The sequence below is a fragment of the Streptomyces sp. T028 genome, from assembly GCF_048159505.1.
Taxonomy (GTDB): Bacteria; Actinomycetota; Actinomycetes; order Streptomycetales; family Streptomycetaceae; genus Streptomyces.
The window spans coordinates 114444-225703 of record NZ_JBLRVZ010000031.1; the positions used below are offsets into that span (position 1 = coordinate 114444).

General features: G+C 70.9%; 104 protein-coding genes, 2 tRNA genes, 1 pseudogene and 1 riboswitch (2 of these 108 cut by a window edge). Of the genes and pseudogenes, 44 read left to right on the forward strand and 63 right to left on the reverse strand.

Annotated features, from left to right (window positions below; translation table 11 throughout):
• Positions 1 to 105 carry the 5' end (the start) of an NAD(P)-dependent malic enzyme gene (locus ACLZN2_RS29285; RefSeq protein ID WP_416982429.1) on the reverse strand. Its footprint begins 1125 nt before the window's first position, so the window shows 105 of its 1230 coding nt (coding positions 1–105); it begins with the start codon at positions 103 to 105; its stop codon lies off the left edge, out of view.
• A gap of 693 nt (positions 106 to 798) precedes the next feature.
• Between ACLZN2_RS29285 and ACLZN2_RS29290 the strand changes: the two genes are divergently transcribed.
• Genes ACLZN2_RS29290 through ACLZN2_RS29300 form a run of 3 tightly spaced genes read left to right on the forward strand, consistent with a single transcriptional unit; the run spans position 799 to position 3530 of the window.
• Positions 799 to 1764: an ABC transporter substrate-binding protein gene (locus ACLZN2_RS29290; RefSeq protein WP_416982293.1), complete on the forward strand. Its 966-nt coding sequence runs from the start codon at positions 799 to 801 to the stop codon at positions 1762 to 1764.
• Positions 1765 to 1803: 39 nt separating this feature from the next.
• Positions 1804 to 2772, forward strand: coding sequence for an amino acid ABC transporter permease (locus ACLZN2_RS29295; RefSeq protein ID WP_416982294.1), 969 nt, complete (start codon positions 1804 to 1806; stop codon positions 2770 to 2772).
• Positions 2769 to 3530 (forward strand): amino acid ABC transporter ATP-binding protein, encoded by a 762-nt coding sequence (locus ACLZN2_RS29300; RefSeq protein ID WP_416982296.1) that lies wholly within the window; start codon positions 2769 to 2771, stop codon positions 3528 to 3530. Before ACLZN2_RS29295 ends, ACLZN2_RS29300 begins: the two co-directional genes overlap by 4 nt.
• 79 nt (positions 3531 to 3609) lie before the next feature.
• Here ACLZN2_RS29300 and ACLZN2_RS29305 read toward each other — a convergent pair whose 3' ends face one another.
• From ACLZN2_RS29305 to ACLZN2_RS29315, 3 genes are all read right to left on the reverse strand, one after another.
• Positions 3610 to 4359 (reverse strand): hypothetical protein, encoded by a 750-nt coding sequence (locus ACLZN2_RS29305; protein WP_416982298.1) that lies wholly within the window; start codon positions 4357 to 4359, stop codon positions 3610 to 3612.
• Entirely contained in the window at positions 4356 to 4844 is a 489-nt protein-coding gene (locus ACLZN2_RS29310; RefSeq protein WP_416982299.1) for a SigE family RNA polymerase sigma factor, read from the reverse strand. The genes ACLZN2_RS29305 and ACLZN2_RS29310 overlap by 4 nt, the downstream gene beginning before the upstream one ends.
• A gap of 137 nt (positions 4845 to 4981) precedes the next feature.
• A complete protein-coding gene (locus ACLZN2_RS29315; RefSeq protein WP_416982300.1) occupies positions 4982 to 5743 on the reverse strand; it encodes a class I SAM-dependent methyltransferase in 762 nt (253 codons plus the stop codon).
• Positions 5744 to 5842: 99 nt separating this feature from the next.
• Here ACLZN2_RS29315 and ACLZN2_RS29320 point away from each other — a divergent pair, with 99 nt between their 5' ends.
• Positions 5843 to 6472 carry a CGNR zinc finger domain-containing protein gene (locus ACLZN2_RS29320; RefSeq protein ID WP_416982301.1) on the forward strand — a complete coding sequence of 210 codons (630 nt, stop codon included), beginning with the start codon at positions 5843 to 5845 and terminating at the stop codon, positions 6470 to 6472.
• Here ACLZN2_RS29320 and sodX read toward each other — a convergent pair.
• A complete protein-coding gene (sodX, locus tag ACLZN2_RS29325) occupies positions 6376 to 6810 on the reverse strand; it encodes a nickel-type superoxide dismutase maturation protease (RefSeq protein WP_416982431.1) in 435 nt (144 codons plus the stop codon). The genes ACLZN2_RS29320 and sodX overlap by 97 nt on opposite strands.
• 145 nt (positions 6811 to 6955) lie before the next feature.
• Here sodX and sodN point away from each other — a divergent pair, with 145 nt between their 5' ends.
• A complete protein-coding gene (gene sodN / locus ACLZN2_RS29330) occupies positions 6956 to 7351 on the forward strand; it encodes a superoxide dismutase, Ni (RefSeq protein ID WP_055634112.1) in 396 nt (131 codons plus the stop codon).
• A gap of 198 nt (positions 7352 to 7549) precedes the next feature.
• On the opposite strand, the gene ACLZN2_RS29335 is transcribed toward sodN, so the two are convergent.
• Positions 7550 to 7996: a winged helix-turn-helix transcriptional regulator gene (locus tag ACLZN2_RS29335; protein ID WP_416982302.1), complete on the reverse strand. Its 447-nt coding sequence runs from the start codon at positions 7994 to 7996 to the stop codon at positions 7550 to 7552.
• 132 nt (positions 7997 to 8128) lie between these two features.
• Here ACLZN2_RS29335 and ACLZN2_RS29340 point away from each other — a divergent pair, with 132 nt between their 5' ends.
• Positions 8129 to 9001 carry an aldo/keto reductase family oxidoreductase gene (locus tag ACLZN2_RS29340; RefSeq protein ID WP_416982304.1) on the forward strand — a complete coding sequence of 291 codons (873 nt, stop codon included), beginning with the start codon at positions 8129 to 8131 and terminating at the stop codon, positions 8999 to 9001.
• A 58-nt stretch (positions 9002 to 9059) separates the two neighbouring features.
• Here the strand turns inward: ACLZN2_RS29340 and ACLZN2_RS29345 are convergent, their stop codons facing one another.
• Both ACLZN2_RS29345 and ACLZN2_RS29350 read right to left on the reverse strand, forming a co-directional pair.
• Positions 9060 to 9863 carry a phosphatidate cytidylyltransferase gene (locus tag ACLZN2_RS29345; protein WP_416982305.1) on the reverse strand — a complete coding sequence of 268 codons (804 nt, stop codon included), beginning with the start codon at positions 9861 to 9863 and terminating at the stop codon, positions 9060 to 9062.
• The gene (locus ACLZN2_RS29350) at positions 9860 to 11605 is read right to left on the reverse strand and encodes an aminotransferase class I/II-fold pyridoxal phosphate-dependent enzyme (protein ID WP_416982307.1); all 1746 of its coding nucleotides are present in this window, start codon (positions 11603 to 11605) and stop codon (positions 9860 to 9862) included. The genes ACLZN2_RS29345 and ACLZN2_RS29350 overlap by 4 nt, the downstream gene beginning before the upstream one ends.
• Positions 11606 to 11776: 171 nt before the next feature.
• Between ACLZN2_RS29350 and ACLZN2_RS29355 the strand changes: the two genes are divergently transcribed.
• Positions 11777 to 12553, forward strand: coding sequence for a VOC family protein (locus ACLZN2_RS29355; protein WP_416982308.1), 777 nt, complete (start codon positions 11777 to 11779; stop codon positions 12551 to 12553).
• 1 nt (position 12554) lies between these two features.
• Here ACLZN2_RS29355 and ACLZN2_RS29360 read toward each other — a convergent pair whose 3' ends face one another.
• From ACLZN2_RS29360 to ACLZN2_RS29370, 3 genes are read right to left on the reverse strand one after another with little or no spacing between them, the layout of a single operon-like run.
• Positions 12555 to 12893: a DUF952 domain-containing protein gene (locus ACLZN2_RS29360; RefSeq protein ID WP_416982310.1), complete on the reverse strand. Its 339-nt coding sequence runs from the start codon at positions 12891 to 12893 to the stop codon at positions 12555 to 12557.
• Positions 12894 to 12902: 9 nt separating this feature from the next.
• On the reverse strand, positions 12903 to 13175 hold the full coding sequence (locus ACLZN2_RS29365; protein ID WP_416982311.1) for a hypothetical protein: 273 nt from the start codon (positions 13173 to 13175) through the stop codon (positions 12903 to 12905).
• A gap of 26 nt (positions 13176 to 13201) precedes the next feature.
• Positions 13202 to 13786 (reverse strand): dihydrofolate reductase family protein, encoded by a 585-nt coding sequence (locus tag ACLZN2_RS29370; RefSeq protein ID WP_416982312.1) that lies wholly within the window; start codon positions 13784 to 13786, stop codon positions 13202 to 13204.
• Positions 13787 to 13921: 135 nt separating this feature from the next.
• Here ACLZN2_RS29370 and ACLZN2_RS29375 point away from each other — a divergent pair, with 135 nt between their 5' ends.
• A complete protein-coding gene (locus ACLZN2_RS29375; protein WP_416982313.1) occupies positions 13922 to 14515 on the forward strand; it encodes a TetR/AcrR family transcriptional regulator in 594 nt (197 codons plus the stop codon).
• Between the two features lie 118 nt (positions 14516 to 14633).
• On the opposite strand, the gene ACLZN2_RS29380 is transcribed toward ACLZN2_RS29375, so the two are convergent.
• Both ACLZN2_RS29380 and ACLZN2_RS29385 read right to left on the reverse strand, forming a co-directional pair.
• Positions 14634 to 15725, reverse strand: coding sequence for a family 2 encapsulin nanocompartment cargo protein polyprenyl transferase (locus ACLZN2_RS29380; RefSeq protein ID WP_416982433.1), 1092 nt, complete (start codon positions 15723 to 15725; stop codon positions 14634 to 14636).
• Between the two features lie 44 nt (positions 15726 to 15769).
• Positions 15770 to 17176 (reverse strand): family 2B encapsulin nanocompartment shell protein, encoded by a 1407-nt coding sequence (locus ACLZN2_RS29385; protein WP_416982315.1) that lies wholly within the window; start codon positions 17174 to 17176, stop codon positions 15770 to 15772.
• Between the two features lie 173 nt (positions 17177 to 17349).
• Between ACLZN2_RS29385 and ACLZN2_RS29390 the strand changes: the two genes are divergently transcribed.
• Positions 17350 to 18234 carry a 1-aminocyclopropane-1-carboxylate deaminase/D-cysteine desulfhydrase gene (locus ACLZN2_RS29390; protein WP_416982317.1) on the forward strand — a complete coding sequence of 295 codons (885 nt, stop codon included), beginning with the start codon at positions 17350 to 17352 and terminating at the stop codon, positions 18232 to 18234.
• A gap of 21 nt (positions 18235 to 18255) precedes the next feature.
• On the opposite strand, the gene ACLZN2_RS29395 is transcribed toward ACLZN2_RS29390, so the two are convergent.
• Complete coding sequence (locus ACLZN2_RS29395) at positions 18256 to 19851, reverse strand: Na+/H+ antiporter (protein WP_416982319.1); 1596 nt, start codon at positions 19849 to 19851, stop codon at positions 18256 to 18258.
• A gap of 59 nt (positions 19852 to 19910) precedes the next feature.
• Here ACLZN2_RS29395 and ACLZN2_RS29400 point away from each other — a divergent pair, with 59 nt between their 5' ends.
• The 3 genes from ACLZN2_RS29400 to ACLZN2_RS29410 all read left to right on the forward strand — a co-directional run bounded on the left by ACLZN2_RS29400 (position 19911) and on the right by ACLZN2_RS29410 (position 22047).
• On the forward strand, positions 19911 to 20171 hold the full coding sequence (locus tag ACLZN2_RS29400; RefSeq protein ID WP_416982321.1) for a UBP-type zinc finger domain-containing protein: 261 nt from the start codon (positions 19911 to 19913) through the stop codon (positions 20169 to 20171).
• A gap of 335 nt (positions 20172 to 20506) precedes the next feature.
• The gene (locus tag ACLZN2_RS29405; RefSeq protein ID WP_004925829.1) at positions 20507 to 20920 is read left to right on the forward strand and encodes an anti-sigma regulatory factor; all 414 of its coding nucleotides are present in this window, start codon (positions 20507 to 20509) and stop codon (positions 20918 to 20920) included.
• Positions 20917 to 22047: a SigB/SigF/SigG family RNA polymerase sigma factor gene (locus ACLZN2_RS29410; RefSeq protein ID WP_416982323.1), complete on the forward strand. Its 1131-nt coding sequence runs from the start codon at positions 20917 to 20919 to the stop codon at positions 22045 to 22047. Before ACLZN2_RS29405 ends, ACLZN2_RS29410 begins: the two co-directional genes overlap by 4 nt.
• A 3-nt stretch (positions 22048 to 22050) precedes the next feature.
• Here the strand turns inward: ACLZN2_RS29410 and ACLZN2_RS29415 are convergent, their stop codons facing one another.
• Complete coding sequence (locus ACLZN2_RS29415; RefSeq protein WP_416982324.1) at positions 22051 to 22506, reverse strand: hypothetical protein; 456 nt, start codon at positions 22504 to 22506, stop codon at positions 22051 to 22053.
• 126 nt (positions 22507 to 22632) lie between these two features.
• Between ACLZN2_RS29415 and ACLZN2_RS29420 the strand changes: the two genes are divergently transcribed.
• Positions 22633 to 23601 carry a diacylglycerol/lipid kinase family protein gene (locus ACLZN2_RS29420; RefSeq protein ID WP_416982326.1) on the forward strand — a complete coding sequence of 323 codons (969 nt, stop codon included), beginning with the start codon at positions 22633 to 22635 and terminating at the stop codon, positions 23599 to 23601.
• 320 nt (positions 23602 to 23921) lie between these two features.
• Entirely contained in the window at positions 23922 to 24179 is a 258-nt protein-coding gene (locus ACLZN2_RS29425) for a WhiB family transcriptional regulator (protein ID WP_006142322.1), read from the forward strand.
• A 229-nt stretch (positions 24180 to 24408) separates the two neighbouring features.
• Here ACLZN2_RS29425 and ACLZN2_RS29430 read toward each other — a convergent pair whose 3' ends face one another.
• Entirely contained in the window at positions 24409 to 25875 is a 1467-nt protein-coding gene (locus ACLZN2_RS29430; protein ID WP_416982434.1) for a sensor histidine kinase, read from the reverse strand.
• A gap of 428 nt (positions 25876 to 26303) precedes the next feature.
• Between ACLZN2_RS29430 and nagB the strand changes: the two genes are divergently transcribed.
• Positions 26304 to 27089 (forward strand): glucosamine-6-phosphate deaminase, encoded by a 786-nt coding sequence (gene nagB / locus ACLZN2_RS29435; protein WP_416982327.1) that lies wholly within the window; start codon positions 26304 to 26306, stop codon positions 27087 to 27089.
• Positions 27090 to 27196: 107 nt separating this feature from the next.
• Here the strand turns inward: nagB and ACLZN2_RS29440 are convergent, their stop codons facing one another.
• From ACLZN2_RS29440 to ACLZN2_RS29455, 4 genes are all read right to left on the reverse strand, one after another.
• Entirely contained in the window at positions 27197 to 28687 is a 1491-nt protein-coding gene (locus tag ACLZN2_RS29440) for a glycoside hydrolase family 3 protein (protein ID WP_416982329.1), read from the reverse strand.
• Positions 28688 to 28694: 7 nt separating this feature from the next.
• Positions 28695 to 29534, reverse strand: coding sequence for a carbohydrate ABC transporter permease (locus ACLZN2_RS29445; RefSeq protein ID WP_416982330.1), 840 nt, complete (start codon positions 29532 to 29534; stop codon positions 28695 to 28697).
• Complete coding sequence (locus ACLZN2_RS29450; protein ID WP_416982332.1) at positions 29531 to 30520, reverse strand: carbohydrate ABC transporter permease; 990 nt, start codon at positions 30518 to 30520, stop codon at positions 29531 to 29533. The genes ACLZN2_RS29445 and ACLZN2_RS29450 overlap by 4 nt, the downstream gene beginning before the upstream one ends.
• Positions 30521 to 30613: 93 nt before the next feature.
• The gene (locus tag ACLZN2_RS29455) at positions 30614 to 31894 is read right to left on the reverse strand and encodes an extracellular solute-binding protein (protein WP_416982333.1); all 1281 of its coding nucleotides are present in this window, start codon (positions 31892 to 31894) and stop codon (positions 30614 to 30616) included.
• 369 nt (positions 31895 to 32263) lie between these two features.
• On the opposite strand from ACLZN2_RS29455, the gene ACLZN2_RS29460 reads away from it, so the two are divergent.
• The 6 genes from ACLZN2_RS29460 (at position 32264) to ACLZN2_RS29485 (ending at position 39334) form a co-directional block, all read left to right on the forward strand.
• The gene (locus tag ACLZN2_RS29460) at positions 32264 to 33028 is read left to right on the forward strand and encodes a GntR family transcriptional regulator (RefSeq protein ID WP_416982335.1); all 765 of its coding nucleotides are present in this window, start codon (positions 32264 to 32266) and stop codon (positions 33026 to 33028) included.
• Positions 33029 to 33167: 139 nt separating this feature from the next.
• A complete protein-coding gene (locus ACLZN2_RS29465) occupies positions 33168 to 33446 on the forward strand; it encodes a DUF3311 domain-containing protein (RefSeq protein WP_416982337.1) in 279 nt (92 codons plus the stop codon).
• Positions 33443 to 35071 (forward strand): monocarboxylate uptake permease MctP, encoded by a 1629-nt coding sequence (gene mctP, locus ACLZN2_RS29470; protein WP_416982338.1) that lies wholly within the window; start codon positions 33443 to 33445, stop codon positions 35069 to 35071. The genes ACLZN2_RS29465 and mctP overlap by 4 nt, the downstream gene beginning before the upstream one ends.
• A gap of 81 nt (positions 35072 to 35152) precedes the next feature.
• Positions 35153 to 35659: a GNAT family N-acetyltransferase gene (locus ACLZN2_RS29475; protein ID WP_416982340.1), complete on the forward strand. Its 507-nt coding sequence runs from the start codon at positions 35153 to 35155 to the stop codon at positions 35657 to 35659.
• Positions 35660 to 35736: 77 nt separating this feature from the next.
• Positions 35737 to 35815, forward strand: a riboswitch (cobalamin riboswitch).
• A gap of 145 nt (positions 35816 to 35960) precedes the next feature.
• A complete protein-coding gene (locus ACLZN2_RS29480; RefSeq protein ID WP_416982342.1) occupies positions 35961 to 38324 on the forward strand; it encodes a ribonucleoside-diphosphate reductase subunit alpha in 2364 nt (787 codons plus the stop codon).
• The gene (locus ACLZN2_RS29485; protein WP_416982343.1) at positions 38324 to 39334 is read left to right on the forward strand and encodes a ribonucleotide-diphosphate reductase subunit beta; all 1011 of its coding nucleotides are present in this window, start codon (positions 38324 to 38326) and stop codon (positions 39332 to 39334) included. The genes ACLZN2_RS29480 and ACLZN2_RS29485 overlap by 1 nt, the downstream gene beginning before the upstream one ends.
• On the opposite strand, the gene ACLZN2_RS29490 is transcribed toward ACLZN2_RS29485, so the two are convergent.
• The gene (locus ACLZN2_RS29490; protein ID WP_416982344.1) at positions 39247 to 39489 is read right to left on the reverse strand and encodes a hypothetical protein; all 243 of its coding nucleotides are present in this window, start codon (positions 39487 to 39489) and stop codon (positions 39247 to 39249) included. The two genes, ACLZN2_RS29485 and ACLZN2_RS29490, sit on opposite strands and share 88 nt — an antisense overlap.
• A 93-nt stretch (positions 39490 to 39582) precedes the next feature.
• Here ACLZN2_RS29490 and ACLZN2_RS29495 point away from each other — a divergent pair, with 93 nt between their 5' ends.
• Positions 39583 to 40551: a helix-turn-helix domain-containing protein gene (locus ACLZN2_RS29495; RefSeq protein WP_416982345.1), complete on the forward strand. Its 969-nt coding sequence runs from the start codon at positions 39583 to 39585 to the stop codon at positions 40549 to 40551.
• A gap of 30 nt (positions 40552 to 40581) precedes the next feature.
• Here the strand turns inward: ACLZN2_RS29495 and ACLZN2_RS29500 are convergent, their stop codons facing one another.
• The 10 genes from ACLZN2_RS29500 to ACLZN2_RS29545 all read right to left on the reverse strand — a co-directional run bounded on the left by ACLZN2_RS29500 (position 40582) and on the right by ACLZN2_RS29545 (position 50659).
• Positions 40582 to 41970, reverse strand: a complete 1389-nt coding sequence (locus tag ACLZN2_RS29500) for a cytochrome P450 (RefSeq protein WP_416982346.1) — start codon at positions 41968 to 41970, stop codon at positions 40582 to 40584.
• Positions 41967 to 43076 carry an epi-isozizaene synthase gene (gene cyc1 / locus ACLZN2_RS29505; protein WP_416982348.1) on the reverse strand — a complete coding sequence of 370 codons (1110 nt, stop codon included), beginning with the start codon at positions 43074 to 43076 and terminating at the stop codon, positions 41967 to 41969. Before cyc1 ends, ACLZN2_RS29500 begins: the two co-directional genes overlap by 4 nt.
• 273 nt (positions 43077 to 43349) lie before the next feature.
• Positions 43350 to 44000: a peptide deformylase gene (gene def / locus ACLZN2_RS29510; protein WP_416982350.1), complete on the reverse strand. Its 651-nt coding sequence runs from the start codon at positions 43998 to 44000 to the stop codon at positions 43350 to 43352.
• A gap of 148 nt (positions 44001 to 44148) precedes the next feature.
• Positions 44149 to 45129 carry a tetratricopeptide repeat protein gene (locus ACLZN2_RS29515; protein ID WP_133912498.1) on the reverse strand — a complete coding sequence of 327 codons (981 nt, stop codon included), beginning with the start codon at positions 45127 to 45129 and terminating at the stop codon, positions 44149 to 44151.
• A 105-nt stretch (positions 45130 to 45234) separates the two neighbouring features.
• Positions 45235 to 46458: an HD-GYP domain-containing protein gene (locus ACLZN2_RS29520; protein ID WP_416982351.1), complete on the reverse strand. Its 1224-nt coding sequence runs from the start codon at positions 46456 to 46458 to the stop codon at positions 45235 to 45237.
• Positions 46455 to 47798, reverse strand: a complete 1344-nt coding sequence (locus tag ACLZN2_RS29525) for an HD-GYP domain-containing protein (RefSeq protein ID WP_416982352.1) — start codon at positions 47796 to 47798, stop codon at positions 46455 to 46457. Before ACLZN2_RS29525 ends, ACLZN2_RS29520 begins: the two co-directional genes overlap by 4 nt.
• Positions 47799 to 47930: 132 nt before the next feature.
• The gene (rsrA, locus tag ACLZN2_RS29530) at positions 47931 to 48251 is read right to left on the reverse strand and encodes a mycothiol system anti-sigma-R factor (RefSeq protein ID WP_416982353.1); all 321 of its coding nucleotides are present in this window, start codon (positions 48249 to 48251) and stop codon (positions 47931 to 47933) included.
• Positions 48248 to 48937: a sigma-70 family RNA polymerase sigma factor gene (locus ACLZN2_RS29535; RefSeq protein ID WP_055631554.1), complete on the reverse strand. Its 690-nt coding sequence runs from the start codon at positions 48935 to 48937 to the stop codon at positions 48248 to 48250. The genes rsrA and ACLZN2_RS29535 overlap by 4 nt, the downstream gene beginning before the upstream one ends.
• 257 nt (positions 48938 to 49194) lie before the next feature.
• Positions 49195 to 49833, reverse strand: a complete 639-nt coding sequence (locus ACLZN2_RS29540) for an alpha/beta family hydrolase (RefSeq protein ID WP_416982435.1) — start codon at positions 49831 to 49833, stop codon at positions 49195 to 49197.
• A gap of 10 nt (positions 49834 to 49843) precedes the next feature.
• Entirely contained in the window at positions 49844 to 50659 is an 816-nt protein-coding gene (locus ACLZN2_RS29545) for an SOS response-associated peptidase (RefSeq protein WP_416982355.1), read from the reverse strand.
• Positions 50660 to 50709: 50 nt separating this feature from the next.
• On the opposite strand from ACLZN2_RS29545, the gene ACLZN2_RS29550 reads away from it, so the two are divergent.
• The 4 genes from ACLZN2_RS29550 (at position 50710) to ACLZN2_RS29565 (ending at position 54316) form a co-directional block, all read left to right on the forward strand.
• Positions 50710 to 51432, forward strand: coding sequence for a M50 family metallopeptidase (locus tag ACLZN2_RS29550; RefSeq protein ID WP_416982356.1), 723 nt, complete (start codon positions 50710 to 50712; stop codon positions 51430 to 51432).
• Between the two features lie 151 nt (positions 51433 to 51583).
• Positions 51584 to 52891 (forward strand): 3-phosphoshikimate 1-carboxyvinyltransferase, encoded by a 1308-nt coding sequence (gene aroA, locus ACLZN2_RS29555; RefSeq protein WP_416982357.1) that lies wholly within the window; start codon positions 51584 to 51586, stop codon positions 52889 to 52891.
• Between the two features lie 14 nt (positions 52892 to 52905).
• Complete coding sequence (gene rsgA, locus ACLZN2_RS29560) at positions 52906 to 53916, forward strand: ribosome small subunit-dependent GTPase A (RefSeq protein ID WP_416982358.1); 1011 nt, start codon at positions 52906 to 52908, stop codon at positions 53914 to 53916.
• A 76-nt stretch (positions 53917 to 53992) separates the two neighbouring features.
• On the forward strand, positions 53993 to 54316 hold the full coding sequence (locus ACLZN2_RS29565) for a DMT family transporter (RefSeq protein ID WP_416982359.1): 324 nt from the start codon (positions 53993 to 53995) through the stop codon (positions 54314 to 54316).
• A gap of 23 nt (positions 54317 to 54339) precedes the next feature.
• Here the strand turns inward: ACLZN2_RS29565 and ACLZN2_RS29570 are convergent, their stop codons facing one another.
• Positions 54340 to 54945 carry a TetR/AcrR family transcriptional regulator gene (locus tag ACLZN2_RS29570; protein WP_416982361.1) on the reverse strand — a complete coding sequence of 202 codons (606 nt, stop codon included), beginning with the start codon at positions 54943 to 54945 and terminating at the stop codon, positions 54340 to 54342.
• A gap of 192 nt (positions 54946 to 55137) precedes the next feature.
• Between ACLZN2_RS29570 and hisN the strand changes: the two genes are divergently transcribed.
• The 3 genes from hisN (at position 55138) to ACLZN2_RS29585 (ending at position 57044) form a co-directional block, all read left to right on the forward strand.
• Positions 55138 to 55938 (forward strand): histidinol-phosphatase, encoded by an 801-nt coding sequence (gene hisN / locus ACLZN2_RS29575; RefSeq protein WP_416982363.1) that lies wholly within the window; start codon positions 55138 to 55140, stop codon positions 55936 to 55938.
• 174 nt (positions 55939 to 56112) lie between these two features.
• Positions 56113 to 56505 (forward strand): cyclic nucleotide-binding/CBS domain-containing protein, encoded by a 393-nt coding sequence (locus tag ACLZN2_RS29580; RefSeq protein WP_416982364.1) that lies wholly within the window; start codon positions 56113 to 56115, stop codon positions 56503 to 56505.
• A gap of 122 nt (positions 56506 to 56627) precedes the next feature.
• On the forward strand, positions 56628 to 57044 hold the full coding sequence (locus tag ACLZN2_RS29585) for a Fur family transcriptional regulator (RefSeq protein WP_416982365.1): 417 nt from the start codon (positions 56628 to 56630) through the stop codon (positions 57042 to 57044).
• Positions 57045 to 57120: 76 nt separating this feature from the next.
• Here the strand turns inward: ACLZN2_RS29585 and ACLZN2_RS29590 are convergent.
• From ACLZN2_RS29590 to ACLZN2_RS29605, 4 genes are all read right to left on the reverse strand, one after another.
• Positions 57121 to 57194: transfer RNA gene (locus tag ACLZN2_RS29590), tRNA-Met, on the reverse strand.
• Between the two features lie 144 nt (positions 57195 to 57338).
• Positions 57339 to 59279, reverse strand: coding sequence for a tetratricopeptide repeat protein (locus ACLZN2_RS29595; protein ID WP_416982366.1), 1941 nt, complete (start codon positions 59277 to 59279; stop codon positions 57339 to 57341).
• A 207-nt stretch (positions 59280 to 59486) separates the two neighbouring features.
• Positions 59487 to 59560 (reverse strand) — tRNA-Met (locus ACLZN2_RS29600).
• 40 nt (positions 59561 to 59600) lie between these two features.
• Complete coding sequence (locus ACLZN2_RS29605; protein WP_416982436.1) at positions 59601 to 62579, reverse strand: UPF0182 family protein; 2979 nt, start codon at positions 62577 to 62579, stop codon at positions 59601 to 59603.
• A 164-nt stretch (positions 62580 to 62743) separates the two neighbouring features.
• Between ACLZN2_RS29605 and ACLZN2_RS29610 the strand changes: the two genes are divergently transcribed.
• Positions 62744 to 63286, forward strand: a complete 543-nt coding sequence (locus ACLZN2_RS29610; protein WP_416982367.1) for a PPA1309 family protein — start codon at positions 62744 to 62746, stop codon at positions 63284 to 63286.
• Between the two features lie 9 nt (positions 63287 to 63295).
• On the opposite strand, the gene ACLZN2_RS29615 is transcribed toward ACLZN2_RS29610, so the two are convergent.
• The 4 genes from ACLZN2_RS29615 to ACLZN2_RS29630 all read right to left on the reverse strand — a co-directional run bounded on the left by ACLZN2_RS29615 (position 63296) and on the right by ACLZN2_RS29630 (position 66470).
• Complete coding sequence (locus ACLZN2_RS29615; protein WP_416982369.1) at positions 63296 to 64390, reverse strand: PDZ domain-containing protein; 1095 nt, start codon at positions 64388 to 64390, stop codon at positions 63296 to 63298.
• 54 nt (positions 64391 to 64444) lie between these two features.
• On the reverse strand, positions 64445 to 64627 hold the full coding sequence (locus ACLZN2_RS29620) for a hypothetical protein (RefSeq protein ID WP_359272825.1): 183 nt from the start codon (positions 64625 to 64627) through the stop codon (positions 64445 to 64447).
• 119 nt (positions 64628 to 64746) lie between these two features.
• On the reverse strand, positions 64747 to 65205 hold the full coding sequence (locus ACLZN2_RS29625; RefSeq protein ID WP_416982370.1) for a molybdenum cofactor biosynthesis protein MoaE: 459 nt from the start codon (positions 65203 to 65205) through the stop codon (positions 64747 to 64749).
• Between the two features lie 152 nt (positions 65206 to 65357).
• Positions 65358 to 66470 (reverse strand): SDR family oxidoreductase, encoded by a 1113-nt coding sequence (locus ACLZN2_RS29630; RefSeq protein ID WP_416982371.1) that lies wholly within the window; start codon positions 66468 to 66470, stop codon positions 65358 to 65360.
• A 197-nt stretch (positions 66471 to 66667) separates the two neighbouring features.
• On the opposite strand from ACLZN2_RS29630, the gene ACLZN2_RS29635 reads away from it, so the two are divergent.
• Positions 66668 to 68083: a zinc-dependent metalloprotease gene (locus ACLZN2_RS29635; RefSeq protein ID WP_416982372.1), complete on the forward strand. Its 1416-nt coding sequence runs from the start codon at positions 66668 to 66670 to the stop codon at positions 68081 to 68083.
• Positions 68080 to 68595, forward strand: coding sequence for an NUDIX hydrolase (locus tag ACLZN2_RS29640; protein WP_416982374.1), 516 nt, complete (start codon positions 68080 to 68082; stop codon positions 68593 to 68595). Before ACLZN2_RS29635 ends, ACLZN2_RS29640 begins: the two co-directional genes overlap by 4 nt.
• Positions 68596 to 68639: 44 nt before the next feature.
• On the opposite strand, the gene ACLZN2_RS29645 is transcribed toward ACLZN2_RS29640, so the two are convergent.
• The 4 genes from ACLZN2_RS29645 to ACLZN2_RS29660 form a co-directional block, all read right to left on the reverse strand.
• The gene (locus ACLZN2_RS29645) at positions 68640 to 69395 is read right to left on the reverse strand and encodes an AIM24 family protein (protein WP_416982375.1); all 756 of its coding nucleotides are present in this window, start codon (positions 69393 to 69395) and stop codon (positions 68640 to 68642) included.
• A 17-nt stretch (positions 69396 to 69412) separates the two neighbouring features.
• A complete protein-coding gene (locus ACLZN2_RS29650; RefSeq protein ID WP_390661150.1) occupies positions 69413 to 70093 on the reverse strand; it encodes an AIM24 family protein in 681 nt (226 codons plus the stop codon).
• Between the two features lie 11 nt (positions 70094 to 70104).
• On the reverse strand, positions 70105 to 71814 hold the full coding sequence (locus tag ACLZN2_RS29655; RefSeq protein WP_416982376.1) for a TerD family protein: 1710 nt from the start codon (positions 71812 to 71814) through the stop codon (positions 70105 to 70107).
• Between the two features lie 144 nt (positions 71815 to 71958).
• Positions 71959 to 72555: a M48 family metallopeptidase gene (locus ACLZN2_RS29660; protein ID WP_416982377.1), complete on the reverse strand. Its 597-nt coding sequence runs from the start codon at positions 72553 to 72555 to the stop codon at positions 71959 to 71961.
• A 259-nt stretch (positions 72556 to 72814) separates the two neighbouring features.
• On the opposite strand from ACLZN2_RS29660, the gene ACLZN2_RS29665 reads away from it, so the two are divergent.
• Positions 72815 to 74050, forward strand: a complete 1236-nt coding sequence (locus ACLZN2_RS29665; protein WP_416982379.1) for a TOMM precursor leader peptide-binding protein — start codon at positions 72815 to 72817, stop codon at positions 74048 to 74050.
• A complete protein-coding gene (locus ACLZN2_RS29670) occupies positions 74043 to 75422 on the forward strand; it encodes an ABC1 kinase family protein (RefSeq protein WP_416982380.1) in 1380 nt (459 codons plus the stop codon). Before ACLZN2_RS29665 ends, ACLZN2_RS29670 begins: the two co-directional genes overlap by 8 nt.
• Positions 75423 to 75453: 31 nt before the next feature.
• On the opposite strand, the gene ACLZN2_RS29675 is transcribed toward ACLZN2_RS29670, so the two are convergent.
• The 5 genes from ACLZN2_RS29675 to ACLZN2_RS29695 form a co-directional block, all read right to left on the reverse strand.
• On the reverse strand, positions 75454 to 75657 hold the full coding sequence (locus tag ACLZN2_RS29675) for a hypothetical protein (RefSeq protein WP_416982382.1): 204 nt from the start codon (positions 75655 to 75657) through the stop codon (positions 75454 to 75456).
• Positions 75658 to 75795: 138 nt separating this feature from the next.
• On the reverse strand, positions 75796 to 76119 hold the full coding sequence (locus tag ACLZN2_RS29680; RefSeq protein WP_416982384.1) for a hypothetical protein: 324 nt from the start codon (positions 76117 to 76119) through the stop codon (positions 75796 to 75798).
• Positions 76116 to 76484, reverse strand: coding sequence for a WhiB family transcriptional regulator (locus tag ACLZN2_RS29685; RefSeq protein WP_403827996.1), 369 nt, complete (start codon positions 76482 to 76484; stop codon positions 76116 to 76118). Before ACLZN2_RS29685 ends, ACLZN2_RS29680 begins: the two co-directional genes overlap by 4 nt.
• 164 nt (positions 76485 to 76648) lie before the next feature.
• Positions 76649 to 76972 (reverse strand): hypothetical protein, encoded by a 324-nt coding sequence (locus ACLZN2_RS29690; protein ID WP_416982386.1) that lies wholly within the window; start codon positions 76970 to 76972, stop codon positions 76649 to 76651.
• A 145-nt stretch (positions 76973 to 77117) separates the two neighbouring features.
• Positions 77118 to 79352 carry an ATP-dependent DNA helicase UvrD2 gene (locus ACLZN2_RS29695; RefSeq protein WP_416982387.1) on the reverse strand — a complete coding sequence of 745 codons (2235 nt, stop codon included), beginning with the start codon at positions 79350 to 79352 and terminating at the stop codon, positions 77118 to 77120.
• 193 nt (positions 79353 to 79545) lie between these two features.
• On the opposite strand from ACLZN2_RS29695, the gene ACLZN2_RS29700 reads away from it, so the two are divergent.
• The 5 genes from ACLZN2_RS29700 to ACLZN2_RS29720 all read left to right on the forward strand — a co-directional run bounded on the left by ACLZN2_RS29700 (position 79546) and on the right by ACLZN2_RS29720 (position 81988).
• Positions 79546 to 79803, forward strand: coding sequence for a mycoredoxin (locus ACLZN2_RS29700; RefSeq protein WP_416982388.1), 258 nt, complete (start codon positions 79546 to 79548; stop codon positions 79801 to 79803).
• A 155-nt stretch (positions 79804 to 79958) separates the two neighbouring features.
• Positions 79959 to 80174, forward strand: a complete 216-nt coding sequence (locus ACLZN2_RS29705; protein WP_307713518.1) for a hypothetical protein — start codon at positions 79959 to 79961, stop codon at positions 80172 to 80174.
• Positions 80161 to 80670 (forward strand): DUF6879 family protein, encoded by a 510-nt coding sequence (locus tag ACLZN2_RS29710; RefSeq protein WP_416982389.1) that lies wholly within the window; start codon positions 80161 to 80163, stop codon positions 80668 to 80670. Before ACLZN2_RS29705 ends, ACLZN2_RS29710 begins: the two co-directional genes overlap by 14 nt.
• Positions 80671 to 80693: 23 nt before the next feature.
• A complete protein-coding gene (locus tag ACLZN2_RS29715; RefSeq protein ID WP_416982437.1) occupies positions 80694 to 81500 on the forward strand; it encodes a helix-turn-helix domain-containing protein in 807 nt (268 codons plus the stop codon).
• A gap of 281 nt (positions 81501 to 81781) precedes the next feature.
• A complete protein-coding gene (locus ACLZN2_RS29720; protein ID WP_416982390.1) occupies positions 81782 to 81988 on the forward strand; it encodes a hypothetical protein in 207 nt (68 codons plus the stop codon).
• A gap of 228 nt (positions 81989 to 82216) precedes the next feature.
• On the opposite strand, the gene ACLZN2_RS29725 is transcribed toward ACLZN2_RS29720, so the two are convergent.
• Positions 82217 to 82801, reverse strand: coding sequence for a recombinase family protein (locus tag ACLZN2_RS29725; RefSeq protein WP_242329732.1), 585 nt, complete (start codon positions 82799 to 82801; stop codon positions 82217 to 82219).
• Positions 82802 to 83291: 490 nt separating this feature from the next.
• Here ACLZN2_RS29725 and ACLZN2_RS29730 point away from each other — a divergent pair, with 490 nt between their 5' ends.
• Complete coding sequence (locus ACLZN2_RS29730) at positions 83292 to 83909, forward strand: helix-turn-helix domain-containing protein (RefSeq protein WP_416982392.1); 618 nt, start codon at positions 83292 to 83294, stop codon at positions 83907 to 83909.
• 56 nt (positions 83910 to 83965) lie between these two features.
• On the opposite strand, the gene ACLZN2_RS29735 is transcribed toward ACLZN2_RS29730, so the two are convergent.
• Positions 83966 to 85669, reverse strand: a complete 1704-nt coding sequence (locus ACLZN2_RS29735) for a recombinase family protein (RefSeq protein ID WP_416982393.1) — start codon at positions 85667 to 85669, stop codon at positions 83966 to 83968.
• 54 nt (positions 85670 to 85723) lie between these two features.
• On the opposite strand from ACLZN2_RS29735, the pseudogene ACLZN2_RS29740 reads away from it, so the two are divergent.
• Positions 85724 to 85819, forward strand: a pseudogene (locus ACLZN2_RS29740) (NrdH-redoxin); the annotation flags it as partial.
• Between the two features lie 49 nt (positions 85820 to 85868).
• Here ACLZN2_RS29740 and nudC read toward each other — a convergent pair.
• The 5 genes from nudC to ACLZN2_RS29765 all read right to left on the reverse strand — a co-directional run bounded on the left by nudC (position 85869) and on the right by ACLZN2_RS29765 (position 95964).
• Positions 85869 to 86813, reverse strand: a complete 945-nt coding sequence (gene nudC, locus ACLZN2_RS29745) for an NAD(+) diphosphatase (RefSeq protein WP_416982395.1) — start codon at positions 86811 to 86813, stop codon at positions 85869 to 85871.
• A 153-nt stretch (positions 86814 to 86966) separates the two neighbouring features.
• Positions 86967 to 88379 carry a dipeptidase gene (locus tag ACLZN2_RS29750; protein WP_416982396.1) on the reverse strand — a complete coding sequence of 471 codons (1413 nt, stop codon included), beginning with the start codon at positions 88377 to 88379 and terminating at the stop codon, positions 86967 to 86969.
• Positions 88380 to 88389: 10 nt separating this feature from the next.
• Positions 88390 to 91992, reverse strand: a complete 3603-nt coding sequence (locus tag ACLZN2_RS29755) for a UvrD-helicase domain-containing protein (RefSeq protein WP_416982397.1) — start codon at positions 91990 to 91992, stop codon at positions 88390 to 88392.
• 75 nt (positions 91993 to 92067) lie between these two features.
• Positions 92068 to 95397, reverse strand: a complete 3330-nt coding sequence (locus ACLZN2_RS29760; protein ID WP_416982398.1) for an ATP-dependent helicase — start codon at positions 95395 to 95397, stop codon at positions 92068 to 92070.
• A gap of 159 nt (positions 95398 to 95556) precedes the next feature.
• Positions 95557 to 95964, reverse strand: a complete 408-nt coding sequence (locus tag ACLZN2_RS29765) for an MGMT family protein (RefSeq protein ID WP_416982399.1) — start codon at positions 95962 to 95964, stop codon at positions 95557 to 95559.
• Between the two features lie 186 nt (positions 95965 to 96150).
• On the opposite strand from ACLZN2_RS29765, the gene ACLZN2_RS29770 reads away from it, so the two are divergent.
• The 3 genes from ACLZN2_RS29770 (at position 96151) to ACLZN2_RS29780 (ending at position 102189) form a co-directional block, all read left to right on the forward strand.
• Positions 96151 to 98889 carry a lysylphosphatidylglycerol synthase domain-containing protein gene (locus ACLZN2_RS29770; RefSeq protein ID WP_416982400.1) on the forward strand — a complete coding sequence of 913 codons (2739 nt, stop codon included), beginning with the start codon at positions 96151 to 96153 and terminating at the stop codon, positions 98887 to 98889.
• 63 nt (positions 98890 to 98952) lie between these two features.
• Entirely contained in the window at positions 98953 to 100497 is a 1545-nt protein-coding gene (locus tag ACLZN2_RS29775) for an alpha/beta hydrolase (RefSeq protein WP_416982402.1), read from the forward strand.
• A 147-nt stretch (positions 100498 to 100644) separates the two neighbouring features.
• Entirely contained in the window at positions 100645 to 102189 is a 1545-nt protein-coding gene (locus tag ACLZN2_RS29780) for an alpha/beta hydrolase (protein WP_416982404.1), read from the forward strand.
• Positions 102190 to 102254: 65 nt separating this feature from the next.
• Here the strand turns inward: ACLZN2_RS29780 and moeZ are convergent, their stop codons facing one another.
• From moeZ to ACLZN2_RS29815, 7 genes are all read right to left on the reverse strand, one after another.
• On the reverse strand, positions 102255 to 103433 hold the full coding sequence (gene moeZ, locus ACLZN2_RS29785; RefSeq protein WP_416982405.1) for an adenylyltransferase/sulfurtransferase MoeZ: 1179 nt from the start codon (positions 103431 to 103433) through the stop codon (positions 102255 to 102257).
• A 63-nt stretch (positions 103434 to 103496) separates the two neighbouring features.
• Positions 103497 to 104255, reverse strand: coding sequence for a spherulation-specific family 4 protein (locus ACLZN2_RS29790; protein WP_416982406.1), 759 nt, complete (start codon positions 104253 to 104255; stop codon positions 103497 to 103499).
• Entirely contained in the window at positions 104243 to 105205 is a 963-nt protein-coding gene (locus ACLZN2_RS29795; protein WP_416982407.1) for an NAD-dependent epimerase/dehydratase family protein, read from the reverse strand. The genes ACLZN2_RS29790 and ACLZN2_RS29795 overlap by 13 nt, the downstream gene beginning before the upstream one ends.
• 306 nt (positions 105206 to 105511) lie before the next feature.
• Positions 105512 to 106663 carry a hypothetical protein gene (locus tag ACLZN2_RS29800; RefSeq protein ID WP_416982409.1) on the reverse strand — a complete coding sequence of 384 codons (1152 nt, stop codon included), beginning with the start codon at positions 106661 to 106663 and terminating at the stop codon, positions 105512 to 105514.
• On the reverse strand, positions 106660 to 108762 hold the full coding sequence (locus ACLZN2_RS29805; protein WP_416982410.1) for a DUF3492 domain-containing protein: 2103 nt from the start codon (positions 108760 to 108762) through the stop codon (positions 106660 to 106662). The genes ACLZN2_RS29800 and ACLZN2_RS29805 overlap by 4 nt, the downstream gene beginning before the upstream one ends.
• Positions 108763 to 108967: 205 nt before the next feature.
• Positions 108968 to 110344, reverse strand: coding sequence for a DUF3152 domain-containing protein (locus ACLZN2_RS29810; protein ID WP_416982412.1), 1377 nt, complete (start codon positions 110342 to 110344; stop codon positions 108968 to 108970).
• A 7-nt stretch (positions 110345 to 110351) separates the two neighbouring features.
• A protein-coding gene (locus ACLZN2_RS29815) for an alpha/beta fold hydrolase (RefSeq protein ID WP_416982413.1) crosses the window boundary here: on the reverse strand, positions 110352 to 111260 show its 3' portion. 63 nt of this gene lie beyond the right edge of the window; only the last 909 of its 972 coding nucleotides appear in the window; its start codon lies beyond the right edge, outside the window — the gene reads right to left on this strand; its stop codon occupies positions 110352 to 110354.

The window sequence follows — 111260 nt, forward strand, 5'->3', positions numbered from 1 at the left end:
GTGCAGTGCGAACGCCGGATCGAACGAATCGAGGGGTTCCGCACCGCCCTCCTGGCCCGTATGGTCCGCGCTCTCGCTGCGAGGATTGACGATCTCCGCTGCCACTTCGATGTACCCCTTAGCTGTTCTTGGTTTGAGGGTGGCCACTCCGGGTGAGGAGTGGGCGGGCATCGCACAGGCCCCTTGAGGTGGTGCGTACGGGCGCCTGCGCGTCGGGCGCGCCGCACACGCGCCCTGAGCCCCGGATGAGGGGTGTAAAGAACCTTCATACCGGACGGAGACCACAGCCGACGAGTCCAATCCGTGCAAGGTCACATTCCTCGGACTGTGGACCCTCAACAGCTGTGGACCCCCGACAGCTGCGGCCCCTGGCTGCCGTGGACTCCACGACAGAGGTGATCACGAGTGAGATGACTCATGCGCGAAGACCGGCCAAGGCCTGGTGAACCCTTGACGTGAACCCTTGACACGGACTCGGCTGAACGGGCGGTTCGCACGGTCGACGATCACATCGTGAGATGAACCGGAGATCCTCCGGCCGAGGGGGCGGATTCCCGCAGATGGTCCGGCGTCGCCCGGCCGTGGTGGACCGGACTGTGCGGCTCGGGGGTCGCCCGTTATCCGATTTTGACATGGCTGGTCCCCTGAATGGCGTAGTCCGAATGGCAAGATGCCGTAATCACACGAGGTCGCGACACCCAAAGGTGTGTGTTCTCGTCGACCCATCGACATATGTCGACACAAGTCGACGCGTGTCGACCCATCGGCATCTCCATCCATCCGCCGGAGGAACCCAAAATGACCGCACGCACCACCCGACGCACGACCGCCGCGCGCACCCGCCTGGCAGCGGTCGGATCTCTCGCGGTCGCGGGCGCCTTGCTGCTCTCCGCCTGCGGCGACCAGACCAACGACAGCGGCGGCAGCTCCTCCGAGTCCTCGAGCGGCGCCTCCACGGCCCCCCTGTTCTCGAAGCTGCCCGCCGACATCCAGAAGAGCGGCGTCATCCAGGTCGGCACGAACGCCGAGTACGCCCCCATGGAGTCCGTCGAGGGCGGCAAGATCGTCGGTGTCGACCCCGACATCGCGGCCGCGCTCGGCAAGCAGCTCGGCGTCGAGTTCAAGTTCACCTCGGGTGGCTTCGACACCCTGATCACCGCTGTCAACTCCGGCCGCTACGACATCGCGATGTCGTCGATCACGGACAACAAGCAGCGCCAGGAGGGCCTGGACGACAGCGGCAAGAAGCTCGGCGAGGGCGTGGACTTCGTCGACTACTTCACCGCCGGCACGGCCATCTACGTGCAGAAGGGCAACCCCAAGGGCATCACGGGCATGGCTGACCTCTGCGGCCAGACCGTCGCGGTGCAGCGGGGCACCACCTACGAGGAGGCCCTGCAGGCGCAGTCCAAGACTTGCACGGGCGACGGCAAGAAGGCCCTGAAGATCGAGTCCTTCGAGAACGACACCGAGGCCCAGACCCGCGTGAAGTCCGGCGGTGCCGTGGCCGGCGTCAACGACTACCCGGTCGCCGTGGACATGGCCGAGAAGGCCGGCGGCGGCAACACGTTCGAGGTCCTGGACGAGCAGTACGAGGCCGCCCCGTTCGGCATCGTCGTCGCCAAGGACAACACCCAGCTGCGCGACGCCCTGAAGGAGGCCGTCGACGCGATCATCGAGGACGGTTCGTACCAGAAGGCGCTGGAGAAGTGGGGCGCCGAGAGCGGTGCGATCAAGCAGGCCGCGATCAACGGCGGCAAGTGATCCACCCGCACGTCTCGAAGCCTTCGAAGGGCAGTCCCCATGACTGACAAGCTCGACAAGACCCCCGCGGGCGCACCTCCGGAAGACACGCCTCCGGTCTCCAAGGACTCCGCGTACGCGGGCCCGCCGGAGGCCATCAAGGCCATCCCGGTGCGCCACTGGGGCCGCTGGGTCAGCGGTGTCGTCGTCGTCGCGCTGCTCGCGCTGCTGATCAACGCGTTCGCCAACGGCGACATCCAGTGGTCGACGGTCGGCGACAAGATCTTCGACTCGACGGTCGTCGCCGGTGCCGGGCGCACCCTGCTGATCAGCGTCCTGGCGATGGTGCTCGGTGTGGTCCTGGGCATCGTGCTGGCCGTGATGCGGCTGTCGAAGAACCCGGTGACCAGCACCGTCGCCTGGCTGTACATCTGGTTCTTCCGCGGCACCCCGGTCTACGTCCAGCTGCTGATGTGGTTCAACCTGGCGCTGATCTTCCCCGTCCTGAACCTCGGTCCGATCTACAAGGACGAGATGACGGACGTCATGACGCCGTTCATGTGCGCCCTGCTCGGCCTCGGTCTGAACGAGGCCGCGTACATGGCCGAAATCTGCCGTGCCGGTCTGCTGGCCGTGGACGAGGGGCAGACCGAGGCGGCCCACGCGCTGGGCATGAGCCACGGCAAGACGCTGCGCCGGATCGTGATCCCGCAGGCGATGCGGGTGATCGTGCCGCCGACCGGCAACGAGTTCATCAACATGCTGAAGACCTCGTCGCTGGTGTACGTGGTGACGTACAACGAGCTGCTGCGTTCGACCTCGGTGATCGGCTCCTCGTCGTTCGCCGTGATGGAGCTGCTGTTCGTCGCGTCCATCTGGTACCTGGTCATGACCAGCATCTTCAGCGTCTTCCAGTACTACCTGGAGCGTTACTACGCACGCGGTTCGAGCCGCAGCCTCCCGCCCACGGTCTTCCAGAAGGTCAAGGCGAACCTGCTTACGCTCGGCCGCGATAGGAGCACGTCATGACCGCGATGGTGAAGGCCGAGGGCGTCCACAAGTCCTTCGGCATGGTCGAGGTGCTCAAGGGCATCGACCTGGAGGTCAGGAACGGCGAGGTGTTCTGCCTCATCGGCCCGTCCGGCTCCGGCAAGAGCACCTTCCTGCGGTGCATCAACCACCTGGAGAAGATCAACGCCGGGCGGCTGTACGTCGACGGGAACCTGGTGGGCTACCGCCAGAAGGGCGACAAGCTGTACGAGCTCAAGGACAGCGAGGTCGCGCTGCAGCGCCGGGACATCGGCATGGTGTTCCAGCGGTTCAACCTGTTCCCGCACATGACGGCGCTGGACAACGTCATCGAGGCGCCGATCCAGGTCAAGGGCACGAACAAGGCGGAGGCCAGGGACCGTGCGCGGCAGCTCCTGGACCGCGTCGGCCTGGCCGACAAGGCCGGGAGCTACCCGTCGCAGCTCTCCGGCGGCCAGCAGCAGCGCGTGGCCATCGCGCGGGCCCTCGCCATGGACCCGAAGCTGATGCTGTTCGACGAGCCGACCTCGGCCCTGGACCCGGAGCTGGTCGGTGACGTCCTCGACGTCATGCGCGACCTGGCCGAGTCCGGTATGACGATGGTGGTCGTCACCCACGAGATGGGCTTCGCCCGCGAGGTCGGCGACAGCCTGGTCTTCATGGACGGAGGCGTGGTCGTCGAGTCCGGCAACCCACGCGAGGTCCTGACCAACCCGCAACACGAACGGACCCAGGCGTTCCTGTCCAAGGTGCTCTAGCGAGGCGTACGGCGCACAGCGCACAAAGGAGGGGTGGTACGGGATCCCGTACCACCCCTCCCCCGTCGTCCCCGCAGTCCTACGGCAGCAGGGCGGGGTCCGTCACCAGTTCCCGCAGCTGCGCCCGCGTGAGCGGGAAGCCGTTCAGCGGTGCGCCCTGCGCCCGGTCGCCGCTGAAGCCGGCCGAGTCACGGATGGTGAGCACCGTCGCGTCCGGCAGGACGAGGCGAGCCGTGAGCCCGGCGGCGAACTCGACGTGGGCCCCGTTCTTCCAGGGTCCGCCGTCGGCCGGGCGGAAAACCATCTCCAGGGGCGCCGTCCAGTAGCTGACCAACAGACCGCCGCCGGGCAGCTTCTCCGTGGAGCAGTCCCGCTTGCTCGGCTCGTCACGGGTCGGCCGACAGGTCGTGTCCGGCCTCGTCACGCCCTTGTCCACATGGACGGTGATGTACCCGACGCTCGTCTTCCGCGCGACGGAGTACTCCCCGTCGTAGGGCCCGACGTTCTTTCCGGCGAGCGGTACGTCCGCGCCCCGGAGCAGCCGCCCCAGCGACACCTCCCGCACGGTCCCGATCCCGTCCGGCAGCAGCTTCTCCAAGTCGGTGGCCGCACCGACGGCCGGCGCCGCGGCCCTCTCCCCGGGCAACAGCCCGGCCCCGGTGACCACTCCCACGACGGCCACCGCGGCCACCGCGCCGGTGACCACCGCCCGCCGCCTGCGCCGTACGGCCGCTGCCCGGGCGAAGACCGGCTCGCCGCCCCCGCCCGCGGGCACCGTCACCGTGTCGACGGCCCGGCTCAGCAGTTCTCGAACGTCCGTGTCATTCATACGTGTTCCTCCCGCACCGCGGCCTTCAGCGCCGCGAGTCCCCTCGCCGTGTGGCTCTTGACCGTGCTCTCGCGCATCCCGAGCAGCTCGGCGACGGCGGCGACGCTGAGGTCCTCCCAGTAGCGCAGCACCAGCACCGCCCGCTGCTTGGGCGTCAGCTGCGCGAGGGCGGCCCGGACCATCAACCCGGTGTCGCTGTCCGCCGGCCGACCCGGCACATCGGGCAGTTCGCCGTACGCGTGCTCGCGCCGCCAGAACCGGCGGCGCCCGGCGACGAACGTGTTGATCAGCGTCCTGCGCGCATAGGCCTCGAGGTTGTCCAGCCGCCCGTGTCTGCGGGCGCCGAGGACGACCTTGACCAGCGTGGTCTGGACGAGGTCCTCGGCCTCGTCCCGGTTGCCGCACAGCAGATAGGCGCTGCGGAACAGTGCCGTACGCCTGCCTGCGACGAAGGCGTGCAGAGCAGCTTCCGCGCCCCGCTTCATCCCTCCCCCTCTCCCGGCCCGCCGTCCGTCCCGGACCGTCTCACCCCTTCCAGTGCGGCGGGAGGGCCGTCAGGACGCGGAAGAGGCGGTACGAACTTCTCGCACCGCCTCCTGGCCCGCATCCGTGTTCGGGCCCGCTACTTGAGGGCGAGCAGCAGCGTGTCCGCAGGGGAGGCCCACACCGGCCGGGCCTCGCCGAAGCCCTTCTCCTTCAGCACGCGCGCGTGCCATGCCGCCGACGGCATGTCGCCGTCCGCGTGCTCGCCGTAGATCTCGAAGCGGCGGGCGGTGGGTCCGGCCAGGACCGGGTCCTGGGCGGCGAGCTGCCACCACTCGGCCCAGTCGAGGATGCCGCCGTTCTTGGCCTGTTCCATGCGGGCGAGCCGCAGCGCGCGCTCCGCCGCGTTGATCCGGGGCGTCGTGTCGTCGATCATGTGGTCCGCGTTCATGAAGACACCGCCGTCGCGGACGAGCTCCGCGATCCCGCCGTAGAGGGCCGCGAGGGGTTCGCTGTGCAGCCAGTGGAGGGCCGTGGCGGTCAGGACGGCGTCGTACGAGTCGTACGGCAGCCGGGACGGCCAGTCCGGGTCCTTGAGGTCGGCGGTCACGAGGGTGACCCGGTCGTCCCCGGCGAAGGTGCCCTCGGCGATGGCGAGGAGGGCCGGGTCGAGGTCGACGCCGGTGCTGGTGGCGCCGGGGAGGCGAGCCAGCAGCCGGGCGGTGATGGTGCCGGTGCCGCAGGCGAGGTCGAGGACCCGGGGCCGTGGCCCGACGACCGCCTCGACCATGTCGAGCATGACCCGGAACCGTTCCTCGCGATCCGGCATGTACCACTCCTGCTGCCGGTCCCAGCTCTCCTGCCAGGCCTGCCAGTCGGTTCCGGTACCGGTGGTGGTCATGGAAGCCCCCTAGTCACCCGTCGCGTAATACCCTGAATACACGATCAGTCGTTACCCGACCGCACTCACGACCATAGAGCCCATCCGTAAGGACTACAAGTGGAACTGGCCTATTACTCGGACTACGCCGTGCGCCTCGTCAACAGCGAGGAACCGGCCCGGGGCAAGGACTCACTGACCTCGGTCGAGGCCGTCCGTGATCTCTTCGGCGGCAACCAGTCGGCCGCCCGCCGTGCCACCGACGCGGACGTCACCCGTTTCCGCTCGGTCCGGGGACGGCTGCGCGCGGTGTTCGAGGCGGCCGACCACGGCGACGAGACCCTCGCCGTCGACCTGCTGAACTCGCTCCTCCTGGAGTTCCCGGTGAGCCCGCAGATCTCCGGCCACGACCACCGCGACGACGACGGCCGCCCGCTGTGGCACATGCACCTCGCCGACCACCCCTCGAACGCGACGGCGGGCTACGCGGCCATCGCCGCGATGGGCCTGGCCTTCCACCTCACCGAGTACGGCGTCGACCGCCTCGGCCTGTGCGAGGCCACCCCGTGCCGCAACGCCTACCTCGACACGTCCACGAACCGCTCCCGGCGCTACTGCTCCGACCGCTGCGCGACCCGCGCCAACGTGGCCGCCTACCGCGCCCGCAAACGCCTGGAGGCCGACCGGACCGCCAGCACCGGCCTCGCCGCCGACAGCGCCCAGCGCACCACCGCCAGCGGCGAGCGCTGATCCGGCTTCAGCGGCCGGTACCGCAGCCGCACCTTGCCCAGGATCAGCTCGTCGGGCACGGTCCCGTAGTCGGTGCTGTCCCCGCCGGCGTACGCGTTGTCCCCGAGCACCCACCACCCCCCGTCCCGCCGCTCGACGGCCCGCTTCACGACGAGCAGGTCCTGCTGGAAGGGATGCCGCAGCACGACGACGTCACCGGCCTTCACCCGCGCCCCGTACTGCACCACCAGCTGATCCCCGTGGTACAGCGTGGGCACCATGGACGGCCCGGTCACCTCGGCCAGCCCGAAGGGCGCGACGGCCCTCCCCCGCTCGGTCTCCTGCGACAGTTCCGGCATCCCCGGCACCTCCCCGGTCCGTTCCTCCACCAGTCTCAGTTTCACCCCGGACTTTTGTCCTAAGCCCATGGGGGCACCCGCGAAAACCGGTCTTGCAGGGAGTAATGTCCCACCTGAGAAGACGATCACGAGGAAGGAATGCTCCATGCTTTCCCGCCTGTTTGCCCCCAAGGTCAAGGTCAGCGCGCACTGCGACCTGCCCTGCGGTGTGTACGACCCGGCCCAGGCCCGCATCGAGGCGGAGTCGGTGAAGGCCGTGCAGGAGAAGATGGCCGCCAACGACGACCCGCACTTCCAGGCGCGCGCCACCGTCATCAAGGAGCAGCGTGCCGAGCTCGCGAAGCACCACGTCTCCGTGCTGTGGAGCGACTACTTCAAGCCCCCGCACTTCGAGAAGTACCCCCAGCTGCACGTGCTGGTCAACGACACCCTGAAGGCCCTGTCGGCCGCCAAGGCGTCGACCGACCCGAAGACCGGCGAGAAGGCCCTCGAGCTGATCGCCGAGATCGACAAGATCTTCTGGGAGACCAAGAAGGCCTGATCTTCGATCACCTTCTTTTCCCACCCACCCGCACCCGGCCCGCAGGCCGCCGATCACGGCGCGCTTGACGGTCCGGGTGCGGTCTTGTCCACCGCTGACTGAGCCGGCGCTCACCGGCGGCAGACGAGCATGCCGCCCAGGCAGTCTCCCCCGGACGCGATCACCAGCCCCTTCCCCACTTGGGCTGGACATGAGTCGTCAGGAGGTGCGGGCGTCGTAGTTCTCGCGGTTTGCGAGGACCTGGTCCATGTGTGTCTGGGCCCAGTTTCTGAGCCCGCGCGTCATGTGGTGGAGCGAGAGGCCGAGGTCGGTCAGTTGGTAGGAGACGGTGACCGGGACGGTTGGCGTCACGGTACGGGTGAGCAGACCATCGCGCTCCAGCGACCGTAGCGTCTGGGTCAGCATCTTCTGGCTGACCCCGGCCAGAAGACGAGAGATCTCGGAGAAGCGCATCGCCTTCGGTGCGTCTGCGTGTGATGCACCGGGGGGTCCAGGGTCGTTGTCGCCGCCCAGCGCGCACAGGACCAGGACGACCCATTTATCCGATATTCGGTCGAGCAGCTGTCGGCTGGGGCATGCTGCCAGGAACGCGTTGTACTCCGCTTTGGCCTGAGCCCTCTTCTGCGCCGCCGCCGTCGTCGTCACTGATCGCACCTCTCACCCATGGGTGGGTTACGCACTCCCAAGTGCCTACTTCCCGACAGGAAGTTCCTCTCCAATGCTGATGCAGGGAGGCAGCAGGCGCCACCCCCCACGTGCACGACGAAAGGCCACACGATGAGCACACCATTCCTCTCTCTTCCCGGCGGTACCTGGACTCTGGGTGACCTCAGCGTCACCCGGTTCGGCTACGGTGCCATGCGGCTGGCCGGCCCGTGGGTCATGGGGCCGCCGGCCGATCGCGAGGGTGCCCTGGCTCTTCTGCGTGAGGCTGTCGACCTCGGAATCACCCACATCGACACCAGCGACGCCTACGGGCCGCGGGTCACCAACGAGTTGATCCGCGAGGCACTGCACCCCTATCCCGAGTCGCTCCACGTCGTGACCAAGGTGGGCGCGACCCGCGACGCACAGGGTGGCTGGCCCACGGCCCGGCGGCCCGAAGATCTGCGCAGCCAGGTCCACGAGAACCTCAAGTCCCTCGGGCTCGACGTACTCGACCTGGTCAACCTCCGAATCGGCAACGCCGAAGGTCCCCAACCCGGCTCGCTCGCCGAGGCGTTCGAGACGCTCGTCGAACTCCAGCAGCAGGGCCTGATCCGCCACCTCGGGGTCAGCAACGCCACCGAGGAGCAGGTCTCCGAGGCACAGAGCATCGCGCCGATCGTGTGCGTGCAGAACATGTACAACCTCGCCCACCGCCACGACGACAAGCTCATCGACCGGCTCGCCGCCGACGGCGTCGCGTACGTGCCCTTCTTCCCCCTCGGGGGCTTCACCCCACTGCAGTCCTCGGCGCTCTCGGCCGTCGCCGCTCGATTGAACGCGACACAGATGTCCGTCGCACTGGCCTGGCTGCTGCAGCGATCACCGAACATCCTGCTCATCCCCGGCACGTCATCGTCTGCACACCTGCGCGAGAACATCACCGGCGCGGGGCTCTCCCTCTCGTATCAGGACTTGACCGAGCTGGACGACATCGGCCGCTGAGTGCCCCGGGCTGAACGGCCCACGAGCCACGTCCGGGTGCGGTGCTGTTCGCGTGCGTTCAGGTCAGCACGAGCAGGACCGCCAGGGCGATCAGCAGGGAGTCGATCCGGTCGAGCAGGCCGCCGGAGCCGGGGAGCCAGCGGCCCGCGTCCTTCGCCTGTGCGCCTCGCTTGACCATGGATTCGAGGAGGTCGCCGGCCGGTCCGCCGACCGTGACCGCGAGCGCCGTCGGCCAGCTCAGCACCGAGAGGACGGCGAGTGTGCCGAGGCCCGTCGCCGCCCCGGCCAGCGTGCCGCTCCACCGCTTGGCCGGTGACAGGGGAGACAGCCGGGGCCCGCCGAGCCGGCGGCCGGTGAAGTACGCCGTGATGTCGGCGACCGAGACCGCCACGAACAACGCCAGAGCACTCGCTCCCAGGGGCACCAGCGCCGCCAGGACACCGAGCCAGGCCAGCCCGAGCAGACCGGCGCCGAGCCGGTGCAGACCCTGGTCCGCGTCACCGGCCAGCAGCGGCACCGCGGCCACCGCGAGCGCCCCGATCGCGACGACCCGCGGCAGTTGTCCGGGCGCCAGCCAGGCCGCCAGCACCACCCCGGTCACCGCCGCGGCCAGCACCGCCCGGTCCACCGGGCCCAGCCGCAGCAGCCCGCCGTACTCCAGTACCGTGATCACCCCGACGACGACGGCGACGGCCGCGGCACCGGGGCGGCCCAGCCAGAACGCCCCGGTGACGAGCGGTACACCGACCGCCCAGGCGCACCAGCGGACCATCAGCTCACGCCGTCGGGACACCGCGACGGCGACCCCGCCCAGCGCCAGCGCCCCGCCCAGCCAGGGCGCCAGCGAGGCCACCGTGGTCATCGGGCGGGGCCGACTGCGAGCCGTACGGAAGCCGGTCGCAGCGCGGCCCGGACCGCGGTCACGATCCGCGCGTTCTCCTCGGTGTCCCGCACCGCGATCCGCACGGTGCGGCCCTCGTAGCGCGCCGACAGCGGCGACAGATCGCGCAGGTACACGTCGCGGCGACGGCAGTCGGTCACGAGACGCGCCGCGCTCGGCCCGTCCGGCGGGAGTGTGACGGTGAGGAAGTTCGCCACGGCCTCCTCGACCGTCAGGGTCTCGTCCAGCGCGGCCAGGTCGGCGGCCAGCCGGCCGCGCAGGGCGTGGGTGCGTTGCCAACGGTCGGCGTAGTAGGCCGGGTCGCGCAGGGCCGCGACGGCGGCCAGCTGGGCGGGCAGGCCGACCGGCCAGGGCGGGGTCCGGCGGCGCAGTTCCGCCGCGGTGGCCGGTTCGGCCACCAGGTAGGCGGCCCGCAGGCCGGACAGCGCGTACATCTTGGACAGGGAGGTGCACACCACGACCCTCGGGTCCGTCGCGGCGAGGTCGGCGAGCGACTCGGCCTGGCCGACGTAGCCGAGGTACGCCTCGTCGATCCACCAGCGGGTGCGGGCCGGGGCGGCGGCGATCACCGAGCGCAGTGTGGCAGCCGGGGCGTGGCGCCCGGTGGGGTTGTTGGGGTTGACGAGGACCACGAGGTCGTAGCGGCCGGAGGCGACGGCGGCGGTCAGCCGGTCCGGGTCGATGCGCCGGCCGTCCTCGCGGCGCAGCGGCAGCCGGTCCACCCGGCAGCCGATCACCCGCTCGGTGACATGGGCGTACTCGCCGTAGCAGGGGTCGGTCAGCAGGACCCGGCTCTGCGGGGTCAGCCAGTGGCCGAACGCCCGGAAGATCAGGTCGGAGGAGCCCGCGCCGACCGCGAGTGTCTCCGTCGGCAGCGCGCGGGCCGTGGCGATCTCCGCCAGCAGGCCCTCGGCGCCGGCCGGCGGGGAGGTGCGGGCGACCCAGGCCGGGTCCTCCGCGAGCACCTTCCGTACCCCGGGGGCGGGCGGGAACCAGGCGTCCAGGACGTCGGCCATGACGATGTCGTGGCGCCGGTGCAGGGTACGGAAGTCCGTGCCGACGGCGGCGAAGGAGGCGCCGCCGTGCTCGCAGCCGTCCGGCCGGGGCGCGAACGGCATGTCCAGCCGCCAGTCCACGGTGGCCCGCAGGCGGTCCAGCGCACGGCCGTACCGGTCCGTCACGAGCCTCGTCAGCTCGGTCACTCCACCGGTCAGCACCTCGAACGTCACCGCGCCGCTGTGGATCGTACGGCCGACCGGGCGCAGGCCGACGGCCCGGTACAGGTCGAGCAGCTCGGTGCGCCCCATCGCGACCACCCGGCGGCCGCCGCGGGCGGCGGTCCAGCGCAGCGCCGCCCACATCAGCAGGGGCGCCGCCGCGGTGGCCCGCCAGCGGGGTTCGACGGTGAGGATGCGCACCTCGAACGGGTCGTCGTCGAGCAGCGGCAGCTCGGCGCGGGTCAGGTACTTGTCCAGCCCGTACCGGCCCGCCCAGGGCGGGGTCAGGCTGACGAACCCGATCCGGGCGGCTCCGCGCGCCGCGACCAGGTAGACGTTGTCGCCGTCGAGCCCGTCCCGGAGCCGCCCGGCCGGATCCGGGGCGTGCTGGCAGAGCTCCTGTGCGTAGACGCGGTGCCGCAGTTCGTGGATCCAGTCCAGGTCCTCCTCGGTGGCGGAGCGCAGCTGCAGCGGGTCACGGCCCATGGCTACCTCTTTCGATGCGGGAGACTCCCATCGTCGGGAAGCCGCGCCGGGTGCGTCAGGGGCGAGCGACGCACCCGGCTTGAGTACGCGTACTCAGGCGCGACCGCCCCGCGACCGCCCTGCGACCGCTCCTTCGCCGTCCCGTTGCAAGGGCGTCACTACGATCACCCCATGAACTCCCGCACCCCCGTCCCGGCCCCGGTCCGTTGGACGTACGCCTTCGTAGACCGGCCTGCCGAGCGGTTCCGTGCGGCGTGCGACTTCTGGACCGCCGTCACGGACACCTCGTTGTCCGGACTCCGCGGCGAGCAGGACGAGTTCGGCACCCTGCTGCCGGGTGGCGGGGCCGACGCCTGTGTGAAGGTCCAGGCCGTCGCGGACGGGGACGGCGGCGCGCATCTCGACTTCGCCGTGGAGGACGTGCCCGCCTTCGCCGGGGCGGCGCGGGAACTGGGTGCGGAGACGGCCGCCGCGCACGACGGGTGGACCGTACTGCGTTCCCCCGCGGGGCAGTTGTTCTGCGCGGTGCCGTGGCAGGGGGAGTCGGTGCGGCCGCCCGTCGTCGGGGGCAGCCGGCTGGACCAGGTGTGCGTCGACGTCCCGCCGTCCGTGTACGACGCCGAGGTCGCGTTCTGGAGCGCGCTGCTGCCCGGCTGGTCGTCGCGGCCGGGGTCCCTGCCGGAGTTCCATGTGGTCGCGCCGCCGGCGGGGCTGCCGGTGCGGATCCTGCTCCAGCGGCTGGGCGAGGAACGGCCCGTCTCCGCCCATCTCGACCTGGCCTGTGGCACCGGCATCGACGCGGTGCGCGCCCGGCACGAGCGACTCGGGGCTGTTCTCGTCGCTCCCGCCGCCCACTGGACGGTGATGCGCGACCCGGCGGGCGCCCTGTACTGCCTGACGGGCCGCGACCCGGAGACGGGCGGACTGCCGGCTCAGCCGTCCGCCTGATTCAGCGGCTCCAGGGTTCCACGTCCACCACGGCGTCCACCGGTATCGGCCCGTACACGTGCGGGAACTCCTCGCCGCCGGGCTCCGGGGCCTCGTACTTCAGCGGGACGTCCAGCCGGGCCGGGTCAACCACCAGGACCACCAGGTCGTCGGGGCCGTCGTAGGAGCCGTAGAGGAAGGCGGCGACCTTGGGGAGCTGGGTGCGGGTGGAGCAGTGGATGAACCCCTCCTCCGCGAGGGTGCGGCCCCGGGTGGACCACGTGTAGGAGCCCTGCTCGCGGGCCGCCGCCCAGAGCGCGCGTTCGGTGATGTGGAGGATGTACGGAAGGGGTCCGGTCATGGGGGCACGCTAGCCGGTCGGCTCGGCCTGGGCACCGGGCTTTTCCCGGTGCTCCGAAGGGGTGGCCTCCTCGTGCTCCGGGAGGGGACGATCCTCGTCGTGCGGAAGGGTGCGCTCCTCGTGGTGCGGGAGGGTGCCCTCCTCCACGTGTGCCTCGCACTCCGGGTTGTGGCACGGGCCCGGCACCCAGCGCGGGACCCATGCGCCCAGGGTCTTGTAGCGCTGCACGACGGACTGTACGGGCTGCCCGCAGACGGGACAGACACGCTGTTCTCTGTCCATGCCCTCAGCCTAGGGCGGGCCGGCCGTCAGCGCGCCCTTCTGTACGTCCGTACGACCGCCCCGTTGCCGAACGAGCGCAGTTCCTCGAGCGTGAACCGGGTGAGGTCGACGGCGGTGGCGAACATGGGCATGCCGGTGCCGTAGACGATCGGGTAGGTCTTGATCACGAGCTCGTCGATCTCGTCGAACAGCTCACCCGCGATCCGGGAGCCGCCGCACAGGTAGATGCCGAACCGGCCGTCCTCCGCCTTGAGCGCGCGGACCCGGTCGAGCAGGCCGTCCGCGATGATCTCGACGTCCGGGTCGGGCGACTCGGCCAGGGTGCGAGAGGCGACGTACTGGCGCAGATGCGCGTAGGGGCTGGTGACCCCCTCCTTCAGCCCCGTGTCGTAGCTGGCCCGGCCCTGGACGACGGTGTCGAACCGCTTGTTCTCCAGGTCGTCGAGGCCGAGCGCCCGGCGGGCGGGGGTGGCCAGGGTCTCGGGGTACTCCGCCGCGAGGAAGCCGAGGAACTCCTCGTCGACGAAGGACATCATCGCGGTGGCGTCGCCGGACTCGTCCCCGATGAAGCCGTCGAGGGAACAGGCGACCAAGTACGTGAGCTTTCGCAAGTGGGTCTCTTTCCGTAGGCTGCCCTCCGAACCACTCCAGTTATAGTACTTCGACTGTAGTGGTTGCAAGCCCTTTGGTGACAAGTCCTTTGGTGACAAGCCCTTGGCGACAAGCCTTTTCGCGAGGAGAGACGCATGGCCGGTAATCCGGAGCGCCGCGCAGCCCTGGTGGACGCGGGCATCGAGGTGCTCGCCCGGGAGGGGGCTCGCGGTCTGACGTTCCGGGCGGTGGACACCGCGGCGCGGGTGCCCACGGGCACCGCCTCCAACTACTTCACCGGCCGCGACGACCTGCTGCGGCAGATCGACGCCCGGCTGCGTGTGCGGCTGGCGCCCGATCCCGAGGTGCTCGTCGCCCTGATGGGGCGGCCCCGGGACCGTTCCCTGGTCACGGCACTGATGCACGACCTGATGGCCCGGGCGACCCGCGACCGCGCCGGACACCTGGCCCTGCTGGAGATGCGCCTGGAGGCGACCCGGCGCCCCGAGCTGCGCGCCTCCTTCACCACCTCGGTGCGCGGCGACCTGGAGGAGGGCATGGGGTTCCACCGGGAGGCGGGGCTGCCCGGCGGCGACGAGACCGTCGTGGTGCTGTATCTCGCGATGCTCGGCCTGATCCTGGAGCACCTCACCCTGCCCGGGGTCCTCGACGGCGTACTGCCGGGGGTGGGCGTGCCGGAGGGGCTGGTGGAGCGGATCGTGGCGACAGTGGTGCCGGAGCAGCCCTGACCGGCGAAAACGCCGGTGGGCCCCGCACGCCGTGGGGAGGCGCGGGACCCATCGGGGTCTGCGGGGACGCCGTACGACGTCCGGGTGGTGCCGTTGGGGCCTGCCCGGCCGGACAGGCCTAGACGCTGCGCCGGGTCACGAACTCCGCCAGGGACAGCAGGCCGCCCGCGGACTCCGGGTCCGGGATCGCACGGGCGAGTTCGTCCATCGCCCGGGACATGCGGTCGGCCGCCTGGTCCTGGGCCCAGGCGCGGCCGCCGGCCCGTTCCACCGCCAGAGCCGTGCGGTCCAGGTCGTCCTGGTCCTCCGGCACGGGCGGCCGGGCGTACAGCTCGGCCAGTTCCCCGGCGGCCGGGGTGCCGGAGGCCAGGGCGGCGACCACCGGCAGGGACTTCTTGCGGGCGGCGAGATCGGCGCCCGCCGGCTTGCCGGTGTGTCCCGGGTCGCCCCATATGCCGATGACGTCGTCGATGAGCTGGAAGGCGAGCCCGGCCTCCCTGCCGAAGGCGTCCAGCGCGTCGACGTCCTCCGGTGCCGCCCCCGCGTACAGCGCGCCCACCGCGCAGGCGCATCCGATCAGCGCACCCGTCTTGGCCTCGGCCATGACGAGCACCTCGTCGAGAGTGACCTCGGCGGGGCCGCGTCTCTCCAGGGCCGTGTCGGTCTGCTGGCCCTCGCAGAGCTCCACCACACAGGCCGTGAGCCGGGCCACCGCCGCCGCGGACGCCGGGTGCGGGTCCCCTGCGAGCATGCCGAGGGCCTGCGCCTGGAGGGCGTCCCCGGCGAGGATCGCGTCGGCGTCGCCGAACACGGTCCAGACGGTGGGGCGGTGCCGGCGGGTGGTGTCCCGGTCCATCACGTCGTCGTGCAACAGCGTGAAGTTGTGGATCAGTTCGACCGCCGCGGCGGCCCTGACGGCCGCCGCCCGGGCCGCCGGGCCGCCGAGTGCGGCGGCCGCGGCGAGGACGAGCGCGGGACGGATCGCCTTGCCGGCGTTCCCCGCGGCCGGGGTGCCGTCGGCGTGCTCCCAGCCGAAGTGGTAGCGGGCGACCCGGCGCATCTGGCGGGGTAACGAGTCGACGGCGGCGCGCAGTTCGGGGTCGACCGCCGCCCTGGCACGCTCCAGGATCGCCGTCGCCTCCTGTCCGTCGGACGCCGCCGGGCCGGTCCGCCCCTCGCTGCCGCCCCGGCTCTCCCCCTGGCTCCCGATAGACCTCCGCCTTTCGCGCGTCCCGTGCGGCCTGGTGGCGGAGGTCACCGCCAGCGGCCGATCTCGACGTTCTCCATGACCCCGAGCGCGTCCGGCACCAGGACCGCCGCCGAGTAGTAGGCCGTCACGAGGTAGTTGATGATGGACTGTTCGTTGATGCCCATGAACCGCACGGACAGGCTCGGCTCGATCTCGTCCGGGATGCCGGACTGGCGCAGGCCGATGACGCCCTGGTCCTGCTCGCCCAGACGCATCGCGATGATCGAGCTGGTGCGGGCCTCGGTGACCGGGATCTTGTTGCACGGGTAGATCGGCACCCCGCGCCAGGTGGGGATGCGGTTGCCGCCGACGTCGATCGTCTCGGGCACCAGTCCGCGTTTGTTGAGCTCGCGGCCGATCGCGGAGATCGCGCGCGGGTGGGCGAGCAGCATCTTGGTGCCGCGCCGCCTGCTGAGCAGTTCGTCCAGGTCGTCGGGGCTCGGCACGCCGTCGTGCGGCTGGATCCGCTGGTCGTACTCGCAGTTGTGGAGCAGCCCGAACTCCCGGTTGTTGACGAGTTCGTGCTCCTGGCGCTCCTTGATCGCCTCGACCGTCAGCCGCAACTGCTGCTCGGTCTGGTTCATGGGCTGGTTGTAGAGGTCGGCCACGCGCGTGTGGATGCGCAGGACGGTCTGGGCGATGCTCAGTTCGTACTCGCGCGGGCGGGCGTCGTAGTCCACGAACGTGTGCGGGATGTCCGGCTCTCCGGCGTGGCCCGCGGCCAGGTCGACGGCCTTCTCGCCGTACTTGTTGGTGCGCTGCTCGGGAATGGCCCGCAGCTGGTGGAGGTGCGCGCGCAGGGAGTCGGCGCGCTCCGCGACCTGCTCGACGTCCTGGCGGGCCAGGATCAGCACGGTGCACGCGGTGTCCGCGCGGGCGGTGTACTCCCAGATGGCGTCGGCGTCGAGCAGCGCCTGTTCGCCGAAGTAGGCGCCGTCGGCGAGGACGCCGAGCACCTGGTCGTCGCCGTAGGGGCCGGTGCCGACCTTCTCGACGCGGCCGTGGGCGAGCAGATAGACCTCGTCGGTCTGGTTGCCGAAGGAGGCGATGACCTCGCCGGGGCCGAACTCGCGCTGCCGGCAGCGCTGGGCGAGCTCCGACAGCACCTCCTCGTCGTCGTAGGAGCGCAGCGCCGGCAGTTCGCCCAGCTCGGCCGGGATCACCTCGACGCGGTCGCCGGTCTTGACGAACGTGATGCGGCCGTCCCCGACGGCGTACGTCAGCCGCCTGTTGACCCGGTACGTACCACCATGTACGTCCACCCAGGGCAGGGTCCGCAGCAGCCAGCGGGAGCTGATCTCCTGCATCTGCGGTGCGGACTTGGTCGTGGTGGCCAGGTTCCGCGCGGCCGCGGTGCCGAGACTCTGCTGCGGCTTGCCCGAGTCCGTGCGGACCTCTTCGCCTACCGACATGGAGAAATGCCCTCCCGAATCACGCATGGGCGCCGAAGTGCGCCGGTGCACTGGTACGCGGGCAAGCCTTCCATCACGGAGCGTGCTCGTGCCATTACACGAAAGAGCGGGAATGGATCATCGTGGAGCGGGGAAGTGGGACGTTTCGGCGAGCGGTGTTCGACAATGTGCGGATGACCGACCTGCGCCCCCGTCCACCCTCCCCGCTCCAGGAGGTGGCCGACGACCGGTTCGCACGGCACGGGGTGCGGCTGCTGCTGAAGCGGGACGACCTGATCCATCCGGAACTGATCGGCAACAAGTGGCGCAAGCTCGTGCCCAATCTGACGGCTGCGGCCGGGCGGACGGTGGTCACCTTCGGCGGCGCCTACTCCAACCATCTGCGCGCCACCGCCGCGGCCGGGCGGCTCCTCGGACTCCCCACGATGGGCGTGGTGCGCGGTGACGAGCTGGCCGGCCGACCGCTGAACACCTCCCTCGCCCGGTGCGCGGCGGACGGGATGCGGCTGCGCTTCGTGGACCGTGGGACGTATCGCCGCAAGGCCGATGCGGAGACCCTCGCGGCCGTGCTGCGGGCGGTCGGCGCCGAGGACGCGTACGTCGTCCCCGAGGGCGGGAGCAACGCGCTCGCCGTCCGCGGCTGTGAGGTTCTCGGCGAGGAGCTGCGGGGGCGGGCCGACGTGGTCGCGGTGGCCTGCGGCACCGGCGGCACGCTCGCGGGTCTGGCCGCCGGGCTCGGTCCCGGACAGCGGGCGCTGGGCGTGCCGGTCCTGAAGGGGGGATTCCTGGCGGAGGAGATACGGGTGCTGCAGGAGGAGGCGTTCGGGGGCCGGCGGGGCGACTGGCGGCTCGACGACCGCTTCCACTTCGGCGGCTACGCGCGGGTCACCCCGGAGCTGGAGGCCTTCGCCGAGGACTTCGCCCATCGGCACGCGGTCCCGGTCGAACGTCTCTATGTCGCCAAGTTGCTCTACGGACTTGTCGCCCTCACCGAGGAGGGGGGCTTTCCGCGGGGGACGACGGTGGCGGCCGTCGTCACAGGGCGCCCGTTCCCCTGAGTCTCAGCCCGCCTCCGAGTCTCAGCCCGCCTCGCGGTAGGCCGCCGCCTCCTCCAGGTCCAGTCGGCGCAGCAGGGTGCGGAGCATCTCGTCGTCGATGTAGCGGCCGTCGCGCAGCCGGACGAACATCTCCCGCTCGGCGCTGATCATCTCGCGGGACAGCCGGCGGTAGGTGTCGTCGACGGTCTCGCCGGTGACCGGGTTGACCTGGCCGAGACGCTCCCAGACGGCGTTGCGGCGGCGTTCCAGGACGTTGCGCAGCCGGTCGGCGAGCGGTGGCGGCAGGGCGTTGCGCTCGTCGGCCAGCAGGGCGTCGAGGCGCTCCTCGGCGACCCGGGAGGCCTGGGCCTGGGCATTGGCCTCGGCGAGCGTGGCGGCCTGCGCGTCGGGGCCGGGGAACTTCAGCATGCGGATCAGCGGGGGCAGGGTGAGGCCCTGTACGACCAGGGTGCCGATGACCGTGGTGAACGTCAGGAAGAGGATCAGGTTGCGCTGCGGGAAGGGCTCGCCGTGCTCGACGGTGAGCGGGATGGAGAAGGCGATGGCCAGCGAGACCACGCCCCGCATACCGGCCCAGGCGATGACGAAGGGCCCCCGCCAGGTGGGGTTGTCCTCACGCGCGCGGATGCGTGCCGACAGCGCCCGCGGGAGGAAGGTCGCGGGGTAGACCCACAGGAAGCGGGCCGCGACGACCACCAGGAAGAGGGCGAACGCGTACCAGGCGGCGTCCGGACCCTCGTACGCCCCGAGGCCCCTGAGGACCACCGGCAGTTGGAGTCCGATCAGCGCGAAGACCGCCGACTCCAGGACGAAGGCGACCATCTTCCAGACGGCCTCCTCCTGGAGGCGGGTGGCGAAGTCGACCTCCCACGCGCGGTGGCCGAGATAGAGGGCGACGACGACCACGGCGAGGACGCCGGAGGCGTGGAACTGCTCGGCGGAGGCGTAGGCGACGAACGGGATGAGCAGGGAGAGCGTGTTCTGGAGGAGGGGCTCCTTGAGGTGGGTGCGCAGCCAGTGCAGGGGGGCCATGAGGATCAGGCCCGCGGCGACCCCGCCGACCGCCGCGACCAGGAACTCCTCGATGCCGCCCGCCCAGGACGCGCCCTCGCCGACCACGACGGCGAGGGCGACCTTGTAGGCGGTGATCGCGGTGGCGTCGTTCAGGAGGGACTCGCCCTGGAGGATCGTGGTGATCCTCGACGGCAGGCCGACCCGGCGGGCCACCGCCGTGGCGGCGACGGCGTCCGGGGGCGCCACCACCGCTCCCAGCACCAGCGCGGCGGTGAGCGGCAGCCCGGGGACGAGCAGATAGGCGGCCCAGCCGACGGCGAACGTCGCGAACAGCACGTATCCGACCGACAGCAGGGCCACCGGCCGCAGCTGGGCACGCAGGTCGAGGTAGGAGCTGTCGGTGGCCGAGGTGTACAGCAGCGGGGGCAGCAGCAGCGGCAGGACGACGTCCGGGTCCAGGGTGTAGTCCGGGACTCCGGGTACGTACGACACCACCAGGCCGACGGCGACCAGCAGCAGCGGAGCCGGGACCGGGGTGCGCCGGGCCGCGGCCGCGATCGCCGCACTGCCCGCCACCAGCAACAGCAGTGGCATCACGTCCATGTCTCGCCCGCCTCGTTTTTCCGCGCGGCACACCGCACGACCGTCGTAATCTGGCAATCATGAAACAGTGCACGCACGCCGACGCGCTGCCCGACCCCGAACCCGTCCCGCTCGGTGAGACGTGTCCGGAGTGCCTGCGGGACGGCACCCACCCGGTGCAGTTGCGGCTGTGCCTGACGTGCGGCCATGTCGGCTGCTGCGACTCCTCGCCCAGCCGGCACGCCTCGGGGCACCACCAGGAGACCGGACATCCCGTGATGCGGACCTTCGAGCCCGGGGAGAACTGGCGCTGGTGCTTCGTCGATCATGTCCTCGTGTGAGCATCGGAGGCGGTCGGGACGTGAACGTCTGATCGGAACGTGAACTTCTGAGGTGGTCCGGCCGTTGTACTTCCGAGACGGTCCTGCCGTCCGGCGGGTACGGTTCGACCATCTGACGCCTGGGTACGTCAACCCGGCGCGCCCTCTTCCCTTTTGGGCCCGCAGACCCCTAGACACGGAGCGTGTTCACAGCTTTACTGTGAGTGACGCCAGGGGGTTGGGGTCCCGGGGACAGGACACGTGAGGGCGCGATAGCGTCACCGCTGCACCACCCACGCGTTACCCCGGGGGGCGACCCTCGGCCCCGAAAAGCTTGTACCACCTTGGAGGTGAGGGTGTCCCAGATCGCAGGCGAGCCCGCGACCCAGGACTTCGTGGAAGTCCGGCTGCCGGCTGCGGGTGCCTACCTGTCGGTGCTGCGGACGGCCACGGCCGGTCTCGCGGCCCGTTTGGACTTCACCCTGGACGAGATCGAGGACCTGCGCATCGCGGTGGACGAGGCCTGCGCGATCCTGCTCCAGCAGGCCGTGCCCGGCTCGGTGCTCAGCTGTGTGTTCCGGCTCGTCGACGACTCGCTCGAGGTCACCGTCTCGGCACCGACCACCGACGGCCACGCCCCCTCGCGGGACACCTTCGCCTGGACCGTGCTGTCCGCCCTCGCGGGGAAGGTCTCCTCGGCCGTCGACGAGGACAAAACCGTTTCGATCAGCCTCTACAAACAGCGCGGCGCGGGACCCGGGCCGGCGTGAGGAACGGGGACGGGCCGGTGCGGGACGAAGAGCGCGGCACACGGGAGCTGCCGGCCGAGAACGATTCAGTCTCTCCGGGCGGTTCCCGAGGCATGACGGCAGACGGTATCGATGGCATCGACGGCATTCCCGAGCAGGCCAGGCCGCATCCGGAGGATGACACCGGGCGCCCGGACCTGGATGCCGCGCAGGGCTCGCCCCGCAAGGGGCGGATCGGGGGCTCCCCCGGCCGGGCTGAGGACAGGGCTCGACAGAGGGCGACGGGCGGGACGATGAGCGAGCACGAGCGAGACGACGAACAGGGCGTGCCGGGCACGCAGCACGAACCCCGGAACCAGCACGAACCCCGGAACCAGCACGAGCCGAGGGAGCAGGGGGACCGCAGCGGGGCACGGGCGATGTTCGTCGAGCTGCGCGGGCTGAAGGACGGCAGCCCGGAGTACGCGGAACTGCGCAACCAGCTGGTCCGCATGCACCTGCCGCTCGTGGAGCACCTGGCGCGGCGCTTCCGCAACCGCGGCGAGCCGCTCGACGATCTCACGCAGGTCGCCACCATCGGCCTGATCAAGTCGGTCGACCGCTTCGACCCGGACCGCGGCGTGGAGTTCTCGACGTACGCGACCCCGACGGTCGTCGGCGAGATCAAGCGGCACTTCCGAGACAAGGGCTGGGCGGTGCGCGTCCCGCGCAGGCTCCAGGAGCTGCGGCTCGCGCTCACCACGGCGACGGCGGAGCTCTCGCAGCAGCACGGCCGCTCCCCCACGGTCCATGAGCTGGCCGAGAAGCTGGCCATCTCGGAGGAGGAGGTCCTGGAGGGCCTGGAGTCCGCCAACGCGTACTCCACGCTGTCGCTGGACGTCCCCGACACCGACGACGAGTCCCCGGCGGTCGCCGACACGCTCGGCGCGGAGGACGAGGCGCTGGAGGGCGTCGAGTACCGGGAGTCGCTCAAGCCGCTGCTGGAGGATCTCCCGCCCCGCGAGAAGCGGATCCTGCTCCTTCGCTTCTTCGGCAACATGACCCAGTCGCAGATCGCGCAGGAGGTCGGCATCTCGCAGATGCACGTCTCGCGGCTGCTGGCACGCACGCTGGCGCAGCTGCGGGAGAAGCTGCTGGTGGAGGAGTAGGAGTTACTGGTCCCGCGTTCTGCCGGGCCCCCGGATCCCGAGGGCCCGGGTCGTCTCTCCGTTGACGAGCAGGACGAGCGCCGTCACGGCGACGGCCGCGAGGGCGATGCCCCCCGGGATCGCCATGCTGTCGGCCTGCAGCAGGTTGTAGGCCACCGGCAGCGCCATGATCTGCGTGATGACGGCGGGCCCCCGGCTCCAGCTGCGCCGGGCGAGCAGTCCGCGCGCGGCGAGCAGCGGCAGCAGCGCGAGCACCACCAGGGTCAGCCCCCCGGTGACGGCCTGCCCCCGGTCGTCCGGGGCGCCCGTGATCCCGAGGACCAGGATCCACACGCCTCCGACGACGAGCGCCAGCCCTTCCAGAGCGGCCAGCGCGGCGGCGTACGTCAGCCGGGGCGGGCGCGGACCGGTGGTGTCCGGGACGGTCTCGGGGGCGAGGGGGCTCTGCTCACTGCTCACCCCTGAAGGGTAGCCCCGGCCCGTCCCGCGCCCTCGGCGGCCCGTGTCGAGGCTCACGCCCGCTGTCTTACCGGTTCCCCACCTCGGCCTGTGCCCGGGTACCACCCAGTAGGTACGCTGCACCCCATGCGTGCACTTCTCGTGGTCAACCCGGCGGCAACCACTACGAGTGCACGGACGCGTGACGTCCTCATCCACGCGCTCGCCAGCGAGATGAAGCTGGAGGCGGTCACCACCGAGTACCGCGGGCACGCGCGCGACCTGGGCCGGCAGGCGGCGGAGAGCGGGAACACCGATCTGGTGGTGGCACTCGGCGGCGACGGCACGGTCAACGAGGTGGTCAACGGCCTGCTGCACAACGGCCCCGACCCGCAGCGGCTGCCCGGCCTCGCGGTGGTCCCCGGCGGTTCCACCAATGTCTTCGCCCGCGCCCTGGGCCTGCCCAACGACCCGGTGGAGGCCACCGGCGCCCTGCTGGACGCCCTGCGCGAGGAGCGCGAGCGCACGGTCGGCCTGGGGATCGCCGCGGGCACGCCGGGCACGCAGGACGAGACGGTGCCGTCACGCTGGTTCACCTTCAACGCCGGGCTCGGTTTCGACGCGGGGGTCGTCGGCCGGGTCGAGCAGCAGCGGGAGCGGGGCAGAAGGTCGACGCACGCTCTCTATCTGATGCAGGCCGTGCGGCAGCTGCTGGGCGAGCCGGACCGCCGGCGCGGATCGATCACCCTGGAGGCGCCGGGCGCGGACCCGGTGACCGATTTGGTGCTGTCCATAGTCTGCAACACGGCTCCGTGGACCTATCTGGGCAATCGTCCGGTGTACGCGTCACCTAAGGCCTCGTTCGATACCGGGCTCGACGTACTCGCTCTCAGCCGTCTGTCCACTGCCGCGGTTGCCCGGTATGGCACCCAGTTGCTCACTTCGTCCCCCGAGCGCGGCCCGCATGGGAAGCATGCCCACTCGTTCCATGACCTGGACCGGTTCACCTTGCATTCGAAGGTGCCCCTACCCCTGCAGATGGACGGCGACCACCTCGGACTGCGTACAAGCGTGACGTTCACAGGCGTACGCCATGCACTGCGTGTGATTGTGTGAGCAGAAAGGGCTGAAGTCCTTTCACTCGAACGTTTAGGCCAGGGTCCACCCCATGGAAGTACGGCTGTGACCTAGTCGACACCGAGGAATCAAAAAAAACTTTCCAGAAGGGGTTGTATCCGCCGCTGAGGTTTGCGAGTCTCTACGTGGCGATCGGGACGGCCCGCAACACCGGCCTCCACTGGTCACCAGAACCCCTCTTCAACTCACAGGACCACGCCAGCGAACCTGGCGGGTTGGCCCTTCCCTTGTTGAGGGATTCGTGAAAGCGTTCACATTCACAAGCAACCTGCATGTAATACCAAGGAGAGGTAGCAGCCATGGACTGGCGTCACAACGCCGTTTGCCGCGAGGAAGACCCCGAGCTCTTCTTCCCCATCGGCAACACCGGTCCTGCGCTGCTGCAGATCGAGGAAGCCAAGGCCGTCTGCCGTCGCTGCCCCGTCATGGATCAGTGTCTGCAGTGGGCGCTCGAGTCCGGCCAGGACTCCGGCGTCTGGGGTGGTCTCAGCGAGGACGAGCGCCGTGCCATGAAGCGTCGCGCCGCCCGCAACCGGGCCCGTCAGGCTTCCGCCTGACAACACCCGCCCCGCACACAGCCTGAGCTTGGCGGCGCGCACAGCGAGTGCGCTTCTCCCGCCCCCGAGCCGCAGCGCGCAGTACCCCCGATGCGCAGCTAATCGCTGGCAACGAGCATTCGAGCCCCGGACCCCTGAACGGTCCGGGGCTTCGTGCTGTGCCCGACTGTTCTTACCCGGACCTTACTTCGGCGCATCTCAACCGGCACCTCTCCGGCGGCACCCGCTCCTACTTCTGCGCCCGCACCGGGAGGTCCAGGATCACCCGGGTGCCCCGCTTCGGCGCCGGGACCATGTCGAAGGTGCCGCCCAACTCGCCCTCCACCAGCGTCCGTACGATCTGCAGCCCCAGGTTGCCGGAAATGTGCGGGTCGAAGCCCTCGGGCAGTCCCACGCCGTCGTCCTGGACGGTGACCAGCAGGCGGGCCTCCTTCGACGTACCGCCGCGGACCGCCGAGACCTCGACCGTGCCCGTGTCGCCCTCGCGGAAGCCGTGCTCCAGGGCGTTCTGCAGGATCTCGGTGAGGACCATGGACAGCGGGGTGGCGACCTCCGCGTCCAGGATGCCGAAGCGTCCGGTGCGCCGGCCGGTGACCTTGCCCGGCGAGATCTCCGCGACCATCGCGAGCACCCGGTCGGCGATCTCGTCGAACTCCACCCGCTCGTCCAGGTTCTGGGACAGCGTCTCGTGCACGATCGCGATCGAGCCGACCCGGCGCACGGCCTCCTCCAGCGCCTCCCGGCCCCGCTCGGACTCGATCCGGCGGGCCTGCAGACGCAGCAGCGCGGCGACCGTCTGGAGGTTGTTCTTCACCCGGTGGTGGATCTCCCGGATGGTGGCGTCCTTGGTGATCAACTCACGTTCACGGCGACGGAGTTCGGTGACGTCCCGGAGCAGCACGAGCGAACCGATGCGGGTGCCCTTGGGCTTGAGCGGGATCGTACGGAACTGGATGACCCCGTCGTTGGCCTCGATCTCGAACTCACGGGGCGCCCAGCCGCTGGCGACCTTGGCGAGGGCCTCGTCCACCGGGCCCCGGGTGGGGGCGAGTTCGGCGGTGGTCCGGCCGAGGTGGTGACCGAGCAGGTCGGAGGCGAGGCCCATGCGGTGGTAGGCGGAGAGCGCGTTCGGGGAGGCGTACTGGACGATGCCGTCGCCGTCGACGCGGATCAGGCCGTCGCCGACGCGCGGGGCGGCGTCCATGTCCATCTGCTGGCCGGCGAACGGGAACGAGCCGGCCGCGATCATCTGCGCTAGGTCGGAGGCGCTCTGGAGGTAGGTCAGTTCCAGCCGGCTCGGGGTGCGCACGGTGAGCAGGTTGGTGTTGCGGGCGATGACCCCGAGGACACGTCCGTCCCGTCGTACGGGGATGGACTCGACCCGTACGGGGACCTCTTCACGCCACTCCGGGTCGCCCTCGCGCACGATCCGGCCCTCGTCCAGGGCGGCGTCGAGGAGGGGCCTGCGCCCGCGCGGGACGAGGTGGCCGACCATGTCGTCCTGGTAGGAGGTGGGCCCGGTGTTGGGACGCATCTGGGCCACGGAGACATAGCGGGTGCCGTCGCTGGTGGGCACCCACAGCACCAGGTCGGCGAAGGAGAGGTCGGAGAGCAGCTGCCACTCCGAGACCAGCAGGTGGAGCCACTCGAGATCGGAGTCGTCGAGGGCGGTGTGCTGGCGTACGAGTTCGTTCATGGAGGGCACGTGTGCGAGCGTACCCGGGCAGCGGGAAGTGTCCGAAAAACACCCGCGGGCCGCGGCGCCTGAGAGGGACCCTCAACCCTCCCGGCACCGCAGCCCGGAGCAATATCGGCCGCGGGGTGTGCGGTCCCGTCGGCCGAAGGTGAGGAGCCGGGGCAGTCAGGGCAGAGAGCTCCGGACCCTCGGTCCGCCCTCCTGTGCGGGGAGAACGGAAGTCTTCTCGTGCTGTTCGCTCATACGTGGTTCTCGTACGGCCCATTGTGGACTAGACCACTCACTGTGTCCATGCCCCACCGTCCATGACGCAGCCTAGCCTGTGCGGGTTCCTCCACGGACTGAGATGCGGGGGGCAATTTCACCGGGCTCTGCTAAATTGAGCCCTGGATTGGTCTAAACCACTCAGTTCAGAACGGCAGGTCAGCGTGGAAGTTGTCATCGTTCCGGACGCCAGGTCGGGTGGCGAGCTGATCGCCGAGGCCATGGCGGAGCTGCTGCGGCGCAAGCCGGACGCCCTGCTGGGCGTGGCCACCGGCTCCACCCCGCTGCCCGTCTACCAGGCGCTGGCGGCCAAGGTGCGGGCCGGGGAGGCGGACACCTCGCGGGCGAGGATCGCCCAGCTCGACGAGTATGTGGGACTGCCCGCCGACCATCCCGAGTCCTACCGCTCGGTGCTGCGGCGCGAGGTGCTGGAGCCGCTGGGCATCGGCATGGAGGCGTTCCTCGGGCCCGACGGCACGGCGGAGGACATACGCGCGGCCTCCCAGGCCTACGACGCGGCGCTGACCGCAGCCGGCGGGGTGGACATCCAGTTGCTGGGGATCGGGACCGACGGGCACATCGGGTTCAACGAGCCGTGTTCGTCGCTGGCCTCGCGGACCCGGATCAAGACGCTCACCGAGCAGACGCGGGTGGACAACGCGCGGTTCTTCGACGGGGACATCGAGCAGGTTCCGCATCACGTGATCACCCAGGGGATCGGGACGATCCTCGAGGCCCGGCATCTGGTGCTGCTCGCCACCGGGGAGAACAAGGCGGATGCGGTGGCGGCGACGGTGGAGGGGCCGCTGGCCGCTGTGTGTCCGGCCTCTGCGCTGCAGTTGCATCCGCATGCGACGGTTGTTGTGGACGAGGGTGCGGCGTCCAAGCTGAAGCTTGCGGATTACTTCCGGCATACGTTTGCCAATAAGCCGGGGTGGCAGGGGATCTAGCGTGCGGGTTGTGGGGGCTGGTCGCGCCCACGCGGCGGAGCCGCATATTGATACAGCCCCGCGCCCCTGAATGGGGGCCGGGGCTTCGCCCGGCCCCCATTTGTCTCTTACGCCCCCGCTATCGCCTCCGCCGCCGCCCTGCCGCACACCCTTGCCGCGCCGTGTGTCGCGATGTGCGGGGTGCCTCGGGGTGGGGACTGGGGGACGCCCATTTCCACGACGATCGTGTCGGGGCGGGACAGCAGGAGGGTGTCCAGGGCTGTCGACATCCACTGGTGGCGGTGTTCGTCACGGACGACGGCGACGATGCGCCGGTCCCCCGCCGCGGACACGGCCGCCCGTGCCGCCTCCTCGCCGTCCTCGCCACGGAAGGTTCCCGTCGCCGTGCCCGGGAGCAGGCAGGTCAGCTCCGCCGCCACGCCCCATGGGGTCTCGTCGCCCACGGCGATGTTGGCCACCGGGGTGAACGCGGCGACGAACGGGGGGTCGGTGAGGGGGTTGAAGGTGTCCCCGCCGGTGATCCGGAGGGCGCGGCGGGCGGCCACGAGGCCCACGTCCGGTTCCGTCCCGGCGGTGCTTCCGGGCGCCGAACCCGTCCAGCGCGCCAGCTGCCGTACCCGCTCGGCCGCGTCGGCCAGGCGTTCCTCCGGGAGTTCGCCCGTGCGTACGGCGGTGACGAGGGCGTCGCGCAGACGCCGTACCGTCGCGTCGTCCTGGAGGCCGCCGCCCACGCAGATCGCGTCGGCGCCGGCGGCGATCGCGAGGACACTGCCGCGCTCGATGCCGTAGGTCGCGGCCACCGCCCGCATCTCCATGCCGTCGGTGACGATCAGGCCCTCGTAGCCGAGGTCGCGGCGCAGGAGGTCGGTGAGGACGGGACGGGACAACGTTGCCGGACGCACGGGGTCCAGGGCGGGGACCAGGATGTGGGCGCTCATGATCGCCTTCGTGCCGGCGCCGATGGCCGCGAGGAACGGGATCAGTTCGCGTTCGGCCAGGGCCTCGGCCGGGATGTCGATGCGCGGGAGCGCGTGGTGGGAGTCGACGGCCGTGTCGCCGTGGCCCGGGAAGTGCTTGGTGCAGGCCGCGACGCCCGCCGACTGGAGGCCGGTGACGTAGGCGGCGGTGTGCCGGGCGACCAGGGCGGGGTCGGCGCCGAAGGAGCGGACCCCGATCACCGGGTTCGCCGGGTTGGAGTTGACGTCCGCCGACGGGGCCCAGTTGAGGTCGACCCCGCACTCCGCGAGGCGGCGGCCCAGCTCGTGGGCCACCCTGCCGGTCAGGTCGACGTCGTCCACCGCGCCCAGCGCGTAGTTGCCGGGGAAGGAGGAGCCGGTGCGCACCTCCAGGCGGGTCACGTCCCCGCCCTCCTCGTCGATGGCGACCAGGACGTCGTCCCGTTCCGCCCGCAACTGGGCGGTCAGGGCGGTGAGCTGCTCCGGGGAGGCGATGTTGCGGCCGAACAGGCCGACCGAGGCCAGGCCCTCGCCGAGGCGGCGCAGCAGCCAGTCGGGGGCGGTGGTGCCGGGGAAGCCCGGCTGGAGGACGGTGAGCGCGTCACGGGTGAGTGTGTCCGTGCCGCGGGCGATTGTCGTCATCGGGGCGTCATCCCTTCACGGCGCCCGCGGTCAGGCCCGCGGCCATCCTGCGCTGGACGAGGAGGAAGAGGGCGACGATGGGGACGGCCATCAGGGTGGCGCCGGCCATCATCGGGGCGTACTCGGTGCCGTGCTTGGTGGTGAAGTTGCCGAGCCAGACGGTCGCGGTCTGGTTTTTCTGGCTGAGCAGCATCAGGGCGTACAGGTACTCGTTCCAGGCCTGGATGAAGCCGTAGACCGAGGTGGCGACCATGCCGGGGGCCAGCAGGGGGAAGACCACCCTGACGAAGGCGCCGGTGCGGGAGCAGCCGTCGACCATCGCGGCCTCCTCCAGCTCCTTGGGGATGTTGACGATGAAGCCGCGCAGGGTCCACACCGTGAACGGGAGGATGAAGGTCAGATACGTGATGATCAGGCCAGACAGCTTGTCGTACTGGTCCAGGTCGTTCAGGAGCAGGAAGACCGGGATGATCATGGCGACCAGCGGGACCATCTGGACCGCGAGGATCCCCACGATCACGATCTTGCGGCCGCGGAAGGCGAACCGGGAGATGGCGAGCGCGGCCAGCATGCCGACGACGATGCCGATCGCGACGACCGCGAGGGAGACGATCAGGCTGCGCCCGGCGGGGCCCCAGAAGTCGGCGATGTGCAGCGCGCGGCTGAAGTTGGCGGAGGTGAAGCCGGTCGGCAGCAGGCTCGGGTCCGGGTCGATCGCGTCCTTCGCCGGCTTGATCGCCGTGTTGAGCATCCAGTAGACAGGGAAGCCGGCGACGGCGAAGACGAGGAGGCCGAGGAGGTTCCAGCCGAACCGGGACCTGCGACGAGGCGCAGCGAGCGTACTCATTCGACCTCTCCGATCTTCAGCATCTGGCGCATGTAGACGGCGACCACCCCGAGCAGGAGCAGCACGGTGATCAGGGCGATCGCCGAGCCCTGCCCGTAGTCGTTGACCACGAAGGCGCGGTCGTAGGAGTACGTCGTGAGCAGTTGGAACTCGGGCTCCGGATGGCCGTTGCGCATGACGAAGACCTGCGGGAAGACGCCCATGTCCCAGATGACCGACAGGGTCGTGAGCATCACGATGATCGGCTTGAGGATGGGCAGGGTGACGTACCGGAAGACGCCCCAGGAGCCGGCGCCGTCGAGGCGGGCGGCCTCCTCCAGTTCGGCCGGGACCTGGGTGAGGCCGGCGCTGAGGGTGATGACCACGAAGGGGACCGCGCCCCAGATCACCAGCAGCATGATGACGGCCAGGCCCTGCGGTCCGCCGGCGAACCAGTTGTGGCCGATCAGGTCGACGCCGGGCAGCTTGCTGAGGACGGCGTTGAGGATGCCGTAGTCGGAGTCGAACAGCCACTTGAAGACGGTGGTGGCGACGATGACCGGCATGCCCCAGCTGGCCACGAGCGCGATGTTGACGAGGGTCTTCACCCAGCCGGAGACCCGCTGGAGCAGCAGGGCGATCAGCATGCCGAGGACCATCGTGAGGATCACGCAGCCCGCGGCGAAGACGATCGTGCGGACGACGACCTGCCAGAACTCGCCGTCGTCCAGGACGCCCGTGAAGTTGTCGAGGCCGACGTTCTCGGCGGGCTGGAAGCCCCACAGCTGGGACTGGCCGAACTTCTGGAAGGAGAGAGTGACCAGCCGGACCAGCGGATAGCCCATGACCAGCAGGAGGATGAGCAGACAGGGCGCGAGCAGCAGCCAGGGGGTGCCGGCGGAGGTCCGCTTCGCCCGGGGTCTGCCCGGTCCCGGTGGGGCGGGCGGTGGGGGTGACGGCCGCGTCGGCGGCACCTTGGCAGGGGTGGTCGTGTCTGCGGCACTCATCCGCGCGCTCCTCAGCGGTCCCTCGGGTCGTACGAGAAGCGGGGCCCCGCCCCCGACAACACCCTCCGGGTGCGACGGGGCCCCGCCGTCAGGTCACGAGTTGTTGATGACCTTGTCGATCGCGGCGTCCGCTTCCTTCGCGGCGGCCTCGACCGTCTTCTTGCCGGTGCCGATGGACTGCAGCATGTTCTGCAGGACCTGGGCCTTCTCGACCTGGCCCCAGCCGGGGGCCATCGGGACGAACCAGTTGGACTCGGCCGCGGTGGCCGGGACGGCCGTCGCCGGGTCGTTCTTGAGGGTGGCGAGGTCGGTCTTGTTGTTGGGCAGGTTGCCCTTGGCCATCAGGCCCTTCTGGCCGGAGGGGCCGGTGAAGGCGTTGATCCACTCGGCGGCGAGGTCCTGCGCGTCGGACTTGACCGGGACGGCGAGGTCGGAGCCGCCGAGGAAGACCGGGAGGTTCTTGCCGGACGGGCCGGGCATCACGAAGTTCTCGACGTTGCCGGCGAGCTTGCCGGTCTTGTCGTTCTCCTTGGCCGCGGCGGTCGCGCCCTCCCAGGCGGGAGCGAAGATCATGCCGGACTTGCCCTGGCCGTAGACGATGTACCGGTCGGACTCGTCCTTGGTCTTGTCGCCGTGCATGTACTCGTCGACGACGTTCTTGAACTCGTTGAGGCCCTTGACGGACTCCGGCGAGGACAGGCTGGCCTTCCACTTGCCGCCCGACTCGACGGCGATCGAGCCGCCGGCGTCGTAGACGAAGGACATGGCCGCGTACCAGTCGCGGGTGGGCTGGTACCAGGCGGAGAACTTGTCGCCCTCCTTCTTCTGGACCTTGTCGAGGGCGGCGGTGAGCTCGGCGTAGGTCGTCGGCGCGGACTTCACGCCGACCTTCGCGAAGACGTCCTTGCGCCAGTTGGCGACGCGGCCGCCGGCGTAGTACGGGACGCCGTAGGTCTTGCCGTCGTAGGTCACGGAGGCCTTGAGGCCGTCCAGCCAGGCGGAGGAGTTGTCGAACTTCGAGGCGTCGAGGGGGGCGAAGGCGCCCTTGACCATGTAACCGAGCATCTCGGTGTTGCCCATCTCGACCACGTCGGGGGCCTTGTCGGTGGCGAGGACCGCGTCGAGCTTGGCGTTCTTGTCGGGCCAGCCGTAGTACTCGTGGGTGATCTTGAGGCCGGGGTGCTTCTTCTGCACCGCCGCGTCGGCCGCCTTGACCAGCGCGGGCCAGTTGTTCTGGGCGTCGACGGTCAGCCAGACCGTCAGTTCCTTGGCCTCGGAGCCCTTCGAGTCCCCGCTGTCCTTGTCGCCGCCGCACGCCGCGATGGAGACCATCATGCCCGCGATACCGATCGCGGCTATCAGCTTGCGCTTCACGCCACCCTCCTCAGGGATGCCCACACCCCCCGCCCATATGCCGGGACCTGGACCAATGGTGTAGACCAGTGCGGTGAGCTTGGCGCAGACCATTTCGACTGTCAAGGGTGGCCGAATCCGCTTTGACCAGCCGTTATGGGTTCTAGATATGCAGGAACCTTTAAGTAAGAAGCCGTCGTAAACATCGGGCCCGGAGGGCCCCGGTCCGGTAGACCACTTGCCCATCTGGACTAGACCAGCGAAGGGTGCGACGGTATACAGAGGGGATCACGGAACGGCGGGGCGAGCCCCGTCGCGGCCGTGCCACGATGTGAAGCCGCGGCCGACGGTGTGTCGGCCCTTCGGCTCCCGGAGCCGGGAAGGCAGGCCATGAGCACCGACGTCAGCAGTGCGGAGAACGAGGGTGGGGCTACCGTCCGTACCGCGCGCGTGCCCAAGTACTACCGCCTGAAGAAGCACCTGCTCGACATGACGGAGACCCAGGCGCCGGGCACTCCGGTCCCGCCGGAGCGGACCCTGGCGGCCGAGTTCGACACCTCGCGCACCACCGTCCGCCAGGCCCTCCAGGAGCTGGTCGTCGAGGGGCGCCTGGAGCGCATCCAGGGCAAGGGCACCTTCGTCGCCAAGCCGAAGGTCTCCCAGGCACTGCAGCTGACCTCCTACACCGAGGACATGCGCGCCCAGGGCCTCGAACCCACCTCGCAGCTGCTGGACGTCGGTTACGTCACCGCCGACGACACCCTCGCCGGTCTGCTGGACATCACCGCCGGCAGCAGGGTGCTGCGCGTCGAGCGGCTGCGCATGGCCAACGGCGAGCCGATGGCCATCGAGACCACGCATCTGAGCGCCAAGCGCTTCCCGGCCCTGCGCCGCTCGCTGGTCAAGTACACCTCCCTGTACACCGCGCTGGCCGAGGTCTACGACGTCCATCTCGCCGAGGCCGAGGAGACCATCGAGACCTCGCTGGCCACCCCGCGCGAGGCCGGCCTGCTCGGCACCGACGTCGGCCTGCCGATGCTGATGCTGTCCCGGCACTCGCTGGACAAGGAGGGGCAGCCGGTGGAATGGGTGCGGTCGGTGTACCGGGGGGACCGCTACAAGTTCGTGGCACGGCTGAAGAGGCCTGCCGAATAGAACGGGCTTCTCGTAGGGATGGAGGGTCTTGGGCGTGGAGGGTCTGTAGAGGGTCTTCCGCTCGGCTTGTGCGTCACTTACATTGCCTGCGCATTACATCTGTGATCAGGGCGATCAGTGAGGGGACGGAGAGCCGTTGATGTCAGACACCCCGGAAGTGACCGGAGGGCCGGTGGTGACGCCCGTACGCGTCGTCATCGCCCTCTGTCTGTTCGCGCCCTTCGTGGCGATGCTCTGGGTGGGTTCCTACGCGAAGGTGGATCCGAAGTTCATCGGGATCCCCTTCTTCTACTGGTACCAGATGCTGTGGGTGCTGATCTCGACCGCGCTCACGATGGTCGCGTACCAGCTCTGGCAGCGTGACCAGCGCGCCCGCAGGGCCCGCGGCGAGGCCCGGGGCGGGGGTGCGGCCCAGTGAAGGACGGCGTGAACGGCGTGGCCCTCACCGTCTTCGTCCTCTTCTTCCTGGCCGTCACGGTCATGGGCTTCCTGGCCGCCCGCTGGCGTCGGGCCGACAACGAGCACAGCCTCGACGAATGGGGCCTGGGCGGACGGTCGTTCGGCACCTGGATCACCTGGTTCCTGCTCGGCGGCGACCTCTACACGGCGTACACCTTCGTCGCCGTACCGGCGGCGATCTACGCGGCGGGCGCGGCCGGCTTCTTCGCCGTCCCCTACACGATCCTGATCTACCCCCTGATCTTCACGTTCCTCCCCCGCCTGTGGTCGGTCTCCCACAAGCACGGATACGTGACCACCTCGGACTTCGTGCGCGGCCGCTGGGGCTCGAAGGGCCTGTCGCTGGCGGTGGCGGTGACCGGCATCCTGGCAACGATGCCCTACATCGCCCTCCAACTCGTCGGCATCCAGGCGGTGCTGGACGTGATGGGCGTCGGCGGCGGCGAGAACACCGGCTGGTTCGTGAAGGACCTGCCCCTGCTGATCGCCTTCGGCGTGCTCGCGGCGTACACCTACTCCTCGGGCCTGCGCGCCCCCGCGCTGATCGCGTTCGTGAAGGACACGCTGATCTACATCGTCATCGCGGTGGCGATCATCTACATCCCGATCAAGCTGGGCGGCTTCGACGACATCTTCACCAAGGCCGGTGAGGCGTTCGGCCAGACCAACCCGGCGACGGGCAAGCCGCGCGGCGCCCTGGCCCCGGCGGAAGCGGGCCAGTGGACGTACGCCACACTCGCCCTCGGCTCCGCGCTCGCCCTCTTCATGTACCCGCACTCGATCACCGCGACCCTCTCCTCCAAGAGCCGCGAGGTGATCCGCCGCAACACCACGATCCTGCCGCTGTACTCCCTGATGCTCGGCCTGCTGGCCCTGCTGGGCTTCATGGCCATCGCGGCCGGCGTCAAGGTCACCAACGGCCAGCTGGCCATCCCCCAGCTCTTCGAGGACATGTTCCCGGCGTGGTTCGCGGGCGTGGCGTTCGCGGCGATCGGCATCGGCGCCCTGGTCCCCGCGGCCATCATGTCCATCGCGGCCGCGAACCTCTTCACCCGCAACATCTACAGGGACTTCATCAAGCCGGACGCGACGCCCAAGGAGGAGACCAAGGTCTCCAAACTGGTGTCGCTCCTGGTGAAGGTCGGCGCCCTGGTGTTCGTCCTCACCATGGACAAGACCGTCGCCATCAACTTCCAGCTGCTGGGCGGCATCTGGATCCTGCAGACCTTCCCGGCCCTGGTCGGCGGCCTGTTCACCCGCTGGTTCCACCGCTGGGCCCTGCTCGCCGGCTGGGCGGCCGGCATGATCTACGGCACGGTCGCCGCGTACGGGGTCGCCTCCCCCACCCAGAAGCACTTCGGCGGCTCGGCCGAGGAGATCCCCGGCATCGGCGAGATCGGCTACATCGGCCTCACGGCGTTCGTGCTGAACGTGGTGGTGACGGTGGTCCTGACCTTCGTCCTGAAGGCCGTAAAGGCCCCCGAGGGCATCGACGAGACGAAGCCGGAGGACTACACGGCGGACGCGGGCGACCCGGGCGTGCAAACGGAACTTCCGTCGGCCGTCGCGGGAAGCGCTCACTGAACTCACCAGCCCCCCACGACCCGCAGCGGGCCGCCGAAAATCAAGCACAACGGCGGCCCGCTGTCGTACACACTCACCCGCATGGACATAGTCATCCGGAAAGCGAAACCCACCGAATACGAGCCACTCGGCGACATCACCGCACAGGCCTACCTCCAGGACGGCCTCCTCGACTACGGCGAGGGGGACGAGTACCTGCCCGTGCTGAAGGACGTGGCCACGCGCGCGGCCGCCGCAGAGGTGCTCGTGGCCGTGGACGGCGACCGGCTTCTCGGCGGGGTCACCTTCGTCGCCGGACCCGGCCCGGTCGCCGACCTCGCGCGGCCCGGCGAGGCCGAGATCCGCGCGCTCGCGGTCGCGCACGCGGCGCGTGGCCGGGGTGCCGGGGAGGCGCTCGTGCGGGCGTGCCTCGACCGGGCGCGGGCCACGGAGGGCTGCACGGCCGTCGTCCTGTCGAGCCAGCGCAGCATGCACACCGCCCACCGGATCTACGAACGTCTCGGCTTCGTCCGTACACCCGAGCGAGACTGGAATCCCGTGCCGCATCTGGACGACGTCACTCTCCTCACCTACGAGTTGACGCTCTGACACCACCCCGACACAACATCTGGGGGTGGCGTGACAGGCGAGCACAAGATGTATGCTCATGCTCGCTGTCGCCGCAGGGGAATCCGGTGTGAATCCGGAACTGTCCCGCAACGGTGTACTTGTGCACGTCTGTGCACGAGCGTCAGTCCGAGGACCTGCCGACAGCGCGCCCGGCCGCCGTGGTCCGGGTGTCCTGACGTCCGGGCCTCGTGGAGTGGGCCGGTGGACGCGACGCCGTGCGCGCTCGTGTGCTGCCCCCTGCCCTCCGCCAGGCCCCCTGCCGAGCGAGGGAGAGCCCCACGTGACCATCGCGCCAGCCGATCCGGCCTCAGCGATCCAGCCGGACATCGACGGTCCCGGTGCCGCGCTGCTGCGGACCCTGACCGAGCTGACCGCCGACCTCCCCGACGCCGACCCCGGGCGGGTCGCCGCCGCCGCGCTGCGCGGCCGGTCGGCTCGGGCGGACGAGACGGAGCTGCGCGAGCTGGCCACGGAGGCGGCCGCGGGCCTGATCTCCGAGGACCCCGCCTACTCGAAGCTGGCCGCCCGGCTGCTGACGGTCTCGATCGCCGCGGAGGCCGCCTCCCAGGGCGTGACGTCCTTCACGGAGTCCGTCGCCGTCGGCCACCGCGAGGGGCTCATCGCCGACCGCACCGCCGAGTTCGTACGGCTGCACGCGGCCCGGCTGGACGCGCTGGTCGACCCGTCCGCCGACGACCGCTTCGGCTACTTCGGGCTGCGCACCCTGCACAGCCGCTACCTGTTGCGCCACCCCCTCACCCGCAAGGTCGTGGAGACGCCCCAGCACTTCCTGCTGCGCGTCGCGAGCGGTCTCGCCGAGGACGACACGGCCCGCTCCTTGGACGAAGTCGCCGCGCTCCACGGGCTGATGAGCCGGCTCGACTACCTGCCGTCCTCCCCCACGCTCTTCAACTCCGGCACCCGGCACCCCCAGATGTCGTCCTGCTACCTCCTCGATTCCCCGCTGGACGAGCTGGACTCCCTCTACGACCGCTACCACCAGGTCGCCCGGCTGTCGAAGCACGCCGGCGGCATCGGGCTGTCGTACAGCAGGATCCGCTCCCGCGGGTCCCTCATCCGCGGCACCAACGGGCACTCCAACGGCATCGTGCCGTTCCTGAAGACCCTGGACGCCTCCGTCGCCGCCGTGAACCAGGGCGGGCGGCGCAAGGGCGCGGCCGCGGTCTACCTGGAGACCTGGCACTCCGACATCGAGGAGTTCCTGGAGCTGCGCGACAACACCGGTGAGGACGCCCGCCGTACGCACAACCTGAACCTGGCGCACTGGATCCCGGACGAGTTCATGCGCCGGGTCAACGCCGACGGGCTGTGGTCGCTGTTCTCCCCCTCCGACGTGCCCCAGCTGGTCGATCTGTGGGGCGAGGAGTTCGACGCCGCGTACCGCAGGGCGGAGGCGGCCGGGCTCGCGAAGAAGACCATCCCGGCGCGTGATCTGTACGGCCGGATGATGCGGACCCTCGCGCAGACCGGCAACGGCTGGATGACCTTCAAGGACGCGGCCAACCGCACCGCCAACCAGACGGCGCTCCCCGGCCATGTCGTCCACTCCTCCAACCTCTGCACGGAGATCCTGGAGGTCACGAACGACGGGGAGACGGCCGTCTGCAACCTGGGTTCGGTGAACCTGGGTGCCTTCGTGGTCGACGGGGACATCGACTGGGAGCGGCTGGACACCACCGTCCGCACCGCCGTCACCTTCCTCGACCGGGTCGTCGACATCAACTTCTACCCGACCGAGCAGGCGGGCCGGTCCAACGCCAAGTGGCGTCCGGTGGGTCTGGGCGCGATGGGTCTGCAGGACGTCTTCTTCAAGCTGCGGCTGCCCTTCGACTCCGCCGAGGCGAAGCAACTCTCCACCCGGATCGCCGAGCGGATCATGCTCGCCGCGTACGAGGCCTCCGCCGACCTCGCCGAACGCAACGGCCCGCTGCCGGCCTGGGAGAAGACCCGGACCGCGCAGGGCGTGCTGCACCCGGACCACTACGGCGTCGACTTCACCTGGCCGGAGCGCTGGGCGGCGCTGCGCGAGCGGATCGCGACGACGGGCCTGCGCAACAGCCTGCTCCTCGCCATCGCGCCGACCGCCACCATCGCCTCCATCGCCGGTGTCTACGAGTGCATCGAGCCGCAGGTGTCGAACCTGTTCAAGCGCGAGACGCTGTCCGGTGAGTTCCTCCAGGTCAACTCGTACCTGGTCCAGGACCTCAAGGAGCTGGGTGTGTGGGACGCGCGCACCCGGGAGGCGCTGCGCGAGTCCAACGGCTCGGTGCAGGACTTCGCGTGGATCCCGGCCGACGTACGGGCCCTGTACCGGACGGCGTGGGAGATCCCGCAGCGCGGTCTGATCGACATGGCCGCGGCCCGCACCCCGTTCCTGGACCAGTCCCAGTCCCTGAACCTGTTCCTGGAGACGCCGACCATCGGCAAGCTCTCCTCGATGTACGCGTACGCCTGGAAGTCGGGCCTGAAGACGACGTACTACCTGCGCTCGCGCCCGGCGACCCGGATCGCCCGCGCCGCCCAGGCGCAGACCCCGACCACCGTCCCCGTGCAGCAGGCCGCCGACCCCGACGCCGTCGCCTGCTCCCTTGAGAACCCCGAGTCCTGCGAGGCCTGCCAGTGATGCCCAGCGACAAGAACCTGCTCGACCCCGGCTTCGAGCTGACTCTGCGCCCCATGCGCTACCCGGACTTCTACGAGCGCTACCGGGACGCCATCAAGAACACCTGGACCGTGGAGGAGGTCGACCTCCACTCGGACGTCGCCGACCTCGCCAAGCTGTCCCCGATGGAGCAGCACCTGATCGGCCGGCTGGTCGCGTTCTTCGCGACCGGTGACTCGATCGTGGCGAACAACCTGGTGCTGACGCTGTACAAGCACATCAACTCCCCGGAGGCGCGCCTGTATCTGTCGCGCCAGCTGTTCGAGGAGGCCGTGCACGTCCAGTTCTATCTGACCCTGCTGGACACGTATCTGCCCGACCCGGACGACCGCGCGGCCGCCTTCGCGGCGGTGGAGAACATCCCCTCGATCCGCGAGAAGGCCGAGTTCTGCTTCCGCTGGATCAACGAGGTCGAGAAGATCGACCGCCTGGAGTCGCAGGCCGACCGCCGCCGCTTCCTGCTCAACCTCATCTGCTTCGCCGCGTGCATCGAGGGCCTGTTCTTCTACGGCGCCTTCGCGTACGTCTACTGGTTCCGCAGCCGGGGTCTGCTGCACGGTCTCGCCACCGGCACCAACTGGGTGTTCCGGGACGAGACCATGCACATGAGCTTCGCGTTCGACGTGGTCGACACCGTCCGCAAGGAGGAGCCGGAGCTGTTCGACGAGCGGCTTCAGCAGCAGGTCACCGACATGCTGCGCGAGGCCGTCGAGGCGGAGCTGCAGTTCGCGCGGGACCTGTGCGGCGACGGGCTGCCGGGCATGAACACCGACTCGATGCGGCAGTACCTGGAGTGCGTCGCCGACCAGCGGCTCACGCGGCTGGGCTTCGCCCCGGTGTACGGCTCGGAGAACCCGTTCTCCTTCATGGAGCTCCAGGGCGTTCAGGAGCTGACCAACTTCTTCGAGCGCCGTCCGTCGGCGTACCAGGTCGCGGTGGAGGGCACGGTCGACCTGGACGAGGACTTCTGACCCTCCCGCTCGCCCCGGGCCTCCTGGGCCTCCCTGATCTGCCGGTCGACGCGCCGGTCGCGCGCGATGCCGAGCACGGACGGGAGGGCCAGGAGGACGAGGATCCCCAGGACCAGGAGCATTCCGACGAGGCCTTCGATCTGGTTCGTGTTCATGCACACCACTGTCGCGCCGGACACTCCTGACCGGGAGTGGCAGGACTGCCGTACACCTTCAAATTCCTGCCACCGCGGGTGCACACTGGCGGCATGCTGAAGAACGTGGCCGCAGTGCTGCTCGACGGTGTGCATCCCTTCGAACTCGGTGTCGTCTGCGAGGTGTTCGGGCTCGACCGCAGCGACGAGGGGCTGCCGGTGTACGACTTCGCCGTGGTCTCGGCGGAGGGACCGTCGCTGGGCACGCACGTCGGCGGACTCACCGTCTCCACGCCGTACGGTCTCGACCGGCTGGAGGAGGCCGACCTGATCGCCGTACCGGCCGCGGACGCCGCCGTCGACCGGGACTACCCGCCCGAGCTGCTGGCCGCCCTGCGCCGGGCCGTGGACCGGGGGACGCGGGTGCTCAGCGTCTGCTCCGGGGTCTTCGTGCTGGGCGCGGCGGGGCTGCTCGACGGGCGGCGCTGCGCCGCGCACTGGCGGCACGCGGAGGTACTGGGCCGTCGTTTCCCGAGGACGGTCGTCGAACCGGACGTCCTCTACGTCGACGCGGACCCGGTGATCACGTCCGCCGGCACCGCCGCCGGGATCGACGCCTGTCTGCACATCGTCCGCAAGGAGCAGGGGCCCGAGGTCGCGAACGGGATCGCACGGCGGATGGTCGTACCGCCGCACCGGGACGGCGGCCAGGCCCAGTTCATCGAGCGGCCGCTGCCCCGGTCGCAGTGCGACACCGTAGGCGGGGTGCTCGCATGGATGGAGCAGCACCTCGACCAGGAGGTCACGGTGGAGCAGCTCGCGGCCCGCGCCCACATGGCGCCGCGCACCTTCGCCCGCCGCTTCCAGCAGGAGACGGGCACCACCCCCTACCGGTGGCTGCTGCGCCAGCGGGTGCTGCTCGCGCAGCGTCTGCTGGAGGCCACGGACGAGACGATGGACGCGATCGCCTGGCGCACCGGCTTCGGCACGGCGGGCGCCCTGCGCCATCAGTTCGTACGGTCGCTGGGGACGACCCCTAACGCCTACAGACGGACCTTCCGGGGGCCGCAGGCGGTCGCCTGACCGCCCGCGGCCCCGGGCCGGCCCCCGCTCTCACCCCGGCAGCGCCCTCAGCCGCAGTCGGCGCGGGCGCAGGGTGATGCCCACGTGCGTGCGGTTGTCGGAGCCGGGCGCGGGCTCGAAGCGGAACGCGCTTGCCACCACCGCGGCGATCAGCGTGAGCACGGCCATCGAGAAGTGGTCGCTAGGGCACTTGCGGTTGCCGACGCCGAACGGAGACATGGCGTACTTCGGCATCTCGGCGGAGCCACCGGGCAGCCAGCGGTCGGGGTCGAACTCCTCGTGCCGCTCGAACGAACGCGGATCGCGCTGCACCGCGTACGGGCTGTAGACGATGTCCGCGCCGGCCGGAATGCGGTATCCGCCGAGCCCGGTGTCGGCGACCGCGCGCCGCGTCAATATCCATACGGCGGGATACAGCCGCATGGTCTCGACCACGACATTGGCCGTGTGCCGCAGCTTTCGGACGTCGCCGAATGCGACCGGCCGGTCACCGACGACGTTTTTCACCTCCTCGCGGATCTTGTCCACTTGATCCGGATGCTCCGTGAGGACGTGGAGCAGCGACATGACGACGGAACCGGCGGTTTCGCTGCCCGGTGTGAGTATCGCGACGACCTGGTCGTGGATCTCCTGTTCCCCGATCGGGTCGCCATTCTCGTCCTTCGCCTCCAGCAAAGCCGTCAGCAAATCGTCCGGCTTTTGACCGGATGCCCGGCGCTCGGCGATGATCTCGTCGACGAGCCGGTGGAGATCGGCCAGTGCCCGGTTGAATTCGCGGTTGGCCGGAACCGGTACCCGATAAAGGGGTCCGAGGGGCAGCACCATGCGTTGGTACATACCGGCGAACAGCGTGGCGAGCGCGGAGGTGATGCGCTCGGACCGGGCGTCCATGTAGGTGCCGCGCATCAGACAGCGGGCGGAGATGCGCACGGACACCCGGAAGCCCTCGGCGGTGGCGTCGAGGATCTCGCCCCTGCTCCAGCGCTCGACGAGGGCGTACGCCTCCTCCTCCATGACCGGCCCGTAGGCCGGGATGGCGTCGAGGCGGAACGCGGGCTGGATGGTGCGCCGTTGACGGCGGTGGAGCGGTCCGTTGGCGGTGGCCACGCCCTCCTTGCCGAGCAGGCCCTCCAGGGACTCCCACAGGGGTCCGGCGATGATGAAGTCGGGGTTGAGGGCGAGTTCCCCGGTGAGCTCGGGCGCGGTGACGGCGTACACCGTCTTGGGGCCGAGCCTGAGTCGGACGACGTCACCGTGGTCGCGCAGTCCGGCCAGGAAGGCCAGGGGGCCGCGGGCCAGCTTCCAGCCGTGGCCGAGGAGCGGGACCCCACCACCCGCCTGGGGCGGTTCACGCAGGGGTGCCGTGGTCCCGGAGGACTCGGGCTTCGAGGACTCCGGCTTCACCGATTCGACGGTCATTTCTCACCTGCCGCTTCGTTGTTGACGTACGGGGGCGTGGACCGGTCGTCCCAGTTGTCGACCATGTACCGGCCGGACTCGTGGTGGAACCAGTAGACGGAACTGAACCAGTTCCGCATATTCGCGAGGCAGGCCTGTACGGCGGCGCCGAGTTCTTTTCCGTGAACCGTCCCGTCGGCGAGCCGGTCGGCCAGCCGCAGGACGTCCCTCTCCACGTCGATGAACCCGGATATGCATTCCTCGACGCGCCGCCGCAGTTCGTCCACCGCCTCTTCCAGAGTCAGCCCCTGATGGGTGATGAGACTGATTCCGAGATTGTGCACCTCGTCGCCCGCTATTTCCTTCGGGAGCGAACAGAGGTCGTTGTACCAGGCGGCGAATTCCTGGCTCAGCAGGGCCGCCCGCCGAAAGGAAGGGTGTTTCCTTACCGCGTCCGGGAGTTCGCATCCAGCGCTCAGTTCCAGGAGGTCGGTCCAGATCCAGTGCGCGAAGGTGAGCCGGCGCAGTGCGAGATATTCTTCCACCGGGGGGATCCGCCCTTGGAGGCGATTGCGGAATTCCCGGTCGTACGCGTCGATCACGGCATGGAAGTGACGCCTGAACCGCGCGTTCCAGGTGCCGGGGAGGAACGCGAACAACCGGCCCGCACTGTCCGCGAGCCCGGCCACCAGTGGGTCGGGATGGCGCAGGTGGGCCGCCGGGGCGTCCAGGGCCGCGTGCAACCGGAACCTGAGCCGGCGCCACTGCGCCGTACGCCCGTGTACGACGTCACGGTCGTGCCGGTCGTCCCAGACGAAGAACCAGGCGCTGTAGTCCGCTATCGCCTGCAGAGCTTCCTCGGAGGCGCCCAGGTAGTAGCCCGCCATCAGATCCGTGTAGCACAGTCCGTCGGCATATTCTGCGACCTTGTCCGCCGACATGAGGCGTTTTTCCCGCAGCCAGGAACGGGTCTTCTCCTGCAACCGGGGCCAATACGGATGCAGTTGCCGGGGAAAGGCCGCCTCGATGACCGGAAGAGAGAGCGAGGGCGGAACCGCCGGTACGACCACCGTCGCCGTGGTGCTGTATGTGGTGCGGTATGTGGTGCTGTATGGGAAAGCTGGCACGAACAACCCCTCTCAGCCGCCAGTGCGCGTACGCCCCTCCCGCCGTGCCGGGCGTGCGCCGTCGTGCATCCCCGCACTTCCCATTCAGCACCACGACTGACCGTTCTGGGAACGGATTTGCTTCATTCACTACCTCAACGTGCTGAGATTCCACCCCACCTGACTGGTTATGGATCAGCAGATGCGCATAAGCGATCGAACGTGCGTCGGACATACGAACGACGCCTGGCCGGAAGGGTTCCCGGCCAGGCGTCGTGTACGTGGTGGCGTGGTTCAGTCGTTGGCGACCACGGGGTAGCGGGGTTCGTTCTCGGCCATCTGCCGCAGGGCGTCCTTGCGTTCGCGCTTGGACAGCCGGTCGATGTAGAGGTACCCGTACAGGTGATCGGTCTCGTGCTGCAAACAGCGAGCGAAGTACCCGGTGCCGCGCACCTTGACCGGGTTGCCCTTCTCGTCCTGCCCGGTCACCTCGGCGTAGTCGGGCCGGGCCAGCGGCGCGTACGCGGTGGGCACGGACAGACAGCCCTCGTTGCTGTCGTCCAGCCGGCGCCTGTCGGCGGGCAGTTCGACCAGCTTGGGGTTGCAGACGACGCCCACGTGCCGGGCACCCTCGTCGTCGGGGCAGTCGTACACGAAGACCTTCAGATCGACACCGATCTGGTTCGCGGCCAGGCCCACGCCCTCCGCGGCGCGCTGCGAGGCGAACATGTCGTCGACCAGCTTCAGCAGCTCGTCGTCGAACTCGGTGACGTCCCTGCACTCCTTGTGCAGCACCGGGTTCCCGACGACCGTGATCGGCCGCGAGGTGCCGCGCCCGCGATACGCCGCCTCCCGCTCCTCCGCCTCCTCGGTGTCGATGACGAAGCCCTCGTCGTCCACGGGGAGCACGCCCGCGTGCTGCTGATCGGTGTCCTGCTGCGCCATGACCGACGATGCCTTCCTGAAAAACCGGGGGTGAAGTTGCGGATACAGGGTACGTGGACGCGCCCTTCAGGGGCGCGGGGCTGTTTCGATATGCGGCTCCGCCGCGGGGCGCGACCAGCCACAACGGCCCCGCAGCCAGGGAACCAGCTCAGCAAACCTCTTCCAAGTCCCGCCAGTCCCTGGAATCCGGGCTGTCGGCAACCCACCCGTCCAACAGGCCCCTCACCAGGGAAGCCGGCGCAGCCACCCCACATTCCCGCTCCGGCACCCACAACTGCCCGTCCGTTCGATGCCCCAGCGGCCCCGGATGCCCGGGCTCACTGTGATCGTGGGGATCGAGATGCTCCCCGTCCCCCTCATCGGACGGCATTCGCGACTCCGAGCACATCCGGCACAGCAGCCGCACCGACGACGACCAGTCCTCCGCCGCGAACCCCGCGTCGGCGGCCAGCTGCTCCAGCGCGTCCCGGTCGGCCTCCGTGGCCGCCTCCAGCAGGACCACCCAGGTCGGCACGGGGGACGGCGCCCACAGCTCGATCTCGTCGAAGACGGGGTAGGAGTGCCCGGCGGCCGTGGTCCGCTCGCCGTGCGGGACCCCGTCGTGCAGCACGACCTCGCCCCAGCGCCGCCCGGACGACGGCAGCGGGATCGACAGCACCTCCATGCGCGCGGGGTCCAGCCGCCGCCCCCACACCACCTCGGCCTCGCCCTCGGGAGACAGCCGTACGGCGGCACTGCCCAGTTCCATGCCGACGGGCTCGCCGGAGCCGATGCCGCTGCCGGGCACATGCAGCCCGTAGGCCTGCCAGGCGCGCCGGGCCAGCGGCCAGTCCTGGAGCGCGGTGGCGGCGATGCCGACGTTCCACCAGTCGGGGGCGCCGGTCTCCCGGTCGAGGAGGGCGACCGCGCGGAGCCCCGCGGTGCGGGCCTGCTCCCAGTCGTGCCGGAACTTGTGCAGCAGGGCGAGGTTGAACCAGGACTCCGACAGCCAGGGCTCCAGATCGGCGGCACGTGTCAGCAGCGCGCCCGCGTCCTCGTACCGTCCGTCGCCGATCAGCGTGAACGCGCGGTCCGTGGCCTGCCGCCAGGAGGCGGAGGGCCGGTGCCGTCCCTTGCCGAAGATCCTCACGATTCCCGCCTGCCAGTTCCGTTCAGTGGGCTGGCCAGTGCCCCCGGACACTCTCTCCCTCGCATCCAACCACGTGCGGCTGGGAGGGCGCTCATTACCCATGGGTTACCCACCCTTGGGCAGGGTCAGACAGTCCCGGGAAAGCACCCTGGCCAGCGCTTCGACGACCTCCGGCGCGTACTCCCCGCCGGTGCCGAGGCGCAGCTCCTCCAGGGCGGTGAGCGGGCCGCCGGGGCCGGTTCCGCGCACCTTCTCGTCGTAGGCGTTCACCACGCGGACTATGCGGGCGGGACGCGGCTGCTCGGGGTAGGGGTCGGCCTGCCGCTCGACGACCGCCGCGACCTGGGCGCTCGCCCCGGTCTGGCGGACGACGGCCCCGCCGAGGAGGGCGATCCGGCGCTGCTCGGCCGCCGGGAGGCCGGAGGTGGCGCCGGCCGGGACCGGGTCGACGAGGCTGAGCTGGCCGATGTCGTGCATGAGGGCCGCGTACTCAAGGACGGTCAGCTCCGCCTCCGGCAGCCCGAGGTCCCGGCCGACGGCCTGGCTGAGGGAGGCGACCCGGCGGGCGTGCCCGGGCGGGGTGTAGCCGGCGATCTCGGTGGCGCGGGCGAGGGAGACGATGGTCTGCCGGTTGGTGGCGCGGACGTCGGCGTACCGGCGCAGGGACAGCTGGGTGAGCAGCAGCGGCACCGAGAACACGGGCAGCGCCCACAGGCCGACGACGGCGACCGCGAGCGCCATCACCGCGCCGGTCGCGCACACCGCCGAGCCGATCCCGGGCACGGCCCGCAGTTCGTCGCGGAGCAGCGGGGGGAACGGCCAGCCGGTGCGGGAGTGCGCGAGCACGGCGGCGATCACGGCGTCGCACAGCACGGTGAGGACGAGGAGCGCGAGCAGGACGAGGGCGTAGAGAGGGCCGCGCCAGTGGTCGAAGGCCCCGTTGTTGTAGAGGGGTTGGAAGCAGACGGCCGCGAAGCCGACGGCCAGGACCCGGCGGACGAGGTGGTCGAGGACGGGTCCGTGTCCGCGGGCGAGATGGGGCACGCTGCCGAGCAGCGAGGCGGCGGCGACCACCGAGACGACCTGGGCGACCCCGTGATGGCCGGGGTGTCCGGCGTGCTCCCCGAGCAGGGCGTACGACAGTCCGCCGGCGGCCCCGAGCGGCGCGGTCTCCCGCAGCCCGGGCCCGCTCATCGCCTCCCCCACGGCGACGAGCGCCCCGAACGCCAGTGCTACGGCTCCCTCCTCGATGCCGGTGCGCAAGGTGACGAGGAGAGAGCCGACGGCGAGCAGCGCGGCCGCGGTGTGCAGGGGGCTGCGCGGGGTCATCGGGACACCCCCGGGCGGTCGGGGGCGGAGGCGGGCCGGGGGACGGTGGGGGCACGGGCCTCGTCGGACGTGACCACCGGATGCCAGCCGTCCCGTCCGATCACCCTCGCCAGGGCCGTGACCATCCGCGGGTCGAACTGCGTGCCCGCGCACCGCTCCAGCTCCTCCAGGGCGACCTCCACCGGCCGGGCCCGGCTGTAGCTGCGGGTGGAGGTCATCGCGTCGAAGGCGTCGGCGACGGCCACCACCCGTGCGGGTTCCGGGATCTGACGGCCCACCAGCCCGTAGGGGTAGCCGCTGCCGTCGATCCGTTCGTGGTGGTGGAGGATCGCCGAGCGGGCCTCGCCGAGGAAGGAGATCCCCCGGGTGATCTCGTGCCCGTACTCCGGATGCAGTTCGATCACGCGCCGTTCCTCCGGGGTCAGCGGACCGTCCTTGCGCAGCAGCCGGGTGGGCACGCCGAGCTTGCCGACGTCGTGCAGGATCCCGGCGAACCGGATGACCTCGACCCGGCGCTCGTCCATCCCCAGCTCGCGCGCGATCATCATCGAGGCGTGTCCGACGCGTTCGCTGTGGCCGCGCGTGTAGTCGTCCTTGATGTCGACGGCCTGCACCAGCGCGCGGATCGTCGCCCGGTGCGCGGCCCGCTCCCGGTGGTACTGCGCGAACACCCACCAGGACACCGTCATCGGGAACAGCACGAGCAGCGCGGCGACCGGCCCGTAGGGGCTGCGCCACAGGACGGCCATCATCAGCCCGGCGAGTCCGTGCACGGTGAGGGGCGCGAGGGAGCGCAGGAACAGGCCCCGGCAGACCTTGAGCGGCGGCAGCCCCTCGGCGAGCGCGAGCATCCCGCCGTCCAGAACGGCGAGCGCCGCGCAGTGGGCGAGGACGGCCGCGCCCGCCGGCAGCAGCGCGTACGGCACGTCGGAGCCGACCACGGCCTCCCGCCCGCCCAGCACCTCGTGGACGTGGGCCGCGGCCCACACCGCGAGGACCGACTGGGCCGCCCGCCAAACCCGCCGCAGCAGAAAGGGGCCCTTTTCGACGTGCGAGCACAGGGCCCCGGGAAGCGGGACGAGCGCGGCGGCGGGCGGTGGCAACAGAAACGCCCCGGCGAGCAGGACGGGGGAGAAGGTCCCGGCGAACCGGCGCCGGGCGAACTGCTCACCCGCCGCGTAGAGCGCGGCGAGCAGTCCCACGGCCCACCAGGGCGTGCCCGGTGCCATGGTCGGCGGGGCTGTGGCGAGCGGGGCTGTGGCGAGCGGGGACAGACAGAACAGGGCGGCGAGGGCGGCACCGGCGACGTAGCCGCGCGCCCGCGCCGGCACTCCCTCCATGACGCCTCCCCAGCGATGCCTGTCCGGGCTCCGTCAGCGGTCCGGGCTTCGGAGCCAAGGGTGGCGTGGGGTGGGGTGGCTCTGCGGGCGTATCACCCGCTGATTAGCACATTCGGGTGACGACGGGCCCCGTCAGGACTCCTGCGGAGTGGCCGGGGCGACCGGGGCGGCCGTCACGTCGTGCTCGGGCACGGCCTGCCCGGAACGGATCAGATCGAGCCGTCCCAGGACCTTGGCGCGCAGGTCGGTCGGTACGTCGTCATGGCCGCAGCACCGCTTGACCAGCTTCTTCACGGCCTCTTCGAGGCCGTACTTCTCCAGGCACGGCGAGCACTCGCTGAAGTGCTGCTTGAACTTGTCGCGATCGACGTCCGGCATCTCACTGTCGAGGAACTCGTAGAGATGATCGAGTACCTCACTGCAGTCCGTCTCGTGCGGCTCTCCGCAGCTCATGAGCCCGAGCCTTTCGCTTCGTTCGAGTCCCCGGCGCCGGCCGGGACCAGCCCGCGCTCACGGGCGTAGTCCTCGAGCATGCCGCGCAGTTGACGGCGGCCCCGGTGCAGCCGGGACATCACCGTACCGATGGGTGTCCCCATGATGTCCGCGATCTCCTTGTACGCAAAGCCCTCGACGTCCGCGAGGTACACGGCGATGCGGAACTCCTCGGGAATGGCCTGAAGCGCTTCCTTCACGTCCGAGTCGGGCAGGTGGTCCAGCGCCTGCGACTCGGCGGAACGCAGACCTGTCGACATGTGCGACTCGGCGCGGGCGAGCTGCCAGTCCTCGATCTCCTCGGCCGCGCTGCGCTGGGGTTCGCGCTGCTTCTTGCGGTACGAGTTGATGAAGGTGTTGGTGAGGATCCGGTACAGCCAGGCCTTCAGGTTGGTGCCCTCACGGAACTGGTGGAAGGACGCGTACGCCTTGGCGTACGTCTCCTGCACCAGGTCCTCGGCGTCCGCCGGGTTGCGCGTCATGCGCAGCGCCGCCGAGTACATCTGGTCGAGGTAGTCGAGCGCGTCCCGCTCGAAGCGCGCGCTGCGCTCCGCGGACGACTCGTCGCTCGTGCCCACGCCCTGGCCCTCGGGCAGCTCCGCCTGGCCGTTGTCGGTCCCTGCGTCGGTACCGGTGACCGGACCCACCTCCTCAAGATTGCGGGCAGGACCGAAACCGGTCCCACTCGAATCGGAGGATAGACGACGACCTGTGCCTGCCGCCGCTCCAAAAGGAGTGGTCCTGGCCGCGTGCAGCACCGTCCAGTCCAGTTCGGTGCGGCTGGAACGGCTCGGGCAGATGGTCGAACCCATGCGGTGGACTTCCTCTCCCACGACGTAGGTGCTGCGTGTTCAGCACTTCTGCCGGGGTCAACAGCGATCCGCCCCGCAACATTCCCGAAGCTTTACCCGAGTGACCCGGTCCACTTCACGACCGCGTCCGTGACGAGCTCCACAGCTTGCTCCTGGGTGAGCTCCGCCCGCTTGGGCACGGCGAGGCCGTGGTCGGCGTACGGCACCTCGACGATCTCGTACGCCCCCTCGGGAAATTCCTCGGGCCGCCCGAACGTGTCGTTGCCGCCCTGGACTACGAGCGTGGGCACACCGGACCCCAGCAGTTCCCCGGCGCGGGACTTCTCCGGCCTGCCCGGCGGGTGGAGGGGGAAGCTGAGCGCGAGGACTGCGTGGGCGCCGAGCTCGACCGCCGTACGGCAGGCCACGCGCGCGCCGGCGCTGCGCCCGCCGGAGATCACCGGGAGGCCGGGGCGCACGAGCGCGGGCCAGATCCCGCGCCAGCCGACGTCGAGGGTCTTCGGCGCGGGCGCGACCTTCTTTCCGGCGACCCGCCAGGGCTGCTCGACGAGGGCGACGGTGACGCCATGGGCGGGGAGCACCGCGGCGAGGGCTCTCAGGTCGCGCGCCTCGATGCCGCCGCCGGCGCCGTGGCTGACGGCGAGGACGAGCCGGGGCCGCTTCGCCGGGTGCCAGGTGACGCGGGCGTCGCCGGCGTCGGTGGGGACGAGTTCGGTGGTCGCTGTGCTCACTGTGCTCACGTCAGAAGAGTGTGCCCTCCTCGGGCCCTTCCAGCTCCTTGAGCAGCTCCGGGCTGTTGTTGCGGACATTACTGACGGCCGTGGACACCGGGTAGGCGCGCATCAGCCCGGCCGGCGGGGGCTCCAGCAGGGAGCGCAGGTCCTCGGGGTCGGTACGGGCCGGGTCGAGCCAGGAGTCCCAGCGGTCCGGGGTGAGCATCAGGGGCATCCGGGGGTGGATCTCGGCGAGCGCGTACGGGCCGTCGGCGGGGGCCACGGCGAGCGGGGTGGTCTCGGCCTCGGTCGTGATCACCGAGCAGGTCACCCACCAGGCCTGCGGATGGTCGTCGGGCAGGGTCCGGTCCCGCCAGAACTCGTACAGCCCGGCCATCGCGAACACCGACCCGTCGGCCGGCAGCACGAAGTACGGCTGCTTGCGCGGCCGCTTCTTCTTCCCCTCGACCTCCAGCTCGCGCTCGCCCTTGGCGGTGACCCACTCGTAGTAGCCGTCGGCGGGCAGGATGCAGCGGCGCGAGGTGAAGGCGCGGCGGTACGACGGCTTCTCGTGGACGGTCTCGGCACGCGCGTTGATCATCCGGGCGCCGCCCTCGGGCGACTTGGCCCAGGACGGCACGAGCCCCCACTTCAGCTTGCGCAGCTGCCGAACCGGGCGCGGGTCGCCGGCGTCTTTCAACGGACGGTCGAGGACGGCGTAGACCTCCTTGGTCGGCGCCACGTTGTAGTCGGGCTCAAGGGTTTCCTCGGGCTCCCACTTCTCGATTTCAAAGACTCCTGCGAGATCCTCGGGCCTGCGACTCGCTGCATACCGTCCGCACATACGTGCCACACTGCCAGACTCGACACGACGAGAGGGAGCCACAGCCGAAGATGGAGAGCACCGCCGCCCTAGCGCTGCCCGACCTGTGGGACCGTCTCGTCGGCACCCAGCCCGACCCCGACCTGTGGGTGGTGATCGCGACGGCGGTCGCGGCCCTCGCGGTCGTCGTCCCGCACAGTCTGTGGCGGATATCCCGCAACGCGATCACCATCGCCCACGAGGGCGGCCACGGCCTGGTGGCGCTGCTGACGGGCCGCCAGCTGACCGGGATCCGGTTGCACTCCGACACCAGCGGCCTCACGGTCAGCCGCGGCAAGCCGTACGGCATCGGCATGATCCTCACGGCCGCCGCCGGCTACACCGCGCCCCCGCTCCTCGGCCTGGGCGGCGCGGCCCTCCTCGGCGCGGGCCGCATCACCCTCCTCCTGTGGCTGGCCACGGCCCTCCTGGTCGCGATGCTGGTGATGATCCGCAACGCCTACGGCGCCTTGACGGTCGTCCTGACCGGCGGCACGTTCCTCCTGGTCTCCTGGCTGGCGGGCCCCCAGGTCCAGGCGGCGTTCGCGTACGCGGTGGTGTGGTTCCTGCTGCTGGGCGGCGTACGCCCGGCGTTCGAACTCCAGGTGAAGCGGCGGCGCGGCGGCGCGGGCGACTCGGACGCGGACCAACTGTCGAGGCTGACCCATGTACCTGCGGCGCTGTGGCTGTTCCTGTTCCACGTGGTGTCGCTGTGCGCCCTGATGGGCGGCGGCCGCTGGTTGCTGGGCCTGTAAAGCTGGTTGCTGGGCCTGTAAAGGGGGGAACGGGGTGCAGCCCCGCAGGGGCGCACCCCCAGGGGCGCGGGGAACTGCGCGACCAGCCACGACGGCGCCGCACCCGACAGCGCACCGCACTCGACAACCCACCGCAGACTAAAGTGAACGCATGCCCAAAACCCCGCCCCTCTGGCCCGCCCCCACCGCGAGCGAAGCCGTCGACGCGACAGTCCACGTGCCGGGGTCCAAGTCGGTCACGAACCGCGCCCTCGTCCTCGCCGCCCTCGCCTCGGAGCCCGGCTGGCTGCGCCGCCCCCTCCGCTCCCGCGACACGCTGCTGATGGCCGAGGCCCTGCGGACGATGGGCATCGAGATCGAAGAGGGCGTGGGCCCCGACGGCACCGGCGAGGCCTGGCGCGTCCTCCCGGCGGGCCTGCACGGCCCGGCCACGGTGGACGTGGGCAACGCGGGCACGGTCATGCGTTTCCTCCCTCCGGTCGCCGCGCTCGCCGACGGCCCCGTCCGCTTCGACGGCGACCCCCGCTCGTACGAGCGCCCCCTGCACGGCGTCATCGACGCGCTGCGCGTCCTCGGCGCCCGGATCGACGACGACGGCCGGGGCGCGCTGCCGCTGACCGTGCACGGCTCGGGCGCGCTGGACGGCGGCCCGGTGGACATCGACGCGTCCTCGTCGTCGCAGTTCGTGTCGGCGCTGCTGCTGTCGGCCCCCCGTTTCAATCAGGGTGTCGAGGTCCGCCACATCGGCTCGACGCTCCCCTCCCTCCCCCACATCCGGATGACGGTGGACATGCTGCGCGCGGTCGGCGCCCAGGTGGACACCCCGGAGTCGGGCGGCGAGCCGAACGTCTGGCGGGTCACGCCGGGCGCGCTGCTGGGCCGGGACCTGACGATCGAGCCGGACCTGTCGAACGCGCAGCCGTTCCTGGCGGCGGCGCTGGTGACGGGCGGCCGGGTGCTGATCCCGGACTGGCCGGCCAGGACCACCCAGCCGGGTGACCGGCTGCGGGAGATCTTCACCGAAATGGGCGGCTCCTGCGAGCTCACCGACTACGGCCTGGTGTTCACCGGTTCGGGTGCGATCCACGGTGTCGACGTCGACCTGGGTGACGTCGGCGAGCTGACGCCGGGCATCGCGGCGGTCGCCGCGCTCGCGGACTCCCCGTCCACGCTGCGGGGCGTGGCCCATCTGCGGCTGCACGAGACGGACCGGCTGGCCGCGCTCACCAAGGAGATCAACGAACTCGGCGGTGACGTCACCGAGACGGCCGACGGGCTGCACATCCGCCCACGCCCGCTGCACGGCGGGACCTTCCGGACGTACGACGACCATCGCATGGCGACCGCCGGTGCGGTCGTCGGCCTGGCCGTGGAGGGCGTCCGGATCGAGAACGTGGCGACGACGGCGAAGACCCTGCCGGACTTCCCGGAGCTGTGGACCGGGATGCTCGCGGGATAGGGACGGCAACAGTCATGCGCCGCTACGGCAAGCACACCGACGAGGACGACATCCGCTCCCGCCCCAACCGCAAGGGCAACCGGCCTCGTACGCATATCCGTCCCAAGCACGAGGACGCGGCCGAGGGCATGGTCCTCACCGTGGACCGGGGCCGGCTGACCTGTCTGGTCGAGGACCGGATCGTCGTCGCGATGAAGGCCCGTGAACTGGGCCGCAAGGCGGCGGTCGTGGGCGACCGGGTCGCCCTGGTCGGCGATCTGTCCGGCAAGAAGGACACGCTCGCCCGGATCGTCCGCATCGAGGAGCGCACCTCGGTGCTGCGCCGCACCGCGGACGACGACGACCCGTTCGAGCGGGTGGTCGTCGCCAACGCCGACCAGCTCGCGGTCGTCACGGCCCTCGCCGACCCCGAACCCCGGCCCCGGCTGATCGACCGCTGTCTGGTCGCGGCCTACGACGGCGGCCTCACGCCCCTGCTGGTGATGACGAAGTCGGACCTGGCCCCGCCGGACAAGCTGCTGGAGCTGTACGGCGACCTGGACATCCCGTACGTGGTCACCAGCCGTGAGGAACTGGAGAACGGCGGCGCGGCGGACCGGGTGCGCGAGCTGCTGGCCGGGCGGATCACGGCGTTCGTCGGGCATTCGGGTGTCGGCAAGACGACCCTCGTCAACGCGCTGGTCCCCGAGGAGCGGCGGCGGCTGACCGGTCATGTCAACGCGGTGACCGGCCGTGGCCGGCACACCACGACCTCGGCGCTGGCGCTGCCCCTGGCGGGCACCGGGGACTGGGTGATCGACACTCCGGGCGTCCGGTCCTTCGGCCTGCACCACGTCGATCCGTCCCGGGTGATCCACGCCTTCCCCGACCTGGAACCGGGCACCGAGGGCTGCCCGCGCGCGTGCAGTCACGACGAGCCGGACTGCGCCCTCGACGAGTGGGTCGCCGAGGGCCACGCGGACCCGGCGCGGCTGTACTCGCTGCGCCGGCTGCTGGCGACACGGGAGCGCAAGGAGGGCGACTGACCTCCGCATTGTTTGTCAGGACGTGAGTCCGGTAAGTGCATAATCGCATCGAGCCGGACATACGGAGGGACAGCACATGGCGTGGCTGCTGGTCATCGTGGCCGGGTTGCTCGAGACCGGTTTCGCCGTCTGTCTGAAGCTGTCCCACGGTTTCACCCGGCTGTGGCCCACCATCGCCTTCGCCGCCTTCGCCCTCGGCAGCTTCGGTCTGCTGACCCTCTCCCTGAAGAAGCTCGACGTCGGCCCGGCGTACGCCGTGTGGACGGGTATCGGCGCGGCGGGCACCGCGATCTACGGCATGATCTTCCTCGGCGATCTGGTGTCCGTCCTGAAGATCGTCTCGATCAGTCTGGTGATCGCCGGCGTGATCGGCCTGCAGCTGTCGGGCTCCGCCCACTGACCTGCCTACGGCCCCTGACCGGCCTACGGCCGCTGCAGCACTCCCCGCACCAGGTCCGCCACCCCGTCCTCCCCCGTCGGCGGGGCCGCCACGCAGGACAGGGCGAGCCGGACGGCGAGTTCGCAGGCGCGGGCCAGTTCGGCGGCGTCCGCGCGGGCCGCGCCGGGGCCGCCGAGCACGGCCACGGCCCGGTCCCGTACGGCGGTGACGAGATCGCCGGGCGAGGGCAGCGGTCCGTCCGCCCGCCGTTGCGCCGGCACGGCGGAGGAGGACGGCACCGCCGAGAGCGTGGGCGCGGGCAGACGCTCACTCCAGCAGCCGGTGAGCAGGGCCCGTACGAGCGCGTTGCCGCGGGCGGCGGTGAACGTCCACTCGGCGGCGGCGACAAGCCGATCGCGGACGTCGCCGTGCACGGCCAGCGCCCGCTCGGCCCCGGCGAGATAGGCGTCGGCCTCCCGCCGCACCAGCGCTCTGGCCAGCCCTTCCTTGCTGCCGAACTCGTTGTACAGCGTCTGCCGGGAGACCGCGGCGGTCGCCGCGACGTCCACCATCCGCACCGCGGACCACGGCCGCAGGGCGAGCGCCGCGTAGGCGGCGTCCAGCAGGGATTCCCGCGCTGCAGGCATCATCGCCTCCCGGGGGCGAGCGGATGCTGCCCAGAGTTGACGCGCGCGGGGGCACTGTCAAGGGTTCGCGGGCGCGGTGGGGCCGGCCGGCGGGCTCCCCGGCCGGTCCCCGCACGTCCACGACACAGTCCCCGCACGTCCATGGCGCCCGGTCCCCTGTGGCCTTGCCCGACCGGGCCGGATACCGTTCGTCCCATGCCGGACTACCTCGACGATCTCCGTCTCGCGCACGTCCTCGCGGACGCCGCCGACGCCGCCACCATGGACCGTTTCAAGGCCCTCGATCTCAAGGTCGAGACCAAACCGGACATGACCCCGGTGAGCGAGGCCGACAAGGCCGCCGAGGAACTGATCCGCGGCCAGCTCCAGCGCGCCCGCCCCCGGGACGCGGTCCTCGGCGAGGAGTACGGCATCGAGGGCACGGGCCCGCGCCGCTGGGTGATCGACCCGATCGACGGCACCAAGAACTACGTCCGCGGCGTGCCCGTCTGGGCGACGCTGATCTCGCTGACGGAGGCGGGCGAGGGCGGCTACCACCCGGTGGTCGGTGTGGTCTCCGCTCCGGCCCTGGGCCGCCGCTGGTGGGCCGCGAAGGGGCACGGTGCCTACAGCGGCCGCAGTCTGTCCTCCGCGACCCGGCTGCATGTCTCCAAGGTCTCGAAGCTGTCCGACGCGTCCTTCGCGTACTCCTCGCTCACCGGCTGGGAGGAGCGTGGGAATCTGAACGGCTTCCTGGACCTGACCCGTGAGGTGTGGCGCACGCGCGCGTACGGCGACTTCTGGCCGTACATGATGGTCGCCGAGGGCTCGGTGGACCTGTGTGCCGAGCCGGAGCTCTCCCTGTGGGACATGGCGGCCAACGCGATCGTCGTGACGGAGGCGGGCGGCACCTTCACCGGCCTCGACGGCCGCCCGGGCCCGCACAGCGGCAACGGGGCCGCGTCCAACGGTCTGCTCCACGAGGAGCTGCTGTCGTATCTCGGCGGACGGTACTGACCGGCCTCGGCGGGCGGTACCGACCGACACATGTGAGCGTGTGCGCCCTCAATTGGCCGCGCGCGCCCTCTTGTTGACCCCCGCTTTACCTGAGACTCTGAGGATCCCCCCACTTGTGAACTTGTGAATCAATGCACTTGCGGCATGGATTCCAGTAGGAGGTGGCTCCATCCCATGCTCGTCCGAGACGCCATGAGCACGCTGGTCCTGACCATCGGCCCCGACCACACCCTCCGCCAGGCCGCCGCCCTGATGTCCGCCCGCCGCGTCGGCGCCGCCCTCGTCCTCGACCCGGACGCTGGCGGCATCGGCATCCTCACCGAACGGGACATCCTCAACTCCGTGGGTCTCGGCCAGAACCCGGACACGGAACGCACCCACGCCCACACCACCAACAACGTGGTCTTCGCCGCCCCGACCTGGACCCTGGAGGAGGCGGCCCAGGCCATGGCCCACGGCGGCTTCCGGCATCTGATCGTCCTCGACGGAGGCGAACCCGCCGGGATCGTCTCGGTCCGCGACATCATCCGCTGCTGGGCACCGGCCCGCCAGCGCGTCCCCGCCTGAGCACACCCCGCTCGACACAGCATGGACAGCCCCGATCCGGTAATGGACAATGTCTAAGTCAGGTATGGCTCCAAAGTCACACCCGATCGGGAACTGTTCCTCCTGCTGTTAGGCTGGTGCGCATGAGTGACCTTCTGGAACGGCTGCGCGGACGCGGATGGCGGATGACCGCGCAGCGACGCGTCGTGGCCGAGGTCCTCGACGGCGAACACGTCCACCTGACGGCCGACGAGGTGCACGCCAGGGCTGTCGCCAAGCTGCCCGAGATCTCCCGGGCGACCGTCTACAACACACTCGGTGAGCTGGTCTCCCTCGGCGAGGTGCTCGAGGTCGCGACCGACCGGCGCGCCAAGCGGTACGACCCCAACGCCCACCGCCCGCACCAGCACCTGGTCTGCGCGCGGTGCGGCGCCATCCGTGACGTCCACCCGACCGGCAACCCGCTGGCCGACCTCCCCGACACCGAGCGCTTCGGCTTCGCGGTCTCGGACGTCGAGGTGACGTACCGCGGCATCTGCCCGAGCTGCGCGGCGGCCTAGCCGGTCACGTATCAGGCACAGGGTCGGACACGACTGAGGGCCGGAACCCTTTTGGATTCCGGCCCTCGGCCTTCAGTAGCGGGGACAGGATTTGAACCTGCGACCTCTGGGTTATGAGCCCAGCGAGCTACCGAGCTGCTCCACCCCGCGTCGGTGAATGCAACGTTACGTGAAGGGGGAGCGCAGAGGCAAATCAGTTATGGGCGTGCCCCTTCTTGTCCCACCGAGTCGGGTGGTGGGTGGGCGAAGGCCGGGGGTCCAGGGGGCAGAGCCCCCTGTCAGCACAGGGCACCGTCAGGCCGACAGCTCCTGCCCCAACGCGTCCCGCAACCGCGCCGCCCGCTCCGCGACCTCCCCCGGCCCCAGCGACACCGCCCGGTCCGCCCACCGCTGCCCTTCCGCAAGCTCCCCCCGACGCGCGTAGACGAGGGCGAGCCGCAACGCCGCCCGCCCGTGCCCGTCATCGGCGGCCCGCGTCCACCACACCACCGCCTCCGGCTCACTCCCCTCCCGCGCGAGCAGCAGCCCCAGGTTGAAGGCCCCGTTGCGCGACCCGGCCTCGGCGGCCTCCCGGTACCACCGCGCCGCCTCGCACACGTCCCCCCGGGCCGCGGCGAGCATCCCGACCCGCACCTGGGCCCGCCGGTGCCCCTGCTGGGCGGCCCGCTCGTACCACTCCTCGCACTCGGTCTTCTCGTGCGCGATCTCCCCGAGCTCGTGCGCGGGCTGCGGCGGCCGGCGTGCGTCCAGTACCGCGGCGAGCCGGTACGCCGCCTCCGCGCTGCCCCCGCCCGCGGCGCACCGCAGATGCCGTTCGGCCTCCTGCTCCTCGCCCTCGCGCAGCCGGGCGATGCCGACCTGCAGCGCCGCCTCGGTGTGCCCGGCGGAAGCGGCCCGCTCGTACCACCGCAGCGCCACGACGTCCTCGCCGCGCCCCGCGAAGAGGATCCCGAGGTTGAACGCGGCGTCGACGCTGCCCGCCTCCGCCGCCTTGGAGAACCAGGGCTCCGCCCCGGCCGTGTCCCCGACCTGGAGCAGCAGGATGGCCAGCGCGTTGGCGGCCTCCCGGTGCCCGGCGTACGCCGCGCGCCGGTACCACTGCTCGGCCTGCGCGGTACGGCCCTGCTCGGCGCAGAGCAGCCCGAGGTTGTAGGCGCCGTTGTCGTCACCGGCGTCCATGGCGGCCCGGTACCAGCGCTCGGCGGTCTGGGTCTGGCCGCGCTCGGCGTGCAGCGCGCCCAGTGCGTTGGCCGCGTTGCCGTCGCCGTCCTGGGCGGCCCGCAGCCACCAGATCGCGGCGTTCTCGGTGTCGCCGGCGTCGCGCAGCAGGAACCCGAGCGCGCAGGCGGCCCGCGCCTCGCCGTCCTTGGCGGACGTCAGGTACCAGCGGCCGGCCTCCTTCAGCTCTCCCTTGCGCTCCAGGATCGACCCGAGGTGCAGGGCGGCTCTCCGGTGGCCGCGGGCGGCGGCCTGCCGGTACCACTGCTCGGCCTCCGCCGGTACGGAGACACCGTTGTCGCCGTCGGAGTCCCGCGAATCCCTGCGGTCCAGTGCCCGCGCCAGCCGGTACGCCGCCTCCCGGTGCCCGCGCTCGGCGGCTGCCCGCATCCACCGCTCGGCCCCGCCGTCCCCGCGGTGCTCCAGCAGGTCGGCGAGGGCGTACGCGCCGAGGGCGTGGCCCTGCTCGGCGGACTGGCGCAGCCAGTACTCGGCGGCGGGCTCGTCGCCGCACTCGCGACAGTGGCGCCCGAGCGCGTGCGCGGCGGCGGCGGAGCCGGCGACGGCGGCGACCCGCCACCATCCGGCGGCCTCGTCGGCGTACCCGCGCTGGTGCAGCAGGACGCCCAGGTTGTTGGCGGCAGCCCGGTCGCCCGCCGCGGTGGCGGCGCGCAGATGGGGTTCGGCCCCGTCCAGGTCGCCTCGGCGCAGCAGCATGGCGCCGAGGACGCTGGTCGCCTCGGCGTCTCCGGCCCCCGCGGCGAGCCGCAGCCGCATCTCCTCGACGGCCTCCCCCGTCTCGACCGTCACCCCCGTCTCGGCTGCTTCTTCTGTCTCTACCGTCTCGTCCGTCTCTACCGTCTCGTCCGTCTTCACCGTCTCGACGGCGTCCGCCGTCCAGTCCCGGCTCTCGACCCGGTTCTCGTCCGGAGTCTCGACCGGGGTCGCTTCCTCACCGGAAGGCTGCACAAACCGCCCTGTCTCGAACAGAGTTGCCTTGTCCCCCATAACGTCCATCGTCGCACCACCTGCACCCGGGTACACCTGTGTATACCGCAGCCCGTGAGGTCACTTCAGCGTTTTGTCGACATGCCCACAGAGAGACAAGTCAAACACAGTTCCCCCAAGTCCCCACAGCGGCGCGGCGATGCCTCACGACGGCACATGCGTTCGCACATGACGAAGGCCCGGATCCGTGTACCGGATCCGGGCCTTCGTCTTCAGTAGCGGGGACAGGATTTGAACCTGCGACCTCTGGGTTATGAGCCCAGCGAGCTACCGAGCTGCTCCACCCCGCGTCGTGTTCCACAACCGTATCACGACGCGGGATGGGCTTGATCAGCCGCTGGGACTACTGCTCGGACTACTGCTCGGGCTGGGGCTGCTGCTCGCCTTGGCGCCGCCGCTGCCGCTGCTCGGAGTGGCGCTCGGACTCGGGCTGCTGCTCGCCTTGTTGGCGCTCTTGTCCGCCTCGTCCTGCGCGGCCTCGGCCCGCTTCAGGGCGGCCTCGAGGTCCTTCTGCGCCTTGCCGTACGCCTCCCAGTCGCCCTTCTTCAGGGCTTCCTGGCCGGCGGTGAACGCCTTCTGTGCGTCGTCCAGCGCCTCCTGGACCGTCGGGTTGGTGGACGACGGAGGTGTGGTGGTGTCGCCCTCGTCCTCCGGCGGGGTCGTGCTCTGCGCGCCGAAGACCTTGTTGAGGGCCTCGTCGAGGGTGTCCTCGAAGGCGGTGTTGCCGCCGTAGGTCACCAACACCTTCTTCAGCAGCGGGTACTTGAGCCCGCCACCGCGCACATAGACCGGCTCGACGTAGAGCAGTCCCCCGTCGAGCGGCACCGTCAGCAGGTTGCCGTACTCGATGTCGGAGTCACCGCCCTTGAGGAGTCTGATCGACTCGGCGATGTCCTGTTCGGAGTTGAACTGGCTCTGGACCTGTTTCGGTCCGTCGACGGTGGTGCTCGTCGGCAGTTTCAGGATTCTGATCTTGCCGTAACCGGACGTCCCCGCCTCGGAGTCCACAGCCATGAAGGCACTCAGGTTGTCGCGTCCGTTGGGCGTGAACGTCGTCGTCAGCGAGAACGCCTGCGCCTGCTGGTCCGGCATCTTCATGCTCAGGTAGTACGGCGGCACCGCGTCGCCCGACTTGTTGGACGGGTCGTCCGGCACCTGCCAGACCTCGCTGCCACTGAGGAAGGTCGTGGCGTCCTTGACGTGGTAGCGGCTGAGCAGTTCGCGCTGCACCTTGAACAGGTCCTGCGGGTACCGGAGATGCGCCATCAGCGACGTCGAGATGTCCGACTTGGGCTCGACCGTACCGGGGAACGCCTTCATCCAGGTCTTCAGGACCGGGTCCTCGGTGTCCCACTGGTAGAGCTTGACCTCGCCCGTGTACGCGTCGACCGTCGCCTTCACCGAGTTGCGGATGTAGTTGACCTGGTTCTGCTGGGCCACCACCGCGCGGTTGTCGTTGGTCGCGGTCAGCGAGTCGGCGGTGGTGTCGCCGAGGGTCGTACGGGAGGCGTACGGGTAGCCGTTCGTCGTGGTGTACGCGTCGACGATCCACTGGATCTTCCCGTCGACGACGGCCGGGTAGGCGTCGCCGTCGATGGTCAGCCAGGGGGCGACCGCCTCGACGCGGTCCTTGGGCGTGCGGTTGTACAGGATCCGCGAGCCCTCACCGATCGCGCCGGAGTACAGGATCTGCGGTTCGCCGAACGCCACCGCGTACGCCGCCCGGTTGACCGGGTTGGAGAGGTTGACCCCGCTCTTGCCGGTGTAGCTGGTGGTCTTCTCGCCGGAGTCGTCGGAGTAGTCGATCTCCTTCTGGGGACCGCCGACGATCGAGTACGTCGTCGTCTTCTCGCCGTAGTAGACGCGCTGCTCGTAGGTGCCGAGGTCGCCCTCGGAGGGCAGGTTGGACTCGGTGAAGACCGGGCGGCCCTCGGAGTCGGCGGTGGTGCCCTTGGCTGCCACCACGCCGTAGCCGTGGGTGTAGCGGAAGTGGTTGTTGATCCAGTTCTGCTTGTCGACGCCCGCGAGGTTCAGCTCGCGCAGACCGATGACCGTGTCCTCGTCGGAGCCGCTGATGTTGTAGCGGTCCACGTCCAGGTTGGTCGGGAAGGCGTAGTACTTCCGCATCTGCTGGAGCTGCTGGTACGTCGGCGAGACGATGTTCGGGTCCAGGACGCGGATGCTCGCCGTGGCGTCCACGTCGTCACGCAGCTGCGTCTTGTCCTTGGTGGTGCTGGTCCCTGTGTACTCGGTGACCTGCGCGCCGTCGATGCCGTACGCCTCACGCGTCGCCTTGAGGTTCTTCTCGACGTACGGGGCTTCCTTGGCCTGTTCGTTCGGCTGGACCTGGAACTTCTGGACGATCGCCGGGTACAGCCCGCCGATGAGGATCGCCGAGAGCACCATCAGGCCGAAGCCGATCACGGGCAGCTGCCAGGTGCGCCGCCACAGGGTGGCGAAGAACAGCAGAGCGCAGATGACGGCGATGCAGAACAGGATCGTCTTGGCCGGGAGGTAGGCGTTGGCGTCGACGTACCTCAGGCCCGTCCAGTTGTCCGTCGCCTTGAAGTCGCTGGACTTCACGGCCAGGCCGTACCGGTCGAGCCAGTAGGCGACCGCCTTCAGGGTGACGAAGACACCGAGCAGCACCGACAGGTGTCCGGTGGCGGCGGCCGTGGCGCGCGCGCCGGGGCTGGTGACGCGCAGCCCGCCGTACAGGTAGTGGGTGAGCGCGGCGGCGATCAGCGAGAGGATCGTGGCGGCGAAGCCGAAACCGAGCAGGAACCGGTACCAGGGCAGGTCGAAGGCGAAGAACGACACGTCGAGGTGGAACTGCGGGTCCTTCTGTCCGAAGGACACGCCGTTGACCCACATCAGCCAGGTCCGCCACTGGCCGGCCGCCGAGGCGCCGGCGATCAGCCCCACCAGGGCGGTGATGCCGAGGAGCAGCCACCTCTTGTACGGGGCGATGCCCATGCGGTAGCGGTCGAGGCTCTGCTGCTCCACCGACATCGCGCTCAGCGGGGGCCGCAGCCGGTGGGCGAGCCAGATGTTGAAACCGACCGCGAGCGCCATCAGCAGACCGAAGACGGAGAACAGGCCGATCTTGGTCCAGAGTGTGGTGGTGAACACGGACGAGTAGTTCACCGACCGGTACCAGAGCCAGTCCGTCCAGAACCCGGCGAACATGGTGAACGCCATGCCGAGAACGGCAAGGACGCCCAGCGTCATGAGCAGGGTCCGGACCCGCCGGGACGGGCGGCCGACTCTCATCCGCGGCCCTGTCGGGCCTCCGCCGCGGTCCGGCATCTGGAAAGCCAAGGTGCGCACCTCGAAGTTCGCTGTCGATCCCTCAGGCCCACGTGTTCGCCGGCCCCCAGTGGCCCCCCGTGCTCGTGGGCCCACACCTATGCAACTTACTCACCGTTTACTCGGTTCCCGATTCCGCCCGAGAACGAGAGAGGATTGTGACCATGTCCAACACTCCCATGGCAGCGAACCCGCTCACCCGGGCCGTACTCGAGATCGACGAGTACGCCTCCGGCCTCGGCTGGGACCAGCCCGCCCGCCTCTTCGCCCTCGTAGACACCGCACGGCTGCGGGCTCAGGAACCCTCGCTTGCCGCCCAGCTCGGCCTTCAGGACGAGACCGAGACCACAGGTCTCACCCCGATCGAGCAGGACGAAGTGCCAACGGACAAGCCGCTCGACGAGTTCCTGGCCACGATCGCCTGGCCCGACGCGGTGGTCGGCTGCGCCCTGACCGTGGAGCGACTGATGCTGCCGCCGTCCGCCGAGGCCCAGGTCCCGCAGGGGCTGAGCGAGGGGAAGCTGGCGAGGTGGGTGGCCGAGCACCCGGACCGCCAGGAGGTCCGGATGACGGTCGCGGTCCTGCGCGACGGCACCCGTGAGTCGGCGCTGCGTCTGCGCGAGAAGGACGCGCCGACCGAGGTCCTCACCGGCGGGAACCTGGTACCCGGTCTGGCGGAGGCGCTGTCGGCGACCTTCGAGGAGTAGCCGCCGACATCACTTGGTGGTGCACTTCGGCAGATCGGCGGTGTCGCCGCCGCGGATGTCCTTGAGTGCGGCGAGGGCGTCGTCGATGGTGTCGACCTTGACGAGCCTGAGCCCGGACGGGGTGTCCTTGGCGGCGGCCGAGCAGTTGTCGGCGGGCGTGAGGAAGTACTTCGCGCCCTGGCTGCGCGCGCCCACGGTCTTCATCTCGATGCCGCCGATCGGCCCGACCTTGCCGTCGTCGTCGATGGTCCCGGTGCCGGCGACGAACGTGCCGCCGGTGAGGCTGCCGGGCGTCAGCTTGTCGTAGATCCCGAGGGCGAACATCAGCCCGGCGCTGGGTCCGCCCACGTCGGCGAGCTTGATGTCGATCGAGAACGGGAACGTGTGATCGGTTCCGGCCGAGATCCCGACGATGGCCCGCTTCTCGCCGCTGTCGTCGGAGGTGGCGGTCGTGATGGTCACGTCCTCGGTCCTGGTCGCCGTCTTGTTCGCCTTCTCGGCGGCGGCCTGCTCCTTGGCCGGGACGATCGTGAACACGACGTCCTGTCCGGGCTTGTGCTCGGTCACCAGCTTCGCGACGTCGGCCGGCTCCTTCACCGCGGTCCCGTCCACGGCCTTGATCACGTCCCCGGCGTGCAGCCTGCCCTCGGCCGGGGAGTCCTTGACCACCGTCGAGACGATCACCCAGGACTTCACCGGGATGTCCAGCTCCTCCAGGGCGGCGACCTTGGCGCTCTCCTGGGACTGGCTGAACTCCTCGGCATTCTCCTGGGTGGACTCCTCCTCGGTCTTGCCGTCGGGGTAGAGCGTGTCGTGCGGCACGACCTTGTTGTCGTGCGCCAGCCAGCCGTAGACCGCCTCGACGAGGTTCATCCGGTAGTCGGCGCTGGTGACCCTCACGGTGGTCATGTTCAGATGGCCGCTCGTCGCGTACGTCTTCCGCCCCGCGATCTGCAGCACCGGCTCGCCGTCGTGCTCACCGAGCGTGTTCACCGTCGGCCCCGGGGACATCTCCGAGTACGGCACGGGGATGAGCACCCCTGCGCACAGGAGCGCGATCAGCATCAGGGTGGAGGCGAGCATCGTCGCGGTGCGGCGTGGCATGCCTCGACAGTACGGGACGCTTCTGTCAGCGCACCGTCAGGGCCACCACCCGGGTCAGCCGCCCGAGGAGGACCTCGGCAGGGCGGCGGACTTCTCCATGGCGGCACGGAAACGGGCGTACCCGTCGAGCTCGGGACCGTCGCCGCGCGCCTTGCGGGTGCGGTTGGCCCAGCTCCCCCACAGTCCGGCCCCGATCGCAGCCACAAGCGGAATCAGCAACCAGGCGAGCACCGCCATGCCGACCTCCCAACCCCATTACCGCAACTGACTGATCAGCAGATTAACCATCCGCACTGACAACGCTCACGGCAGGGGTGGGGTTACGCAACCGGAGGCGGGGCGGGTCGTCAGCGGCGCTACGCGCCGACCCATTCCTCTGTGCCGTCGGAGAACGTCTGGTGCTTCCAGATCGGCACCTCGTGCTTGAGATCGTCGATCAGCTTCCGGCAGGCCTCGAAGGCCTCGCCCCGATGCGGACACGACACGGCGACGACCACCGCGAGATCACCGACGGCGAGGTCCCCGACCCGGTGCACGGCCGCGAGCGCCCGCACCGGGAAGTCGGCGACGACCTTCTCCGCGATCCGCCGCATCTCCGCCTCGGCGGTGGGATGGCAGGAGTACCCGAGCGTGTCGACGTCGGCACCCCCGTCGTGATTGCGCACAGTCCCCACGAAGAGCGCGGTCCCCCCGGCCGCGTCGTCCCCGACGGCCCGGAAGACCTCGTCGAGGGAGAGAGCGGTGTCCCTGATGCCGATCAGCTTGATCGGGTCCTCGGCCGCCCGCTCACCGGGATGATCGTTGGTGGATGCCATGCCTCCATCGTGCCGCACGCGCGCGGGCAGCGGGAACACAGTCAGCCCGTCTGGGGGTGCCCCCTCTGGGAAAGTTCGAGGACGAGGCCTGCTCAGGGCCGACCGGGGGTCCAGGGGGCGGAGCCCCCTGGTGGAGCCGCCGAGGCAAAGCCTCAGCGCCCCCTGCGCGCCTTGCGCGCCCGCCGCACCACCGCCGCCGCACCCAGCAGCGCGACCGTCGCCCCCGCGGCCCCCGCCGCCGTCGCGTCCTTGCGCCCGAGCCGCCGCCCGGCGACGGTGTGCCGCCCGGACACCTCCTCCAGCAGCTCCTCGAGCACCTCCTCGTTGGTCCACTGCGCCCGCCACCCCGCGTCGTGCAGCCGAGACCCGCTCACCACCCACGGGTACATCGTGTACGCCAGGTCGCCCGCCGGGGACGGCGTCAGCCCGATCCGGTGCAGGCGGGCCGCCGCGCCCAGCGCGACCGCCGACGGCAGCTCCATCCGCCGGATCCCGCTGAGCTCCTCGACCTCCTCCTGTTCCAGCCACCCGTCACAGCCGACGGCCAGCTCGCCGTCGACCTTCTCCAGTACGGCGTACTCCAGGGCGCTGCACAGATCCTCGACGTGGCAGAACTGCCAGGCCGGCCGGGATCCGGCCACGACCAGCAGCCGGGGCGACTCGAAGTACCTGGTCAGCGCCGTGTCCGTGCCCCCGACCAGCACGGCGGGACGGACCACGGTGACGTTCAGCCCCGGATGCGCGCGGGGCGCCCGCCGCGCCAGCCGTTCGATTTCCAGCAGGTCGCCGACACCCGTCGCCTCCGCCGTCGCCCGCAGCTCCGCGTCCTCCGACAGGGGCAGCTCGTTGTCCGGCAGCGCCCCGTAGACCATCGAGGAGGTGCACAGCACGACGCGGCGCACACCGGCCGCCGCGGAGGCGGTCAGCACGGTCTGCGTGCCGCGGACGTTGTAGGCCGTCCGGGCGGCGGCGTCACTCCCCAGGTCGAGATCGAGGGCGAGGTGCACGACGACGTCCACGCCGCGCAGCTTGTCGGCGATCGCCGGGTCACGGACGTCGAGGATGTGCCACTGCGCCGCGTCGCACTCGCCCCGTCGCTCGTCGATGGCGACGACCTGCTTGATCTCGTCCGACGCGGCGAGCCGCTCGGTGAGCAGCGCGCCGACCCCGGTGGCTGCGCCGGTCACGGCGACGACGGGCCCGCGCGAACCACCCGGGGCGGAGTGGTTTCGCGCTGCGCGAACCTGCGGATCTGGGGAACTCACCAGGTGTCTCCAGCGGTTGTCTTGGCATACGGGCGCGAGTGACGCGTACGTACCAGGTGGCATCCATCCTGCCGCAGGCCAGGAGTCGGCGAAGCACCGAGGCCCGATCGGGCCCCGGGGTGTCTACGCTGGGTGGTGTTGCAGGGCAGCCGCGCCGCCGGGCGAGAACCCGGTGGCCTAACCAGCCGAGGAACCCCGTGAGTGACACCCCATTCGGATTCGGCCTTCCGCCGGAGGAGCCGGACGACGGCGACGAGGGCAAGAAGAAGGACCAGGAGAGCGGTGGCGGTCAGGGACAGGCCAACCCGTTCGGTTTCGGCATGCCCGGAGGCTTCGGCGGCCCGGGCGGTCCCGGCGGCGACAATCCGCTCGCGGCCATGTTCGGTTCGCTGAACCCCACCGACCTGGGCGCGGCCTTCCAGCAGCTCGGCCAGATGCTCTCGTACGAGGGCGGGCCGGTGAACTGGGACATGGCCAAGCAGATCGCCCGCCAGACGGTCTCCCAGGGCACGTCGGACGGCGTGAAGGACGCGAGCGTCGGCCCCGCCGAGCGCACCGCCGTCCAGGAGGCCGTCCGCCTGGCCGACCTGTGGCTGGACGACGTGACCTCGCTGCCGTCGGGCGCCGGCTCGGCCGTGGCGTGGTCCCGCGCGGAGTGGGTCGAGGCGACCCTGCCCGCGTGGAAGGAGCTCGTCGACCCGGTCGCCGAGCGTGTCGGCGCGGCCATGGGCGATGTTCTGCCGGAGGAGATGCAGGCCATGGCCGGCCCGCTGATCGGCATGATGCGTTCGATGGGCGGCGCGATGTTCGGCTCCCAGATCGGGCAGGCCGTCGGCGTGCTGGCGGGCGAGGTGGTCGGCTCGACCGACATCGGCCTGCCGCTCGGCCCGGCGGGCCGGGCCGCGCTGCTGCCGCTGAACATCGAGTCGTTCGGCAAGGACCTGGGCATCCCCCAGGAAGAGGTCCGGCTCTACCTCGCACTGCGCGAGGCCGCCCACCAGCGGCTCTTCGCGCATGTGCCGTGGCTGCGCTCGCATCTGTTCGGCGCGGTCGAGGGCTACGCGCGCGGGATCAAGGTCGACACCGCCAAGCTGGAGGACGTGGTCGGCCAGTTCGACCCGCAGAACCCCGAGCAGCTGCAGGACGCGCTGCAGCAGGGCATGTTCCAGCCGGAGGACACCCCGGAGCAGAAGGCCGCCCTGGCCCGTCTGGAGACGGCCCTGGCGCTCGTCGAGGGCTGGGTGGACGCGGTGGTGCACGCGGCGGCGAAGCCCCGGCTGTCGTCGGCGGACGCGCTGCGCGAGACCCTGCGCCGCAGGCGCGCCACGGGCGGTCCGGCGGAGCAGACGTTCGCCACGCTGATCGGCCTGGAGCTGCGCCCGCGCCGGCTGCGGGACGCCTCCCGGCTGTGGGCCTCGCTGACGGACGCGCGCGGTGTGGACGGACGTGACGCCCTGTGGGCGCACCCGGACATGCTGCCGACGGCCTCCGACCTGGACGACCCGGACGGCTTCGTGCACCGTGAGCAGCTGGACTTCTCCGAGCTGGAGAAGATGCTCGGCGAGGCGGGCGGCTCCGCCGAGAAGCCGGAGAAGGACGAAGACTCCGAGTGACGCTCCACGACGACGCGGTCCTGGTGCTGGAGAAGTACGAGGACCAGCAGGACCTCCGGCAGACCTACCTGGATCATCTGAACGATCATCCCGACGGGATGTGGAAGGACTGCGCGGCGGGGCACATCACCGCCAGCGCCCTGGTGATCGACCCGGAGGGTGAGCGGGTCCTGCTCACCCTCCACAAGAAGCTGCGCATGTGGCTGCAGATGGGCGGGCACTGCGAGCGGGACGACAGCACGCTCGCCGATGCCGCGCTGCGCGAGGCCACGGAGGAGTCGGGCATCACTTCTCTGCGTCTGCTGCAGAGCGGCCCGGTCCGCCTGGACCGGCATCACACACCCTGTGCCTGGCATCTGGACGTGCAGTATGCCGCCGTCGCTCCGCCCGCCGCCGTGGCAGCGATCAGCGACGAGTCCCTGGACCTGCGCTGGTTCGCCTACGGCGAGGTCGCGGGAGTGGCGGACGACTCCGTCGTACGGCTGCTGGAAGCGACCCGCGCCAAACTCTGACGTGGGTAAGGGGTGAACCGCCTTGGGTCACCCCTTACCCACGTTCAGCTCCAGACGTTGCCCTGGTTCTGCCCCCGCGCCCCCTGCTGGCCCATGCCGTACTGCGCGGCGAGGCCCGACCCGATCTGGGCGTTCTGCGGCGGCAGCAGCTCGCTGGGCTGCACCAGGGCGAAACCGGTGCCCATGAAGCTGAGCTCCCAGCCCTCACCGGTGTTTCCGCGCCGGCGCCACACCCCGGAGGAGTGCGTCTGGGCCTGCATCTGCACACGCAGCCCGGTCGACCAGGCCACGATGGCGTCGGCGTCGCAGTTGACGTACCGGTCGGGCGTGACCTGCATCATCAGCGGCGCGCCCGAGGTCATCAGGGCGACGCGGCCGCGGCCGGTGATGTTGAGCTGGTACTTCCCGGAGCCGGAGATGCCGTAGAGGCTGTCGACTGCGATGACCTCGTGGTGCAGCGAGGAGTCCATGGCGAGGACATAGCTGCTGTCGACGGTCAGCCCGTCCTGCTCGACGTCCACGAGGTGGACGTACTGGGCGAGGTTGGCGAGGTAGACGGTGCCCTGTCCGTGACAGCGCATCAGGTCCAGGCCCTCGCCGGTGCGGGCACGCGCGCGTCCCTGCTGGTTGCTCTGGTACTCGGCGTCGAACTCCACGAGGCCCTGGTAGGCGACCATCGTGCCCTTGCGGGCGAGGATGTCGTCGTGGCCCTCCAGGACGATGCGGAGCATCTGCTTGTTCTGCAGGCTCCAGCGTTCCTGGGTCTGTGAGTCGTTGTGCGCGAAAAGTGAGCTCTGCATGGCGTTCTGGCTCCCCCTCAGCCCCGGATCCGGAGGCGGTCGGTGCTGTCCTCGCTGGGCTGGACGACGACGATGCCCTGGCCGGAGAAGGCCATCTGGTAGGCCTCGCCGCTGCCCCGGCCGATGAGCGACTGCGCCTTGAAGCTGCGCTTGCCCTTCACCTTGAGGTTCGGCGACCAGGCGACGAGCGCGTCCGGGTCGACATAGGTCTCGTCCTCGCCGCCGCCGCAGTCGACGACGATCGGCTTGCCGCGGGAGGTGAGCGCGACCCAGCCCTGTCCGGAGATCTTGGTGTTCCACAGGCCCTGCCCGGCGAACTTCGCCAGGCCCTTGACCCGCTCCACGCCCCAGGTGAGGTGCGCGTCGAAGGCGAGCAGGTTGGTGGCGTTGACGGAGATGCCGTCGCCGTTGAGGTTGATCACGACGACATTGGCGCCGTAGTCGGCGAGGTAGAGCAGTCCGTCGCCGGAGCACTTCATGAGGGGGGCGCCCTCGCCGGTCATCCAGTCGCGGGCGATCTGGCGCACGGCCGGCGGGTTGGGCTCGTACTGGACGAAGCCCTCGTAGGCGACCATCGAGCCCACGCGCGCGAGGAGGTCGTTGCCGGTCTGCATGGCGACCTTCAGCATGTGGTTGCCGTGGTTCTCCATGCGGGCGGTGACGGGTGCCGGGGCGTAGCCCGCGAGCGGCTGGTTCATGACGGGCTCCCTCAGACCTCGTACGGCTGGACGACGATGAAGTTGCCGGGCGCGCCCCGGAACTGGAGGTTGACGCTCTCCCCGGTGTCGCCGGGGTAGGCGTTGCGGCGCATGCGCACCTGGCTGGAGACGACCACCTGGGCGGCGGACGACCAGGCGACGACGGCGTTGCAGTCGGCGAACGTGGTCGGGGTGACCGGCAGGACGACGGGCGTGCCGTGCGTCTTGACGACGATCGTGCCGGTGCCGGTGAACTGCATGGTGAACAGGGCGCCGCCGGGGATGCCGTGGCCCTCGATGCGGCGGACCTCGTACTGGAGGCTCTCGTCGAAGGCGAGGACGTTCTCGGCGGAGACGCAGATGCCGTCGCCCTGGAGCTCGATGGGGTGCAGCATCGTGGAGTTGTCGGCGAGGAACACCTGGCCCTGGCCGGTGCAGCGCATCAGCTGCATCTCCTGGCCGGTCGCGTTGCCCACGATGCGCCCGGCGAACCCGGCGCCCTTGTAGCTGAAGTCGACCTTGCCCTGGTAGAGCACCATGCTGCCCTGGCGGGCGAGTACGGGCTGACCGCCGATGCCGAGGTCGACGCGGATCAGCTTCTTGTTCTGCTGCGTCCAGCGCTGTCCGGTGGGCGTCTCCTTGAACTGCTGGAGCGCGGCGGTGACTCCGGCGCCGCCCTGGGGCGCGCCCTGCGGAACGCCGTACGTCTGCTGGCCGGGGACCTGCCCGAACGGGGGCTGCTGGCCGTAGCCGGGCGGCATGGGGGCCTGCGGCGGCATGGGGGCCTGCGGCGGCATGGGGGCCTGGGGCGGCATGGGGGCCTGCGGTGCCTGGGGCGGCTGGCCGTAGCCGGGGGGCGGCGGTGCGGTCGGGGCGCCGGGCTGGCCGTACGGCTGCTGTTGGGGCGGCTGGCCGTAGGGCGCGGGGGCCGGGGCCGGCGGCGGGACCTGGCCGCCGACGGGCGGGGCCATGGGCGCGACGATGGTCGGCGCGGCGTGCACCGGGGGCGCAGGAGCCGGAGTGGGCGGCGGGGTCGCTGCGGGCGGCGCGAAGCCCTGCGGGGCGGGCTGCGGCTGCTGTGGGGCGGGAGCCGGGGCCGGCGCGGTGGCGGCCGGGGCGGCGAAGGCGGGCGGGGCGAATCCGGGAGCGGCGCCGGACTGCGGCTGGGGGGCGGCCGGTGCGGGCGCCTCCTCCTCCGCGACCTCGCCGCCGAAGTTCCTCAGCAGCGCCTCCAGGCCGCCGTCGAAGCCCTGCCCGACGGCCGCGAAACGCCAGACGTCCTTCAGGTAGAAGTCGCCCAGCATCACGGCCCGCTCGGTGGTGAACTCCGAGCCGTTGAACGCGTACCGGGCCACTTCCTCGCCGCCGGCGACGATGCGGATGTAGCCGGGGCCGATCTGCGACATCTGTCCGGCACCGTCGACGGTCGCCGTGAAGGACAGCTTCTGGATCTGCGGCGGGATCCGGTCCAGGGTGATGCGGAAGGACTCCGTGTCGCCGGCCTGGGCGCCCAGGAGCTGGATCGACTCCTCGGGGGACTTCGGCTGGTTGAAGAAGACGAAGTACCTGTCGTCGGAGAGCCGTTCGTCGGCGTCGAGGCCGAAGCAGCTGATGTCGAAGGACAGGCCCGGGGCGGTGATCTGCACGCCTACGTACAGATCGGTGCCCGCGGTGAGGTCACTGATCCTGGCCTTGTGGCCGCGTTGGAATTCCCTGGGCATGCGTAACGACCGTCCCCCATCCCGATTGCGAGTGCGTCGCGTCAGGCTAACGGCAAACACCGACAACGCACGATGTCGGTACAGACCCGGTACACAACCCGCGCCGACCGATACCGGGCGCGCGCACGCTCCGCGTCCTGCGGATCACTCCTCGCGCGCGTCCGGCGCATGTGGCAGCCGCTCCGCGGCCACCACTCCCTCCAGATAGCCGCGGGCCCGCTCGGTGCGCGGATAGGCCTCCAGCAGCCGCCAGAAGTCGGGGCCATGGCCGGGCACGAGCAGATGGGCGAGTTCGTGGGCGAGGACGTAGTCGATGACGTAGTCGGGCATGCCCTGCAGCCGGTGCGACAGCCGGATGCTGCCCTCGGCCGGGGTGCACGAGCCCCAACGGGTGTTCTGGTTGGTCACCCAGCGCACCGAGGTGGGCCGGGCCCGGCCGTCGAAGCACTGCGCCGACAGCCGCTCGGCGCGCTCCGCGAGTTCGGCGTCGCCGGGCACCCGCCGGCTCTCCTGCGCGGCGAGTTTGTCGAGCATGACGCTCACCCAGCGTTGTTCCTCGGCCTCGGACATCCGGGCGGGGATGAGCACGATGGTGCGATCGCCCTCGCGGTAGGCGGAGACCGTGCGGCGCCGACGGGCGCTTCTGCGGACCTCGATCGCGCTCGCCCCCGATCCGCTCGGCGGCTGGCTCGTCGTGCTGCGCTGTGGCGTTCCGGCGCGGTGCAGGGGGTCGGCGGGCACGCCCCGACGTTACCCGCTGCACACGGGGGAAGTCCCGACTCCGGGACGGTCGGGTTCCGATCCCGCGCCCCGGTTTTAAGTCATACGACGGATTTGTACGACGATTGCCCGAGCCTGTGGACAACTTTCGGCACGGTGCGGCGGGGCCGGGCATGCTGGCACTCGTCGGCGGAGCGGGACGCCCGGAGTCACACCCGCACACCCCGCCCCGTCGACGTAAGGGAAGTTTCCTGGCATACGCAGGCATACGGGGGCTTTGATGCATCCGATGGTGAAGCCCGCGCTGCGGCGCGGCTGGCGAGACCTCAACACCGTGCAGTTCGGGATGGCACCGGCACACGCGCTGACACTCGGTCCGGTGGACACGGCGACGGGCGGTTTCCTCGACCTGCTGGACGGCACCCGCGGGCTCGATCTGCTGCGCGAGGAGGGGCGCCGCATGGATCTGCCGGAGGGACATGTGGACCTGCTGGTGGAGCGACTGGCCCGGGCGGGACTCCTCGACGACGCGCGTGGGGGCGGGCCGCAGGCGGCGGCCCTGCGCGAGCGGCAGGAGGTCCTGGACCGGCTCCGCCCCGATCTCGCCTCGCTGTCACTGACCACGTCGGCGCCGGGCGACGCGCTCGGACGGCTCGCGGCGCGGCGCCGGACGCGGGTGCAGGTGCGCGGCGCGGGCCGGGTCGGCGCGGTGCTGGCGGCGCTGCTGTCGGGGTCGGGGATCGGCGAGGTGGACGTGCGGGACGGAGGTCTGGTGGAGCCGGGGGACGTGGCACCCGGCGGGCTGTCCCCCGCGTCGGTCGGTGAGCGACGGGACGAGGCCGCCCGGCAGGCCGTGCGCGCGGCCGCCCCGGACCGCCCGTCGCGCAGAAACACCCGGTCACCGGCCGACCCGGAAACTCCCCGCTCCCCCGGCTTCTCTCTGGTGATCATCGCCCCACGGGACGACGTGTCCGTACACGCGCCGCCTCCGTCCACGGCCGAACCCCTGCTCGCCTCGGGCACTCCGCATCTGTACGCCGGGGTGGTGGAGGCGACGGGTGTCGTCGGACCGCTCGTCCTGCCCGGTGAGACGGGCTGCGCGGGCTGTCTGCAACAGGCGCGCACCGACCGGGACGAGACCTGGCCCCGGCTGGTCGCACAATGGCAGTCGGGCAGGCGCCGCCCCGCACAGGCCTGCGACCTCACCCTGGCCACGACGGTCGCCGGCCTCGCGGCCGCCCACGCGCTCACCTTCCTCGACGGCCGGGTCCCCTCCAGCGCGGGAGCCCGCTGGGAGGTCTCCCTGCCCACCCTGCAGTGGCACGCCCGGCCGGTATGGCCGCACTCCGCGTGTCCTTGCGGCGCGTCGAGCGACCGCGAGGAGAAAGGTAAGGGGGAACACACACCCGAGGACGGGGGATCGCACGCGACAATGGCAGGGCAACGGCAATCCAGGGAGTTACGCCGTTCGACAGGAACGGCGCGGCAGGCTGGGACTTGGAGGGCGCATGTCTGATCTTCCCCGGAAGGCGGTCACCCGGACCGCCAAGCTCGCCGCGCTGCCGCTCGGCTTCGCCGGACGGGCGACCTGGGGCCTGGGCAAGCGGATCGTGGGCGAGTCCGCGGAGATCGTCGGCCGTGAGCTGCAACAGCGGACGGCGGAGCAGCTCTTCAAGGTGCTCGGCGAGCTGAAGGGCGGTGCGATGAAGTTCGGGCAGGCGCTGTCCGTCTTCGAGTCGGCTCTGCCCGAGGAGGTCGCAGGCCCCTACCGCGCGGCTCTGACGAAGCTCCAGGACGCGGCGCCGCCGATGCCGACCCGCACGGTGCACTCCGTGCTCGCGGAGCGGCTCGGGGAGGACTGGTCCGACCTGTTCCTCGAGTTCGACGACAGGCCCGCCGCGGCGGCCTCCATCGGCCAGGTCCACCGCGGGGTGTGGCACGACGGGCGGGCGGTCGCGGTCAAGGTGCAGTACCCGGGGGCGGGCGAGGCCCTGCTCTCCGACCTGAACCAACTCAGCCGTTTCGCCCGTCTGTTGGGTCCGCTGGTCCCCGGCATGGACGTCAAGCCGCTGATCTCCGAACTCAGGGACCGCGTCTCCGAGGAACTGGACTACGGCCTGGAGGCACAGGCTCAGCAGGCCCACGCGGAGGAGTTCGCCGGCGACCCGGACGTGGTGGTCCCTGCGGTGGTGCACCAGTGCGAGCAGGTCCTGGTCACCGAGTGGATCGACGGCGTCCCGCTGTCCGAGGTGATCTCCGGCGGCACCCAGGAGCAGCGCGACCGCGCCGGACAGCTGCTGTCCCGGTTCCTCTTCTCCGGCCCGGCCCGTACCGGTCTGCTGCACGCCGACCCGCACCCCGGCAACTTCCGTCTGCTGCCCGGCGGACCGGACGGCGAGGAGGACTGGCGGCTCGGTGTCCTGGACTTCGGCACCGTCGACCGGCTCTCGGGCGGCCTGCCGGATCCGATCGGCGAGTCCCTGCGCATGACCCTGGACGGCGAGGCGGACGCGGTCTACGAACTCCTGTGCGCGGAGGGCTTCGTCAAGGAGTCCATCGAGCTGGACCCCGACGCGGTCCTCGACTATCTGCTGCCGATCATCGAGCCGGCGAAGGTGGAGGAGTTCACCTTCACCCGCAGCTGGATGCGCAGCCAGGCTGCCCGTATCGCCGACCCCCGGTCCCCCGCCCACCAGTTGGGCAAGCAGCTCAACCTGCCGCCGGCCTATCTGCTGATACACCGGGTGACCCTCAGCACGATCGGTGTGCTGTGTCAGCTCGGCGCGACGGTCCGGCTGCGGGACGAACTGGAGGAGTGGCTGCCGGGGTTCGTCCCGGAGAAGGAGCTGTCCGAGTTCGAGGCACAGGAGTCGGTGGCGGAGGCCTGACGGACGGCCTCACAGCCGTGGCCGGGTCGTCTCACCACCAGTTCGAGTCCAACCGCCCCTCGATCGCCCTGAGGTTGTCCCGGGCGCACGTCTCGCAGAAGTAGCGGCGGACGCCGTTCTCCACGGAACAGGTCCAGGTGACGGGCACCGGCTTCCCGGCCGGCGTGCCGCAGTGGGCGCACACGACGGGATCGGTCGGGGAACCGCCGTCGTCGTCTCCGGGAGGACTCGTCACCCTGCGGACGATAGCGCCGGGTGGGGCGCGGGGCGGGCGCAACGCACCGCGGGGGCCGGTCCGTTCGGACGGACCGGCCCCCGCGGGGACAGTTTCCGCCTCCCCTGTCGGGAGGCCACCGCTTCCGGTGGGTGAGGGTTACTGCATCACGGCCATGGCGAGCGCCCGGCGGGCACGCAGCGAGGCGCGCTCCGCCCGGCGCTGCATCCGGCGGGCGGCCGCCAGGCGCACGGCCTGGCGCTCACGCTCGGCCTCGTGCAGTCGCTCGTGCATATGCGCACGTGCCAGGGCTTCTGGGATGAGTTGCATCTCTCGGGTCCTGTTCTGACGCGAGTCGATCGCGCCGGTGGTGGTGACGTCTTCGGTCGCGGAGCCTGCGGGCTCGCTGGTGAACGGCTTCATCGGGGCCTGCTTCTGGGGGTCTTGCGTGAGGGGGCGGTCGATCGTTCCTGCGGTGTTCATGCCGTGACCGGGTTCTTGCGCGGGCGACCACGCGGCCGCTTCCGGGCGACGACGACGCCCTGGACGAACAGCTCGCCACCCCAGACACCCCAGGGCTCACGCCGCTCCTTGGCACCGGCGAGGCAGGCCTCGATCAGCGGGCAGGTCCGGCAGAGGGACTTGGCGTACTCGACGTCGGCCGGCGACTCGGCGAAGAAGACCTCCGGGTCGTAGGAGCGGCAGGGGACGGGTACGCCGAGGTTCTCGATGGCGTCGTCGAGCGCGGTGAGCGCGGTGAGCGGGGTCAAGGTGGAGTCCTCCGTGAGGCCGGGCGGGGGGATCGTTTCGGAAGGCGGTACGGACGTGGCGTGCGCTTCGAGTTGCACGGTTTCGTCTTCCTCGTCTGTCGGTCCGGCCCTGTTGGGCCGGGTGTCGGCTTTTCTTGTCCCGAGGCCCCTTCGCCCGTCTGTCCCCGGTACGGGGACAAACAGAAGGGCCGCGGATCCCGGTTGGGGTTCCGCGGCCCTGAAGGCGCCGGCCTGATCGACGATCAGGCTGGATCACTCCAGGGTTCTGGCCCACGGAAGGCCCACATCAGGTGGTGCTGCGTCGTCTGCTTCCGGAATCCGGCACTGGCCTCGGTAAAGGCATAGGCCTGCGCCTGTGCCCCTACTGCTTCCAGTGCCTCGGTCGGTCGCTCATTGCGCTCACGGACGGGAAGGCCCGCGGGAGCAACGGAGGAGGACGCCAGCCGGTCGGCACGGATGCCGGACAGACCGGTGCCCAGGGTCGAGGCGCCGAGCATGCACGTGGAGACGACCGAGCGATCGGTCAGTTTGGCAGTGCTGATGGAGCTGCTGTTGATGATGATCACTGGAATCGCCTCCTCTCGGCGTCTCGGGGGACCGGGGGTGAACCCAGTCCTGCGGATATGTAAGTAGAGCACGGAATCAGGGCCTTCGAGAAGGCCGCCGCTTCCGTGTCTAAGAACCTATGGGGATTGCTGGGGCATGCGCAAACTATTTTTTCGACGAGTTCGCATCATCTCCGCGCCACGCCACTTCCCCGTCGTCCTCGAGGGGTTGGCCTGCGCAGATGGCCAGCACATCGGCCCCGTAGCGGTTGAGCTTGCGCGCTCCGACCCCGGGGATCCGCGCGAGCTCGCCCGCCTCGTCGGGAACGGCCTCGGCGATGGCCATCAGCGTCTTGTCGGTGAAGACGCAGAACGCGGGCTGCCCGCCTCGCCGCGCCTGGCCCGCACGCCACTCCCGCAGCCGCTCGTAGACCCCCTCGTCCATGTCGGAGGGGCAGCCCTCGCAGCGCATCAGTTTCATCTCGCCGGCGTCGGTGAGGGTGCGTCCGCAGACCCGGCACCTGGCCGGGGTGCACCGAGTCCGGCGGGGCACCGCCGCCGTTTCCACGCCGGCGGTGCCGAAGCCGCGCTCGATGCCCCCGGAGGCTCCCCCGACGCGGGCGGCTCCCGTGCCCGAGCCAGGGCGCAGCCCGTCGAGGAAGCGGCTCGGGCGGCGGCTCGGGCGGCCGCCCGGCGAGCGGGAGAGCGCCCAGGAGACATGGAGCCGCTGGCGGGCGCGCGTGACCCCGACGTAGAGGAGACGCCGCTCCTCCTCGATCTGCTCGTCGGTCCTGGCGTAGGTGATCGGCATCATGCCCTCGGCAACGCCGACCAGGAACACGACGTCCCACTCCAGGCCCTTGGCCGAGTGCAGGGAGGCGAGGGTGACGCCCTGGACGGTCGGGGCGTGCTGGGCGTTCGCCCGCTCGTCGAGTTCGGCGACCAGGTCGGCGAGGGTGGCGCCGGGCCGGGCGGCCTCGAAGTCCTGGGCGAGGCCGACCAGTGCGGCCAGCGACTCCCAGCGCTCTCTGACGGCCCCGGAGCCGGCCGGGGGCTGTGGGGTCCAGCCCTCGCCGGAGAGGACGGCACGCACCTGCGAGGGCAGGTCGACGGCATCCTCCAGGAGCGTGTCGTTGCCTCCGAAGCGGGCCGCGCCGCGCAGGGCGACTCCTGCCTTGCGTACCTCGGGCCGGTCGAAGAAGCGCTCGGCGCCGCGCAGTTGGTAGGGGATGCCGGCGTCGGCGAGGGCCTGCTCGTAGGTCTCGGACTGGGCGTTGGTGCGGAACAGCACGGCGATCTCGGCGGCCGGGACGCCGGCGGCGAGGAGGTCCCGGATGCGGCGGGCGGCTCCCTCGGCCTCGGCGGGCTCGTCGGTGTGCTCGGTGTAGACGGGTTCGGGTCCCGGGTCCCGCTGGGAGACCAGCTCCAGCCGGTGGTCGGCGGCGCGGCCGCGGGCCTGGGAGAGCAGGCCGTTGGCGAGGTGGACGACCTGGGGGGTGGAGCGGTAGTCGCGGACCAGCTTGACGACGGTGGCACCGGGGTGGCGGGTGCGGAAGTCGAGGAGGTGGTCGGGGGTGGCGCCGGTGAAGGAGTAGATCGTCTGGCTGGCGTCGCCGACGACGCAGAGGTCGTCCCGATCGCCGAGCCACAGCTCCAGCAGACGCTGCTGGAGGGGGCTGACGTCCTGGTACTCGTCGACGACGAAGTGCTGGTACTGGGCGCGGACCTGTTCGGCGATGTCGTGCCGGTCCTGGAGGACGGCGACCGTCAGCAGCAGGACGTCCTCGAAGTCGATGACTCCGCGCTCGCGCTTGAGGTCCTCGTAGGCGGCGTAGAGCTGGGCGATCTCGGCGGGGTCGCGGGGGGCCTCGCGGCCCGCCTTGGCGGCGGCGAGGGCGTAGTCGGCGGGGACGGTCTGGGTGACCTTGGACCACTCGATCTCCGCGGTGGCGTCCCGCAGCTCGCCCCGGTCGAGGCGGAGGCGGCAGGCGGCTGCCGCGTCGGCGACGAGCTGTATCTTCCGGTCGACGAGCCGGGGCAGTGTGCCACCGATCGCTTTCGGCCAGAAGTACTGGAGCTGACGCAGGGCCGCGGAGTGGAACGTACGGGCCTGGACGCCCTGGGCGCCGAGCTGGCGGAGCCGGCCGCGCATCTCACCGGCGGCGCGGTTGGTGAAGGTGACGGCGAGCACGCTGGAGGGCTGCAGGATACCGGCGCGCACCCCGTAGGCGATGCGGTGGGTGATCGCCCGGGTCTTGCCCGTACCGGCTCCTGCCAGCACACACACCGGACCGTGCAGGGAGGTGGCCACCTCGCGCTGCTCGGGGTCGAGCCCTTCGAGCACCGCGTCGGCCGAGTCGGGGACCCGCGGGAAAAGGGGGGAGTGCGTTGCTGCTGTCACACGGCCATGCTGCCAGGTCGGCGGAGACGGGCGAGCCGGTTGTCCACAGGCGGGACCCCGCAGTCGTACTAATGCGGCGGCCTCTGGGGCGGACGTCACGCCCAGGTCGTTCGGAACGGGAATGGTGGCGCTTTCAAGTACGTTCCCCCTTTACGATCGCCCGTCCCCGACCCTCCGAAGGAGCACGAGAGACATGCTGGGCACTGTGACGATGTACAGCACCACGTGGTGCGGTTACTGCCAGCGGCTGAAGAAGCAGCTGGAGCGCGAGGGCATCGCGTACACCGAGATCAACATCGAGCAGGACCCGGAGTCCGCGGCGTTCGTGGAGAAGGCGAATGGCGGAAACCAGACGGTGCCCACTGTTCAGGTAGTTCCCTCCAGTGGTGGCACTGAGGTCGTGATGACGAACCCGAGCCTTGCCCAGGTGAAGCAGGCGCTCGGCGTCTGATCCCGCGATACGCAACCCCCGGTCGGCCTGGAGCTGATCGGGGGTTTGCGCGCTCCGGGGACTTTCCCGTTTTGGAAAGCCGGGGATCTTGACCGTGCTGGCCGAAGGCCAGAAGCATCGAAAGCGACAAGGACCGTCGACCTGAGGGGGAAGCCGTGGGTGCACCGCTGCGGAAGCTGTCGGGAGACCCGGAGTGCAAGAACGGCACGTGCCCGACGCTGTGGGGTACGGACGATGGTAAGGACTACGTGGTGCAGGGTTACGTGATCACCGACCCTGAGCGGCTGGCACAGCTCGATCTCCCCGAAGGAGAGACAGCCGTCATGGTCCCGGCCGCCGTACTTGAGGAGTTCTTCCGTGCTCAGCGGTGAGGAGTTCGGCCGTCTCTTCGAGACCTTCGAGCGGACCGCCTTCCGGCTGGAGACGCTCGACGTGTATGACGTGGAGGAGGAGCGGGAGGAGATCGCTCGGTTCCTCGCGGGTGAGGACATGGGCCCGGAGTGGAGCGACAACCCATGGGTGCGCTCGATGACCGACAAGGGCAAGAGCGTGTCCCGCGTTCATGTCCTGCGCTCCCCTCTGACTGACTACCTGCGTTACGAGCTGTCGGCTTACCCCGGCAACATCAAGGCCGGGGAGTCCATCGGGATCATCGACCTTGCCGAGCAGAAGGTGACCGGCTTGCCCGATCACGACTTCTGGCTCTTCGACGACCGTGAGGTGTACCGCATGCACTACACCCCCGAGGGCAAGTTCATCGGCGGTGAACTCCTGCCTACCGACCGGCTGAGGGAGTACCAGGGTTACCGCGACGTGGCGCTCACCCGCGCCGTCCCGTTCGCGGCCTACTGGGAGCGGCATCACTGACCACGGAGTCGATCGGGAGAGCCCTGCGGGCACTGCGGGAAGCATCGGGACTGACCGGTGACGCGGTAGCCCGCAGGGCTTCCATGTCCGCAGGGAAGCTCTCGAAGATCGAGAACGGCCGGACCCTGCCCACCGTTCAGGACGTCGACCTGATCCTGTCCGCGCTCGACGTCTCGGACGCAGTGAAGGAACAGTTCCTCGCAACTGCCCGAGCCGAGGTCACCGAGGCCACAGCGTGGCGCCTGCTGCGCCGTATGGGCCCCTGGAAGCACCAGAACACCATCAAGGCCATCGAGGCCAACACAACCGCTCTCAGGCTGTTTCAGGGGCAACTCATCCCCGGACTCCTCCAGACCCCGGAGTACGCCACGGCGGTGTTCTCCCTGCCCCCAGCTTTGCCGGACGAGACCAGGGCTCGGACGGTGGCAGCGAGGATGGAGCGGCAGGCGACGCTCTACGAAGACGGCCGGTCGTTCTACTTCGTGATCTGTGAGCACGTCCTACGGTGGCTGATCTGTGAGCCAGTCGTGATGGCGGTACAACTTGATCGGCTCGTATCCCTGTCCCGCCTTCCCAACGTGACCGTTGGGGTGGTGCCACTGGCCGGCCGGATGCCGGACTTCCCCATGACGTGCTTCAGCATCCACGATGACCGGCTTGTGATCGTCGAGACGTTCCACTCGGAGGTCACGACACGGGACCCCAGGGACATACAGACGTACGTCGACACCTTCGAGCGGTTCGCCGACGTGGCGCTCTTCGGCGATGACATGCGCGCCCTGGTCGAGAGCATCCGAGACGAGTTCTTGCCTCAACAGGAAAGAACGTAGGGCCGCTTCGCTGGATCCCCAAGGATGGACCGCAGCGAGATCCAGGCGGGGAGGCCGTACAGGATGAGCACACCGAAGACGACGATGGCGGAGCCAGTGCACCTGACAGCTCCAGCCCGGGAGCCGGACCCCGCGGCAGGCTGCCGCGAGTGCCTCGGTATCGCGGTGACTCGAACCAACGCCCGATCGGTTGGGGACTACTCGAAGGCGTCAGATGCGAACGTCGTACTCCGTACGCACCTGCGGGAAGACCACGGGGCCGAGTGATGGTGCGCTCCGTCATGCGGTACGTGAAGCATCGGATCACGCAGCACCCGGACACTGACGTGACCTTCGAAGCGGAGTGCCTTCACTGCCAGTGGACGGCCACGCCCGCCACGGACGGCGCGGCGGTAGACGTGGAGTGCATGAGCCACACGGGCCGGAGCGGACACAAGGGCTTCCGGCGTGTCTGTACGTCGTTCGCGATGGTGGTCTGGGACGAGTGAGCGACAGGTCCCCGGCGCTCTGAGGGACGGCGAGGCATCACGACCGAGGTGTGCCGGAAGGGGGAGCGGTTCGAGCGACCTGCACCCCCTGTGCCTGCCTCTGTCGACTCCCCCCGTGGTCGGCAGGGGCAGGCATCGTTACGCCTGTCGGACGGCGTCAGACACCCACGTATGACAGCGGCCCCCGGCGTGAGCCGAGGGCCTGTCGGAAGGTGCTGTGCGCCTGTCTCAGGCGCTCTCTCCAAGGTGGCGGTAGAGCGTGGCTCGAGAGATCCCGAGAGCCTTGGCGATGGCGCTCACGCTCTCGCCCTTGGCCTTCCTCGCACGGGCCACGGTGAGCACGTCCTCATCGACCACAGTCGGCCGTCCGCCGGTACGCCCCTGCGCCTTGGCTGCGTCCAGCCCTGCGCGGGTGCGCTCCTTGATCAGGCTGCGCTCAAACTCCGCCATGGCCCCGACCACCTGAAGCATGAGACGGCCGTCCGCCGTACCGGGGTCGATGTTGGCCAGTGCACCCGTGAGCACCTTGAACCCGATGCCTCGCTCTCGAAGGGTGTCGACCATGGTCACAAGGTCGATGAGGGAACGGGCGAACCGGTCCAGCTTCCATACACACAGGGTGTCGCCGGGCCTGGCGTAGTCCAGTGCGGCCGTGAGCTCTGGCCGGTTGGTGTTCTTCCCGCTGGCCTTGTCCTCGAAGATCCGGGCACAGCCAGCGGCCGTCAGTGCGTCGCGCTGGAGCTGTGCTTCCTGGTCATCGGTGGAGACGCGGGCGTATCCGATGAGCTGACCGGTGATCGTGTTCGTCGTCACGACACGGACTGTCTCAGAACTCGTCTCAAAAGATCAAGCCCGAGACAGGAGTTTCGAGACGGGTTTTGAACAGTGCTGCGCCCCCTTTGGGGATGCTTGCCACCTCGTCTCACAAACCTTGGTTTTCGAGACGCCCGTTACTGGTCACGCTGCGCCACGGTCGTGCGCATGCCTGCCTGCCCTTGTGCTCTCGCCCGCCTCGCTCGCCCTGGCTCAGCCTGTCGACAGCGGAGCGGGCAGGGGCGACGTGAGAGGCAACGGCGGAAGGGGGTGGGGCATGACCCCTTGAAGGGGCCTTGCTCGACCGCCGTGTCTTGGCGGCCCAAATCCTGCCACGGTTCTGGGGTCCGCCTGAGAGGCGCCTCACATGCGATGAACTGCGCTTTTGTCTCTGGCGACCTGTAGATTTTGGAGTCCTTGTTGAGTCTTCGGCGAAGGGAAGCCCGAGATACAGGAACACGTATGGCGTCGTGCGCTGGTGCGCTCGAACATGAAGCACGCAGAGAAGTTGGTCGGCGTCACCATGGCGTTGTACGCGGACTACGAGACAGGCGAGAACGTGTGCCCGTCGAACGGGACGATCGCCAGGGAACTCGGCTACGGCGGCAGGGCTCCAGAGCAGACGGTCAACAAGATCGTGGGCAGGCTACGTAAGGCTGGCTGGCTCACGAAGACCGGCAAGGTGCCGGATGGTCCAGTGATCTACCGACTCACCTTGCCGAAGCAGGGGGGTATGGCTGAGGAGCCATACAACCTACATACCTTCAAGAGCGACGGCGGTGGGAGAGAGGAGCCAGCGGCGAAGAGCAAGCCGGTAGGCGGAGAGCGGCCCCCCGTAGGGGGCCGACAGGGCGAAGACGAAGAGCGCAAGCAGCCGGCGAAGGTGGGCCGCGTAAGCGGCCCCCAGAAGGAAGACGAAGGGGCTGACTCCCTTGGGGGGCCTTCGGCCCCCACCTTGTCCTTCGTAGACCTGGCGACGGTCAAGCAAGAGGAGCGCCACCGGAAGTGGTTCGGCGAGTCGTACACAGCTCCCATGCCAGCCGACTTCGACTACGACAACTCGGCCCATCGGCTCCGCGAGGCAGAACACGAGCCGCCGCCCTTCTGACTCGGAACGACAGAAGGCCCCCAAGCCGGGGGCCTTCCTCGCTTGCTCATCCTGCATCAGGCGGACGCCGGAACGATCTTGGCTTCCCCTGCTCCCTTGGTCTCCTCCTCAGCCTTCGCCCGCTGCGCTGCCCGTTCTGCTTCGAAGTCCTCCCAACGGCTGACGATCTCCCACTCCGCCCCCGTAAGCGACTTCGGCTTCTCGTACGGCTTGCCCGGCAACGAGATCGGCGTGATCGGTGAGAGCACCTGAGAAGACTTGGAGGGCACATCCCAGTACGTGATGCCCTGTTGCTTGAGGTTCTCGATCAGGTCGCCTGGATCGATGGCCAGGACGTCATGTCCGAAGTACGCCTTGACCTTGTGCTTCTTCAGCCACTCGCGCCGTTCGTCGACGCTCGACCGCTCCCACCACTCCGCGTATCCCTCGCCCGTGCCCGTCCACACGGTCACCGGCTTCGGCCCCTCCTCGCTGGTGACCTTCTCCCGGTCCTGGGCAAGGCTGGCGACTTGCGAGCCGTATGCGACGGCACTGATCTCGCCCTGCTGAAGTTCCTTCAGGAGCTGGTTCATCCTGCCGTCGATGACGGCGAGCTTCGCCGCACGGCTGTCGTCGATGGTCGTCTTCGACTCCATCCGTTCCAGGTGGCCGATCTCTCCCAACAGAGCCGACTCCAGCCAGGGGTACAAGTCCTCTGCCCAGAACCTCTGCTTCGGGCATGCCTGAATGCCCTTGCTCTTGTTTCCGTGGCAGCGGTACCGCTCCCGCTTGCCCTTGGCTGGGTCGCCCTTCACGAAGTACAGGGAGCTGCCGCAGAGCATGCAGAACGTCACGCCCACAGTCGGAGACGTAGAGCCCTTCTGCTTCTTGTACTTGACCGAGGCAACGGCGTCCGACAGCTTCGCCCACTCCTCCTCGTTCAGTACCGGCTCAGACCGCATGACGGGGGTGCCATCGTCGTTGCGGACAGCGGCGCCATTGGCGCGCACGTACTCCCCGAGCAGAGAGCGGCTGACCAGTACGGCTTGCACTGTGGTCGGCGTCCACCTGGCCCCCCGAGGCTTCGGGTCCGCCAGCCGAGTCGTGCTCTCGCCTGCCGCCGCACGGATACGCGCGATGTCCTGAGCCGTGGGCACGCCTTGCTCGTTCAGCCAGTCGGCGACAGCCGAGAAGCTCGGCTTCTCGATGAAGCGCCGGATCATCTCGATCAGCGTCGGGCCGTACTCAGGGTCGAGTTCCAGGGTGAAGCCCGCATCGCCCTTCACCGCTCTGCGGCCAAACGGGACAAGGCCACCCGGCCAGCGGCCGGTCTTCCGCATGGTCTCCCGGGAAGCCTTGTTGCGGGCCTTGATGGCGTCCAGCTCGGCCTCTGCGACCACGGCCAGGATCTTGGCGATGGTCTTGCCCCACGGCTTCGAGAGGTCGAATCCCTCCTCGCAGGAGATGAGGCCCTTACCGTTCGCCTCGCACCACTCGATGATGTCCGAGAGGTGGCGGACCGACCGCGCGATGCGGTCGATCTTCAGGATGATGATGTGGTCGAACTGGTCCTTCTTGTTGTTGAGCCAGTCCCCCAGCGACGGGCGCACCCACGGCGAGATGGACGCCGATACATCGATGTCGACGGCGAAGTCGACCAGCTCCATTTCCTCCGCGTCCGCCCGCTTGCTGATGCGGGTCCGCTGCGTTTCCTCACCGGTCTGGTTCTCGTTACCTACGGACAGACGGACCACACCAAGCGCCCTGGGCTTGTCGTTCACCCTTGCCCCTCCCCAAGCCATGGGCAGCCCTCCCCGGCCGCCACAAGGTAAGAGGGAAGTCTACAGACCGTGCCGACGGTGCTCTTCGCCGACGGTTCGACGCTGACGAACCCGTCGCTGGCGCAGGTGAAGCAGAAGATCGGCGCGTAGGCGATCGCAGAGGGGGCGTCCCGGGCGGGGCGCCCCCGTCGAGTTGTTCTCAGACGAAGCTGCGCGTCGGCAGGGGCTTGCCGTACCAGAGTTCGATCAGGCGGGCCGCGATGGAGATGCCGTACGGGGGCAGGACCTCGCCTGCCTCGAAGGCGGCGGTGAGCTCGTCGCGGGAGAACCAGCGGGCCTCGTGGATCTCGTCGCCGTCGACATCGATCGCGGTGGAGGTGGCACGGGCCATGAAGCCCAGCATCAGGCTGGACGGGAACGGCCAGGGCTGGCTCGCGATGTAGTCGACCTGGCCGACGCTGATCCCGGCCTCCTCGAACACCTCGCGGCGCACCGCCTGCTCGATGGACTCGCCGGGTTCGACGAAGCCGGCGAGCGTCGAGAAGCGGCCCTCGGGCCAGTGGACCTGCCGGCCGAGGAGGATGCGGTCGTCCTCGTCGGTGACGGCCATGATCACCGCGGGGTCGGTGCGCGGGTAGTGCTCGGCACCGCAGGCGGGGCAGCGGCGGATGTGTCCGGCCGCGGCGATGACCGTGCGCTCGCCGCAGCGGGAGCAGAAGCGGTGGGTGCGCTGCCAGTTCTCCAGGCCGACGGCGTGCACCATCAGGCCCACGTCCCGGGGCGACAGCAGCAGCCCGGCCTCGCGCAGTCCGGCCGGGCGGGCGGACTGGTCGATACGGCCGGGCAGGGCGTCCTTCTGGAGCGCGAAGTAGCTGACGCCCTCCGCGTCGGTGCCCAGGAAGTAGCGGTGCGCCTCGGTGAGGGGCGCCTCGAAGGAGGGCGTCATGACGAGCTCGGTCCGGCCGTCGGGAGTCTCGTCGATGAGGACCTGGCCGCCGGAGACTACGAAACAGCGCGTCGTGGGGTGGCTCCACGCGGCGGCGAGCCAGGCCTCGTCGAGCCGGTGGTGGGCGGCCCGGTCGATGCCGCTCGGCGCGGTGAGCGAGATGGGCCTGTCGGCGTTCTGGTCGGTCCAGGTGGTCACGGGTGCTTCCAACTCCCCCGGTGGAACGGTTGATTCGGCGGGCGGTTCAGCGGGACGTGCGGGAGGGGGCGACCGGGTCCGGTGCGGCGCTGCGATGCGGCCTTTCCAGTGTGCGCCGCGCGCAAACCCGCTCCGGGCCGAGCGGGGTCGTCGTCAGGGCGCACGGCGCCAGTTCTCCGCCAGGTCGCCCCAGAGATACGCGGTGGTCTCGACGCCCTTGAGGAGGAGGTCCAGCTCGACCTTCTCGTTCGGCGCGTGCCAGCCGTCCGAGGGGATGGAGATGCCCAGGAAGAGCACGGGGGCGTCGAGGACCTCCTGGAGGTCGGCGGCGGGTCCGGAACCGCCCTCGCGGGTGAAGCGGACGGGCCCTTCGAAGGCGCGGCCCATGGCGCGGACCACGGACCGCAGGGCGGGGTGGTCGAGCGGGGTCAGGCACGGGCGCGTGGCGGGGCTGAACGCGATCTCGTACCGGATCCCGGCGGGGATCTGTTCGTCGGCCCAGACGCGGACGGCCTTTTCGACGTGGTCGGGGTCCTGGCCCGCGACCAGTCGGAAGGACAGCTTCACGAACGCCGCGGACGGGATGATCGTCTTGCTGCCGGGGCCCTGGTAGCCGGCCCCGATGCCGTTGACCTCGGCGGTCGGGCGGGCCCAGACGCGCTCCAGGGTGGTGTGTCCGGCCTCTCCGTGGGCGGCGTGCGACTTGGCGGTGCGCAGCCACCGCTCCTCGTCGAAGGGCAGTTCGGCGAAGAGTTCGCGTTCCCGGTCGGTGAGTTCGACGATGCCGTCGTAGAAGCCGGGGACGGCCACGCGCGCGTGCTCGTCGTGCAGGGCGGCGACGAGGCGGGCTGCCGTGGTGGCCGGGTTGGGGACGGCACCGCCGAAGGAGCCGGAGTGGATGTCCTGGTCGGGGCCGAAGAGGCGGATCTCGCACTCGGCGAGGCCGCGCATGCCCGTGCAGATTGTGGGGGTGTCAGCGGACCACATGCCGGTGTCCGAGACGATCACGGCGTCCGCGGCGAGCCTCTCGGCTTGCTCCTCGACGAGGGCGCGGAAGTTCGGGGAGCTGGACTCCTCCTCGCCCTCGATCAGCAGCTTGAGGTGGACGGCCGGGGCCGTACGGCCGGTGGCGGCGAGGTGGGCCCGCACGCCGAGGGTGTGGAAGAACACCTGGCCCTTGTCGTCGGCCGCCCCGCGCGCGTGGAGGCGGTTCTCGCGGACGACGGGCTCGAAGGGGTCGCTGTCCCAGCCGTCCTCGCGGGCGGCGGGCTGTACGTCGTGATGGCCGTAGACCAGGACGGTGGGTGCCTCGGGGTCGCCCGAGGGCCACTCGGCGTAGACGGCGGGGGCGCCGGGCGTCTGCCAGACCTCGGCGGTCGGGAAGCCGGTCTCCTTCAGCTTCGCGGCGAGCCAGTCCGCGCTGCGGCGTACGTCGGGGGCGTGGTCGGGCTGCGCCGACACCGACGGGATGCGCAGCCACTCGGCGAGGTCGTCGAGGAAGGCGGCGCGGTGCTGCTCGATGTACGTGCGGACGGCGCTGACGGCACTGTCAACGGTGTGGCTCATGGTCACGAGCCTATCGGCCCGCGCCGACATCCTCGCCGGGCCGTTGTGCGCGGCTTTGCGGCCCGTGCGGTCCCTCGCGATCCTCCGCGAGGGCCTCCTCGCCCGTCAACAGGCGCTCCAGGGCCGCGCGATCGGGCAGGTTGCGGGGCCGTACGACCTCGCCGGTGCGCACATAGAGGAACGCCGCTGTGACGGATTCCACGGGCACGCCCTGCTGCTCGGCCCAGGCGAGCCGGTACAGGGCGAGCTGGAGGGGGTCTGCGGTGCGCGCGCGATGGGTCTTCCAGTCGATGATCTCGTACGTCGTCGTATCGCCGTCGCCCTGCTTGTAGACGGCGTCGATACGGCCCCGTACGACGCGGCCGGCGAGGGCGAGCTGGAAGGGGGCCTCGACGCGGTGGGGGGTGCGGTGGGCGTACTCGGTGCGTTCGAAGGCCTCCTTGAGGGCTTCGAGGTCGCGTTCGTCGGTGATCTCGGCGTCGGCGCCGGGCAGCTCGTCCGGCTCGAGGAGTGGAAGCGTCAACTCCTCGAAGCGGGCCTCGACCCATGCGTGGAACCGGGTGCCCCGGCGCGCGGCCGGTTGCGGGGGGCGCGGCATGGGGCGTGCGAGTTCCTGCGCGAGACCGTCCGGGTCGGCGGCCAGGCGCAGTACCTGCGACGCGGTGAGCGTCGTCGGGAGGGGTACGTCCGTGACGCTTCGGCGGGTGCGCAGGAGCTCTCCGGTGAGCGCGTCGAGGTCGCGGTCCCAGGAGGCGACGGCGCGGGCCTCCTCGGGCGTGAGGGCCCGCCGGGGGCGGGTGGTGGCGGGGGGTTGTGGCTCGGGGGCCGTGGCCTGGTGGGGGACGGCGGGGCGGGCCGGGTCGCCATGGGGGACGTCATCGAAGGGGTCGAACTCACCCTGCTCACCGCCGAAAGGCCCGTCCCTGAAAGGCCCGTCCTCGAAAGGCCCATCCTCGAAAGGCTCGTCCAGGAAGGGCTCGCCTTCGAACGGGTCCGCCTCGAAGTGGTCGGCCTCGTCGTAGGGCGGCTCGTCCTCGTCGGGGGGCGGGGGCCAGTCCGGGTCGTCGTAGGTGTCCGGGTCGTGCGTGGCGGCGGGCCGTACGTCGTCCTGGGCGGCGAGGTCGTCCAGGTGGGCGAGGACGGTGTCGGCGGCGGCACGGCGGCGGGCGAGTGCCGCGTCGTCCAGCGGGAGCGGCCAGACCTGGTCGGCCGCCGCGCGGTGCAGGGCGGGGTTCTCCGCGTCGTCCTCCGGCTCGTCCGCCCAGGCCTCGATCTCGCCGTACCCGGACACGCAGTGGTCGTGCAGGGCATGCAGGAAGTCGGAGGGGCCCCGGGGTTTCTTCTGGCTGGGGCCCCACCAGTGGCCGGAGCCGAGGAGCAGTGAGCGGGGGCGGGTGAAGGTGACGTAGCCGAGGCGGAGTTCCTCGGTGTGCTGGTGGTCCTTCATGGCCTCGTGGAAGGCCTTCATGGCCCGGGAGTCCCAGGAGTCGATGTCGGGGAGGGTGTCGGCGTCGCCGCGCAGCGCGTGCGGCAGCACCTTGGCCTGGGCGGTCCACTTCTCGCGGCCCTGGCCGCTGGGGAAGGTGCCGGTGACCAGGCCGGGGACGGCGACGACGTCCCACTCCAGACCCTTGGACTTGTGCGCGGTGAGCACCTTGACGGTGTTCTCGCCGCCGGGCAGGGCGTTGTCGAGGCCCTTCTCGTACTGGGCGGCGGTGCGCAGGAAGCCGAGGAAGGCGAGCAGGCTCGCCTCGCTCTCGCCGGCGGCGAAGGAGGCGGCGATGTCGAGGAAGTTCGACAGGGTCTCGCGGCGGCGGGCGGCCAGCGCGTGCGGGGAGGCCGACAGTTCGACCTCGAGGCCGGTGACGGCGAGGACGCGGTGCAGGACGTCCATCAGCGGGTCGGCCAGGGAGCGGCGCAGGTCGCGCAGTTCGGCGGCGAGCCGTGCGAAGCGCACGCGCGCGTCCGGTGAGAACGGCAGCCGGTCGTCGTCCCCGCCCTCCAGGGGTGTCTCGAGGAAGGTGTCGAGGGCGTCCGCGAGCGAGATCACCTCGGAGGGGTCGATCCCTTCGACGGCCTCGGCGAGGCGGCGGTCCGGGTCGTCGCCGTCGTCCCCGCGCGCGTGGGCGACGAGCAGGCGGGCCCGTCGGCCGAGGAGGGCGAGGTCGCGCGGGCCGATGCGCCAGCGGGGGCCGGTGAGCAGCCGGACCAGGGAGGCGTTGGCGCCGGGGTCCTGGAGGACCTCGCAGACGGCGACGAGGTCGGCGACCTCGGGCAGGTGCAGCAGTCCGGAGAGGCCGACGACCTCGACGGGCACGTCCCTGGCGACGAGGGCGCTCTGGATCTCCGCGAAGTCGGTGGCCGTACGGCACAGGACGGCGATCTCGCCGGGCGCCTTGCCGGTGTTGACGAGGTGGGCGACGGAGTCGGCGATCCAGTCGATCTCCTCGGCGTGGGTGGCCAGGAGCGCGCAGCGGACCAGGCCGTCGCGTTCGGCGCCGGGGGCCGGGCGGAGGGCCTCCACGCCCGCGTGCATTGCGCGCAGCGGTGTGGCGAGACCGTTGGCGAGGTCGAGGAGGCGGCCGCCGCTGCGGCGGTTCTCACTGAGGGCCTGGCGGGTGGCGGGCCGGCCGTCGGCGTGGGCGAAGTGCTCGGGGAAGTCGTCGAGGTTGGCGACGGAGGCGCCGCGCCAGCCGTAGATGGCCTGGCAGGGGTCGCCGACGGCGGTCACGGGGTGGCCGGTGCCGCCGCCGAACAGGCCGGCCAGGAGGATGCGCTGGGCGACGGAGGTGTCCTGGTACTCGTCGAGGAGGACCACGCGGAACTCGTCCCGCAGGATCCGGCCCACCTCGGGGACCTGGGCGAGCTGTGCCGCGAGGGCGATCTGGTCGCCGAAGTCCAGCAGGTCGCGTTGGCGTTTGGCCGCGCGGTAGCGGACGACCAGGTCGGCCAGCTCGCGGCGGGCGGCGGCGGCCTCGGGCACCTTGCGCAGGTCGGCGTTGGTGAGCCTGGCGCCCTCCAGGGTGCCGAGCAGGCCGGCGTCCCAGGTGCGGAGCTCCTCGGGGCGTACGAGGTGTTCGGCGAGTTCGGAGTCGAGGGCGAGGAGGTCGCTGACCAGGTCGGCGAAGGAGCGGGTGAGCGACGGGTAGGGGCCGGGGGCTTCGCGCAGGACACGCGCGGCGAGCTGGTAGCGGGTGGCGTCGGCGAGCAGGCGGGACGTGGGCTCCAGGCCGATGCGCAGCCCGTGGTCGGTCAGCAGGCGGCCCGCGAAGGCGTGGTACGTGGAGATCACCGGCTCGCCCGGCGGGTTGTCCGGGTCGATGACGTCGGGGTCGGTGACGCCCGCCTTGATCAGCGCCTTGCGGACGCGTTCGGCGAGTTCGCCGGCGGCCTTGTTGGTGAAGGTCAGGCCGAGGACCTGTTCCGGGGCGACCTGGCCGGTGCCGACCAGCCACACCACGCGCGCGGCCATCACCGTCGTCTTGCCCGAGCCGGCTCCGGCCACGATCACCTGCGGGGCTGGCGGCGCGGTGATGCAGGCCGTCTGCTCCGGGGTGAAGGGGATCCCGAGGAGCTCCTTGAGCTGCTCGGGATCGGTGATGCGGGCGGGCATGAGGAGAGGCTAACGGCGGGCACCGACAATCGATGACCACGCACCTGCCGCACCCCGCCGGGCCCGCGCCCCCGCTCACTCCACCACGTGCCGCCCCTCCGGCCGTGCGCTGCAGGAAGCCCGGAACGCGCAGTGGGCGCAGTGCTGGCCGGCGCTCGGGGTGAACCGTTCGTCGAGGACCTTGCCGGCCGCCGTGGCGAGCAGGTCGCCGACCCACTCCCCCTCCAGCGGTTCCTGGGCCTGCACCTTGGGCAGGGTCTCGCCGCCGTCACGCTTGGCGGCGCCCTGACGCAGCTGGACGAGTTCGGCGCCGCCCGGTTCGGGGTGTACGCCGTCGAAGGCGTCGTCGACGGCGCCCTCGCGGACGGCGAGCTGGTAGACGGCGAGCTGGGGGTGCCGTTCCACCTCGCGTGCGGTCGGCGCCTGTTTGCCCGTCTTGAAGTCGACGACATAGGCGCGGCCCTCGCCGTCCGTCTCGACGCGGTCCATCTGACCGCGGATGCGCACCTCGTAGTCGCCCGCTTCGAGGGTGACGTCGAAGTCGTGCTCGCTGGCGACGGGCGTGCGCCCCGCGCGGTCCATCACATGCCATTGGAGGAACCGTTCGAGCGCCACGCGCGCGTTGCCCTTCTCCTGCTCCGACTTCCAGGGCGCGTCGAAGGCGAGCGCGTTCCACACGGAGTCGAGGCGCTCCATGAGGACGTCGAGGTCGGCCGGGGTGTGCCCGGAGGCTACCTCGTCGGCGAGGACGTGCACGACGTTGCCGAAGCCCTGGGCGGCGGTGGCGGGTGCGTCGGCCTTGACCTCGCGGCCCAGGAACCACTGCAGGGCGCAGGTGTTGGCGAGCTGGTCGAGGGCGCTGCCGGAGAGCACGACGGGCTGGTCGCGGTCGCGCAGCGGCACCCTGCTCTCGGTCGGCTCGAACATGCCCCACCAGCGGTAGGGGTGCGCCGAGGGCACCAGCGGCCGGCCGTCCTCGTCGGCGAGTGCGGCCAGACGCGCGAGGCGGCGGGCGGCGGCCTCCCTGAGGGCGGCGGAGGCCCGGGGGTCGACCGTCGTGGCGCGCAGTTCGGCGACGAGCGCGGCGACGGACAGGGGGCGGCGGGGGCGGCCGGTGACGTCCCTGGGTTCGACACCGACCTCGGTGAGGAAACGGGAGGGCTGGTCGCCGTCGTCGGCGGGCGCCTTCACCGCGGTGACGACGAGACGGTCACGCGCGCGTGTGGCGGCCACGTAGAACAGGCGGCGCTCCTCGGCGAGCAGCGCGCCCGGGGTGAGCGGCTCGGCGAGTCCGTCGCGGCCGATGCGGTCGGCCTCCAGGAGGGAGCCACGGCGGCGCAGGTCGGGCCACAGGCCTTCCTGTACGCCGGCGACGACCACAAGGCGCCACTCCAGGCCCTTCGCGCGGTGGGCGGTCATCAGGCGTACGGCGTCGGGGCGTACCGCTCGGCGGGTGAGGGTGTCGGCGGCTATGTCCTCGGCCTCGGTCTCGGCGAGGAAGTTGAGGGCGCCGCGGCCCCCGGTGCGCTCCTCCGCGCGCGCGGCGGTGGCGAACAGCGCGCAGACGGCGTCCAGGTCGCGGTCCGCGTTGCGTCCGGCCGCGCCGCCCCGGCGGGCGGCTCGCTCCAGGCGGGCGGGCCAGGGCGTGCCCTCCCAGAGGTCCCACAGCGCCTCCTCGGCGGTGCCGCCGCGCGCGAGGCGCTCGCGGGCCGTGGCGAGCAGCGCGCCGAGCCGCTGTGCGCCGCGCGCGTACACCGGGTCGTGGGTGACCAGTCGCTCCGGTTCGGCGAGGGCGCGCGCGAGCAGTTCGTCGGAGGGCGGCGGCAGCGGGTTGCCCGCGGCGCGCTCCTCCTCGCGCAGGGCGCGTCCCAGGCGGCGCAGATCGGCGGCGTCCATGCCGGCGAGCGGCGAGGCGAGGAGCGTGAGGGCGGTCTCGGTGTCGAGCCAACACGTGTCGGTCTCGGCGGTGGTTCCCGTGTCCCCGGTGTCGTCGGTGTTGTCGCCCCGGGTGGCCTCCGCTGTCGCCACCGCCCGCAGGGCCGTCAGCAGGGGGGCCACGGCGGGTTCGTGGCGCAGGGGCAGGTCGTCGCCGTCGATGTCGAGGGGGACGCCTGCGGCCGTGAGGGCGCGGCGGACCGTGGGGATCGTGCGCGAGCCGGCGCGGACCAGGACGGCCATCTCGCCCCAGGCCACGCCGTCCTCCAGGTGGGCGCGGCGCAGGATGTCGGCGACGTTGTCCAGCTCGGTGCCGGAGGTCGGGTACGTGTAGACCTCGACGCGGCCGCCCTCACGCGCGGGGACGAGTTCACGGTGGGCGCGGACCTTCTCGGCCGGGAGGCGGGTCAGGGGCATGCGCTGGGTGAGCAGCCGGGTCGCGGCGAGCAGGGCGGCGCCGGAGCGGCGGGAGGTGCGCAGGACCTCGACGGGGGCCGGGCGGCCGTCGGGCCGGGGGAAGGCGTGCGGGAAGTCCAGGATGCCGTTCACGTCGGCGCCACGGAAGGTATAGATCGACTGGTCGGGGTCGCCGAAGGCGACGAGGGTGCGGCCGCCGCCGGCGAGGGCGCGCAGCAGTCGTACCTGTGCCGGGTCGGTGTCCTGGTACTCGTCGACGTACACGACGTCGTACTGCGCGGCCAGTCGCTCGGCGGTCTCGGGGCGGTGGGCGAGGAGGACCGCGCGGTGGACGAGTTCGGCGTAGTCGATGACGCCGTGCAGGTCGAGGACGTCGAGGTACTCGGCGAGGAAGGCGGCCGCGGCCCGCCAGTCGGGGCGGCCGATGCGAGTGGCGAAGGCGTCCAGGGCGTCGGGGCCGAGGCCGAGTTCCCGGCTGCGGGCGAGCACCGCGCGGACCTCGTCGGCGAACCCGCGCGTGGTGAGGCAGGCGCGCAGTTCGTCCGGCCAGCGCACGTGTGTGAGACCGAGCCGCTGCAGGTCGAGCTGGCCGGCGAGCAGTTCACGGACGGCCACGTCCTGCTCGGGGCCGGAAAGCAGCCGCAGGGGTTCCACGAACAGTTCGCTGTCCTGGTGGGCGCGGACCAGGGCGTAGCAGTAGGAGTGGAAGGTGGTCGCCTGGGGTGCGCGGGCGGCGCCCATGCGCAGCGCCATCCGGTCGCGCAGTTCCACGGCCGCCTTGCGGCTGAAGGTCAGCACCAGCACGCGCGCGGGGTCGCCGCCACGGGCGATGCGGGCCGCCACGGACTCGACGAGGGTGGTGGTCTTGCCCGTGCCCGGCCCGGCGAGGACGAGCAGCGGCCCGGTGGCGTGGTCAACCACGGAGCGCTGTGCGGCGTCCAGACGAGGGGGGTCGGTCCGGGTCGGCGGGGTACGGACCAGTCGGTAAGCGCCACGGTTCCCCTGTCGCCCCTGGGGGTGCGACGGGCGCCTGGTGGAGAAAGAGGAGCTCACGTGGTTCGCCGGTCCTGGTGGGTGTGCTGGGTGATCGAGGGCCGCTTTCTCCGCCCCGTGCCCCTCGAACGTACGCCATGGCACCGACGTGCCCGGTTTTCCTGTTTTCCCCCGTACGGGCCACAGGGTCCCCCCGGGCGGGCCGGATGGCGGAAGCTGTCAGGTGTGACCGTCCGCGCGTTCGCCGCCGTCCCAGCGGGCCCGCCGCATGTCGAGGCGCGGCAGGTGGCCCTCGGCGGCGCTGCTCGCCTCCTTCAGAGGCGTGCCCTCGTCACGGTAGTGGCCGAGCGCCCGCAGTTCGTGGCCGGGCAGCAGCGCCCCGTCCGCGCGCACCACACGCCACCACGGCACGGTGCCGCCGTACAGGGCCATCACGCGGCCGACCTGCCGGGGCCCGCCCTCCTCGAGCCACTCGGCGACGTCCCCGTACGTCATGACCCGCCCGGGCGGGATCAGCTCCGCGACCTCGAGGACCCGCTCGGCGTACTCCGGCAGCGTGTCGGGGTACTCGGGGCGGGCGTCGTCCTGCTCCGGGCGGGCGTCGTCCGGGTTGCTCTGCTCGCTCATCCGTCCCATCCTGCCGCACACCACCGACAGTGCGACCGATTCGTGACCGTGCGTGACCCTCGCCCCCGGCCGGTGCTTGGGGCAGACTGTGCGACCCCGCGTTTGCACCCTGACGCCCCCGTGTGTCGGTGGAGCATGCCACCATCGTGCGGGCGGTGACCGGTGATACGAGATCAAGAAGAGACGATGAAGCAGCAGGGAGTGCACCCCGAGGGCGCGGAGGGCACCTCTGACGCTGCGTCGCGCCCGGACAGCCCGGACGGCCCCGACCACCGCGGTGACGCACGGGAGGAACCGCGCGAGGAACCACGCGACGAGGCACGGGAAGAAGTGCACATCGACGAGGTCGAGGGCGACGAACCCCTGCTCCCCGCCCGCGTGCACCGCCCCTCCGACCTCATGCGGCTGCTGGTGGGTGTGCTCGCGGTCATCGTGCTGCTGGGCATCGCCGCCTTCGCACACGGAACGACCTCAGGTCTCGAACAGGACATCAACAAGGGCACCGGTCAGGCGCCCGACCTGCTCATCAAGATCGCGGGGCTGGCGTCCAGCATCGCGATCCTGCTGGTCCCGGTGGCCTTCGCGATCGAGCGGCTGATCAAGCGGGACGGACTGCGCATCGCCGACGGTGTGCTCGCCGCCGTCCTCGCGCACGGTGTGACACTCGCCACGGACCTGTGGGTCGCCAAGGCGGCCCCGGACTCGATCCAGGAGGCGCTCACCCAGCCCTCCCCCGGTGACATCCACGCCCTCACGGACCCGGTGCACGGCTATCTGGCCCCGGTCATCGCGTACATGACGGCCGTCGGCATGTCGCGCCGGCCGCGCTGGCGCGCGGTGCTGTGGATGGTGCTGCTCCTCGACGCGTTCTCGATGCTGGTCACCGGGTACACCACGCCGTTCTCGATCATCCTGACGGTGCTGATCGGCTGGACCGTGGCGTACGGCACGCTGTACGCGGTCGGCTCGCCGAACGTGCGCCCCACGGGGCGGACGCTGATGGCGGGCCTGCGCCACGTCGGTTTCCGCCCGGTGAGCGCGGCCCGCGAGGAGGCGCCGGACACCTCCGAGACCGGCGACCGCGGCCGACGCTACTTCGTCACCCTGGAGGACGGGCCGCCGCTGGACGTCACCGTGGTCGACCGGGAGCAGCAGGCCCAGGGGTTCTTCTACCGCGCGTGGCGCAATCTGACCCTGCGCGGCTTCGCCACCCGCAGCAGCCTGCAGTCGCTGCGCCAGGCGCTGGAGCAGGAGGCGCTGCTCGCCTACGCGGCGATCGCGGCGGGTGCCAACGCGCCCAAGCTGATCGCCACCTCCGAACTCGGCCCCGACGCCGTGATGCTCGTCTACGAGCACACCGGCGGGCGCACGCTGGACTCGCTGGCGGACGACGAGATCACCGACGACCTGCTGCGCGACACCTGGCACCAGGTGCGCGCCCTGCAGTCGCGGCGCATCGCGCATCGCAGGCTGGTGGGGGACGCGGTCCTGGTGGATCGTTCCGGCACGGTGATCCTCACCGACCTGCGGGTCGGCGAGATCGCGGCCGGCGATCTGCTGCTGCGCATGGACATCTCCCAGCTGCTCGTCACCCTGGGGCTGCGGGTGGGCGCCGAGCGGGCGGTCGCCTCGGCCGTGGGCGTGCTCGGCCCGGACACGGTGGCGGACTGTCTGCCGATGCTGCAGCCCATCGCGCTCAGTCGCTCCACGCGCGCGACGCTGCGCAGACTGGCCCGGGAGCGCGCGCAGCGCGAGCGCGAGGCGGTCCTGGAGGCATCCCGGCAGGCCAAGCAGGCCCGGCTGGAGGCGGGCCACGAGACGGAGCCGGTCTCCGAGAAGGCCGGGAAGAAGGCCGTACGGGCACAGGCGCGTGCCGAGAAGCGGGCCATCGACGAGGCACTGGAGGAGGCGCGCGAGGAGGATCTGCTGACGCAGATCCGGCACCAGGTGCTGCTGATCCGGCCCCAGGCGCCGGTCGAGCCGGCCAGGCTGGAGCGGGTGCGGCCGCGCACCCTGATGAGCTTCATCGCGGGTGCGATCGGCGCGTACTTCCTGCTGACGCAGCTCACGCACATCGAGTTCGGTCCGCTCGTCGCCAACGCCGAGTGGGGCTGGGTCGCGGCGGCGGTGCTGTTCTCGGCACTGAGCTATGTCGCCGCCGCGATGAGCCTGTTGGGGTTCGTGCCGGAGCGGGTGCCGTTCCTGCGGACCGTCGCCGCGCAGGTCGCGGGGTCGTTCGTGAAGATCGTGGCCCCGGCCGCGGTCGGCGGGGTCGCGCTCAACACGCGTTTCCTGCAGCGTTCGGGGGTGCGGCCCGGGCTCGCGGTGGCGAGCGTCGGCGCATCGCAGTTGTTCGGGCTCGGCTGCCACATCCTGATGCTGCTGTCGTTCGGCTATCTGACCGGCACCGAGAAGACGCCGTCGCTGTCGCCGTCCCGCACGGTCATCGCGGGTCTGCTGACGGTGGCGGTGCTCGTGCTGGTGGTGACGTCGGTGCCGTTCCTGCGGAAGTTCGTCGTCACGCGCGTGAGGTCGCTGTTCGCGGGTGTCGTGCCGCGCATGCTGGATGTGCTGCAGCGGCCGCAGAAGCTGGTCACCGGCATCGGCGGCATGCTGCTGCTGACGTTCTGCTTCGTGATGTGCCTGGACGCGTCGATCCGCGCGTTCGGCACGGAGTCGACCTCGATCAGCATCGCGAGCGTCGCGGTCGTCTTCCTCGCCGGCAACGCGCTGGGCTCCGCCGCCCCGACCCCGGGCGGTGTCGGAGCGGTCGAGGCGACGCTGACGGTCGGTCTGATCGCGGTCGGGCTGCCCAAGGAGGTGGCCGCTCCCGCGGTGCTGCTCTTCCGGCTGCTGACGCTGTGGCTTCCGGTGCTGCCGGGATGGCTGGCCTTCAACCAGCTGAGCCGCAAGGGCTCCCTCTAGAGGCGGTACCTCGTACGGCCCGCGCCCCGCGCGCGTGGAAGGGCCCGACCCCACGATGGGATCATGCCGAACCCCGCCCGTCCGCGCGCCGCCGCCCTCACCGCGACCGCTCTCCTGCTGACCTCCGCGTTGGCCGGCTGTGGCGACGCCGCCGGGGACGAGGACCTGACGGGGCAGAAGCTCGACTGGAAGAACTGCCCGGCCCCGTCCTCCTCGGAGGGCGGCGGCAGCGCCCCGTCGCCCCTGCCGGACGGCGACCGGTGGATGTGTGCCACGATGAAGGCGCCCCGGGACTGGACCGATCCGAAGGGCGACACCATCGGGATCGCGCTGATCCGGGCCGAGGCGAGCGGCGAGCCGAGCCGACGGATCGGGTCACTGGTGTTCAACTTCGGCGGGCCCGGCGCCTCGGGCGTCGCCACGCTGCCGGCGTTCGGCGAGGAGTACGCGACCCTGCGCACCCGCTACGACCTGGTGAGCTTCGACCCGCGCGGGGTCGGCCGCAGCGCCGGTGTGAGGTGCGAGAACGACCAGCAGCTCGACGCGTACTTCCAGCAGGACATGACCCCCGACGACGCCGCCGAGCGTGCCACGTTGCTGGACAACACCGAGGCGTTCAACGCGGCCTGCGAGGAGCACTCCGAGGACATGCTGCCGCATGTGCGCACCACCGACGCGGCCCGTGACATGGACCTGATGCGCCAGGTACTCGACGACACCAGACTGCACTACTTCGGCATCTCCTACGGCACCGAACTCGGCGGCGTGTACGCCCATCTGTTCCCGAGGAACGTGGGGCGGGCCGTCTTCGACGCGGTCGTCGACCCGACGCAGACACCGGAGCAGGGGACCCTCGCCCAGACCAAGGGCTTTCAGCTCGCGCTCGACAACTACGCCGAGGACTGCGCCTCCGCGGCCGAGGACTGCCCCGTCGGCGACACCGCGCAGGACGTGAAGGACCGGATCGCCGCACTGCTGAAGCGCCTCGAGAGCAGACCGATCCCCGGCGTCTTCCCGCGCGTCCTGACCCAGAGCGCCGCGACCAACGGCATCCTCCAGGCGCTGTACTCGAAGGACCTCTGGGAGTACCTCACCGAGGGCCTGGAGCAGGCCTACGACGGGGACGGCAGGATCCTCATGCTGCTGTCCGACTCGCTCAACGGCCGCAGCGCCAACGGCGAGTACAGCAACATCACCGCCGCCAACGCCGCCGTCAACTGCTCCGACGACAGGCCCCGCTACTCCGCCGGCTACGTCGAGGGAAGGCTGCCGGAGTTCCGCGCCGCCTCACCCCTGTTCGGCGACCTCCTCGCCTGGTCCATGGTCAACTGCACCGACTGGGCCGTGCCCGGCGCGGCCGACCATCCGGACGTCGGCGCGGCCGGTTCGGCACCCATCCTCGTCGTGGGCAACACCGGCGACCCGGCGACCCCGTACGAGGGTGCGCGAAAAATGGTGAACGCGCTGGGAAAGGGCGTCGGAGTGGAGCTGACCTACAAGGGGCAGGGGCATGGCGCCTACAGCAGCAAGAACAAGTGCGTGCGGGCGGCGGTGGACGGCTACCTGCTGGAGGGCAGGGTTCCGGCCGCCGGGACCGTCTGCTCCTGACCCTCCCCGCATCCCCCTCACCCCGCAAAACCCGCAGGTCACAACGTTATCCACAGGCTCCGACGGGTGGACCGCACTCCGCCTACCATGGCCTGACAGCCGTCCCGCCGCCCGGCGCGGACGGTCGGCAAGGGGGGAAGGGCTCAGATGGCGCGATTCCTACGGTGGACGGCTCTGGCGGCCGCCACCGCGCTGTTCGCCGCGGGCTGCAGCAGCGGCTCGTCGGGCGGCGGAGAGGACGGGAAGGGCAAGTCGGCCGGCTCGTCGGATACGGCGGCGACGGCGGCTCCCCCGGCTTCGCTCACCGGACAGAAGCTGGACTGGGGGCGCTGCAAGGCGGGGGCGGACTCGGCAGCGCCGGGCCGCGTATGGCAGTGCGCCACGATGAAGGTGCCGCTGGACTGGTCGAAGCCCGACGGCGAGACCATCGGTCTGGCGCTGATCCGCGCCAAGTCCCGGGGCAGCGGCGGCGAGCGGATCGGCTCGCTGCTGTTCAACTTCGGCGGCCCCGGCGGCTCGGGCGTGTCGACGCTCCCGCCCTACGGCTCCACGTTCTCCGCACTCCGCGAGCGCTACGACCTGGTCAGCTGGGATCCGCGCGGCGTGGGCGGCAGCGAGGGCATCCGCTGCCGCAGCAACAAGGACATCCAGGCCGCCGAGTCCCTCGACATCACCCCGGACACGACGGCCGAGGAGCAGGCGTACCTCCAGGACGCCGCCGCTTTCGGCGAGGGCTGCGAGAAGGCGGCGGGCGCCCTGCTGGCGCACGTGTCGACCACCGACACGGCCCGCGACATGGACCTGATGCGCCAGGTCCTGGGCGACTCGAAGACGCACTACTTCGGCATCTCCTACGGCACCGAACTCGGCGGCGTGTACGCCCATCTGTTCCCGAAGAACGTGGGGCGGCTGATCCTCGACGCGGTCGTCGACCCGAGCGCCGACGCGGTGGGCCACGCCGAGAACCAGGCGAGGGGTTTCCAGCGGGCCCTCGACGACTATCTGAAGTCGACGGGTCAGGACCCCGAGCAGGGCACCGCGAAGATCGCGGTCTTCCTGGACCGGCTCGACAGCGAACCGCTGCCGGCCTCCGACGGGCGCGAGCTCAACCAGGCGCTCGCCATCACCGGCATCGTCCTGCCGCTGTACAGCGAGCAGAGCTGGCCGGCCCTGACCAGTGCCCTGGAGTCGGCGGAGCAGGGCGACGGCACCGAACTGCTCGCGCTCGCCGACGCCTACAACGAGCGGGACTCCTCGGGGAACTACGGCACGACGACCCACTCACAACGCGTCATATCGTGCTTGGACGACAAGCAGCGGCCGACCGCCGAGGAGACGCGGAAGCGGCTGCCGGAGTTCGAGAGGATCTCGCCCGTCTTCGGGGACTTCCTCGGCTGGGACACGGCCGGCTGGTGTCACGACTGGCCGGTGGCCGGGCAGTACGACACCCCGGAGGTGAGCGCGGCGGGGGCGGCGCCGATCCTGCTGGTCGGCAACACCGGGGATCCGGCGACACCGTACGAGGGTGCCCGGAGGATGGCGGACGAACTCGGCAAGGGCGTCGGCGTGCTGCTCACCTGGAAGGGCGAGGGGCACGGTGCGTACGGCAGCGGGAGCGACTGCGTCGACTCCACGGTGAACGCCTACCTGCTCAAGGGCACGGTGCCGAAGGACGGCAAGGTCTGCTCATGACGACGGCGGGGGCCCCGGGCACTCGTGGCGCCCGGAGCCCCCGCCGATCGGGGAACCGCGTGGGGTCAGTAGACCGGCTTGCTCGGCTCGATCTGGTTGACCCAGCCGATGACACCGCCGCCGACGTGGACGGCGTCCGCGAAGCCCGCGGACTTCAGCACGGCGAGCACCTCCGCACTGCGGACACCCGTCTTGCAGTGCAAGACGATCTTCTTGTCCTGCGGCAGCCCCTCGAGGGCGGTGCCCAGGAGGAACTCGTTCTTCGGGATCAGCCTGGCGCCCGGGATGGAGACGATCTCGTACTCGTTCGGCTCGCGGACGTCGATGATCTCGATGCTCTCGCCGTCGTCGATCCACTCCTTGAGCTGCTTGGGAGTGATCGTCGAGCCGGCGGCCGCCTGCTGGGCCTCCTCGGAGACGACGCCGCAGAATGCCTCGTAGTCGATGAGCTCGGTGACGGTCGGGTTCTCGCCGCAGACCGCGCAGTTCGGGTCCTTGCGGACCTTGACCTGGCGGTACTGCATCTCCAGGGCGTCGTAGATCATGAGGCGGCCGACCAGGGGCTCACCGGTGCCGGTGAGGACCTTGATCGCCTCGGTGACCTGGATGGAGCCGATCGACGCGCACAGCACGCCGAGGACGCCGCCCTCGGCGCAGGAGGGGACCATGCCCGGCGGCGGGGGCTCCGGGTACAGGCAGCGGTAGCAGGGGCCGTACTCGGACCAGAACACGGAGGCCTGGCCGTCGAAGCGGTAGATCGAGCCCCACACGTACGGCTTGTTCAGCAGCACGCACGCGTCGTTGACGAGGTAGCGGGTCGCGAAGTTGTCCGTGCCGTCGACGATCAGGTCGTACTGGCTGAAGATGTCCATCACGTTCTCGGCCTCGAGCCGTTCCTCGTGAAGGATCACGTTCACGTACGGGTTGATGCCGAGGACGGAGTCTCGCGCGGACTCGGCCTTGGAGCGGCCGATGTCGGCCTGGCTGTGGATGATCTGGCGCTGCAGGTTCGACTCGTCGACCTCGTCGAACTCCACGATGCCGAGCGTGCCGACACCCGCGGCGGCCAGGTACATCAGCGCCGGCGAGCCCAGGCCGCCGGCACCCACACAGAGCACCTTGGCGTTCTTCAGCCGCTTCTGCCCGTCCATCCCGACGTCGGGGATGATCAGGTGGCGGGAGTACCGGCGAACCTCGTCTACGGTGAGCTCAGAGGCTGGCTCGACCAGGGGTGGCAGCGACACGGGGACTCCGTTGGTCGGTCGATCACTACAGTTGTTCTCCGTGTAACAGTGCCATGGCCTTCTTCATTCCGAGACACCCGTTCCGATCCGCGAGACGATTTCGTCCCAGTAGCCGGGCATGGTCTCCCAGGGGTCGTCCAGGCCGCCGCGGTCGCCCCGGTCGGTGAACCAGATCGTGGCCGCGCCCTGCCAGCGGGCGATGCGCAGCGCCTCGTCGAGGTGGCCGCGGGGCAGGCCGTGCACCAAGTGGCAGAACCGCTCGGGCGGATGGTCCGCGGTCCACTCGGCCACCTGCGACCAGCGGTAGTCGGTCCAGGGGCCGGAGAAGGTGACCAGTTGGTCGGCGTGGTCGGCGTAGCCGGGGTGCGGGTGGATTCCGTGGCCGAGGACGATGTGGGGTGCGTCACGGAGGCCGCGGAGGGCGTCGACCGTGCGGCGGACCTCGGGGAGTTCGGTGCCCCCGGCCGGGCAGCGGTCCAGGAGGAAGCCGTCGACCTGATACCAGTCGAGGTGCCGCCGCGCGTCGGAAAGCACCCCGGCCAGGGCGCGGGCGCCGTGGGCGAGGTCGAGGTGGCCGAGGACACGGACGCCCGCGTTGCGCAGGCCGCCGGTGGCCTGGAGGCAGTGCGGGTCGGGGCGGACGCCGGGGCCGTCGGCGATGTTCAGGACGACCCAGTGCAGGGCCGCGCCCGTGCGGGCGAGACCGCCCCACTCGGCCGGTGCGAGCAGGGGGTGGGCCATGCCGGGCACGCCGAAGCCCATGCGCAGGTCGGTGGTCCCGGTGCTCGCGGTGCCCGTCGGCGTGCCCGTCAGATACGACATGCCGCCTCCATCCAGATGTCGGCGAGGGACTCCTCCAGATTGATCCGGGGCCGCCAGCCGAGCCGGTCGCGGGCGGTGCGCACATCGGCCTGCTGCCAGCTGCCGCAGCCGTCCGGGTACGGGTACGCGACCGGCACCGCGTGGTCGGAGTCGCCGCGCGGGTGTCCGATGGCCGGCCTCAGGTGGGTGCCGGGCGGGCCGTCGAGTTCGTGGAGGGCGCCGCCGTATCCGGCCACGCGCGCGAGGATCGAGGCGGCGTCGCGCAGCCGGACGGCGCGGCCGGAGCCGATGTTGATGACACCCTGCGCGGCGGAGAGAGAGGCGGCGTGCACGGCGCGGGCGACGTCGCGGACGTCGACGAAATCGCGCTGGGCGCCGAGTCCGCCGAGTTTGAGCTCGCCGTCGCCGGACTGCATGGCGCGGCGCATGGCCTCCGCGAGGCGCCCCAGCGGGGATCCCGCCGGGGTGCCGGGGCCGGCCGGGGAGAACACCCGCAGGACGACGGCGTCCAGGCCGGAGCCGAGGACGAGTTCGGTGGCGGCGAGTTTGCTGACGCCGTACGGGCCGCCGGGGCGGGGGACGGCGTCCTCCGCGGTGGAGGAGCCGGGCTGGCTCGGGCCGTACTCGGCGCCGCAGCCGATCTGCACGAGTCGGGCGCCGCAGCCGCTGCGACGCAGGGCCTCGCAGACGGTGGCGACGGCGACGGTGTTGTGGCGGGTGAGTTCGCGGGCCCCGCCGCGGGTGGCGCCGGCGCAGTTGACGACGACCTGGGGGTGGACCGCGTCGAGGAAGCGGGTGAGCGCGCCGGGGCTGCCGGACGCGAGGTCGAAGCGGACGTCGGCGTCGTCGCCGCGGCCGAGCGCGGTGAGCTGGACGGCCGGGTCGGCGAGCAGGCGGTCGGCGACGAAGCGGCCGAGGTAGCCGTTGGCTCCGATCAGCAGGACCCTCATCGTGCGGCTCCCTCGGTGTGCGCTGCGGCTGCTCCTGTGACCGCGGGGGCTCCTGCGACCGCGGGTGCCCCGGTGGCTCCGGTCGCTCCGGATCGGGAGGTGGTCATCTGGTCTCTCCTTCGAGGGTGTTGCGGTTGCCTGCGGCTGGATGGAGGAGCGCGTGCGTCGTGCGGTCCGCGCACGGTGGGGGTGGCGCTGCGCGTGGTGGTCGGGGGTCTGCGGACGGCCACTGCCCGCGCGCCCGCCCGTACGGCCGGCGTGAGCGCCTCGGCGCCACTGGGGCCGGGGTGCGGGAGGCGGGGCGGGTCAGCACGGGCGGGCCGTTCGTGCGTGGGCCGAGGCCCTGGTGAGGGTGCGGGTGGCATGGACGAACAGGGGCAGGGCGGCGGCTCCGCAGAGCAGGGCCGGGAGGCTCGCCGGGCCCCAGGCGGTGAGGAGGGTCTCGACGGGAACGGACAGGAAGCCGCAGCCGGGCAGACGGCCCGCGAAGACCGTGGCCAGGGCGAGGGCTTCGGCGGTGCCGGTGGCGCCGAGGACGATCGCCGGGACATGGGAGAAGCCGTGCACCGTGAGGAGGCGGGCGAGGAAGAGGAGGGCGCCCAGGGTGAGGACGGGGGCGTACGCGGGCTGCTCGTCCAGGGCCGCGGCGCAGAGGGCGGTCAGTGCGCCGAGGGCGGACAGGAACAGGGTGAACACGCCGAGCAGCAGCGGCTGTACGGATGCCGTGAACTCCTCCAGGCCGCGGCTGGCGTCGAGTCGGCGGCGGGCTCGGGCGGAGAGGAGGTGGGCGCACAGGGCTGCGGGTGCGCAGGCCAGGGTGAGGGTGAGCAGGGGCGCGGGCGCGACGGGCCAGGGGCCGTCCGGCGCCCCGGTGGGCGGTCCGTCGGGGCCGCCTGCCACGGCGGCCCGCAGCAGGCCGTCGCCGAGGGTCGCATAAGCGAGGAGCCAGCAGGTCCAGAGGGTGGTCCCAAAGCGGCCGGGGCGGGTGCCGACGCGTGGGCCGAGCGGGCCCTTGCCGAGGGTCTGGCGCAGGGCGAGGGTCACCGCGAGGACGCCGACGGCGGCCACGAGGAGGCGGGGCCGCCCCTCGGTGAGGCGCAGTCCGGTCAGCGCCGCGGCGCTGAGGGCACCCGGCAGCAGGGTGAGCAGGGCCCGGCCCGGGCGGGGGCGCGGGAGGGCGGTGGGCGCCGGGCGCGCGGGGGTGTCGTCGCCGCGCGGGACCCGGGCGTACATCTCCTCGGCCAGGGAGAAGACGTCCCGGTGCCGGAAGCGGGCCGCGGTGCGGTCGGTGACGCCGTGGGCCTCCAGGCCCGCCGCGATCTCCAGCGGGTCGACGGCCCGTTCGCACAACTCCCGGTGACGGTGCATCAGCGCCTTCACGGGATCGCCGGCGCCCCGGCGCGGGGCGGCCGGCTTCTCCGGGGCTCCGGACCTGTCCAGTTCGCCGAGGTCACTCATCGCGCCCCCTCGGTCAGGGGAACGGCGCCAACGGGTCCCCGGACGGCCGCCCCTGGCCCCGATGGCCCACGCCGCGCCGACACACCGGGCACAGGCGCGCCCGGCACCGCAGCACCCGACTCCGGTGCGCCCGGCCCGGCAACAGCCAAAAGCGGCATGCCCCGCACCGCGGCACCCGGCACCAAAGCACCCAGCCCGGACCCACCCGACGCAAGCGCACCCGACACCGAAGCCCCCGGCACCGATGCACCCGACACAAGCCCACCCGACACCGAAGCACCCGAATCCGGTGCACCCGGCCCGGCAACAGCCGAGAGCGGCATGCCCCGCACGGCCGTACCCGGCGTCGAAGCCTCGGGCGCACTGGGCAGCGGTCCGCTCCTCCCGGACGCATCCGGCGTCGATCCGCCTCGTGCCGAAGCCCCCCGTACCGGCGGTCCCGCCGTCCAGCCCGGGCCTCGGCGGGCCGTGACGCGGGCGCCGAGGCCGGTCCAGCGGCCGGGCAGCCGGGCCTCGGCGGGGACGGCGAACGGGCGGGGGTCACCGGCCTCGTCGAGGACGATCCCGCGGGCCGGGCACTGGGAGACGATCTCGAGGTAGATGCCGTGGTAGGCCTCGACGTTCTGCTCGACGGTGAAGAGCTCCAGCGCGCGGGCGCGGGCGGCCGCGCCCAGGCGTGCACGGCGCTCGGGATCGCGCAGCAAGGCCCCGCACGCCTCCGCGAGCGCCCGTGGGTTGCGCGGCGGGACGACGAGTCCGGTGCCGCCGATGACCTCGACGACCGCGCCGACGTCCGTGGACACGGTCGCCCGGCCGCAGAACATCGCCTCGACGAGCCCGACCGGGAACCCCTCGACGACGCTGGAGAGGACGACGACGGCTCCGGCCGCGTACGTCTCGGCGAGGCTCGGCGCCTCCGGGTCGCCGAGTTCCTCGAAGGACACCGGGTTCTCGCCGACGGAGTGCGGCCCCTCGGCCTCGTCGGGGAAGAGCTGGGCGGCCAGCGTCCTGCAGTGCCCGAGGTATGCCTGACCCTCGGGACCGGCCGGTGCGCCGACGATCCGCAGGCGGGCCCTCGGCTCCTCCCTGCGGACCTGGGCGAAGGCGTGCAGCAGGGACACCAGGTCCTTCGTCGGCTCCACCCGGCCGACCCAGACCAGGGTGTGCGGATCGGCGGCGTCCGGGGCGTCGCCCACCTCCGCGAAGGGCGTGGCGTCCATGCCCGGGTGGACCGTGCGCACCTTGGCACGGTCGGCGCCGCAGCGTTCCTGCCAGCGGCGGGCGTGCGCGTTGCCGGGCGTGAGGCGGGCCGCCTGCCGGTAGACCTCGGCGGCCAGCAGGCCGTGGAAGGCGGCGAGCAGGGCGCGCACGGCGGGCGCGCCCTCGTCGGCGGGCGCACCGGGCGCCCCCGAGCTCAGGTAGTGCGTCCGCAGCCGCACGCCGTACTCCGTCACGAGCAGCGGTACGTCGAAGAAGTGCCGCGCGAGCAGCCCGGGCAGGGCGGCCGGGCCGCCGGACGCGGCATGGCACAGGTCCACCGAGCCGAGCGCGCCCCCGTCGCGGCCGTCGGGCCCGTACCAGTCGAGGGAAAGGGGGCGCAGGGCGCGTTCCAGTTGCCCGGCGACGGTCAGCAGCTCGGGTACGCGCGCCTCGCGCGCCGTGCGCAGCGTGCCTGGCGCACGGCAGGCGCGCTCCAGGGCGCGTACGGCGCCCTCCGAGCGGAGCGCTCCCACCAGCCCGCCCTGGTCACGGGCGAGTTCCGCGAGGCCGTAGAGCGCGGCGGCGAAACGGTCCGCCTGCGAGGCGGACCTGTCACACAGGGCGGCGACCAGTTCGTCGTAGCACTCGGTGAAGTGCCGGCGCGCGCGCCGCCCGTACACGACCCCGTCCTCCTCCGCGGTCCACAGCGGCGCCGTTCGCACCCGCCTGACCTGCGATGGAAGCGGGACGCAGCCAGATTCCTCCTGGTGCGGTCCGCTGCTGAGCGCGTAGATGTCGAACTCGTGCTGCCCGAGCCCGCGCACGAGCCGGTCGCACCAGAGTCCGGCGTCACCGCTCACAAACGGATAGCCACCTTCCGTCAGCAGTCCGATGCGCACGCACGCACCCCCGATCTCCCCTCTGGGGAGCCGCCGTTGGACCGGCGGCTCGCAGCGGTGAAGAACGTATGCGGACAAGGCGGTGGCGCGACGGACGGTTGTCCATCGCGCCACCAAAAGGGGTGAACGGTCGTAACTTTCCCGTGCGGGTCGCGTTCGGTCGCGCTAGGAGATCACTCGGACGCGACGGCTTACGGGCCGTTTGTCAACTCTTGGGATACGGCCAGGGGTTGGGCAGACAGTGGATCCCGTTGTGGTCCAGGAACTTCGTCTGCTGCTGCATGACGGGGGCGAGTTCACCGTCCTTCTGGCAGTTCACATGGTGGTGGCCGAGCCGGTGGCCGACCTCATGGTTGATCAGCATCTGCCGGTACTCATGGATCTCGTCGCCGTATGTACTCGATCCCTGGGCCCACCTGTACGCGTTGATCATGATGCGCTCGGTGGAGGCCGAGTCGCAGGAGACGTTGTCCACGGTGGTGTCCAGGTTGGATTTGGCGCACCAGAAGGCGGTGGTGCCGGGGCTGGCGAGCGTGATGACGAAGTCGGGTTCGCCCGAGTGGATCCGTTCGAAGGTGCGCGCGCCGTTGTGCGCCCAGCTGCGGTCGTCGTTCAGCGTCTTCTGCACGGCCTGCGCGAAGAGCTCGCCATCGAGACCGAGCCCCTGCTCCACGTCCACCCGGTAGGTGACCTTCTGCCCCTTGCCCGGCGCCTTGTCGATGCCGGGGATCGCGTCGAACTTCCCGGACCCCTTGAGCTTGGCGTCGAGCTGGTACGTGGTGTCCATCTTCTGCTCGTACGTCAGCGTCACGGGGGTCGGGGACGGGGACGAGGACACGGACGGGCTCGGCGCGGCGGACTCCAGGGCCCCGCCCGCGGCCTTGCCCGCGGCCGACTGCGACTGGACGCGGTCGTCGTCGCGCCCGTCGGTCACCTGCCCGGCCACCACGACGGCCAGCACGGTCGTGACCGCCGCGGCGGCGATACCCGTGAAGGCCCGCCCCTTGGCGCCCTTGCCGTCCGCAGGCACGCCCGTGGGCGGCGCGCCGTCGTCCGCGTCGACACCGGCCGGGGCACCCGCACGCCCGCCGGCCTCCCGGTCGCCCGGGGAGAGGTACGGGTCGTCCGGATACGGGCCGTCGGCATACGGGCCGGACGCGCGCGTGGGCGCTAACGGCCGTCCCGCGCGCGTGACGGCGCCGGCGCCCTCGGCCGATTCGAAGGCGTCGAGGTACTCCTGACGGGGACCCGGCCGCGGGCCCTGCGGAGGCACGGGCCGCTGACGCGGTATCAACGGCTGCCCCACCGCTCCCGCCTGACGGCCTCTCAGGTCACCCCAGCCGCCCCCGGCCTCCCGCTGCTCGGGGTGTCCACCGCGGACCTGCGGGACGCCGCGCGCGGGCGTGCCGTCGGGGTACCGGGGCACCCCGTGGGAAGGCGTGCCGTCGGGAAGCACCCCGGACGCGCCCGAACCGGACGCAGCGGACGCACCGGACGCACCGGACGAGCCCCCGGAAGAGGCACGGGAAGAGTTCTTGGGTGCGCTCTTGGGCGCGGGCCCACGGCGACTGTGGCGTCCCACGTGTGTCTCAGCCCCCCGGTTTCGCGTCGGCGTTCTCGGCGAGCAGCTCCCGGAACGCCGTGGCGACCGTCTCGGGGTACTCCATCATCGCCACGTGCCCGGCGTCCGGCAGCGTGAGCAGACGGGAGTCGCGGAAGGCACGGGCGGCGCGCTGGGCCATGCGGAAGCCGACGAGCTGGTCGCGGCCGCCGTAGATCAGCAGGGCGGGTGCGAGGACGCGCTCGGCCTGGCGCCACAGCCCGTGCTGGCCGCCCAGGGTGTAGGCGCTGAGCAGCCCGCGCGTGGAGCGGGTCAGCGCGTCCCAGAAGTACGGCAGCTGCAGCCGCCGGTCCAGCTCCTCCACCGCGTGCCGGAACGCCTCCGGGGAGACGCGGCCCGGATCGCCGTAGCAGAGCGCGAGCACGCCTCTGACGCGCTGCTCGGCCGTCCACTCACGGGTGAGCCGGCTGAAGAGGGCGGTCACGCCGGGCAGGCCGGCGAGTCCGGTGGGGATCGCGGTGCGCTGCACGCGCAGCTCGGGCAGGGCGGGCGAGACCAGGGTCAGGGTGCGGACGAGGTCGGGGCGCACCGCCGCGACGCGCGTGGACACCGCGCCGCCGAGGGAGTTGCCGAAGAGGTGCACGGGGCCGCGGCCGGACGCGTCGAGGTAGCGGATCACGGCACGCGCGTGTGCCGTGATGGAGTAGTTGCCGTCGTCCGGCGGCGGGGAGTCGCCGAAGCCGGGCAGGTCGACGGCCTCGCTCGCCACGGCCCCGTCGAGCAGGGCCATCAGCGCGGACCAGTTCTGTGAGGAACCGCCGAGGCCGTGCACGTACAGAGCGGGTTCGAGTCCCTTGCGCGCGGGGGGTCTGGACCGGACGGTCAGGGTGACGCCCGGCAGACCGACCGCCCGCAGCCGCTCGCCCTCCGCGACCCT

Excerpts from the sequence above, each read along its gene's own strand:
- ACLZN2_RS29315 (WP_416982300.1), bottom strand. The coding sequence starts at position 5,743 with ATGACCACCACCGGTACCGGAACCGACTGGCAGGCCTGGCAGGAGAGC.
- ACLZN2_RS29485 (WP_416982343.1), top strand. The coding sequence starts at position 38,324 with ATGCCCAGCGACAAGAACCTGCTCGACCCCGGCTTCGAGCTGACTCTG.
- ACLZN2_RS29625 (WP_416982370.1), bottom strand. The coding sequence starts at position 65,205 with ATGGCATCCACCAACGATCATCCCGGTGAGCGGGCGGCCGAGGACCCG.
- rsgA (WP_416982358.1), top strand. The coding sequence starts at position 52,906 with ATGCGCCGCTACGGCAAGCACACCGACGAGGACGACATCCGCTCCCGC.
- ACLZN2_RS29770 (WP_416982400.1), top strand. The coding sequence starts at position 96,151 with ATGAAGCAGCAGGGAGTGCACCCCGAGGGCGCGGAGGGCACCTCTGAC.
- ACLZN2_RS29425 (WP_006142322.1), top strand. The coding sequence starts at position 23,922 with ATGGACTGGCGTCACAACGCCGTTTGCCGCGAGGAAGACCCCGAGCTC.
- ACLZN2_RS29300 (WP_416982296.1), top strand. The coding sequence starts at position 2,769 with ATGACCGCGATGGTGAAGGCCGAGGGCGTCCACAAGTCCTTCGGCATG.
- ACLZN2_RS29755 (WP_416982397.1), bottom strand. The coding sequence starts at position 91,992 with ATGCCCGCCCGCATCACCGATCCCGAGCAGCTCAAGGAGCTCCTCGGG.
- ACLZN2_RS29605 (WP_416982436.1), bottom strand. The coding sequence starts at position 62,579 with ATGCCGGACCGCGGCGGAGGCCCGACAGGGCCGCGGATGAGAGTCGGC.
- ACLZN2_RS29570 (WP_416982361.1), bottom strand. The coding sequence starts at position 54,945 with ATGATGCCTGCAGCGCGGGAATCCCTGCTGGACGCCGCCTACGCGGCG.
- aroA (WP_416982357.1), top strand. The coding sequence starts at position 51,584 with ATGCCCAAAACCCCGCCCCTCTGGCCCGCCCCCACCGCGAGCGAAGCC.
- ACLZN2_RS29460 (WP_416982335.1), top strand. The coding sequence starts at position 32,264 with ATGAGCACCGACGTCAGCAGTGCGGAGAACGAGGGTGGGGCTACCGTC.
- ACLZN2_RS29750 (WP_416982396.1), bottom strand. The coding sequence starts at position 88,379 with ATGAGCCACACCGTTGACAGTGCCGTCAGCGCCGTCCGCACGTACATC.
- ACLZN2_RS29730 (WP_416982392.1), top strand. The coding sequence starts at position 83,292 with ATGAAGCACGCAGAGAAGTTGGTCGGCGTCACCATGGCGTTGTACGCG.
- ACLZN2_RS29305 (WP_416982298.1), bottom strand. The coding sequence starts at position 4,359 with ATGAATGACACGGACGTTCGAGAACTGCTGAGCCGGGCCGTCGACACG.
- rsrA (WP_416982353.1), bottom strand. The coding sequence starts at position 48,251 with ATGAGCTGCGGAGAGCCGCACGAGACGGACTGCAGTGAGGTACTCGAT.
- ACLZN2_RS29620 (WP_359272825.1), bottom strand. The coding sequence starts at position 64,627 with ATGGCGGTGCTCGCCTGGTTGCTGATTCCGCTTGTGGCTGCGATCGGG.
- ACLZN2_RS29340 (WP_416982304.1), top strand. The coding sequence starts at position 8,129 with ATGAGCACACCATTCCTCTCTCTTCCCGGCGGTACCTGGACTCTGGGT.
- ACLZN2_RS29355 (WP_416982308.1), top strand. The coding sequence starts at position 11,777 with ATGAACTCCCGCACCCCCGTCCCGGCCCCGGTCCGTTGGACGTACGCC.
- sodX (WP_416982431.1), bottom strand. The coding sequence starts at position 6,810 with ATGCCGGAACTGTCGCAGGAGACCGAGCGGGGGAGGGCCGTCGCGCCC.
- ACLZN2_RS29585 (WP_416982365.1), top strand. The coding sequence starts at position 56,628 with ATGAGTGACCTTCTGGAACGGCTGCGCGGACGCGGATGGCGGATGACC.
- ACLZN2_RS29610 (WP_416982367.1), top strand. The coding sequence starts at position 62,744 with ATGTCCAACACTCCCATGGCAGCGAACCCGCTCACCCGGGCCGTACTC.
- ACLZN2_RS29390 (WP_416982317.1), top strand. The coding sequence starts at position 17,350 with ATGACCGACCTGCGCCCCCGTCCACCCTCCCCGCTCCAGGAGGTGGCC.
- ACLZN2_RS29395 (WP_416982319.1), bottom strand. The coding sequence starts at position 19,851 with ATGGACGTGATGCCACTGCTGTTGCTGGTGGCGGGCAGTGCGGCGATC.
- ACLZN2_RS29295 (WP_416982294.1), top strand. The coding sequence starts at position 1,804 with ATGACTGACAAGCTCGACAAGACCCCCGCGGGCGCACCTCCGGAAGAC.
- ACLZN2_RS29385 (WP_416982315.1), bottom strand. The coding sequence starts at position 17,176 with ATGTCGGTAGGCGAAGAGGTCCGCACGGACTCGGGCAAGCCGCAGCAG.
- ACLZN2_RS29475 (WP_416982340.1), top strand. The coding sequence starts at position 35,153 with ATGGACATAGTCATCCGGAAAGCGAAACCCACCGAATACGAGCCACTC.
- ACLZN2_RS29680 (WP_416982384.1), bottom strand. The coding sequence starts at position 76,119 with ATGAACACCGCAGGAACGATCGACCGCCCCCTCACGCAAGACCCCCAG.
- ACLZN2_RS29765 (WP_416982399.1), bottom strand. The coding sequence starts at position 95,964 with ATGAGCGAGCAGAGCAACCCGGACGACGCCCGCCCGGAGCAGGACGAC.
- ACLZN2_RS29565 (WP_416982359.1), top strand. The coding sequence starts at position 53,993 with ATGGCGTGGCTGCTGGTCATCGTGGCCGGGTTGCTCGAGACCGGTTTC.
- ACLZN2_RS29700 (WP_416982388.1), top strand. The coding sequence starts at position 79,546 with ATGCTGGGCACTGTGACGATGTACAGCACCACGTGGTGCGGTTACTGC.
- ACLZN2_RS29520 (WP_416982351.1), bottom strand. The coding sequence starts at position 46,458 with ATGACCCCGCGCAGCCCCCTGCACACCGCGGCCGCGCTGCTCGCCGTC.
- ACLZN2_RS29445 (WP_416982330.1), bottom strand. The coding sequence starts at position 29,534 with ATGAGTACGCTCGCTGCGCCTCGTCGCAGGTCCCGGTTCGGCTGGAAC.
- ACLZN2_RS29440 (WP_416982329.1), bottom strand. The coding sequence starts at position 28,687 with ATGACGACAATCGCCCGCGGCACGGACACACTCACCCGTGACGCGCTC.
- ACLZN2_RS29490 (WP_416982344.1), bottom strand. The coding sequence starts at position 39,489 with ATGAACACGAACCAGATCGAAGGCCTCGTCGGAATGCTCCTGGTCCTG.
- def (WP_416982350.1), bottom strand. The coding sequence starts at position 44,000 with ATGGCGCAGCAGGACACCGATCAGCAGCACGCGGGCGTGCTCCCCGTG.
- ACLZN2_RS29595 (WP_416982366.1), bottom strand. The coding sequence starts at position 59,279 with ATGGACGTTATGGGGGACAAGGCAACTCTGTTCGAGACAGGGCGGTTT.
- ACLZN2_RS29310 (WP_416982299.1), bottom strand. The coding sequence starts at position 4,844 with ATGAAGCGGGGCGCGGAAGCTGCTCTGCACGCCTTCGTCGCAGGCAGG.
- ACLZN2_RS29365 (WP_416982311.1), bottom strand. The coding sequence starts at position 13,175 with ATGGACAGAGAACAGCGTGTCTGTCCCGTCTGCGGGCAGCCCGTACAG.
- ACLZN2_RS29790 (WP_416982406.1), bottom strand. The coding sequence starts at position 104,255 with ATGTCGTATCTGACGGGCACGCCGACGGGCACCGCGAGCACCGGGACC.
- ACLZN2_RS29615 (WP_416982369.1), bottom strand. The coding sequence starts at position 64,390 with ATGCCACGCCGCACCGCGACGATGCTCGCCTCCACCCTGATGCTGATC.
- ACLZN2_RS29670 (WP_416982380.1), top strand. The coding sequence starts at position 74,043 with ATGTCTGATCTTCCCCGGAAGGCGGTCACCCGGACCGCCAAGCTCGCC.
- ACLZN2_RS29645 (WP_416982375.1), bottom strand. The coding sequence starts at position 69,395 with ATGCAGAGCTCACTTTTCGCGCACAACGACTCACAGACCCAGGAACGC.
- hisN (WP_416982363.1), top strand. The coding sequence starts at position 55,138 with ATGCCGGACTACCTCGACGATCTCCGTCTCGCGCACGTCCTCGCGGAC.
- sodN (WP_055634112.1), top strand. The coding sequence starts at position 6,956 with ATGCTTTCCCGCCTGTTTGCCCCCAAGGTCAAGGTCAGCGCGCACTGC.
- ACLZN2_RS29375 (WP_416982313.1), top strand. The coding sequence starts at position 13,922 with ATGGCCGGTAATCCGGAGCGCCGCGCAGCCCTGGTGGACGCGGGCATC.
- ACLZN2_RS29350 (WP_416982307.1), bottom strand. The coding sequence starts at position 11,605 with ATGGGCCGTGACCCGCTGCAGCTGCGCTCCGCCACCGAGGAGGACCTG.
- ACLZN2_RS29775 (WP_416982402.1), top strand. The coding sequence starts at position 98,953 with ATGCCGAACCCCGCCCGTCCGCGCGCCGCCGCCCTCACCGCGACCGCT.
- ACLZN2_RS29430 (WP_416982434.1), bottom strand. The coding sequence starts at position 25,875 with ATGAACGAACTCGTACGCCAGCACACCGCCCTCGACGACTCCGATCTC.
- ACLZN2_RS29545 (WP_416982355.1), bottom strand. The coding sequence starts at position 50,659 with ATGTGCGGACGGTATGCAGCGAGTCGCAGGCCCGAGGATCTCGCAGGA.
- ACLZN2_RS29360 (WP_416982310.1), bottom strand. The coding sequence starts at position 12,893 with ATGACCGGACCCCTTCCGTACATCCTCCACATCACCGAACGCGCGCTC.
- ACLZN2_RS29495 (WP_416982345.1), top strand. The coding sequence starts at position 39,583 with ATGCTGAAGAACGTGGCCGCAGTGCTGCTCGACGGTGTGCATCCCTTC.
- ACLZN2_RS29655 (WP_416982376.1), bottom strand. The coding sequence starts at position 71,814 with ATGCCCAGGGAATTCCAACGCGGCCACAAGGCCAGGATCAGTGACCTC.
- ACLZN2_RS29450 (WP_416982332.1), bottom strand. The coding sequence starts at position 30,520 with ATGAGTGCCGCAGACACGACCACCCCTGCCAAGGTGCCGCCGACGCGG.
- ACLZN2_RS29550 (WP_416982356.1), top strand. The coding sequence starts at position 50,710 with ATGGAGAGCACCGCCGCCCTAGCGCTGCCCGACCTGTGGGACCGTCTC.
- ACLZN2_RS29400 (WP_416982321.1), top strand. The coding sequence starts at position 19,911 with ATGAAACAGTGCACGCACGCCGACGCGCTGCCCGACCCCGAACCCGTC.
- ACLZN2_RS29665 (WP_416982379.1), top strand. The coding sequence starts at position 72,815 with ATGCATCCGATGGTGAAGCCCGCGCTGCGGCGCGGCTGGCGAGACCTC.
- ACLZN2_RS29650 (WP_390661150.1), bottom strand. The coding sequence starts at position 70,093 with ATGAACCAGCCGCTCGCGGGCTACGCCCCGGCACCCGTCACCGCCCGC.
- ACLZN2_RS29795 (WP_416982407.1), bottom strand. The coding sequence starts at position 105,205 with ATGAGGGTCCTGCTGATCGGAGCCAACGGCTACCTCGGCCGCTTCGTC.
- ACLZN2_RS29525 (WP_416982352.1), bottom strand. The coding sequence starts at position 47,798 with ATGGAGGGAGTGCCGGCGCGGGCGCGCGGCTACGTCGCCGGTGCCGCC.
- ACLZN2_RS29290 (WP_416982293.1), top strand. The coding sequence starts at position 799 with ATGACCGCACGCACCACCCGACGCACGACCGCCGCGCGCACCCGCCTG.
- ACLZN2_RS29465 (WP_416982337.1), top strand. The coding sequence starts at position 33,168 with ATGTCAGACACCCCGGAAGTGACCGGAGGGCCGGTGGTGACGCCCGTA.
- ACLZN2_RS29720 (WP_416982390.1), top strand. The coding sequence starts at position 81,782 with ATGCGGTACGTGAAGCATCGGATCACGCAGCACCCGGACACTGACGTG.
- ACLZN2_RS29780 (WP_416982404.1), top strand. The coding sequence starts at position 100,645 with ATGGCGCGATTCCTACGGTGGACGGCTCTGGCGGCCGCCACCGCGCTG.
- ACLZN2_RS29800 (WP_416982409.1), bottom strand. The coding sequence starts at position 106,663 with ATGAGTGACCTCGGCGAACTGGACAGGTCCGGAGCCCCGGAGAAGCCG.
- ACLZN2_RS29345 (WP_416982305.1), bottom strand. The coding sequence starts at position 9,863 with ATGACCACGGTGGCCTCGCTGGCGCCCTGGCTGGGCGGGGCGCTGGCG.
- ACLZN2_RS29500 (WP_416982346.1), bottom strand. The coding sequence starts at position 41,970 with ATGACCGTCGAATCGGTGAAGCCGGAGTCCTCGAAGCCCGAGTCCTCC.
- ACLZN2_RS29420 (WP_416982326.1), top strand. The coding sequence starts at position 22,633 with ATGCGTGCACTTCTCGTGGTCAACCCGGCGGCAACCACTACGAGTGCA.
- ACLZN2_RS29580 (WP_416982364.1), top strand. The coding sequence starts at position 56,113 with ATGCTCGTCCGAGACGCCATGAGCACGCTGGTCCTGACCATCGGCCCC.